The following is a 90,021-nucleotide window of genomic DNA, read 5'->3' as shown; positions in this document are numbered from 1 at the left end:
GTACGGCAATTTGCCAGCTCGCATGATCAGCCCCCTCCCTTTGGCCGCAGGCCAAGGGGAGGGTTGGGGAGGGGTGCTTCTGCTCTAGAGCTTTTAGCGCTTGACGCCAGCCAACACCGCAGCACGCATCGCCTCGTACTCCGCCTCACCCATCTGCCCGGCCTGCCTGCGCTGCTCCAACGCGCGCAGCTTGGCATCCACATCACTGCCCTGCGCTGCCTCACGCTGCAGCCGCTCGGCCGCCGAGTGCAGTTCTGGCGGACGCTTGCCGGCACGCACGATGGCAGCAATGAACACACCAATCGCCACTGCAAACAGCAGCACCCCGATCAGCCATACCGCCCAGTTGTAGCCTTCAAGGCCGGGAACATTCATCTCACGCCTCCTTCAACCAGCGTGCGATCTGCGGCGCGTAATAGGTCAGCACACCGTCGGCGCCGGCACGCTTGAAGCCGATCATCGTCTCCATCACGCACTTGCGCTCGTCCAGCCAGCCATTGGCCGCGGCCGCCTTCAGCATCGCGTACTCGCCGCTGACGTGATACGCGAAGGTTGGCACGCCGAACTCGGTCTTCACCCGGCGCACGATATCCAGGTAAGGCATGCCCGGCTTGACCATCACCATGTCAGCGCCTTCGTCCAGGTCCAGTGCGATCTCACGCATGGCCTCGTCGCTGTTGGCGGGGTCCATCTGGTAGGTCTTCTTGTCAGCCTTGCCCAGGTTGCCCGAGCTGCCCACCGCATCGCGGAACGGACCGTAGAACGCCGAGGCGTACTTGGCCGAGTAAGCCATGATGCGCGCATTGATATGGCGGGCCTCGTCGAGTGCGGTGCGGATGGCGCCGATGCGGCCGTCCATCATGTCCGAGGGCGAGATGATGTCCACACCGGCATCGGCATGCGATACCGACTGCTTGACCAACGCCTCGACGGTGATGTCGTTGAGCACGTAGCCGGTGTCGTCGATGATGCCGTCCTGGCCATGCGTGGTGTACGGGTCCAGCGCCACGTCGGTCATCACCCCCAGCTCGGGGAAGCGCTGCTTCAGCGCGCGCACCGCACGCTGCGCCAGGCCATCCGGGTTCCAGGCCTCGGCCGCGTCCAGCGACTTGCGCGACGGGTCGATCACCGGGAACAGGTCGATCACCGGCACGCCCAGTTCCAGCGCCTGTTCGGCCTCGCGTAGCAGTTCGTCGATGGACATGCGGTCCACGCCCGGCATCGATGCCACCGCCGCGCGGCCTTGCAGCTCATGCACGAACACCGGCCAGATCAGGTCGTTGCTGGTGAGCGTGTTCTCACGCATCAACCGACGCGAGAACTCGTCGTGACGCATGCGGCGCGGGCGGTACTGGGGGTGGATCATCGCGGTACTCCTTGATTCCGGAAACGGGGCTTACTGCAGCCGGTAACCCTCGGGCTGCAGTGGCTCGGGCAGCGGGCTGTGGCCCACTGCATCGAGCAGATCGATCTCGATGGTACGCACCATGGCGTCCAGCGGCAGGTCATTGGGTTCGGTGCCGAACGGGTCTTCCATTTCCTCGCCGAGCTGGTCCAGGCCGAAGAAGGCATAGGCCAGCAGCATCGATACCACCGGCGTGGCCCAGCCCAATGCGCCGGCCAGGCCAAACGGCAGCAGCACGCAGAACAGCCAGGCACAGCGGTGCAGCAGCAAGGTATAGGCGAACGGCAGCGGGGTGCCGGCGATGCGTTCGCAGCCGGCCTGTACGCTGGCCATGCCCTGCAGGCGCGCGTCGAACTGCGCGTAAAGATAGGGATCCAGGCGACCTTCGCGCAGGGGCACGGCCAGTTCGCTGGCCAGTTGGTCCAGCACGGCGTCGGCAATATTGCGTCGCGCCAGCAGCGCCTCCTGGTCCGGCTGCAACCAGGCGGCGCAGGCGGCGGCCTGGTCGCGCCCACGCAGGCGCGCGGCCAGGGCATGGGCAAACGCGATGACCAGGTGCGTGCCGCGCTCACGCAGCTGTGGTTCGGCAACCAGCAGCGCGCCCGCCGCACGGGCGAAACCGCGCGATTCGATCAGCAGGTGCCCCCACAGTTTGCGACCTTCCCACCAGCGGTCGTGGCAGGCGTTGTTGCGGAAACTCAGGAAGATCGACAACACCAGGCCCAGCAGGGTGAACGGCACCACCGACAGACCGCTCCCACCCAACGGGTGCCAGCTGCGGCTGAACGCCGCCACCAGCACTGCCAGCACGCCGATCGCCAGCACCTTGGGGGCAATGGCCGGCACGATCGAGCCGCGCAGGATGTACAGCAGCTGCCAGCCAGTGGGACGGGGGCGGATGATCATCGGAAAGCCGGTAACGCCTGCAACAGGCCAGCGACGCCGGAGGGCTTCCGGCCAGCCGTGTCATTTTACGCCCCCCGGCTGTACCCCGCCGGCACGGCGGTGGCCCCGATCAGATGACGCCGCCGCCGATGCTCAGGCGGATCACCCCGACGACAATGACGATGGCATTGAGCAACAGACCGGTCTTGGCCCGGCCGCGCTTGCTGGCATGGGTGAACAGCAGGCCGATGGCAGCGATGACCGCCCCCACGGCTGCGAACGGAATCAGGAACCAGTTACCCCAGCCAAGCAGTGGAATGAATGCCAATACCATCCACAACAGGGCAATAATTCCCCAAATCAGGCTGATCAGCCCCATGTGCCTTCCTCCACCAGATACAGCCTGCAAGATAGCCGGGAACACGTGCAGAGCAAAAGGCCTTCACCCTGGCCGGAAGTTCTCGACAGATTCAGCCGGCGCCATGGATCATCCGCAATTACCGATCACCGGGGAGTGAAACCATGAAACTTCCGCTCGTTATCGCACTGTCACTCGGCGTCGCGCTGGCTGTCGGCGGCTGCGCCAGCACTTCCAAGGTCATGCTTGGCCAGGCCCGCGCACCGGTGGACCCGGCCAGCGTGCAGATCTATTCCACCCCGCCGGCCGGCTCGGTGGAGATCGCCCAGCTCGAATCCTCCAGCGCGGTCGGCTTCGGCACCCAGGGCCAGACCGATGCGGCGATTGCCCGGCTCAAGCGCGAGGCCGCCGCACTCGGCGCCAACGGGGTGATCCTGATGGGCGTGGGTTCCGGTGGTTCGCCGGTTGGCATGTCGGTGGGTGCGGGCAGTTATGGCCGCCACACCGCCGGCGGCCTCAGCGTCGGCATCCCCACCCAGCAGAAGCGTGCCGCAGGCGTGGCGATCTGGGTACCGCCGGGCGCAGGCAAGTAAGTCCTGCTGCCCGGGTAATGCAACAAGGGCGCCGTGAGGCGCCCTTGTTGCAGGCAATGCGGTGGTGGTCAGCTGTGATCGCGCAGGAACCGCGCCATCGACGATACCCCGGGTACCGCCGGTTCGAATTCACCGGCCACGTCGATGAAGCCGCGCATGATGGCGATGTCGCGCGGGGTACGGTTGATCGCATCGCGCATCTCCGGATCGGCACCAGCACGCAGCAGCCGCTGTACCAGTTGCGGCAGGCCGTGCAGTGCGGCCAGATGCAGCGGACCGAAGCCGCGCGGGTCGCGTACATCCAACGATACGTCCTCATCCAGCAGCCGATCCACGGCCGCCAGCACCACGCCTTCGTCGCAGGCCGTGCCCGGTTCGGCGCGTGCACCCAGCAGCAACAGCAACGGCGTCACCGTGCCGGCGGAGGCCTGGTCCGGTTCGGCACCGGCCAGCAGCAAGGTATCCAGCAGGGCCAGCAGGCGGGTACGGTCACGCGAAGTGAAACCGTACAGCGCGGCACAATGCAGCGGCGCCAACTGCTGGTCGTCACCGGCATGCACGTCGGCACCGGCAGTGAGCAGGCGCGCGACGATATCCGGCAAGCCCAGCGCCGCGGCCAGCATCAACACGGTAACGCCGCCGGGCAGGCGATGTTCGAGTTTGGCGCCGGCATTGAGCAACGCGGCCACGATCGTGGTCTGGCGCATGCTCACCGCCGCCGACAACGGCGTGGCACCGCTGGCCGCCGCATGCTGTGGGTCGGCACTGCGCGACAACAGCAGGTCCACCACCGCCGCATGACCACCGCCGGCGGCACGCAGCAGGCCGGTGCAGCCCTGCGCATCGACCGCGTCGACGGCAAAACCAAGATTGAGCAGGCGGCGTACCGCATCGGCATCGCCGGCCATGGCCGCGGCCGCGACGTCGGCATCGCGCAGGGCGCGCAATGGCAGCTGCCAGCCACGCCAGTCCAGCAGGTCGGCCAGATCGCGACGTCCGCTGGACAGGGCAACACCCAAGGGCGTCTGTCCATCCGCCGCACGTGCATCCGGCGATGCGCCCTGCAGCACCAGCTGCTTGAGCGCCGCCTCGCGTGCCAGTGCGGTGGCCAGGTGCAGCGCGGTCATGCCATGGCTGTCGCGCGCCTCGCGGTCGACGCCATTGAGCAGCAGGTGCTGCTGCAGCTTCAGCCAGCCCAGGCGTACCGCCAGCGACAAGGCCGGATCACCGGCCGGCGAGGCGGCAAACGGATCGGCGCCACGCTCCAGCAGTTCCAGCGCGAATTGTTCGGTGCTGCGCGCACCGTGGTCGTGCTGCGCGCAAGCAGCCAGGAAACGGGTCAGGCCACCCCGGCCGGCCGGCGACACGCCCCGCTGCAGCAGTACCTGCAGGGTCGGGATCGCATCGACGCCACGCGACAGCAGCGCGAACATCGGGGTATCACCGCAGGCATCGAGCACTTCCGCTGCGGCGCCCTGCGCCAGCAGCCAATCGACCACGCGCGGCTGCAGGGCCAGTTCCGGATCGTGCAGCAGTCCACCCAGTTCATCGGCCGCGCACAGCTTGGCCAGGGGTGCCATGCCGTCGACGTTGCCGAATACCAGCGCTTCGCGCAGCAAGGCCAGCGGCGCGCGGTCGTTGAGCACCGGCACGGCGTCACCTTCTGCACCCTCGGCGCTGCTGGCGGCAGCATCGCTGACGGCCGCAGGTAATGAATAGCCCGGGTCAAGCAGCGAGACGATGCTCCAGCGGCCGGCGGCAGCGGCATGTTCGATGGCGCGACGGCCATCGCTGCCGACCACGTCGGCGCTAATGCCCAGGTCCAGCAGGCGGCGGATCAGCGCTGCCGAAACATGCTCGGCACGGCTGGCCAGCAGCAACGCGTTGCAGCCCTCGCCGTCAACGGCATGGACATCGGGCTTGTGCGCCAGCAGCCGCTCCAGCACCCCGGCATGTCCCTGCGAGGCGGCATCCAGCCACGGCGTGCGGCCAGCGGCGTCGCGCGGCTCCACATTGGCACCGGCATTGAGCAGGGTTTCGACGATATCGACATGGCCGGCCACGGCGGCCTCATGCAGGGCGCTGCGACGCTGGCGGTCGCGCGCATCCAGTCGTGCCTTGTGCTTGAGCAGCAGCTGCACACCGGCCGGGTCATCGTCATCGGTGGCGGCGGCCTGGACCAGCACCGGCACGCCATCGGCCGGTTCCACCTTGGCGCCGCGCTCCAGCAGGAACTTGCCCAGCCGCCAGTTGCCGGCCTGGCAGGCCACCGCCAGCGGACTGTGGCCATCGTTGTTGAGGGCATCGATCTCGGCTGCGGCATCGCGCAGCAGGGCTGCCACGCCGGGATCGGAACTGCGCGCGGCGTGGTGCAGCGGGGTATTGCCATCGGCGTCCGGCGTGCGCGGATCGGCACCGTTGGCCAGCAGGGTCATCACCGCCTCGGGACGGCCGTGCCAGCTGTCGCGGGTTGCCGCCAGCAGCGGGGTCATGCCCTTGTGGGCCTGGTTGACGTCGACGCCACGGCTGATCAGCGCACGCAGCAGCCGCAGGTCCGGCAGTACCGCCGCCAGTACCGCCAGGCTGCGCTGGTCGCGCGATTCGGCCGGCGCCGGCGCATGCGCATCGGCACCGGCATCCAACAACTGCAGGGCACGATCAATGCGGCCGCCACGGGCGGCGTCATACAACTGCGGCACCAGTTCGTGCTGCGCGATCGGCTCCAACGGTGCAGGCTCGGCCAGCGCTTCGGCAAACGGATCGAAGGCCGGCTGCGGATTGCCGCTGGCCTTCGCCGCAGCCACGCCCGGCGCACTGCGCATCGACTGCAACAGGTAATGCAACAGCGGCGCGGCGATGGCGGTGGCAATGGCCAGCGGCCAACGCAGGCCGCTACCAACCAGGCCCGGCCAGGCCGCGGCGACGATGGCCGCACACAACAGCAACACCACCGCTGCCGCGCCCAGGCCATGCCAGGAATCCAGGCTGCGGCCGCTCAGGGCCTGCCATTGCGTGCGCAGCGCGCTGTCCTCACGCTCCATCGCCTGCCATAGCGGCCAGGTACGCCATAGCGCCAACAACGCCACGCTGACCGCGATGCTCAGCGCCAGCACCGCCGCCAGGCTGCCGCTGTCGTGCAATGCCGCCAACGGCCAGGACACCAGCACCGCAACGATGGCCGCGCCGCCGGCCCACAATCCCAGCAGGCCAGGCAGTTCACGTTTGAATACGGCCAGCGACGGGGTCACGCTGCGGGTACGCCGCCACCACGACACCGCCAGCGCGAAGGCCGGCTGGGCCAGCACCCCGCATACAGCCGCGGCCACGCCGCCGAACGCCGTGGCCAGGGTCAGCAACACCCCCAGGCCCAGCGCGGCGGCAACAACACGGCTACGTAATGCTTCAGTCATCGCGACCGTCGATGCGGGCGATTTTCACCGGTGCCAACGGCATCGGTGGTGCCTGCAGGTGGAAACCGCGTTCGGCCAGGTTGGCGTGCACCTGCGCGACATCGGCCTGGGCCAGACGACGTTCGGGAGTCAGCGCCACCTCCAGCACGAAGGTGAACGGCGCCAACGTGCTACCCAGCACCGCCGGAATCACATCGAAATCATCACGCTTGGCGAGGTACACGTAGGTGTCCTGCTTGCGTTGGCTTTTATAGACGTAAGCTTGCATGCCAGCGGGCTTTGCCCTGCATCGGGAGTCAGAGATTGTGTCGGAAATCTGGCGCTGTTGAAAGGCGGCGCGCCTCGTCGCAGCGGGATTTGCCACGGTCTTATACATTCATTTACATCAAGATTCTGTTGAGATGGGGGTATGCCCGCGGTCCGGCTGATCGACGGGAAGCCACCTGTCGATATACTCGCGCCCCTTCGAACCCTTGGAAGACAACGTGTCGCCTGCATCACCGCCACGCCTGGCACCGCTGAACATCCTTGCCCACACCGCGACCACGGCGCTGGGTGCGGGCCTGGCTGCGCAACGACAAGGGCTGCGCGCGCGGCGCAGCGGTCTGCGTCCGAACGATTTCGGTGATGAACCGCTGCCCTGCTGGATCGGCCGCGTAGCCGGCCTGGAGGAAGTGACGTTGCCGCCGGACCTGGCCGGGTTCTCCTGCCGGAACAATCAGCTGGCCTGGCTCGCGTTGCAGCAGGACGACGTGCTGGCAGCGCTGCAGCAGGTGCGTGAACGCCACGGCGCATCGCGGGTGGCGGTAGTGATGGGCACCTCCACCTCCAGCATCGGCGCGACCGAAGAAGCCTATGCCCGGCTTGAAGCCGATGCCGACGGCAACCTGCATTTCCCGCCCGACATGCTGCGCCCACGCATTCATACCCCGCATTCGCTGGGCGATTTCGTGCAGGCCGCAACCGGGCTGGGCGGCCCCTGCGTCACCGTTGCCACGGCCTGCTCGTCCAGCGCCAAGGTTTTCGCCCAGGCCGCGCGCCTGATCAATGCCGGCCTGGCCGACGCTGCCCTGGTCGGCGGCGTGGACACCTTGTGCGGCAGCGTGCTGTATGGCTTCAACTCGCTGCAGCTGGTAGCACCCACGCCATGCCAACCGTTCGACGCACGCCGGGTCGGCCTGTCGCTGGGTGAAGCCGGCGGCTACGCGGTGCTTGAACGTGTCGGCGCAGGCCCGGCCACGCCCCTGCAGTTGCGTGGCTATGGCGAATCCAGCGATGCACACCACATGTCGGCCCCGCATCCGGAAGGACTGGGCGCACGGCTGGCGATGCAGGCAGCGCTGCAACGCGCCGGTATCGATGCGGCCGAGCTGGGTTACCTGAACCTGCATGGCACCTCGACCCCGGCCAACGACAGCATCGAAGCCGCTGCGGTTGCCGCGCTGTTCCCTCCGAGCCTGCATGCCAGCTCGACCAAGGGCTGGACCGGCCACACGCTGGGCGCGGCCGGCATCGTCGAATCGGTGTTCGCGCTGCTGGCGTTGAGTGACGGCGTGCTGCCGGGCACCTTGAACAGCGAGATCCCCGACCCGGCCTGCGGCCCGCAGATCCGCTTTGCCAATGCCCAGGCCGAGATCGACTACGCGATGAACAATTCCTTCGGCTTCGGCGGCAACAACTGCGCGCTGGTGTTCGGCAAGGCAGGATGAGACAGATGCTGGAAGCTACCTTGGAAGGTGTCGGATTCTGGGGCAACGGCCTGCCCGACTGGGACAGCGCCTGTGCCTGGATGCGCAAGGGCGAACGCCCGCAGGACCCGCCGGCGCGCCCGTCGCCGCAGCTGCTGGCTGCCAATGAGCGGCGCCGCGCACCCGGCACGGTGGCGGTCGCGCTGGAGGCCGCGCTGGCCGCCTGTGAGGCGGCCGATCGCGCACCGGCAAGCCTGCCGTCGGTGTTCACCTCCACCCACGGCGAGCTGACCATCACCGATTACATGTGCGCCACCCTGGCCACCGACCCGGCTGCCATTTCGCCAACCAGGTTCCACAACTCGGTGCACAACGCCGCCGCCGGCTACTGGACCATCGGTGCCGGCGCACACGTCGCGGCCACCGCGATCAGCGCCGGCCACGACAGCTTCGCGCAGGGCCTGCTGGAAGCCATGGTGCAGCTGCAGGCTGGCGAGGAAGCGGTGCTGCTGGTCGCCTATGACGGCAACGCCAGTGGCCCGGCCGCCGAAGTGTCACCCAGCAGCGGCCTGCTGGGTGCCGCCTTCGTGCTGTCACGCAGCCCATGCGATGGCCTGCCGGGCTTGCAGCTCAAACTGCATGACGCAGCACCGTCAGCGATCCTGCGTGATGTGCCGCAAGGCCCACTGACGCAGTTGTTTGCCGACAATGCGATGCACCCGGTGCTGCCACTGCTGGAGGCCCTGGCGATGGATCAGGACACGCTATGGATGCGCGCAGGCGCGCAGCAGTGGCTGGAGATCGGCATCCGCCATGACTGAACCGGGCCCGCTGTCCGCGGACAATGTCGCCGTGGTGATTCCGGCACTGAACGAAGAACTGCGCATCCGCCAGGTGGTCGAAGGCGCGCTGCAGTACTACCCGCACGTCATCGTCATCGATGACGGCTCAACCGACCGTACCGCCGACTGCATCGCCGATCTGCCGGTCACGGTACTGGGCCACCCGCAACGCATGGGCAAGGGCCAGGCACTTCGCAGCGGCTTTGCCGAAGCCAGCCGACGTGGCCTGCGCGGCGTGCTGACCCTGGACGGCGACGGCCAGCATGTTGCCGCCGACCTGCCGCGCCTGCTCGCCAGCGCCAACCGCCACCCCGGCTGTATCATCATCGGTGCGCGCCTGCGCAAGCGCGCATCGCAACCGCTGTACCGCCGCCTGGCCAACGAGTTCGGTGACTGGGGCATCGCCTGGGGCACGCATTACCAGGTGGCCGACAGCCAGAGCGGGCAGCGTTTCTACCCGGCCGAGGTGATCGCCCTGCGCGACATCGCCGCCGAGGGTTTCGTGTTCGAAGCACAGGTGGTGATCTCGGCTGCGCGCCAGCTGGGCACGCGCTGCGTGTCGGTACCGATCGAATCACGCTACCGCTGCGCCGACAGCGACGAACAATTCCGCCCCAGCCATTTCAAGCCGCTGCAGGACCTGTACCGCATCACCAGCCACATCGTGCTGCTGGCGCTGCGGCATGGCCATGTCTGGCGCGTCTACCGCACCATCCGCAGGAATCCGCCAGTGATCGACAGCACCGACGTCGCCAACTGAGCGACCACGCTCAGCCCATGCCGCCGTTGATGCCGATCACCTGGCCGTTGATATAGCCGGCGGCATCGCTGCACAGGAAGGCCACCAGCGCCGCCACCTCTTCCGGCTTGCCGGCGCGCGCGGCCGGTACGGTCTGCTTGATCAGCTCAGGCGGAAACGCATCGGCCGCCATCTGGCCCTCGATTACCCCCGGCGCGACCACGTTGACGCTGATGCCACGGCTGGCCATTTCCCGCGCCAGCGACTTGCTTGCCCCATGCAGGCCGGCCTTGGCCGCGGCGTAGTTGGTCTGGCCGCGATTGCCCAGCACGGCCGCCACCGACGATACGCTGACGATGCGCCCCCAGCGCGTGCGCGCCATCGGCAACAGCAGCGGCTGGGTCACGTTGAAGAAACCGTTGAGGCTGACATCGATCACCCGCTGCCAACGCTGCGCATCCATGCCGGCCATCGGCGCGTCATCGTGGATGCCGGCATTGTTGACCACGATCTGGATGGGGCCATCGACCAGCAGGGCCACCAGCGCGGCATTCACCGCTCCATCATCGGCAACATCGAAGGCCACCGCCTGCGCACTGCCACCGTCAGCGACGATCTGCGCCACCACCGCTTCGGCGCGCGCCAGGTTGGCGTTGGCATGCACGATCACATGCACGCCGTCGCTGCCGAGCCGATGGCAGATCGCGCCACCCAGATCACCACTGCCACCGGTCACCAGCGCACGTCGCTGCTTGCTCATCAGGGGTTTGCTCCGCTAGGTCTCATTGAATATTCATGGCAGCTGCAGCATCACCGCGGCACGGCCTTCTGCCAGCAACTGCCTGCGGTGATGGATGCGGAAGGCATACTGCTGGCTGCCCTCGCCTTCCACCAACACCTGCGCGGTCGCCTCCAGTGCATCGACCAGGTCATCAATGCGCGCCACATGCAGCTGCACGTCACGCAGCGCGACCAGTACGCCCGGCAGCACCGCGCCACCCCGTTCGCGCCCGCGCAAGCCACCATGCACGGCCATCGCCTGTGCACCATATTCGCAGAGGTGGATTGCGCGCAGCTGGCCGTCATCGCACAGCGGATGCGCCGCATCGCGGTGGTTGAACGCCCGTAGCGCGATGTCCTGCGCCGACCAGCTCACGACCTCGTCCCACAGGCACATGCCGCCCTGATGCGGGACCAGTTGCAGGATTTCCTCACGTCCCAGCATGGCCAACCTCCTGCAGCGGATGCCGCGATATCAGCAGGGCCAGCACGAAATTGCAGACCACGCCCAATGCCACCGTGCTGCCGATCGCACGCAGCACCGGTATCGAGGACAAGCCAAGCAGGCTGAACACCAACAAGGTCATCACGCTGCATACCAGCAAGCCGTGCAGGGTGCGCAGCTGGTCGGCATGGCTGTCGCCTGCGTGTTCGAAGAACAGCCCGTAATCCAGGCCCAGGCCAGCGGCGAGGATCAAGCCGATAAGGTGGAACAGGTTCAACTCCACGCCCAGGCCGCGCAGCACCGCCAGCACCAGCACGGTCGTCAGCAGCATCGGCAGCAGCACCCGCAACACGCGCCGTGACGAGCGCAATGCAGCGCCAACGGTCAGTGCCAGCAGCAGTACCGCAAGCGCAAGCGCGACCAGCACACGGCTGCGATAGTCGGCAACAAGGGATTCGGAGGCCTGCTTCATGTCCAGCAGCTGCGCGCCATGCAATTGCGCCGTGCTGGCCACCGCGGCCACATCGTTGAGACCGCTGAGCGAGACCAGCGCGATGGCGTGATCCTTGCCCTGCACCAGCAGGCCATCGACTGCCGTCGCCAGCGGCGTGCCCTGCAGATCAGCCGGTTGCAGTGGCGGCGCACGGCGCGCATGCTGCACATCGGCGACAAATGGCTCGAACGCATCATCGATGAACGGCGTTCCCGCCACCGCCGTTGCCAGCGCCGCGCGCAGGCTGGCTTCATCGGGCAGCTGTTGCTGGCGCTGGCGCTGCACGGCGGCGCTGGGCAGATAACGCGCCGCCATGTCGTAGCGCTCCAGCGCGCCGTTGGCGACCAGCGCATCCAGGGCCGGCCGCAGCCGTTCACTGGCGGCCAGCGCAGCCTGTGCGTCGCTGCCGCGCACGGTGACCAGATAGCGCACATCCGGCGCGCCCAGTTCGCTGCGCAGCTGCGCATCACGCTGCAGGTCCTGCGGGTCCACCGGGGTCAGCCGGCCCAGATCGTTCTGCCAGAAGGTGCCCGGGGCAAACACCATCACCGCCACCGCCAGCGCGGCGAGTACGGCCAGTGACCAGCGCGGCCGTGGCAGGCGCTGGGTGTGCTTCCACAGCCGCGCCAGCCGATCGGAGTCGGCGAAATCGCGTGTTGCCGGGTCAATCAATGCCGGCAACAGATAGCGCGTGGCCAGCGCCGCCGTCGCCAGTGCGGTGATGGTGAACACCGACAGCTGTTTCAAACCATCCACGCCGGAGAACAGGAAGGTCAGGTAGGCAATGCAGGTGGCGATCACCCCCGTGCCCAGCGTCGGCCACAGCGCGCGCACGTTGTCCCATGCCGAGCGACCCGGCCGCTGGTGGCTGAAGAAGTGGATGGGGTAGTCCTGCACCACGCCGATCAGGGTGAAGCCGAACGCGATGGTGATGCCGTGTACGCCATCAAAGCCCAGCGCCACCGCGCACAGCCCGGCCAAGCCGGCACTGGCCAGCGGCAAGAAACCCAGGATCGGCATTTTCCAGCTGCGGTAGGCGAACCACAGCAGCAGGATCATGCCGATGGTATCCAGCGTGCCGATCATGCCCGCTTCGCTGGCGGTGCGGTTGCCGATCTTGACCGAGAACGCGCCCGGCCCGCTCAGCTCGATGCGGCTGCCGCTGGCAGCGGCGATGCCGACAAACCGGTTGTTGATCGTATCCACCGCCAGTTGCTGGGCGCCAGGATCAAAGCCGGCCGCATGGGTCTGCACCAGCAGCAACGCCTGCTTGCCGGCGCGATCGAACCAGACATCATCGATACGTTGCGGCGCATTGGCTGGTTGCAGGGCCTCGGCCACGCGCAGCACCTGCAGGGTGGGATCGGAAGGCAGCAGGGGTTCGATCAAACCACCGGCAGGCGAGCCAAGGTCCTGCAGGCGTGCCTGCAGTTCTTCACCGAGACGGGCGCTGGAAAACGCATCTGCCGGCAATGCATCGATCAGATAGCGGTAGGGCAGCAGACGCTCGGGGAATGCCTCCAACCCGGCCTGCTCACCATTGGCAACCAGCTCGAACTGCGCATCGGCAGCCAACGCTTCACGCAGCGCGCGCGACTGCTGCGCCAGCTGCTCGGGTGCGGCCCCGGACAGTGCGACCAGCAACAGCCGCGCACCCGGGCCTTCGCCCAGTTCATCCAGCAACAGCTTCTGCGCGGGCGTACGTGCGTCGGGCATGAACTTGCGCAGGTCGCCGCTGACCTGGATTCGGCTGCTGATCCACATGCCCAGCACGCCAAGCAGCAGCAACCAGGCAATGGCCAGGCCGATGCGCTGCATGGATGACAGCTTCAACGCGTGCCACCGGCACTGCACAGCCCATTCAACGCGGCGGCGTCGCGAACGGCGGCCGCGGCAGTGGCGGCACCGCCCAGCAAGGTGCGCTGCACCTCGCCCTTGGCCGGCTGGGTTTCGATGCAGCGCAGTTCAGCGTTCTGGCCGTGCAGGATCACCGACCGCACGCGCCGGGCCAAGGCCTCTGCCTTGGGCGTCAGCTGCAGTTGCCAGCGCTGCGCACTGCCGGAGGCCTGCAGGCGGTAGTTCTGCTCCAACGCGGCCAGATCACCGGCCAGCATCGCCCCGAAACTGACCTGCAGATCGGCCAGTTCGGGCACGCGTTGCAGCGCAAACACCCGCGGCGGCTTGCCGGCGCGGGCAATGCTGACCTGGCCATCGGCGATGGTCGTTGTCTCTGCATAGGGCGTGCGCACCTCGCGGACCAGCGTGCCGGCATCCGGGCGGCGGTACTGGCCTTCGACCCGCAGCGGCTCCTTCAGCAATGCCGAGCCACGCAGTTCGACGAAGTTGGTCTGGCTGGGTGCCGGCTGCGCCAGTTGCCGCAGTATCCATGTGGCATCGATGCCACTGGCCAGGACGGGGCTACTGGCCAGCAGGCCGGTCAGCAGGCACGGGAGCAGCCGTCGCACGGTCTTGGGGATGCCAGAAATCATAGAAATTGAACCAGTTGTAAGGGGCCTCGCGCAGGTGATGCTCCAACCTGCCGGCATAACGGTGGATAAGCGTGGAAAGGATCTCCGCCCGGCCGCGGCGCGGGATATCCACCACCTCGGCGAATGACTCGAAGCGCAGGTCGTAGCGGTTGCCGCCAAGGTACAGGCCAAAGGCCAGCACCACCGGTGCCTTCAATGCGTTGGCGATCAACCACGGCGCTGCCGGAAACGCAGCGTCACTGCCCAGCAGCGGGGCGGCGACGGCCGGTTCATCGGGACGCGCCCGGTCCACCAGCAATGCCACCATCGCACCATCTTCCAATGCCTGCTGGATGGCCAGCACGATCGCGGTGCCGTCCTGTGCGGCATCGATGATGCAATCAGCCAGCTTGGGGTCGAGTTCGGCCAGCAGTTCGGTGATGGCGGCATTGTGCGCGCGGTCCATCAGCACCCGCAGCTTCAGGTCCGGGCGCATCCTGGCCAGTACCCGCAGCGCATCGAAGCTGCCGAGGTGGGAACCGAACACCAGCACCCCGCGCCCCTGGTCCAGCTGCTGCAGCAAGGGCTCGGTACCGCTGCTGCGGATGTCGAACAGGGCGGTGCGGCCGGCCAGCAGGAACACCCGATCCAGGATGGTGGCGGCGAAGGTATGGATATGCCGGGCCACTTCCAGCGCACGCGCCGGACGCCCGCGCAGGCGTCGCAGGTAATCGGCGGACGCGCGCCGTTCGGCACCCCGCACACAGTAGAAATACAGGGTGATCGGGTACAGGCAGGCGCGCGCGATGCCGCGCCCGCCATGCCGCGCGATGCCGCCGATCAAACGAATGGCGAACCGTCCGCCACCTTCGGGACGATGCTTCCAGTCCGCCTCGTTCATGCGCCTGCGTCGCCTTCGACCAACACCAGCTCGCCACGCACCAGCAGCTGGTCCTCGCGCAACACGCGGAATTTCCAGCGTGGCGCCTGGCCTTCCAGCTCCACCCGTGCCTGCTGATCCGGCAGCAGTGGTGCCATGAACTTCACCTGCGGCAGGCGCAACGCGCCGACCGCCTGCCCCTGCTCGATCGCCACCGCCTGCAGTACCTGCTCCAGCACCACCACGCCAGGCACCAGCGGCCGACCGGGGAAATGCCCGGGCAGGCAGGGATGATCGGAGGGAATACTGAACTGCATCAGATGCTGTACCGGCGACTTTGGCACACAGGATACCGGCAGCCTTGTGTTTCAGCGCAGCAGGTCGCGCCAGAACGCCGGGCCCAGCTGGCCCATCTGGCGCAGGAAATCCCAGGCATTGCGGTAGGGCCGCTGCGGGAAAAACTGCGAACGCACGGCGTACTCCACTGCGAAAAAGCCACCGATCAGGCCCCAGTCGGCGATGTTCGCGCACCACGACCATTGTTCATGGGTCACCGGCCACCACGGTTGGATGCCGAAGGCGGCCAGCAGACCGTCGGGGACGGCGCTCATCGCCAGGCCCAGATTCACCGCCGCCAGCAGCACCAGCACCAGCGCCCAGGCAGCACTGAGGCGGCGCGTATAGCGCTCCAGTGCCGCGGTCACCGGCATGCCGGCGCGGCTGTACAGGGCCTGCACGATGCGGGTGATCAGCGGAATCCGCCCGGGCAGCAGTGAGCGCGCGAAACCCCAGGCCACCAGCAGCGGAAACACCACCGGTGGCGCCAGCAGCAGCATCCACGCCCAGGCCGAACCGCCCAGCCACCACAACAACGCACAACTGGCCGCCAGCAGGCCCCATGCCCACGCCTGCCGCCGCGCCAGCGGTTCCAGCAGGCACAGCAGCACCAGCCCGGCCAGGGCGGCCGCGGCCCACATGCCCTCGTTGCGCAGGCTGGCCACATGCGACAGCACCGGATAGGCCAGCAGCAGGATCACCCGCAGCGCCAGCGCCACCGGCCCGTGGCCGGGTTCAGGGCTGGCGGCACTCACGCCGTTCAGACCGTCTTGTTGGCTTGGATATGCGCCGACAGGGCCCGCAAGGAACCGAAAATACGGCGGTTGTCCTCGTTGTCCGAACGCAGCTGGAAGCCATAGTGCTTGCTGATGGCCAGCGCCAGTTCCAGCGCATCGATCGAATCCAGGCCCAGCCCGTCGTTGAACAGTGCCGCCTCCGGATCGATCTGGGCCGGGTCCACGTCTTCCAGGTTCAGGCTCTCGACCAGCAACCCGGCCAGCTCGCGCTCGGCTTCATTTTGTTGCGACATTTCCATACCCACGGCAAATAGACCCGCAACGATCCGGCATCGCCGACGGTTGCGCAAGCATGACAGTTCAGACGCGCGGGGTATCATTGCCGTCTCTGCGATGCCCGATACGCCGTGCAATGACGTCCCCGCTCCACGCCCGCCGCCGCTTCCACCTGCGCGCCACCTGCCTGCCCACCAATGTCACGGAGGTCTGAGATGAATGCCCAGACGTCTCCGGCGGCGGCTGCCGCGCTGCACATCGACTATGCCGATCCCTCGCAGCTGCCGGCCCTGTTGGCCGATCCGCAGGTGCTGGCCGTTTTCGGCTTCCAGGCCGGCGACGCGGCGGCCCCCAGTGACGATCCGCGCTATCTGCAGGTAGGCCTGCAGGCCGACGGCGTGGCCAAGCTGGAAGTGTGGCGCAGCGACAAACCGGTCAGCCATGGCCGCGATGCCAACGGTGTGGCCTGGGCCAGCGACGGTGCGCTGATGTTCGGCGCCCTGCAAGTAGACGAAAACCTGCACGGCGGCATCCTCGGCGCCTCCGAACACGCCTACGCCCAGATGCTGCAGGCATTGTCGGCGCATGCCTATCCGCATCTGCTGCGGATCTGGAACTACCTGGATGCCATCACCGAAGGCGAAGCCGACAACGAGCGCTACCGCGAATTCTGCGTCGGCCGAGCACGCGGCATCGGCGCTATCGACACCGCCACCCTGCCCGCCGCCACCGCCATAGGTCGGCTGGATGGGGTGCGCGTGCTGCAGGTGTATTGGTTGGCCGCACGTGATGCCGGCACGCCGCTGGAAAACCCGCGCCAGGTCAGCGCCTACCGCTACCCGCGTCAATACGGGCGGCAATCGCCCAGCTTCGCCCGCGCCTTGCTCGCCGCGGGCGGCAGCCGCCTGCCGCTGCTGCTGTCGGGCACCGCCAGCGTGGTCGGCCATGCCACCCTGCATGGCGACTGCACGCAGCGCCAGCTGCAGGAAACCTTTGCCAATTTTGAAGCCCTGATCGGCGCGGCCCGCGCGCACCGGCCGAGCTTGCCAGCGCAGTTCGGCGAGGGCAGCCGGCTCAAGGTCTATGTGCGCGATGCGGCTGAAATCGGCGATGTGCGCGCGGCGCTGGCCCTGCATCTGCCGGCGCAGGTGCCGTACATCGTGCTGCATGCCGCGGTATGCCGGCGCGACCTGCGGGTCGAGATCGACGGCGTCCACGACGCCTGACAGCCTTCAGGCAGAGGCGCCGCAGCAACAGCCGCGGCGTGGCGCCTGGTCAGTGCCCCAGCAAGGCCAGCACCGCATCGCGCGGCAACTTGCCGGTGTCATTGCGCGGCAGCACCGCCACCTTGCGCAATGGGCGTGGCAGGAACACCGGATCCATGAACTCGCGCAGATCGCGCAGGATGTCGGCCTCCTCGCGCCCGGGTGCCACCACCAGCGCGGCAATGCGACCCACCGCGTGGCCGGGCTCGGCGGCCAGTTGCACCACCACCGCATCCACCACACCGGGAACGGCCTGCAGCTTGCGGGTCAGGTCACCCAACGAGGCGCGTTTGCCGGCGATTTCCAGCAGATCGGCACGCCGACCGCGCAGCACGAAGCGATCCCCCGGCAACAGTTCCACCAGGTCCGCCAGGTTCACCGGCGCGGGCAGGTGCGCCGCATGCACGCGCGTGCCATCGGGCTGGGGTTCCAGGCGTACACCCGGCAGCAGGCTCCAGGCGGTTTCGCTGGCGGTGCGACGGCGGGCGAAGATGCAGGTCTCGGTAGAGCCGAACATCTCCCGCACCTCGGTGGAAAAAGCCTGTTCGGCCGCTGCCGCAAGTTCCTGCGACAGCGGCGCGGTGGCGGTGACGATGCCGGCCAGCGGCGGCAAGCCCACGCCCGACTCCACCAGCGCCTTGAGGTGCACCGGGGTGGTGATCAGCACCCGCGGTGCCTGCACCTGCTGCAGCGCGAGCACCACGTCCTGCGGAAAGAACGGACGCCCTGCCTGCAGCGTTGCCGGTGCCAGCAAGGGCAGCAGTACCGCCATCTCCATGCCATACATGTGCTGCGACGGCACCGTTGCCACCAGCGCCGGCTGCGCCTCGCCCCACAGGTCCTGCAAGGCTTGCAGGTTCTGCGCGGTGCTGGTCAGGAACGACCCCCAGGTCTTGCTGTTGGCGCTGGGTGCACCGGTGCTGCCGGAAGTAAAACCAATCGCCACCAGCTGCGTATCCGCCAATTGCGGCAGCACGCCGTCAAGACGCGGCAATTCCATTGGCAGGACGAAGCTGCCCGGTGGCAACGCCTGCTGGGCATCGTCGGCCAGGCAGTAGGTCTGCGGATAGCGTTGCTGCACATCGGCGACGACCGCATGCGCGCGCGAAGAAGGCAGCAGGTTCACCTGACCGCGCAGTGCCACCGCGCAGAACGCGACCAGGAAGCGATAGCGGTCGTCGCACAGGTTGACCGCATGCTGGCCCGCCGGCAGCAGTGCGGCCACGCCACGTACATGCGCGAAGAAGGTCTGCAGATCGATCGACCTGTCCGCGCCGACCGCCAGCAAGCGCTGCAGGCCACCATTGGCCAGCGGGTGCCGGGACGGGGATGACAACTGCTCGGGAACAACCGACATGCGACTACCAGGACCTCGTTCGATGGACAGCCCATCGCGACGTCGGCCACAACGGGGCGGCCAGCTTGGCCCTGCGCGGCCCGGCTGGCAAGCCGGGCCATGTCACCGGGGTTCAGTGATAGCCGGTTTCAGCCGTGACCTTGCCGCGGAAAACCTTGTACGACCACACCGTGTAACCCAGGATCACCGGCAGCAGCAGCACCAGCCCGACCATGCTGAAGCCCAGCGAGGACGCCGGTGCGGCGGCCTGCCACAGGGTCAGGTGCGGCGGCAGCAGGTAGGGCCACATGCCCAGTACCAGGCCGATGAAGCCCAGCACGAACAGCGCCAGGGTCAGCAGGAACGGCGGCAGATCGCGCCGTGGATGCATGGCGCTGCGCCACAGCGCCACCGCCACGGCCAGGGTCAGCAGCGGCACCGGCGACAGCCACCAGAAGTTGCCGTCGCTGAACCAGCGCTCCATCACCCGCGACTGCAGGAACGGCAGCCAGGTGCTCACCAACCCCATGAACACGATCACCGCCACCATCAATGGCCGCGTCAGCGAGCGCGCCAGCGCCTGTTCCCGGCCCTCGGTCTTGAGGATCAGCCAGGTACTGCCAAGCAGCGCATAGCCGGTGACCACTGCCACCCCGGTCAGCATCGAGAACGGGCTGAACCAGCCGAATGCACCGCCGCTGTAATGCCCATCCTGCATCGGCAGGCCCTGCACCAGCGCGCCCAGGATCACGCCCTGCGCGAACGAAGCCAGCAGCGAGCCCAGCGCGAACGACACGCTCCACAACGCACGCGAACGGTGCGCCTTGAAGCGGAACTCGAAGGCCACGCCACGGAACACCAGTCCCATCACCAGCAACAACACGGGCAGATACAGGCCCGAAAGCAACACCGCATACACCTGCGGAAACGCCGTCATCAGTCCTGCGCCGCCGAGCACCAGCCAGGTTTCATTGCCGTCCCAGATCGGCGCGGCGGTATTCATCATCACGTCGAGCTGCTGCTCGTCCTCGGCAAACGGCGCCAGGATGCCGATGCCGAGCACGAAGCCATCCAGCACCACGTACATCAGCACGCCGAAGCCAATCACCGCGAACCATGCCACCGGCAGCCAGGTTGTCATCTCCATGTCAGCGCTCCTCCAGTGGTTCGTTGACGCCGGACAGCGGCCGCGCCGGGGTATGCATGCCGTCGTCGCGCGGCGGCGGGTCATGTGGCTTGGGCCCACTGCGCATGATCTTGACCAGGTACCAGATGCCCCAGCCGAACACGAAGAGATAGCCGATCACGTAGATGGCAAGCGACAGCACCGTCATCCACACGCTCTGCGTACCCACCGCATCGGCGGTGCGCAGCACGCCATACACCACCCACGGTTGCCGGCCCATTTCGGTGACGAACCAGCCGGCCACCAGCGCAATAAAGCCGCTGGGCAGCATCCAGTTCCAGCCTCGCAGCAACCACTTCGATTGCAGCAAACGCCCACGCCATAGCTGGAAAGCCGATATCCACGCCAACACCAGCATCAGCGTGCCGATGCCAACCATGATGCGGAATGCATAGAACACCGGTACCACCGGCGGTCGCTCGCTGGCCGGCACCGAGGTCAACGGCGCAAAGCTACCGTCCATGCTGTGGGTCAGGATCACGCTGCCAAGCTTGGGGATGGCGATCTCGTAATCGTTGCGCTCTTCCTTTTCGTTCGGCACCGCGAACACCACCAGCGGCACACCTTCGCCCGGCCGGGTTTCATGCCAGTGCGCTTCCATCGCCGCGATCTTCATCGGCTGGTGTTCCAGCGTGTTCAAGCCGTGCATGTCGCCAACGAAAATCTGCACCGGCACCGTGAGCGCGGCGAACGCAACAGCAGCTACCAGCATCTTGCGGCCGGCTTCCACATGCATGCCACGGCGCAGATACCAGGCACCGACGCCGCCGATCACGAAACAGGTCGTGATGAACGAGCCCAAAGCCATATGCGCCAGGCGATACGGGAAGGAGGGATTGAACACCACCTGCCACCAGTCCTGCGGATGCACGGTGCCATCGACCAGCGTGTAGCCCGCCGGGGTATGCAGCCAACTGTTGGAAGACAGGATCCAGAAGGTGGAAAACAAGGTACCCAGCGCCACCATGCAGGTGGAGAAGAAGTGCAGCCGTGGCGAGACCTTCTCCCAGCCGAACAGCATCACGCCGAGGAAACTCGCTTCGAGGAAGAACGCGGTCAGCACCTCGTAGGTAAGCAACGGCCCGATCACCGTACCGGCTACCTCGCTCAGGCGCGGCCAGTTGGTACCGAACTGGAAGGCCATGACGATGCCGCTGACCACGCCCATGCCGAAGGACACGGCGAATATCTTCTGCCAGAAAAAAAACAACTCACGCCAGACCGGGTTGCGGGTGCGCAACCAGCGCCATTCGACGAAGGCCAACCAGCTGGCGGTGCCGATGGTGAAGGCCGGGAACAACACATGAAAACTGACGACGAAGCCGAATTGGATCCGGGACAACAGCAGCGCTTCCACGGGCGCTTCTCCGCATGACCTTTAATTGGGGCAATTCTGGTCCGGTATTGGTTAAGACCGGATGTGACCGGATGTCGCAGTGCGTCAAAAAGTCGCAGCCGCTCTAGCCCCCTCCCTTTGGCCAAAGGCCAAGGGGAGGGCTTGGGGAGGGGTCAGCATTTGGCTGGTCCTGGAGAGCCGAGCCATGCTCGGCTGAGGCCTTACCGGTAAAGCCCCTGCCTAGCATGGCTCGGCACTACCCTTCTGCCGCAGCTATTCGGGCAGCTGAAACATTGCCGATTCCGGCAGCTCAGCCGCCGAACCCGGCCCCCATGACCTGTGGCCCAGCCCGCCGCAGGTGCTCGCTGCTACCCTTGCGGGGTTCTCTTTCACCGGTGCCGAATGATGCCCAAGCTGCTGCCCCTGTCCCTGCTGTTGTTGACCGCTTTCGGCAGCGCCCATGCCGCGCCCACGCCGATCACCATCGAGCAGGCCATGGCCAACCCCGACTGGATCGGGCCGCCAGTGGAATCGGCCTGGTGGTCGTGGAACGGCCAACAGGTGGAATACACGCTCAAGCGCCAGGGCAGCCAGGTGCGCGACAGCTTCCGCCTGCCGCTCAGCGGCGGCGTCGGCCAGCAGGTCGCCGATGACCAGCGCGGCACCCTCGATGCCGCCGACCGCGTCTATGACAGCAGCCGCCAGCGCATGGCCTTCGTGCGCAACGGCGACGTGTTCGTGCGTGACCTGCGCAGCGGCGCGCTGACCCAGCTGACCCGCAGCAACGACCGCGCCAGCGACGTCAACTTCGCCAGCGATGGCGGCGTCATCTGGCAGGTGAGCAACAACTGGTTCCATTGGAACCCGCGCAACAACAGCACAAGCCAAGTCGCCCAGCTCAAGGCCGACAAGAACCCGGCCGACGCCCCCAAGGCCGACGTGCTGCGTGACCAGCAGATGCGCACCCTGTCCACGCTGCGCAGCGACCGCGCCCAGCGCGAGGAACTGCGTGAGCAGGGCGAACGCTGGCGCCAGGCCGACCCGACCCGCGCCGCGGCACCGATCTTCCTGGGCGCCGATGTCGAGATCGTCAGCAGCGCGCTGTCGCCCGATGCCCGCCACCTGATCGTGGTCACCAAGCCCAAGGGCTACGACGAAGGCCGCGGCGGCAAGATGCCGCTGTACGTCACCGAGTCGGGCTACGAGGAAGCCGAGGACACCCGCACCCGCGTCGGCCGCAATGATCCCGAACCGCATGCGTTCTGGTTGGCCGATGCGGCCACCGGCAAGGTCCAGCCGCTGTCGCTGGACAATCTGCCCGGCATCACCACCGACCCGCTCGCCGAACTGCGCCGCAAGGCCGGCAAGGACGCGCTGAAGGGCAACCGTCCGCTGGAACTGATGAGCGACTTCATGGGCGGCGGCATCCGCTGGAATGCCGATGGCAGCCAGGCCGCGATCATGCTGCGTGCCAATGACAACAAGGACCGCTGGATCGCCACCACCAGCGCCACCAGCGCGCGCCTGGAAAACCGCCACCGCCTGACCGACGGCGGCTGGATCAACTGGGGCTTCAACGACTACGGCTGGATGCCGGACGGCCGCACCCTGTGGCTGCTGTCCGAGGAATCGGGCTACTCGCACCTGTACACGCAGACTGGCAGCAGCAAGCCCAAGGCCATCACCTCCGGCAACTGGGAAACCTCGGCACCGGTGGTCAGCGCCGACGGCAACAGCTTCTACTTCCTGTGCAACCAGAAGTGGCCGGGCGATTACGAAGTCTGCAACGTCAACGCCAACGGCGGTGCCGTGCGTGAAGTAACCGCGCTCGATGGCGTGGAAGACTTCAGCCTGTCGCCGGATGGCCAGCAGCTGCTGGTGCGTTATTCCGCGCCCTACCTGCCGGCGCAGATCGCCGTGCTGCCGAGCAGCGGCGGTGAAGCCCGCCAGCTGACCGACACCCGCAGCGCCGAGTTCAAGGCCCGCGAGTGGGTGCAGCCGCAGATGGTGCAGGTGCCGTCCAAGCACGGCGCCGGCCACGTCTGGGCCAAGTACTACGGCCCGGAAAAGCTGGAAGCCGGCAAGCAGTACCCGATCGCCATGTTCGTGCACGGCGCCGGCTACCTGCAGAACGTGCATGCGCGTTATTCCAACTACTTCCGCGAGCAGATGTTCCACAACCTGCTGGTGCAGAAGGGCTACATCGTGCTGGACATGGACTACCGCGGCAGCGAGGGCTATGGCCGCAACTGGCGCACCGCCATCTACCGCAACATGGGCCACCCGGAACTGGAAGATTACCTGGACGGCCTGGACTGGCTGGTCGAGACCAAGCAGGGTGACCGCAGCAAGGCCGGCATCTATGGCGGCTCCTACGGCGGCTTCATGACCTACATGGCGCTGTTCCGCTCGCCGGGCACGTTCAAGGCCGGTGCCGCGCTGCGTCCGGTTGGTGACTGGCACCAGTACAACCACGCCTACACCGCCAACATCCTCAACACCCCGGACATCGATCCAGAGGCCTACCGCATCTCCTCGCCGATCGAGTACGCCGAGGGCCTGCAGGACAACCTGCTGATCGCGCACGGCATGATGGATGACAACGTGTTCTTCCAGGACTCGGTCAACATGACGCAGAAGCTGATCGAGCTGCACAAGGACAACTGGTCGATCGCGCCCTACCCGCTGGAACGCCACGGCTATACGCGGGCCGATTCCTGGCTGGACCAGTACAAGCGCATCCTCAAGCTGTTCGAGCAGGAACTGAAGTAAACATCTGCAAGGGCGCCGCGAGGCGCCCTTGTTGTTTGTGGGTGGTGGATGTTTTCTGCATACAGCCAAGAGCACCCCTCCCCAACCCTCCCCTGCGCGTTGCGCAAGGGAGGGGGCCGCTGTGCTCCCTCCCTTTGGCGCAGCCAAGGGGAGGGCTGGGGAGGGGCGCTCTTGCTCTTGCTCTTGCTCCACCACCCACCAAGCCTCCAGTACCATTCCCCACACGGAGCCCCACCCGCTGGAAGCACATGTCCACGACTGAAAACCCCATCCGCATCGTCACCGCTGTCATCCTCGATCCGCAGCAGCGCGTGTTGGTCGTGCGCAAGCACGGCTCGGATACCTTCATCCAGCCCGGCGGCAAGCGCGAGCCCGGCGAGGACGCCCTGCAGACCCTCACCCGTGAGCTGCACGAAGAACTCGGCGTACACGTCGATCGCAGCAACGCGCTGGCGCTGGGCACTTTCGAAGACGCCGCCGTCAACGAACCCGGCCGCCGTGTGCAGGGCGAGTCCTTCCTGGTGCACATCAGCGGCATCCCGCAGGTACAGGCGGAAATCGCCGAGCTGACGTGGATTCCGCTGCTGCCACCGCACGGCGTGAAGCTGGCACCACTGAGCGCCCGGCATGTATTGCCCGCAGCATCCGCAGCCCGCCTCCGCGGCGGGAAAGCCAGCTGAGTCCCGTCATCATTCCTCAACGCATCCGTAGCCAGCCATCGTGAATCCACCCCAGTTTCCGTCCTCTCCAGCCCCCTCTTCCGCAGCCGCCTCGTTTGTCGCCGTCACCGCAAAGCTGTCGCTGGTGATGGCGGCGATGGCCATCATCTGGAGCCTGCTGCAGCTTCTGCTGGTAGCGCTGATGGGCCGGTTAAACATCACCGAGGTGATGCAGAACGAAGGCCTGCCGCTGACGCCGGGCATGCTTTGGCTCGCCGATCATGCGTTCTCGCTGAGCGTGCTCGGCCTGTTGCTGTCGATCGCCTTCCTTGCCGTGTCATGGGCATTGCTCAAGCAGCGCGAATGGGGCCGGATCGGCTTCATCGTCTTCCTGGTGCTGGTGGCCGTGGCCAACTTCGCCTTCCTGCCGCTGATCCACGGCATGTTTGAAGCGATGCAGGCCATGGTGCCTGCCGACTTCCTCAATTCTCCAGAAGGCCTGGAAATGCGCGTGCAACTACGCGTTGGCCTGTGGACCTCGCTGATCACCGGCATCGCCGCCGCGCTTGCATTGGCCGGACTGCACGGCTGGCTGGTGATCAAGCTGAGCCGTCCCGACGTCCGTTCCCTGTTTCACTGAATCCCCCGGAGTTTCCATGTCTGTTCCACGTCTACTGTCCGCCCTCGCCGGCGGCCTGCTGGCACTGAGCGCATTGCCGGCGGCTGCCGCCAGCTTGAGCTGCGGCAGCTATAGCGCCGAAGAAGGCTCGGCCCGCTTCGTGATTGAAAGCAGCAGCCAGGCCACGATGCGCTATGAAGGCCTGGCGCCTACCCAGTATGTAATCCGCCAGCAGGGCAACACCCTGCACGCGGCTGACGTATCGAATGGCTTCAGCACCGAGTACAGCCTCAGCAGCGACGGCAAGCGCATCACCGGCAGCCTCGGCGACTACGTGCTGGAGGCCAGCAGCAGGTGCAAGACCGCGCCCACACCGGCCGCGAACAGCTGCCGTGCCGATATCGACAGCTGCATCGAGAACGCCAGCGCGGCAACGCCGCAGCAGCTGCGCCAGTGGTGCCAGGAAGACCTGCCCTTCGCTTGCGAGCGCCTGCTGTCCAGCTACCGCAACGAAGCCCAGGCCGCACTACAGGCGGCAACGCCCGATCCGGACCTGGAAGAACCTGCCGTCTGCAAGGAAGGCACTCCGCAGTACAGCGAAGCGGCCTGCCTGGCAGCAGCCAAGGAAGTCCTCGGCATCGCCATGGCCAAGGCGCTGGTCGGCGCGTTCGGCAGCAATAGCGCGGTGCTGCCCGAGCCGCGTTTGAACGAGCTGCTGCAGCTGTGCCGCAGCCATCGGGACGCCGGCTTCTGCAGCGAGGTCGCCGATGCGCATTGGGATGCCGGACGCTACCTGCCCGCGCGCGAAGCGCTGCAGCTGGCCTGCAAGGCCGGCGCCGACGAGATGACCTGCAAGCGCGCACAAGGCTTGGCCGCGCTGGACGCCACCGACCTCAATGTCGGCCCTGCCAGCAGCCTGCCCTGCGGCGACTACAAGGCCAGCACCGGCCTGATGGATGCGCTCGGTTTCGGCAACGATGGCCTGGTGACGATGGGCATGGGCAGCGAGCTGCGCGCCCGCCTGGAGGATGGCGCCATCCATATCCACCACGACAAGGGCGGCGACTTCGTGCTCAAGCCGCTGCGCAACGGCGGCCTGCTCGGCATCGACAGCTGGAACCGCTATGCCGTCTACCAGCGCACCGGCGGCAACAACCACTGCAGCGCGCCCAAGGTATTCGTCGAGCTGCCGCTGCCGCAGGATTGCCCAGTGGGCAGCGACCCGCAGGCCTGCTGCAACAGCGGCAAGCTGCAGGGCTGCAACACCCTCGGCCACCGCCACTCGCTGGCCGGTGACTGGCAGGCCGCCGCACCGTATTACCAGAAGCTCTGCCAGGCCGGCGTCCGCGTTGGCTGCGAGAACCTGCGCAGCGTCTACGAGAACACCGGTGACGAAGACATCCCCGGCAAACTGCTGTCCATCTGCAAGCGCGACGGCAAGGGCACCCATGTGGCCTGCGATGTCTACGAGACCACCAACTGGGCAATGGCCGGTCTGGGCGCGCAGCTGATGCGAGCCGCCGAAGACCTCGACAACGAAGAAGACGCCGACGCACCGGCGCCCCCCAGCAAGGGCAAATCGCTGCGCAAGTAAGGCATGCGGCGCAGGTCGCGGCAGCGGCCTGCGCTACAGTACGCATATGAACGAATTCGACCGCGTACGCGACTATCTGACCGGCCTGCAGGACCGCATCTGCGCCGCCATCGAGCAGGCCGACGGCCAGGCCCGTTTCAACGAGGACCGCTGGCAGCGCGCCGAAGGCGGCGGCGGCCGCACCCGCATCCTGCGTGATGGCGCGGTGTTCGAGCAGGCCGGCATCGGCTTCTCCGACGTCGCCGGCACCCGCCTGCCGCCCTCGGCCTCGGCCAATCGCCCGGAGCTCGCAGGCGCCTCCTGGCGCGCCTGTGGCGTGTCGCTGGTGTTCCACCCCAGCAACCCCTACCTGCCGACCACCCACGCCAACGTGCGCTACTTCCAGGCCGAGCTGGATGGCAAGACGGTGGCAGCCTGGTTCGGCGGCGGTTTCGACCTGACCCCGTTCTATCCCTTCGACGAAGACGTGCAGCACTGGCACACGGTTGCGCGCGAGCTGTGTGCGCCTTACGGCGAAGACCGTTATGGCGCGCACAAGCGCTGGTGCGATGAATATTTCTTCCTCAAGCACCGCAATGAAACGCGCGGCGTTGGCGGCCTGTTCTTCGACGACCTGCACGCGGACTTTGAAACCGACTTCAATTACCTGCAAGCGGTCGGCGACGGATTCCTCGATGCCTACCTGCCCATCGTCGAGCGCCGCAAGGACACGCCCTACGGCGAGCGCGAGCGCGAGTTCCAGCTGTACCGCCGCGGCCGCTATGTCGAATTCAACCTGGTCTACGACCGCGGCACCTTGTTCGGCCTGCAGAGTGGTGGCCGCAGCGAGAGCATCCTGATGAGCCTGCCACCGCGCGTGCGCTGGGAATACGGCTACACCCCCGACAACGGCAGCGATGAAGCACGCCTGGCCGAGTACCTGGTCCCAAGGGATTGGCTGTAGTGCCGAGCCATGCTCGGCAGGGGCCTTACAAGCAGCACCACAACCTGTAGTGCCGAGCCATGCTCGGCAGGAGCCTCACAAGCAGCACCGCAACCGTAGTGCCGAGCCATGCTCGGCAAGGGGCCTTACAAGTAGTCTTGTAGGAGCGGCGTAAGCCGCGAAGCCATGAAAAATGAAATCGCCGCAATACCTGCAATCGGATGGTCCGCCAGCATCGCGGCTTACGCTGCGGCTACAACACCTCTGCCGAGCATGGCTCGGCACTACATCCGGTCCTTCTTGAGGATGATGGTGATGTGGCCGTTGGTTTCAAGCAGTGCCAGGTCTACTTCATCCACGTCGTCGCAACCTGCGTCGCGCATCGCCTTGGAAAAATCGGCCTTGCTCACCAGCTCGCGCCGCAACACCTTCTGCAGTACGTGGCCGTGCCGGGCCAGTACCACCGGCTCGCCTTCGATCACCCGCTCCATCGCCGGGCTGCGGGTGGTGATCCAACCTACGAAATAATTCAGCGCAATCAGCGTGGCCGCCAGCAACAGGCCGCCGCCCAGTGAGGTGTCCTGGCCAAGCAATGCGTTCTGCACGGCATTGCCCAGCAACACCAGCAACAGCATGTCGAACGGGGTGAATTGGCCCAGCGTGCGTTTGCCGGCCACCCGCACCATCACCAGCACCACGACATAGACAATCACCGCGCGCAGGATGAATTCCCACCACGGCATCGCCAATGCGAACAGGTCGGACATGATTCCCCTCCATCACTCGATGGCAACATCCTCGACCAGCACGGATAAAGGGAATGCGAGTATCGCGACGGCGTTATCGCGGGTCAAAATGGTTTCATTTGCTACAAAAAGAAGCCCCGCCGACCAGGGGGGGGTCGACGGGGCCGGGGAGCGGGCATTTGGGGAGGAATCCCCGCTCCGAGATCTGCTCCAGGGGATGGGAGAGATCCGCGACAGACGTTGCGTCTGTCGCGGACTATATGAGCATTCCCAACCTTGATGGATCGTGAAGAATCTGTCGTGCTTTCAAAATAATTAAGGACAGATTCATCTGCCAAATACCGCTGGCATTTAATAAATGCGGTGTAACGCGACGCATTGTTTCATTTACTAATACTTTCTAGTTAAGAAACTAGAAAATCAATGAGCCTCGTCCCAATTTTCCCCGATTCCGGTGTCAACAACCAACGGTACCCGCAGCGTCGCAGCCGACGCCATCCGTGACTCGACTTCCGCACGCAAGGTGTCGATGAATGCGGCATCGGCTTCAAATACCAGTTCGTCGTGCACCTGCAGGATCATCTTGGCCTGGTCGCTGTACCCCTGCAGCCAGGCGTCCACGCTGACCATCGCCCGCTTGATGATGTCCGCCGCGGTGCCCTGCATCGGTGCATTGATGGCGGCACGCTCGGCACCGGCACGCAGGCCCTGGTTGCGGGCGTGGATGTCATTCAGATACAGGCGCCGGCCAAACAGGGTTTCCACATAGCCCTGCTCGCGGGCCTGCGCACGCATGCGCTCCATGAAGTCACGCACCGCCGGATAACGGCTGAAATACAACGCGACATAATCCTGCGCCTGGCCGCGGTCGATACCGAGGTTCTTGGCCAGACCAAAGGCGCTCATGCCGTACATCAGGCCGAAGTTGATCGCCTTGGCGGCGCGGCGCTCGTTCGCCGTCACTTCGTCCAGCGCACGGCCAAACACTTCGGCAGCGGTGGCGCGGTGCACGTCGGCGCCCTGCTCGAACGCGCGCACCAGACCCGGGTCTTCGGACAGATGCGCCATGATCCGCAGTTCGATCTGCGAGTAGTCGCAGGCCATCAGCTTGCGACCCGGCGGGGCGACAAAGGCCTTGCGGATGCGGCGGCCATCCTCGGTGCGCACCGGGATGTTCTGCAGGTTCGGATCGGACGAGGACAGCCGCCCGGTCGCCGCACCGGACTGGTGGTAGCTGGTGTGCACGCGGCCGGTATCCGTGTTGACCATCTCCGGCAGCTTGTCGGTATAGGTGCTGCGCAGCTTGGTCAGGCCGCGGTATTCCAGGATCACCCGCGGCAGCTCATGCTGCTCGGCAATCGCCTCCAGCGCCTCTTCATTCGTGCTGGGCTGGCCCTTGGGGGTTTTCACCAGCGCCGGCAGGCCAAGCTCGTCGAACAACACCGCCTGCAGCTGCTTGGGCGAATCCAGGTTGAAGGTATGCCCGGCCAGCTCGGTGGCCTTCTGCTGCGCGGCCAGCATGCGTGCGGACAGGTCATTGCTCTGCCGCTTCAGCTCGGCCGCGTCGATGCGCACGCCATTGGCCTCGATGCGCGCCAACACCGGCACCAGCGGCATCTCGATATCGCGGTACACGCTTTCCAGCGACGGTATCGCTGCCAGCTGCGGGGCCAATACGCGGTGCAGGCGCAGGGTGATGTCGGCGTCTTCGGCGGCGTAGGCGCCGGCTTCGTCGATGCCTACCTGGGCAAACGAAATCTGCTTTGCGCCCTTGCCCGCCACGTCCTCGAACTTGGTGGTGGTGTAGCCAAGATAGCGCTGCGCCAGCGAATCCATGTCATGGCGGGTGGCGGTGGAATTGAGCACGAAGCTTTCCAGCATCGTGTCATCGGCATAGCCCTGCACGTCCACGCCATGGCGGCGCAGCACGTGGATGTCGTACTTGCCGTGCTGGCCCAGCTTGTTCTTGCCAGCGTCCTCCAGCAACGGCTTGAGCGCGTCCAGCACCTGCTGCAGGGGCAGCTGCTCGGGCGCACCCGGATAGGTGTGGCCCACCGGGATATAGGCACCCTTGCCCGGCTCCACCGCCAGACTGATGCCGACCAGGTTGGCGCGCATCGCGTCCAGCGCGTCGGTTTCGGTATCGAAGGCAAATTCGTCGGCAGCCTGCAGACGCGCAACCCAGGCCTGCAGCTGTTCGCTGGTGAACACCGTTTCGTATTCACCCTTTTCTGCCATCGCTGGATCAAGGCCAACAACCGGCTCGCTATCAGCTGCCTTGGCGTAGCCGGCGGCGGTGCCGCGCAGGCTGGGCTTGCTGTCGGCGGCCACGTCCGGCGCCGCCACGCCGCCCAGCTCACGCAAGGCCTGGGTGAAACCGTAACGCGCATACAGCTCGCGCAGCGTCTCCACGTGCTGTTCGCGCAGCTTCAGGTCGCGCGGGCCCTGTTGCAGCGGCACATCGGTGCGGATGGTGACCAGGTCACGGTTCAGCGGCAGCCGCGGCAACGCGGCGCGCAGGTTCTCGCCGATCTTGCCCTTCATGGTCGGGGCGGCGGCAATCACGCCGTCCAGGTCGTTGTACTCGGCCAGCCACTTGGCGGCGGTCTTGGGGCCGCACTTCTCCACGCCGGGCACGTTGTCGACGGTGTCGCCCATCAACGCCAGGTAATCGACGATCTGCTCGGCACGCACGCCGAACTTGTCGATCACCGCCGCATCCGAATCGGTGCGGCTGCCGGTCATGGTATTGACCAGCACCACGCCCGGACGCACCAACTGGGCAAAATCCTTGTCGCCGGTGGAGATGGTGACTTCCAGGCCGTCCTTGGCACCGGCCAGGGCCAGGGTGCCGATCACGTCATCGGCTTCCACACCGTCCACGCGCAGGATGTCGATACCCAGCGCCTGCACGATGTCGCACATCGGCTGCACCTGCGAGCGCAGGTCGTCGGGCATCGGCGGACGGTTGGCCTTGTACTCGGCGTACATGTCATCGCGGAAGGTCTTGCCTGGCGCATCGACCACGAAGGCGACGTATTCGGGCTTTTCCTTCAGCGTGGAACGCAGCATGTTGACCACGCCGAACAGCGCGCCGGTGGGCTCGCCATTGGCATTGGTCAGTGGCGGGAGCGCGTGGAACGCGCGGTACAGGTAACTGGAACCGTCAATAAGGACTAATCTGCTCATGCGCTGATTCTACGCGGCGGGCCGCTGCTGCATGTGGACAGGCATAATCGGACCATTCCCACCGAAGGAAGCACCACCATGAAATCCTTGCTGCTGATCCCCCTGCTGGCCCTGGCCGGCTGCGCCACTCTCGGCGCTGGCTCGCCACCGGTTGATGTCAAAGGTGCGGATGTCACCCGCAAGGCGATGGACAACGGCGACACCATCGAGGAATACCGCGTCGGTGGCACCCTGCGCATGGTCAAGGTGACCCCGGCCCGTGGTGCCCCGTTCTACATGTACGACCGCGACGGCGACGGCCGCATGGACAGCGACAAGGACGGCACCAAGCCGGTGTACTGGAAGCTGTATAGCTGGTAAGCCTCTACCCCCTCCCTTGCGCGAAGCGCAGGGGGAGGGCTGGGGAGGGGTGCTTTTGGCGACCAAGCCCGAAGGCCAGCAGGCCCACTCCCCCGGCAAGACAAAGCCCTCTAATCGAGGGCTTTGTTGATTCCGGTTGCTGGTTTCTTTGGGGACACAGCGGAAAGCACCCCTCCCCAACCCTCCCCTTCGCTACGCGAAAGGGAGGGGGCAAAAAGCCGAAAGCCCTCCAATCGAGGGCTTCGTTGATTCTGGTGGCTGGTTTCTTTTGCGGACACAGCGGAAAGCCCCCTCCCCAGCCCTCCCCTTTGCCCTCGGCAAAAGGGAGGGGGCCAAGCTTTGCCCCTCCACTTTGGCGTAGCCAAGGGGGAGGTTGGGAGGGGGTGGTCTTGTGCTTTGGGCTTTTGCGGTTCCAGCCAAGAGCCCCGTCCACAGCCCTCCCTTCGCTGCGCGAAAGGGAGGAAGCTGAAAGCCTCAGCGGATCACCAGCACCGGGACCGTGCTGCGGGCCAGCACTTCGGAGGTCTGGCTGCCCAGCAATACCCGGGTGACGCCACGCCGGCCGTGCGATGTCATCACCAGCAGGTCGCTGTTGCAGGCCTTGGCGGTGTCGATGATGCCGTCGGCGGCGTAGCGGTCCAGCACATGGTGGGTCTGCACGTCCGCCACATCGGCCGCGTGTGCGGCGGCCAGCGCCGGTTGCAGGATCTTCTGCGCGGCTTCCTCACGGTCCTTCTTGTACTCCGGACTGGCCTCGTAGCCAGCGCTCCAGCCCATGGCGTCGTACATGCCCACCGCCCACGGCTCGGAAACCGTGACGATGTCGACATGCGCGCCCAGTTGGGCGGCCAGCTCCAGCCCCTTGGCCAGGCCCTTGGCGGAAAGCGCGGAACCGGCGGTGGCGAGCAGGATGCGCGTGGACCTGGCAGCTCTCCTTGGAGGAAAGGGGGGGGGTGACACCATTGCACACCCGATGGTGCCCCCATGCCTTGCGCCAAATCAAACCGTGACCCTCAAACGTTGACCCATACCTCCCAGTGTGGTCCGCGCTGCTGCCAGTCGAACTCCACCGGCAGGAACTTCTCGATCAGCCGCGCATTGCTGCGCAGGTGGTCGCTGAGGCTGGCGGTGGTGAAGCGCCCACCGCCGGCCAGCGCCATCGGCAACAGTAGTTGGTCCGACAGGTGCTCGCCCACGCAGGCACCGCCGTCCAGATAGCTCTGCACGGTCTCGGCCAACCGGCCCGCCACGTCCTCGGCAGCCAGCCCGCGTTCGCCATGACTGTCGAAATGCTCGACATGCAGGTCATGCCGCACCGTCACCGAGGCCACGTTGCCCGGCCCCAGGGCCGGCCGCACCACCCGCACATGGCGTGGATGGGCATCCAGCCCAAAGCGCCTGGCCAGCACATCCAGCTCGCGCTGGCCGATGGCGGCAGGCAGGCCCGATACCAGCACCTGCGCTTCCAGCGTCTGCAAGGGTCCGCGCACGCTGAATTCCTGTGCCTGCAGTTGCGGGCAGGGTTGCACCGTGGCCTCGAGCACACCGCCACCGGCCGGGTGGAAGCCCGGTACATGCAGCTGCAGTTCCGCCTGCACGCCCATCCGCGCCAGTGCCGGCAGATAGCAGCTGCTGACGAAGTCGGCACTCGGCGCCATCGGGTTGTGCGTACCGCCTTCCAGCCGCACACGTGACGGCGCGGACGCCTGCCATAGCGCGGGCAGCACCGTCTGCAGCACCAGCGTCGCCGAACCTGCGCTGCCGATGGCGAAGTGATAATCGCCCGCCTGCACGATGCCCGGCACGAAACGCAGCGTGTTCGCGCCCAGGGCAGCGCCTTCCACCTGCGCATTGCTGATCCGCGCCGCGGCGTTGACCGCAGTCAGGTGCTGGCGCATCAATCCCGGCCGTGAGCGCTTGGCACGGATGTCCTGCATGGCGAAGCCAATCCCGGTGCACAGGCTCAAGCTCAGCGCAGAGCGCAGCAACTGCCCGCCGCCCTGGGTTCCATCGATTTCAATCATTTCCATTGTCTTGCCTTCCTGTGGCGCCCCACCGCAGTGGGGCGCCATCTTGCCTTATCCCTTCACACACACCACCTGACGCAGGGTATGCATGATCTCAACGAGATCGCGCTGCGCCTCCATCACCGCCTCGATCGGCTTGTAGGCGGCCGGTGACTCATCCACCACCTCGGCGTCCTTGCGGCACTCCACGTGCGCGGTGGCCTTGATGTGGTCATCCACGCTGATCAGCTTGCGCGCCTTGGTGCGGCTCATCACGCGGCCGGCACCGTGGCTGCAGCTGTGGAAGCTGTCCTCGTTGCCCAGCCCGCGCACGATGAAGCTCTTGGCGCCCATGCTGCCCGGGATGATGCCCATCTCACCCTTGCGCGCACTCACCGCGCCCTTGCGGGTAACAAGTACATCCTTGCCGAAGTGGTGCTCGCGGTTGACGTAGTTGTGGTGGCAGTTGACCGCCTCGGCCTGGGCCTCGAACGGCTTGCTGATCACCGTACGCACGGCAGCAACCACATTGCGCATCATCACCTCACGGTTGATACGGGCAAAACGCTGCGCCCAGTCCACCGCAAACACGTAGTCGCCGTAATGCGCGCTGCCTTCCGGCAGGTACGCCAGGTCCTGGTCCGGCAGGTTGATCATCCAGCGGCGCATCTCCTGCTTGGCCAGCTCGATGAAGTAGGTGCCGATGGCGTTGCCGACGCCACGCGAACCGGAGTGCAGCATGAACCACACGCGCTGTTCTTCATCCAGGCATACCTCGACGAAGTGGTTGCCGGTACCCAGCGTTCCCAGGTGCTTGAGGTTGTTGGTGTTCTTCAGCTTGGGGTGACGCTCGCAGATCAAGGCAAAGTCGGCCGCAAGCTGCGACCAGCCTTCCACCGCCAGCTCCGGCGCGGTGTCCCAGCTGCCCTTGTCACGGCCGCCACGGGTCACGCTGCGGCCGTGCGGCACTGCGCGCTCGATCGCGCTGCGCAGCGCCGACAGGTTGTCGGGCAGGTCACTGGCGGTCAGCGTGGTACGGGTGGCGATCATGCCGCAGCCGATATCCACGCCCACCGCCGCCGGAATGATGGCACCGATGGTCGGCACCACCGAGCCCACGGTTGCGCCTTTGCCCAGGTGGACGTCAGGCATCACCGCTACCCATTGATGGATGAAGGGCAGGCGCGCGATGTTCTTCAGCTGCTCGCGGGCTTCGTCTTCCAGCGGCACGCCGCGCGTCCACAGCTTGATCGGTGCCGCACCCGGCTCCTGGATGACGTTGTAGTTGGTGTCGTTCATTGATGGCTTTCCTGTCATCTTCAAATATAGAGGTGCGGTGACAAACAGTGGTGGAAGTGTCCGCAACGCCAGAAGTAACTTCTGCCGTTGCGGCCGGGAGTCGAACCCGACCCCGCAGGGCTGCCTTTGTAATTCCACCTGCATTCACCGCATGGAACAGCTACGAAAGGTGCCGGCCTGCACGACGAGGTTTGAAGGAACATCCTGCTCTAACCAGACTGAGCTACCGCTGCGTTTCCACAGCGGGCGGGATTCGAACCCGCGACCCGGAGCTTAAGAGGCTGTAGTTCCTTCGGCATTCGTGCGTGCCGACGTTGAAACGTGTTCATGCCGAAGCATGAAGTAATACAAATAGGGTGCCGGCGAATACGACAAGAATGATGGAACGTTTCACCGCTGTGCCACGAGGGCAAGGCGGCGATCCTGCTCTATCCACTGAGCTACCGATGCATTGCGGCATCGGGCGGGAATCGAACCCGCGACCTGGAGCGTCAAATGCTGTAGTTCCATCGGCATTCGTACACGCCGACATTAAGGGGTGGGAGCAGACGGCAAGGGTTGGACTGACTCTCCGGATTCGAACCGGAATGAACAACCAATGTAGTCAGGCCGGCATCCGCCTTCTCCCATGAAATAGTCTCCAGGCCCGGCCGGCCCCATTGCCGGCCGGGCATCACTGCGGCGACATCCGTATCGCCCTTACAAATCCATTGCCGCGATCCGCTCCACCCAGCGCGGGCGCTGTGCCGGCGGCAGGCTGGCATTGGCCAGCAGCTCGAATGCCGCATCGCTGAAGCCGCCGATATGCAGCACGTCCTCGCGCTCAACGGTCTGGCTGCTGGCCACCGGCTGCAGATCGATGCAGACCAGCTGCGCCTGCGGGCAACGCGCCTTCAGCGCAGCCCACTCACGCATGGTTGCGGTCTCACGGCTGCCGCGGGTGTCACGCCAGCTCTCGTTGTCCGACACCAGCACCAGCAGATCCACCTGCGCCCGCTTGCGGTTGAGATAGGCCAGCGGTGCACTTACCGAGGTACCGCCACCATTGATCGCCAACTGCCGTGCCAGCGTCATCACGCTGTCACGCGGGTTCAACTGCTGCGGATGCACCTCGGTGTCGAACGGCAGCACCTGCGCCTGCGGGTGACCGCGCAACACGCAGGCCGCGATCAAGGCCGCCACGTCGACGCACCGCGCCGCCGAGCTTGCTCCCTTGCGATAGCCGGTCACCGGCCACTGCATCGAGCCGGAGACGTCCACTGCCACCACCACCTTGCCCTGCAATGCCGGCACCGACGCAGTCGCCACTTCCATCGCGTCCTGCAGCGCGTCCAGGATCGGACGCGGCAGTGCCGCACCGGCGTGGTAGGCCATCAGCAGCTGGTAGGGCAGCACCCGCGAACGGGCGATCTGCTGCGGGTCACGCAGCTTCGCTGCCACTTCGGCAACCATCACCGCATCCTCGAACACACCGTGACGGGCAAAGGTGTTCAAGTTCATCCGCAGCTGCTGCCAGCTTGAGTTGCGCGCCAGCACCGACCACTGCGCGGCATCCAATGCCAGCGCGCTGTAGTACTGGAACGGCAGGTCCGGCAGCATCCCGCGCGGTTCGCGCTTGAACGCCTCGTAGGCACGCAGTTCCGCTGGTAACAGCGCCTCGTCGTACGGCCGCCCGATCACCCAGGCATACAGCGCCTCACGCGCGGCATCCTGCGGCTTGGGGTGGACCATGCGGATCACATCGGCCAGCGACGGCTGGTTGCCGATCGCCGCGCGGATGATCGCCTTCGGCGAGGCCTGCTGCAGCCACTGCCGCAGCATGCGCTTGGGCAACGAGCCCAGCGAACGGCGGCCCACCCGACCGCTACGCATGATCTGCACGAAGGTACGCAGCATGCGGCCGTTGTCGATCACATGCGGGAAAGCAGCGGCAAACGCCTCGCCATCACGCACGCTCAGCATCGCCAGCAGCAACGCCGGCACGTCCTTCATATGCGCCACGCCGTGGGCATAGGCCGCGGTGCGGGCAATGAAGCCAGCATCGACCTCGTTGCACAGCGCCTGCACCTGCTCCAGCTGCGCATCGGCGCTGGCGTAGAAGGTGCTGTTCAGGCAACCGGTGGCGGCGAACAGGGCCAAGGCCGCACGCGGGTCGCGGACATAGGCCGATCCACCGGCTTCGTTGCGGACCGTGGCCTTCGGCAGCAGGGCGCCGCGGAAGGATGCGAACAGGTTTGCGTTGGCCATTTCGTGTCTCCTTGGCGGGAACTGCCCGCCGCTCTCTTGGCCCTATACAACGCAATGGCCGTGCCAACTTTTCCCGACTTCAATCAATTCATTGATTTTAAAAGTTATTTTTCGATTCAGACCGAAGATTTGCGCACCCGAAGCGCGGCTTTACGTATACTTTTAGCGCGCTACTTATAGGAATTGATATGTCCAAGCGTCAGGTCATCTTCGGCATGCTCGGCACCCAGCTCGATTCGGGCAGCGGCCCCGGCCGCTGGGAGAAATGGCGGCCCACGGTCGCTCTGGGCATGCATGAGGACTTCCAGCCCGATCGCATCGAGCTGATGCTGGACGAGCGCCGCTTCAGCCGGCTGGCCAAGCTGGTGCAGGAAGATCTGGCATTGGTATCGCCCGGCACCGAGCTGCGCCTGCACGACACCTACCTGGTCGATCCCTGGGAATTCGAAGGCGTCTACGCACGCCTGCATGACTTTCTCGCGAGCTATCCCTTCCAGCCGGACGAGGAGGACTACTACGTCCACATCACCACCGGCACCCACGTCACCCAGATCTGCTGGTTCCTGCTGACCGAGAGCCGGCACTTCCCCGGCCGCCTGCTGCAGACCTCGCCGCCGCGCAAGCAAGCCAATGGCGACCCCGGCAGCCACACCGTGATCGACCTGGACCTGTCGCGCTACGACCACATCGCCCAGCGCTTCGCCCAACAGCAGCTACAGGACCGCGATCTGCTCAAGAGCGGCATCGCCACCCGCAACCCGGCGTTCAACCGGATGATCGAGCAGATCGAGAAAGTGGCCACGCGCTCGCGCGCACCGATGCTGCTGACCGGCCCCACCGGCGCCGGCAAGAGCCAACTGGCCAAGCGCGTATTCGAGCTGAAGAAGCTCAAGCACCAGCTGCCCGGTCGCTTCGTCGAGGTGAACTGCGCCACCCTGCGTGGCGATGGCGCGATGAGCACCTTGTTCGGCCACACCAAGGGCGCCTATACCGGCGCCAGCAGCGACCGCGCCGGCCTGCTGCGCTCGGCCCATCAGGGCCTGCTGTTCCTCGACGAGATCGGCGAACTGGGTGCCGACGAACAGGCCATGCTGCTGCGCGCCCTGGAAGAGAAGCGCTTCCTGCCAGTAGGCAGCGACCGTGAGGTGGAAAGCGACTTCCAGCTCATTGCCGGCACCAACCGCGATCTGCAGCACGACGTACGACTAGGCCGCTTCCGCGAGGACCTGCTGGCACGCCTGAACCTATGGACCTACCAACTCCCCGGCCTTGCCGAACGCAGCGAGGACATCGAGCCCAACCTGGAATTCGAACTGGAGCGCTGGTCACGCGAGCAGCACGAGCGCGTGCGCTTCAATGCCGAAGCGCGTAGCCGCTATCTGACATTCGCCACCAGCAGCGAAGCTGCATGGCGCGGCAACTTCCGCGATCTGGGCGCCAGTGTTGTGCGCATGGCGACGCTGGCAAATGCAGGACGCATCCAGACCGACGGCGTCGATGAAGAGATCAACCGCCTGCGCACGCAATGGCATGGCGGCGATGATGCATCGCCACTGCAGGCATTGCTCGGCGATGCCGCAAACCAGCTGGACCGCTTCGACCGCGTGCAACTGGAAGAAGTGGTGCGCGTCTGTCTGCGTTCGAAAACCCTGTCTGCCGCTGGCCGCGAACTGTTCGCGGTATCACGCACCCAACGCGCCAGCACCAACGACGCCGACCGCCTGCGCAAATACCTGGCCAAATTCGATCTGGATTGGGAGCAACTGAGGAATCACGCAACCCCACTGTAGTGCCGAGCCATGCTCGGCAGCCCTTCGCACACAGGCAATGCGCAGATCACGTCCCGGGTGCGCTGCGCTTACCCGGGCTACGCGGCTACGTGGCTCACTGTTTGATCAGATCACCGTCAGATTCGCATACGCCATCACCAACCACTTGCTGCCGGCGTCGGCGAACTCGACCTGCACGCGAGCGTGCTGGCCGTTACCTTCGTAGTCGGTGACCATGCCTTCGCCAAACTTGGGATGATTCACCAACGCGCCCAGCTTGATCGGCGGTGCTTCGATATTGGCGTGGCCCCCCCATCGACCGGCTTGCACCAAGCGAGGCCGGGCGCGAGACCTGCACCTTGGGACGAACTTCGTTGAGCAGCTCGCGCGGGATCTCACGCAGGAAGCGTGACGGCAGGCTGTAATTGTCCTGGCCGTGGATGCGGCGCGATTCGGCATAGCCCAGTACCAGCTTCTGCCGCGCGCGGGTGATGCCGACGTAAGCCAGACGGCGCTCTTCTTCCAGACGCCCACTTTCTTCGAGCGAACGCGCACTGGGAAACAAGCCTTCCTCCATGCCGGCCAGGAACACCAGCGGGAACTCCAGGCCCTTGGCCGAATGCAGCGTCATCAGCTGCACGCCTTCCTCTCCCGCCTGCGCCTGGCCTTCGCCGGCTTCCAGCGAAGCATAGGACAGGAACGCCACCAGCTCGCTCATGTCCTCAGCGCCTTCCTCGATATCATCTTCGCGACGCACAAAGCGCGAGGCCACCGAGATCAATTCGTCGAGGTTGTCGGTGCGCGATTCCGAATCCAACGCGTTGCGACTCTCCTTGCCCCAGTGCTCACGCAGCGCCGAACGCGACAGCACGTGATCGATGCGCTCGGACAGATCCATCTCGCCGGTTTCGGCGGTGATCTGCTGCACCAGGTTGATGAAACCGGCCAGCGCATTCTTCGCGCGGGAGGTCAGATCCGTGCCCTGCGTGGCCAGCATCGCTGCTTCCCACAATGGCAGCGCCTGCTGCCGTGCGATGCGCCGTACCTCATCCAGGGTGCGCTCGCCAATGCCGCGCGTCGGCGTGTTGACCGCACGCTCGAAGGCCGCATCGTCGTTGCGATTGGTCATCAGGCGCAGGTAAGCCAACGCGTCCTTGATTTCAGCACGCTCGAAGAAGCGCATGCCACCGTACACGCGGTACGGCACCTGCTCGCTGAGCAGCGCTTCTTCGAAGGCACGCGACTGCGCGTTGCTGCGGTAGAGCACGGCGACGTCGCCATAGCTGCCACCATCGCGGACCCATTGGCGTGCACGCTCGACCAGGTAACGCGCCTCGTCCATCTCGTTGTAGGCAGCGAACAGATCGATCGGATCGCCGTCGCCGCTGTCGGTCCACAACTGCTTGCCGATGCGGTCTGGGTTGTGTGCGATCACCGCATTGGCAGCGCCAAGGATGTTGGCGGTGGAGCGGTAGTTCTGCTCCAGGCGAATGGTCTGCGCGCCAGGGAAATCCTTGAGGAAGCGCTGCACGTTCTCGACCTTGGCCCCGCGCCAGCCGTAGATGGCCTGGTCATCGTCACCGACCACGAATACATGCGCACTGTCGCCGGCAAGCACGCGCACGAAGGCGTACTGGATGGCATTGGTGTCCTGGAACTCGTCCACCAGGATTTCGCGGAAACGTGCGCGGTAATGCGCCAGCAGCGCCGGGTTGTCGCGCAGCAGTTCATGCGCGCGCAGCAGCAGCTCGGCGAAGTCGACCAGGCCGGCCCGGTCGCAGCGCTCCTGGTAGGCCGCATAGGCCTGGCGCAGGGTTTCGCCCCACTGGTCGTGCGGCTCGGGCTGGATGTGCTGCGGACGGCGACCTTCGTCCTTCTGCGTGTTGATCCACCACATCACCTGCTTGGGCGGGTACTTGCTGTCGTCCAGCTCAAGCTGCTGGACCACACGCTTGACCATGCGCAGCTGGTCGTCCGAATCCATCACCTGGAAGGCTTCGGGCAGCCTGGCATCGGCCCAGTGCAGGCGCAGCAGGCGATGGGCCAGGCCGTGGAAGGTACCGATCCACATGCCGCGGCTGCCCTTGCTCAGCTGCAGGTCGATGCGGTGGCGCATTTCGCCGGCCGCCTTGTTGGTGAAGGTGACCGCGAAGATGCCGTGCGCGGGCACGCCACAGACTTCGGTAAGCCAGGCGATGCGATGGATAAGCACACGCGTCTTGCCGGAACCGGCGCCGGCAAGAATCAGGTGGTGACCAAGAGGCGCGGAAACGGCCTCGCGCTGGGCTGCGTTCAGCCCGTCGAGCAAGTGGGAGACGTCCATGCGCGCATTTTACGGGAAGCAGGCCAACGCTACCTGTAGTGCCGAGCCATGCTCGGCAGGGGCTTTACCAGCCCCCTGTAGGAGCGGCGTCAGCCGCGAAGCTGGCAGCGCGCGAAAGGCCCTCAACAGCCAACCCCTCCTCAACCCTCCCCTTTGCTGTGCAAAAGGGAGGGGGCAGAAGCACTACAGGGCTTGTTTTGCCGCCGCTGCTGCCTGCCCACGCAATTCAGGAATCGCCAGGCTTTCCCACAGGCTGCCGATGCGCAGACTGCCCAGCACCTGCACGCGCGGCTCAACCATGCCATCGGCGTCGATCAGGCTGCCGTCGGCCGCTGTATCCAGGCCGATTCCATGCGGGCCGGCACGGCCCACGCCACTGCCCAGCAACTGCTGCAGCAGCGGATTACGCATCGCCTGCGCGCGCATCTCCACGCCAGTGGCGTTGACCACGCATTGCACTTCCAACTGCAACGGCTGACGCCAGCGGTCCAGCGCGCCCAGCCGCACACAGGCACCTTCGGCAACGGCGGTTTCCAGGCGACCGCGATGCAACTGCAGGCGACCGGCCTGCTGCAACTCCTGCAGCTGCGCATGCAGCGGCGCGGCGATACGGTGGCGATGCACGTCCCAGTAACGCACCACATGCCGCAGGAAGCGGCGCTGGTCGTCGAATGAAAGGCTTTGCCACAAGCGCTGACCCAGCGGACGGATACGCTCCATCACGCTCTGCCACGGAATATCGCGGGCTGCCGCCTCGGCTGCATGACGCCGCAATGCGTGCATGCGCTGGCGCAGGCTCATCGACAGCAAAGGCCCGGGATCGTAGTCAGCGGCAGCACCCTTGGCGTGTGGCAAGGGCAGCAGTGCATGCCGCGACAGCACATGGATACGCCCGCGATGACCGTTGGCCTGCAGCGTCGCCACGCTGTCGGCCATGCTCAGGCCGGAACCAATGATCGCAACATCGGCATTGTCTGCAATGGCGTCGAGCGCGGCGTAATCCCAGGCCTCCACGCGCTTGCCGCTGACCAGACTGCTGGCGCCGCGCGCCGGCAGTGGCCGCAGCGCATTGCCCACCGCCAGGATCACTCGCCCAGCCTGCACTGGCCGGCCCGAATCCAGGGTCAGCAGCACGCCTTCCTGATTGGGCTGCAGCGCCTGTACCCGCGCGGCCAGAATCTCCAATTGCGCAGGACTGGCGTCCACCGCCTGCTGCAGGCGCAAGCGCAGGTAGTCGGCGTAATGCCGACGCGACACGAACTGCCCAGCCACCTGTTCCCGCGACAGCGCAGGAAACGCCTGCACTTCACACAGGTAATCAAGGAAGTCATCGGGTTGCTCAGGAAAGCCGCTCATCTTGGCGGCCGGCACGTTCAGCACGTGCTCCTCGCGGGTGGTGGCATAGGCCACGCCCTGCGCCAGCGGCAGGTTCGACTCGATCACCAGCAGGCGCAGCGGCTGGCTTGCGCCACGCAGTACACCGATGGCGGCAAGTACGCCGGCGGCGCCACCACCAACGATGGCCAGATCACACAATGCAGGGGTATCAATAACACTCATCTGCCCGATTGTAGGCGATGCAGTACCCCCGCCTGATGCTGCACGGGCATGTATTCATGCTGGCAGGGCGGGAACTTTTTCACAGCCCTGAAACACAGAACCCGCCTTTCGGCGGGTTCTGCTTGGAACAGCAGCTCAAACAATCCCTGGGGATTACTTGATCTTGCCTTCCTTGTACATCACGTGCTTGCGAACAACCGGATCGTACTTGAGGAATTCCATCTTCCCCGGGGTGTTCTTCTTGTTCTTGTCGGTCGTGTAGAAGTGGCCAGTGCCGGCCGAGGAAATCATACGGACCTTATCGCGCTTACCTGCCATGATCGTTTACTCCTCAGACCTTTTCGCCGCGGGCACGCAGCTCAGCCAGAACGGAATCGATACCGTTCTTGTCGATGGTGCGCAGTGCATGCGCGGAAACACGAAGCTTGACCCAGCGGTTCTCGCTGGCAACCCAGAAACGGCGCTCGTGCAGGTTCGGCATGAAACGACGACGGGTCTTGTTGTTGGCGTGCGAGACGTTGTTACCCGTCTGCACTCGCTTGCCGGAAACTTGGCATACGCGGGACATTGCGCACCTCGGTAATGTTGATGACTTCCTTAGCCAGGAAGACGGCGGCCCCGGCGGTTACCCGCCACGCGTCATGGGAATCAAAGGGTTACGCTGACAAGGATGGCCAGATGACGTGTTCCCGGCCACCGATCCGGAGAATTCCGGACACAGCGAGCCGCGTATTATGCCCAGACCAGGGCCTGCTTGCAAATCAGTGGCTTGGCGGCTGCCATTGGGCCTATTCAGGCAGCCCCCAATTCCCGCCACGCCGCCCGGGCCACCTTCCAGGCCGAGCGCAGGAACAGCAGCAGCAAGGCCACGGCGATCAGCAGATCCGGCCAGCCGGCGCCGAAGGCCCAGACCGCCAGCGCAGCCAGGATCACCGCGCCGCCCTCGTATACGTCATTCAGCGAACAGGCCCAGGCCGAGGCCAGGTTGATGTCGCCCTGCCGGTATGGCCACAGCAGGCGTAGGCAGAACAGATTGGCGGCAAGGTTGAGCAGCGCGGCGATGCCCATGCTTTCGAACAGCGGCAGATGCGGATGGGCCAGCTTCCAGGCAATGCCTGCAGCGACCGCAATTGCCGCGCACAGAATGAAGACCGCCTTGAGCATGGCCACCCGCGCCTTGGCGGCAAGGCTGGCGCCGACCACGGCCAGGCTGAGTGCGTAGGTGAGTGCGTCGCCGAGGTTATCCAGGCTGCCGGACAGCAGCGAGGCCGAGCCGCTATGCCAGGCGGCGAGCATCATCATCACGAAGGTGATCAGGTTGATTGCCAGCACCTGGTAGAGCACGCGGCGCTGCTGCGCCTGCATGCGCTCGACTTCCAGGGGTTTGCCACAGCCGCAGCAGTCGCTCATTGGGGTTCCGCAGGAATGTTTTGTTGGATTATCGCGCTGATGTGGGCGGGGTAGTGCCGAGCCATGCTCGGCAGGGGCCTTACCAGCAAGAGCTGCCCTCACCCCAACCCCCGCTCCGCGCCCCAGCCCTTGCGCTGGCGCAAGGGCGTTCGATGGGCAGCGAACCCGCGGTTCGCAAGCTGCCCCTCTCACCCCGTGAACGGGGGAGGGGCGAAAACGGTAGTGCCGAGCCATGCTCGGCAGAGGCCTTACCAGCGAAAAGCTTGCCCTCACCCCAACCCCTCTCCCGTAAACGGGAGAGGGGCTTTAAGCGAAGCAGGAGCTTCAAGCCAAAGCCAAAGCCAAAGCAAAAGCAAAAACCTCAAGCCAAGCAGACGCTACTTTCCGTTCCGGTGCAGCCAGCGGTACAGCACTGGCAACACCAGCAAGGTCAGCAACGTGGACGAGACGATGCCACCGATGACGACAGTTGCCAGCGGCCGCTGCACTTCCGAACCCGCGCCTACGTTGAAGGCCATCGGCACGAAGCCCAGCGATGCCACCAAGGCAGTCATCAGCACCGGGCGCAAACGGCCGAGTGCGCCCTCGCGCACGGCCACATCCAGGCTGCGGCCCTGCTCGCGCAGGTGACGGATGAAGCTGATCATCACCAGGCCATTGAGCACCGCCACACCAGACAGCGCGATGAAACCAACGCCGGCCGAGATCGACAAGGGAATGCCGCGCAGCGCCAAGGCCAGCACGCCACCCGTCAAAGCCAAGGGCACACCGCTGAACACGATGCTGGCATCACGCGCCGAACCGAAGGCCCAGAACAACAAGGCGAAGATCAGCAGCAAGGTCACCGGCACCACCACCGCCAGACGCTGGCTGGCCGAAATCAGCTGCTCGAAGCTGCCGCCGTATTCCACCCAGTAACCAGCCGGCACCTTCACCTGCGCGTCGATGGCCTGCTGCAGCTCGCTGACAAAGCCACCGAGGTCGCGATCACGCACATTGGCAGTAATCACGATGCGGCGCTTGCCGTTGTCGCGGTTGATCTGGTTCGGGCCTTCACTGCTTTCAATCCGCGCCAACTCGCGCAACGGAACCGTGCGTGCATCGCCGCTGCGCCAGCCACCTGCACGACTGGATTCATCCGCACTGTCCTGTGCCAGCGCCGGCTCCAGCGACACCGGCAGATCGGCCAGTGCTGCCGGGTCCTGGCGGATGCTTTCCGGCAGGCGTACGACGATGTCGAAACGACGGTCACCCTCGAACAACTGCCCGGCCACACGCCCACCTACCGCGGTGGAAACGGTGGACTGCAGCTGGCCCGGGTTGAGCCCGTAGCCCGCCAAGGCCGCACGATTGGGCGTAACCGTCAGCAACGGCAAGCCACTGGTTTCCTCCAGCCGCACATCGGCCGCACCCGGCACCTTGTTGGCGACCGCGACAATGCGCTGACCGACCTGCGCCAGCGTTTCCATGTCATCACCAAACAGCATCACCGCCACGTCGGCACGCACGCCCGAGATCAGCTCGTTCATGCGCATCTGGATGGGCTGGGTGAACTCGTAGTTGTTACCCGGCAGCTCCTCCACTGCTGCCTCCAGCTCCGCCAGCAGCTGCGCACGCGGCTTGCGTGGGTCCGGCCACTGCTTGCGTGGTTTCATCATGATGAAGGTATCCGCGACCGAGGGCGGCATCGGGTCGGAGGCGACTTCCGGCGTGCCGATCTTGGAGAACACCTTGTCCACTTCCGGCAGCTGCTGCAGGCGCGCTTCCACCTGCTTCTGCATGTTCACCGACTGGGTGAGGCTGGTGCCGGGGATGCGCATAGCGTGCATCGCGATGTCACCTTCGTCGAGATTGGGCACGAACTCGCTGCCCAGCCGCGTTGCCAACACGCCACAGCCAACCACCAGCACCAGGGCACCGGCAACCACCAATCGCCCGCGTCGCATCACCCAAGCCAACAGCGGCTCGTATCGCGCACGCAGCCACGCCATCAGCCGGTTTTCCTTTTCCTCCACGCGACCGCCGAGGAACATCGCAATCGCCGCGGGCACGAAGGTCAACGACAGCAACATCGCACCGCTCAACGCCAGCACCACGGTGATCGCCATCGGGTGGAACATTTTTCCTTCGACGCCGGTCAGCGCGAAGATCGGCAGGTAAACCGCGGTGATGATGCCCAGGCCGAACAGACTGGGCCGGATGACCTCGGCGGTGGCACTGGCGGTTTCGGCGAAGCGTTCCTCGCGGGTCATCGCCCGGCCCAGCGCGTGGGTGCGCTCGCCGAAGCGACGCAGGCAGTTCTCGATGATGATCACCGCGCCATCGACAATCAGGCCGAAGTCCAACGCACCAAGACTCATCAGGTTGGCGGAAACACCGCCACGCGCCATGCCGGTCAGGGTGAACAGCATCGCCAGCGGAATCACCGCGGCAGTGATCAGCGCGGCGCGGAAGTTGCCCAGCAACAGGAACAACACCACGATCACCAGCAAGGCGCCTTCCAGCAGGTTCTTGGCGACAGTCTGGATCGTGCGATCAACCAGCGCGGTGCGGTCGTAGCTGGCGGTGACGGTGACGCCTTCGGGCAGGCTGCGCTGCGCCTGTTCCAGCTTGGCCGCGGCCGCCTGTGCCACCTCGCGGCTGTTGGCGCCGACCAGCATCACCACCGTGCCCATCACCACCTCGTGGCCGTTCTGGGTGGCGGCACCGCTGCGCAGTTCCGGCCCTTCGGCCACGTCGGCCACGTCATGCACATGGATGGGCACGCCTTCGCGGCGGGCCAGCACGATGTTGCCGATCTCCTCCAACCCGGCCACCTGCCCGGGCACACGCACCAGGAACTGCTGGCCGTTGCGCTCGATATAGCCGGCACCGATGTTCTGGTTGTTGCCTTCCACCGCTTCAGCAACATCATCCAGGGTGAAGCCCAGCGCCCGCAGTTTGGCCGGATCCGGGGTGATATGGATCTGCCGCTGGTAGCCGCCGATCGTGTTGACCTCGGTGACGCCGGGCACATTGCGCAGCTGCGGGCGCACTACCCAGTCCTGCAAAGTGCGCAGGTCGGTGGCGGTATAGGGCGAACCATCGGGCTTGCGTGCCTTGGGATCGGCGTCGATGGTGTACATGAAGATCTCGCCCAGGCCGGTGGCAATCGGCCCCAGCTGCGGATCCAAACCATCGGGCAGCTGCGACTTCACCTGCTGCAAGCGTTCGGCCACCTGCTGGCGCGCGAAGTACAGGTCGGTGCCGTCCTTGAACACCACCGTCACCTGCGACAGGCCGTAGCGTGACAGCGAACGCACCTGTTCGAGTTTCGGCAGTCCGGCCATCACCGTTTCCACTGGATAGGTGATGCGCTGTTCCGTCTCCAATGGCGAATAGCCATCGGCGGCGGTGTTGATCTGCACCTGGACGTTGGTGATGTCGGGCGTGGCATCGATGGACAGGCGGGTGAAGCTCCAGCTGCCAATCGCGATCAAGGCCAGGGTAAGCACCATCATCATCCAGCGATGGGCGATGGCGCTGCGGATGATGCGCTCAAGCATGGCGGCACCCTCCGCGTTGGAAGCGACGATGATCAATGTTCATGCGCAGCCCCCGCCTTGCCGATATCGGCCTTGACCACATAACTCTGCTCGACCACGACCTGCTCGCCAACGCGCAGCCCGTCCTTGACCTCGACCTTGCCGGCATCGCGTGCGCCCAGCACCACCGGGCGTGCGGTATAGGTGTCGCCGTCACGCACGAACACCACCTCGCGGCCTTCCATGGTCTGCAGCGCGGAAAGCGGCACGACCACCGCTGCCGGCTGCATTGCCACCACGATGCGCGCCTTCACCGCCGCACCGGGCCGCCACAAGCCATCGTCATTGCGCACGCTGGCACGGGCCACGGTGCTCTGGCTTGCAGTGGCGGTGCCGGGCAGCACGCGCTCCAGCGTGGTGCTCTGGCTGACGCCATCGGTCATGCGGGTGACCGTGACCGGCACGCCGGCGGTGATGTGCTGGGTGTCGTTGCCGAAGATATGCAGGTCAACCCACAGCTCGGACAGGTCGCCGATCTCGAACAGCAGTGTGCCCTCGCCTGCAACCGCACCCACCTGCGCCTGCCGCGACAGCACCACGCCGCTGATCGGCGCGCTGATGCTGTAGGTGGTCAGGCTGAGATTGCTGTCGATGCTGGCCAGGGTCTGGCCGGCGCTGACGCGATCGCCCACATTGGCCCGCAGCGAACGGATCGGGCCGGGGAAGCGCGCCATCACCTGCGCCACCCGCCCATCCACCGGCGTCAGCAGGCCCTGCACCTCATGCTCGTCGGCGATGGTGCCGGCCTGCGCGGCGGCGCTGCGGATGCCGGCCTGCTCGGCCATCGCGGCCTTGATGGTGGTGCGGTCGGCGTCCGCTTCCTCGCCCGCCTCATGGGCGTGAGCGTCTGCTTCGCCGGCCTTTTCTTCATCGTGATCGTGGCCCGCTTCTTCTGCGGCGCCAGCGCTGGCCTCAGGCGCCGGCTTGGTACCGCAGCCGACCAGCAACAGACTCATTGCCAGCACGCCGGCAGCGACAACATTGATCGGACGGCTCATCCTGCGTTCTCCACGGCAACGGTTGCATCGGTGGCCAGCATTCCCTGGCCGGTGAGGCGCTGGATCTCGATCAGCGCGGTCTGTGCGGCGATGGCGGCGTCCAACTGGCGCTGGCGCGATTCAATGCGCATGGCCTGCAGCTGCGCCCACTCCATGTAACTGGCGGCACCGGCGCGCCATGCCTGCTCGGCGGCACGCTCGGCCTTCTGCAACTGCGGCAGCACGTCAGCCTGCATGCGCTGTACTTCCAGACGCGCGGTGACATAGCGCCCGTGCGCCTCGGCCAGGGTGGCGTACAGCTGTTGCTGGCGGGCCTGGCGTTGATACGGCAGCAGGGCGAGATCGGCTTCGGCCTCGCGGATTTCCGGCGCGGCGCGGCGGGCGCTGCCCAGTGGAATGCTGAAGCCGCCGACCAGCGAGGTGGCGTTGTCGGCGCGGCTGTTGCGCACGCCTACCTGCCAGTTCCAATCCGGACGGCTGCGGGTGCGCACCAGCTGCAGCTGGGCCTCGCGGATGCGCTGCTCGCCCAGCAGTTCGGCCAGCTCCGGTGCGCGTTGCAGGTCCTCATTGAGCAATGCGAACTCGCGCAATGCCGGCAATTGCAGCGCATCGCCACTCACTGCCTTGAAGTCAGGCGTACGCGCACCCCACAGCGCAGCCAGCGACAGCCGCGCGGCGCTGGCTTCCTCGATGGCACGATCGCGATCCAGTTCTGCCTGCGCCAGCATCGCCTGCGCGGTGAACAGCACCGACTCCGGTGAAGCACCGGCCTGCAGACGCAGGCGCGCGGCGGCGACGGCGCGGCGGCGCTGCTCGATATCGGTATTGGCGATCTGCAGCGCTGCTTGCGCCTGCGCTACGGCGAGGTAGCGGCGCGCGGTTTCGGCAAGCAGATCCAGCCTGGCGGTGGCGCGTTGCGGGGCCAATGCATCGATATTGGCCTGGGCCAGCATGCGCCGCGCATCGAGTTTGTCGCCGCGTTCCAGCACACCGGACAGGCTGACGGTCGCCTCGGCGCCCTGCACGCCGCGGGTATCACCGCTGCCGAGCAGGTTCTCCAGTTCCACGCCCAGCTGCATCGGCGGGCGCAGCAACGCCGCATCGCGGCGGGCTTCAAGTACAGGACGCTGCGCATCGATCAGACGCAGCTCAGGGTGATCAAGGGCAACGCGGACGATGGCATCGTCCAGCGTCAACGGCACAGCAGACGCCGGCACCTGCGCATACGCGCGCGGCACCAGCGCAAAGGCGACAACAGCCGCCAGGCGCATCCACATGGGTTTCTCCAGATAGCAGGTTCAGACGTGGGGACCGGCCAAGGGGCCGGGACGTCAGACGGCTATCGGGGGGCGGAACAGGCTCTCGGTCGGGTGCATGACCGCTTGCGTGCCGAGGATGGCCACAGCCTGCTGTGCAGGCGGTGATGCCACGATCCAGGCGGGAGTGACAGTTGGCAGCACGCCGCCGTGACCGTGGCAGTCCACGCAGTGCACCAAGGCATGCAGCAGGGCGTTGGCGCTGTCCTCGGCATCCGGGGCCGTGGCCAGCTTGCTGTCGTCGTGCTCGTGCACGTCGGCACCGATGTCGGTGTGCGCCAGCATGTGGATGTCGGTCAGTGCTGCGGCCAGCGAAGTGCCGAATACGCCAAGGCCAACCAGCGCCAGCATCAGCAGGCGTAGCAGGTGGAGGCGACGGTGGCGCAGGGCGTGCAGCATCGGCGCAGGTTAGCCGGTGCTCGATGGGTTACACAATCGCAGTGTGGTTGCGGCGGTTCAGCTGTGCGCTGTTGCCCCTCCCCTTTGGCGTAGCCAAGGGGGAGGCGGGGAGGGGGTGGCTTTGCTTGTTGCGGTTGCACCTGCGGTGTTCCCCCTCTCCCCAACCCCTCTCCCGCGAGGGGAGAGGGGCTACAGCTGCAATTACAGACGGTGCTTGCGCTCGCAGCGTTCTAAAGCCCCTCTCCCCTTGCGGGAGAGGGGTTGGGGAGAGGGGTGGCTTTGGCTTATCGCCTGGGATTTCTGCCAAGAGCACCCCTCCCCGACCCTCCCCTGCGCGTTGCGCAAGGGAGGGGGCAAGGCTTTACTTCGCCGCCTTACGCTCGGCGATGTAAGCGTTGATCTGCTGCTCCAGCACCGGCAGCGGCACCGAGCCCTGCTTGAGTACGGCGTCGTGGAAGCCCTTGATGTCGAACTTGTCGCCCAGTTCCTTCTCGGCCTGTGCACGCAGCTTGACGATGGTGATCTCGCCCAACTTGTAGCTCAGTGCCTGCGCCGGCCAGGAGATGTAGCGGTCCACTTCGGTGGTGACTTCGTGCTCGCTCAGCGCGGTGTGGTCACGCAGGTAGGCAATCGCGCGGTCGCGATCCCAACCGTAGTGGTGCACGCCGGTGTCGATCACCAGGCGGCAGGCACGCCACATTTCATAGGTCAGGCGGCCAAAGTCTTCATATGGGGTCTGGTAGATGCCCATGTCGACGCCGAGCTTCTCGGTGTACAGGCCCCAGCCTTCGCCATAGGCCGAGATATACGCAGTGCGGCGGAACTCGGGCTGGCCGGTCTGCTCGGCGGCGAGTGCGCCCTGCAGGGCGTGGCCGGGGTCGGACTCATGCAGGGTCAGGGCCGGCAGGTTGTACAGCGGGCGCGCCGGCAGGTTGTAGGTATTGAGCCAGTAGGTGCCCATGCCGCCGCGGCCGGCGGTCCAGAACGGGGCGATATCCGGCGGCACCGGCACGATGGTGAAGCGCGCGCGCGGCAAGGTCATGTACTTGCCGATCACGCCGTCCACGCGCTTGGAGATCCACGCTGCACGCCACAGCAGTTCGTCCGGCGTCTTGGCGTAGAACTGCGGGTCGGTACGCAGGAACTCGAGGAAGTCGGCGAAGCGGGTCTGCTCGCTCTTACCCTTGAAGCCCACCTTGTCGATGATGGCGTTCATTTCCTGCTGGATGCGATTCACCTCGGCCAGGCCCTGCGCATGGATCTGCTGCGGGCTCAGGTCCAGCGTGGTGTATTCGCGTATCTGCTGGCGGTAGAACTCCTTGCCGCCCGGCATTTTCTCGGCCGCCAGGGTGGTGCGCGACTGCGGCACGTATTCCTGCCGGTAGAAGGTCAGCAGCTTGCCGAAGGCCGGCACCACGCTGCCGCTGATGGCCTGCCTGGCATCGGCCTGCAGCTTGGCCTGCTCGGCCGCCGGAATGCTGCTGGGCAGCTTCTTCAACGGCTCGTACAACGGTGACTCGGTTGGGTCCTTCAGCTCGGCCACGGTCGAGATGGAGACGTCGCGCCCTTCCAGCACCGCACGCGGCACGCTGAAGCCACGGGCAAGGCCGGCGCGCATATTGACCATCTGCTGGTCGAAGTAACGCGGCACATCATTCAAGCGCGCGATGTAGTTGCGGTAGTCCTCCGCCGTCTTCATCTCACGGCGCGCCATGAAGCTGAGATTGGACCAGAACGAGGAATCCGAATTGAACGGCATCTCGTAGCTGCCCAGACGCACTTCATCGGCCAGGCTTTCGACCTGGTACAGATAGATGGCGTAGTTGATCTGGTTCTCGGCCGAGAGTTTGCTCGGGTCGATGGCCTCGAGCTGCTTCAGCACCCCATCCCACACCTTCAGGCGCGCCTGCTGTGCTTCGGCGCTGACGTCGGGCAGGCGCGTGCTGTTGGCCGGGGCGTCGCTGTCTTCGCTGGCTTCACCTCCGCCGGTCTGGCGCCAGGCCCACTCCTTCTCATAGATGGCCTTGAACTGGTCATCCAGCGATTGGGTGGCCAGCGTGGCCGGGGCCGACGGTGCGGCGGCAAAGGCCGGGGTGGCGCTCAGGCCAAGGGTGAGCAGCAGCGCAACGGTCAACGGCGATTTCACGATCGGTATTCCCCAGGTGGTTCATTCACCCCGATCATCGCATTGAAGCTGCCGCCCGACCTAGACGGATTCGGGCGGCAAACCGCCGGATTTGGGCACAGTCGCCCGCTCAGTGACCGGCTTTGTCGCGCTGCCAGCCACGGTGCTTGATATCCAGGCGCAGGCTGTAGAGCGCGGTGAACGCGGGGAACAGATTCTGCACCACACCCACCGCATCCTGCTTGGACGAGAACAGGAAGTAGCTCAGCGTCATCAGGCTGCCGAGCACGCTCATGTACCAGAACAGGCGCGGGATCACCGGCTTGCCGGCGCGGCGCGAGGCGACGAACTGCACCAGCCAGCGGCCGCCGAACATCAACGCGCCGGTCAGGCCGATCAGCTTCCACGGCGACATGTGCACGCCGGTCCACTCCAGCCACACCAGCGGTTGGTTCATGAAATCCATGCTCAGACCTCTTCCACCGCGGTGCGCTTGGAACGGGTGATCAACCAGGCCACGCCACGCAGGTCGCGGATGCCGACCAGCGCGCGGCCGAGGTTGTTGTACTTGGACACGCCGGCGGTGCGATGGCGATGGTTGACCGGCACGCTCACCGTCTTCCAGCCGGCACGCTGCATCAGCGCCGGCAGGTAGCGGTGCATGTGGTCGAAGTACGGCAGGTCGAGGAAGGCGGCGCGCTCGAACAGCTTGATGCCGCAGCCGGTATCCGGGGTGTCATCGCGCAGCATGCGCGCGCGGATGGCATTGGCCCACTTGCTGGCCCAGCGCTTGCTGCCCGAGTCCTGGCGGTTGACGCGCCAGCCGGCAAACAGCCGCACCTGCGCATCGGCCTTGGCGCGTGCGGCCAGCAGCTTGGGGATATCAGCCGGGTCGTTCTGGCCGTCGCCATCGAGGGTGGCGATCCACGGCGCGCGCGCGGCCTTGACGCCGGTGCGCACTGCCGTGCTCTGCCCGCTCTGGCTGACATGGTGCAGCACCCGCAGCTCGGGGTTGGTGGCCTTCAGCGCCTGCAGCACCTGCAGGCTGTCGTCCTTGGAATTGTCGTCGACGTAGACGATCTCGAAATCGATCTGGCCACGTAATGCAGCGGTTATTTCATTGACCAGCGGCGCGACGTTGTCGCGTTCGTTGAAGACGGGAACAACCACCGAGAGGCTGGGCTGGTTCATTGCTGGTTCCGCAGGTTGTGCATTTGAAGAAAGGTCACGCATTTTCCAAAACTCAACTTAGCGGAAGGTGAGTCAGGCGCTTGACCCGAAGTAGTTGCGGCACCACTCCACCACCGGCGGCAGGCCCAGCTCGATCGGCGTGCTCGGCGCATAGCCGAACGCCGCCTGGGCGCGCGCGGTGTCGGCCATGGTTTCCACCATGTCGCCCGGCTGCATCGGCTTGTAGACCTTGTGCACCGGGAGCCCCGCGGCCGAGGCGATCACGTCGATGAAGTATTCCAGTTCCACCGGGGTGTGGTTGCCCAGGTTGAACACCTGGTGGGGTGTGGCCTGGGCGGAGGGATACGACAGCGCCCCGAGGATACCGGCGACGATGTCGGAAACATGTGTGAAGTCACGCCGCATGTGGCCGTTGTTGAACACATCGATGCTGCGCCCGGCCAGCACCGCGCGCGCGAACAGCAGCGGCGCCATGTCCGGCCGGCCCCAAGGACCATAGACCGTGAAGAAACGCAGGCCGGTGGCCTTCAGGCCGTACAGCTGCGCATAGGTATAGGCCATCAGTTCGTTGGCGGCCTTGGTGGCCGCATACAGCGAGCGCGGCTGGTCCACGCGCTGGTCTTCGGAGAACGGCGGCGTAGCCGAGTTGCCATACACCGAGCTGCTGGATGCATACACCAGGTGCTGCACGCCGCGGTGGCGGCACAGCTCCAGCATGTTGACGAAGCCAACCAGGTTGCTGTCGACGTAGGCGTGCGGGTTTTCCAGCGAATAGCGCACGCCGGCCTGCGCGGCCAGGTGGATCACTTGGGTCGGCTGGATTTCATCGAACAGCGCAGCCAGGCCGTCGCGATCGGTGATGTCCAGCGCGCGCATATCCAGCTGCGGGCACAGGGCGGCGACGCGGTCACGCTTGAGCTGCGGATCGTAGTAGTCGTTGTAGTTGTCCAGCCCGACCACGCGCTCGCCTTGGGCGGCCAGTGCCTGGCAGGTGTAAGCGCCGATGAAACCTGCGGCGCCGGTAACAAGAATGGTCATGCAGGAAGTCCGGACAGGTGTTCGCGGGCCGGATTATGCCGGCCCGGCTCGATGACATCACCGATGTCGTTGTCGCTCAGCAGGTCGATCAGCGCATCGGCACCTTCGCGCAGTTTCAAGGCCATTTCCTGCGGGTACAACGGCACCACCGACAAGAACTCGATGCTGGTGTCGTCATCGACCACCAGGGTGTCGAAGTCTTCCGGTGCCGACAGCGCCAGCAGCAGGATCGCACCATCGAACGCCACGCCGGGCGCGTACGGCTGGGCCGGATCGCCGTTGGGCACAGTATGGGTCAGGCCCAGCCAGGTGTTGTGCTTGTGCGGCAGCCGCGCCAGCGTCTTGAGCAGGCGGATGGGCCAGTAATGGCGCTCGTCCTGCAACTGCGCGTGATCCAGCGGCCAGTCGCCCGGCAGGGTCAGCATCAACTCCAGGTAGGGCGAGACCTCGGCATCATCCGGCAGTTGCATCGGCAGATCGCTCATGCCGGAAGTCACCAGGCGCGTATTCGGGCAGTCCCCGCACGGCGGCACCACATGGATGTCCACGCGCACGGTATCGGAGACGATTTCATGCAACACGTTGGTTATCGGCCCGAGATGGTGCTCGATGTGCGCGCTGATAGCCGCAACGTGCGAATGGCCGTGTGCGGGCTCGAAATCATTGGCCTGGCCGTGGTCCAGGATGCGGCTGCCGCCCGGGCTCATTTCGTCGCCTGTGTTGCTCATGCACTGCTCCGGTTGGTGGCCACGAGCATCGCCCCTGCCTCACCACAGGGTGAGCGGCGCGTCCTTGGCCAGGGTTTCCTTGCGTTCCTTGCTGTACGCCCACCACGGCTGCGGCGCATCGCCGCCCATGAAGCGCACCACCGACAGGAAGACATCGATCACGCAGGGATCGTGCACCACGCCGGTCTTCAGGCATAGCTGCGCATACATATCGTAAGGATCACGCCCGCGCAGGTGCGCGGGAACCCGGATCCCGATCAGACGGAGATCCTTTTCACAGGCCGGCCCGACATTCGGCAGGTCGGTCAGACGCAATAGATGATTGCGGTCGACCTTGGTGGGGTTCATTGCCTTGCATGCACCTCGTTGGGGAAGAACTGCGTCAGCCGTTCTGGCGGACGCGCAGCCGCTCCAGCACGCCGTCCAGCGTGTCCAGATCGGTGTAGTGGATGACCAGCTTGCCCTTGCCGCCACGGCCGTGGCTGATCGCCACCTTGGCGCCCAGCGACTCGGACAGCTCGGTCTCCAGTGATGCAATATCGGCCTGCGGCGCGCTCGGCGCCGGCTTGGCCTTGCGTGCACCCGGCACCTTGCCGGCGGCGAACTGCTGGGCGCGGTGTTCCACTTCACGCACCGACCAGCCCTGCTCGGCGGCCTCTTCGGCCAACTTGGTGGCCAGTTCCGGCGCCAGCGTCAGCAGCGCGCGGGCATGGCCCATTTCCAGGCGGCGGGTTTCCAGCAGCACGCGCACGCCGATCGGCAGATCGATCAGGCGCAGCAGGTTGGATACCGAGGCACGCGAGCGGCCAACCGCCTGCGCAGCTTCGGCATGGGTCAGCGAGAACTCGCTGACCAGCCGTGCCAAAGCTTCGGCTTCCTCCAGCGGGTTGAGGTCTTCGCGCTGGATGTTCTCGATCAGCGCCATCGCGATGACGGTGCGGTCTTCCAGCTCGCGCACCACCACCGGCACTTCGTCCAGCCCGGCCAGGCGCGACGCGCGCCAACGGCGTTCACCGGCGATGATTTCGTAGCTGCCGCCCTCGATCTGGCGCACCAGGATGGGCTGGATGATGCCCTGTGCCTTGATCGACTCGGCCAGTTCGGCCAGCTTGCCCTCGTCCATGTCGCGACGCGGCTGGTACTTGCCGGGTTGCAGCTGGTCGATGGGCAGCTTGCGCAGCACTTCGCCGGGTTGCGGCTCGGCGACGGCAGCGACGGTGACCGGGGTGACTGCGCCCTTCGGGCCCAGCAGGGCATCAAGACCACGGCCAAGACCGCGCTTTTTCGCTGCACTCATCAGACAGCCTCCACGGCCCGGGAGGGCTGCTTGCGTTCGTTGTTGCGGCGGATGATCTCGCCGGCCAGGCCCAGGTAGGCCACGCCACCGCGCGAGGCGCGGTCATAGCCGACGATGCTCTGGCCGTGGCTGGGCGCCTCGGCCAGGCGCACGTTGCGCGGCACGATGGTGCGGAACACGCGGTCGCCGAAGTACTCGGTGAGCTGCGCCGACACCGCGTTGGCCAGGTTGTTGCGCACGTCGAACATGGTGCGCAGCACGCCTTCGATCTCCAGCGCCGGATTGAGGTTGATCTTCAGCGCATCGATGGTCTCGACCAGCGCGCTCAGGCCTTCCAGCGCGTAGTACTCGCACTGCATCGGCACGATCACCGAGTCGGCGGCGGCCAGCGCGTTCAGCGTCAGCAGCGACAGCGCCGGCGGGCAATCGATCAGGATGTAGTCGTATTGATCGCGGATGGGTGCCAGCGCGCGCTTGAGGCGCTGCTCACGCTCGCCCTGGTCCATCAGCTGGATCTCGGCCGCGGTCAGGTCGATGTTGCCTGGCAGCAGGTCGAAGCCTTCCGGCGTGGTGACGCGCACTTCGGCGGCGGTGACCTCACCCAGCAGCAGGTCACAGGTGGACGCAGCCACCTCACGCTTGTCCACACCACTGCCCATGGTCGCGTTGCCCTGCGAGTCCAGGTCGACCAGCAGCACGCGCTTGGGCGCGGCGGCAAGGGAAGCAGCCAGATTGACAGCCGTCGTGGTCTTGCCGACGCCGCCTTTCTGGTTGGCGATGGCGATGATGCGAGCCATGCAGGAGAGCCTCGTTGGCGAAGTTGGACTGGTCATTATGGGGGTAGCGGCGCGCAGGCGGAAATCGGTTTCCGGGTTACGGGCGGCTTTGGGGCGGGAATGTGCCCTGATTTGCCCTGCTTTGGCCGTGCCCCCTCCCTTTGGCGCAGCCAAGGGGAGGGTTGGGGAGGGGGAGCTTTTGATCTTGGCCGGTAAAGCCCCCTGCCGAGCATGGCTCGGCACTACCGCTTCAGCCCCCTCCCTTTGGCGCAGCCAAGAGGAGGGCTGGGGAGGGGTAGCTTCTGGTCTTGGCTGGTAAAGCCCCTGCCGAGCATGGCTCGGCACTACGCGCCTGCTCTTGCTCAAAGCCCCTCTCCCGCTTGCGGGAGAGGGGTTGGGGTGAGGGCAGCTTTTGGCCTCGGCCGGTAAAGCCCCTTGCCGAGCATGGCTCGGCACTACAGCTCTAGCCCTTGCGCTCCACCACCACCAGATGCCGGTCACCAACCAGTCCCGGCACCTGCAGCGGGCGTACTTCCAGCACCTGCCAGCCAGCCGGCAGCTGGGCGATCTCTTCGTGCGGGTACACCCCCTTCATCGCCAGCAACTGGCCGCCGGGACGCAGCAGATGACCGCCAACCTCGATGATGCCGGCCAGGGTATCCATGGCACGGGCGGTGAGGTTGTCGTAAGCACCCGGCTCGTCCAGCGCTTCGGCGCGGGATTCGGCGACGCGGGCATTGCCCAGACCAAGCTGGCGCACGGCCTCACGCATGAAGCGGGCCTTCTTGCCATTGCTCTCGACCAGGGTCACCTGCAGCTGTGGATGGGTGATCGCCAACGGAATGCCGGGCAAACCAGGACCGGTGCCCAGATCGGCCAGGCTCCCGCTGCTGACATGCGCGGCCATGGCCAGCGAGTCGAGCAGATGCCGGGTGACCATTTCGCGCGGGTCGCGGATGGCGGTGAGATTGTAGGTGCGATTCCAGCGCACCAGCAGGGTCAGGTAGGCCAGCAGGGGCTTGGCCAAAGCGGCGTCCAGACCCATGGCCTTCAAGCCGTGGTCGAGGTCGCTGGCGACTTCGCGCGGGAGAGTGGTGTCGTTCATGGCGGGGATTATCGCAAAGAGCAGAACGAGTGAAGAGGAGTGAGGAAGGAGAGAGCAACAGCAGAAGCCGTGCCTTCTCGCTCCTTACTCCTCTTCACTCACTCCTGCTCAATGGGGTACCACGCCAGCGCAGCGCGGAAATCCTCCGTCGCCTGCCACTCATGGAGATGCCAGCGCGCCGCATCGCCAAGTCCTGGGTCGCACCACACCAGCTGCAAGGCCCCCGTCGCATCCGGGGCAAAGCGCAGCTTCTCCAGCCCGAATGAAATGCCATGCCCGTGCGCCTTCAGCAGCGCCTCCTTGGCGCACCACACGCGGAAAAACCAGTGCTCGCAGCCGCTGTCGTCCAGCGCATCCAGCCAGGCAATCTCCTCCGGGTGGAAGAAACGACGGATCACCTCGCGCATCTGCTTGCGCGGCCGCTGCCGCTCCAGGTCCACGCCCAGGCGTGCCCCCTCGCCCAGCGCCACCAGCAGATGCCCGCCGCTATGGCTCCAACCGGTGCCGTAATGCGCCAGTTCGCCGATCAGCCAGGGCCGGCTGCGCTCATCGCGGGTCAGCGGCAAGGTCTCGGGCGTGGTGTCGAAAACACCGGCCAGCACCTCGCGGGCCTGCGGCTCACCGCGGGTTCCAGGGGTATGCGGCAACAGCCACACCTCCACCTGACCAAACTGCCAATGGCGACCAGCGGGGCTCATGCTGAACAGGCCCCTGCCCGGACAAACATGTTCTTAACGCCACTGCGCGTTGACTGTCGCCACCGCACCTTTCGGGGTGCTTCACGGCAGGGAGGTTCGCGCATGGGCATCATCATCTGGTTGATTATTGGTGGCGTCGTGGGTTGGCTGGCCAGCATCATCATGCGCCGCGATGCGCAGCAGGGCATCATCCTGAACATCGTGGTGGGCATCGTTGGCGCCATGATCGCCGGCTTCTTCTTCAGCGGCGGCAGCATCAATGGTGCGATCACCGTGCGCTCCTTCCTGTTGTCACTGGTCGGCGCGGTGGTACTGCTGGCCATCGTCAATCTGTTCACGCGCAAAAGCGTGCGTTAACCGTTCTGGCGCCGATTCGACCGAGGCCCGGCTGGCAACAGCCGGGCCCTGTTGTTTCAGCCCTGTGCCAATTGCACCCAGGCCGGGGCGTGATCACTGGGGCGTTCCCAGGTGCGCGGCTCGCGGTCGATGCCGGAAGCGGCAGCGCGCGGCTTGAGCGCATCGGAGACCAGGGTCAGGTCGATGCGCAGGCCCAGATCACGACGAAAACCGGCCGCGCGGTAATCCCACCAGCTGAAGATGCCAGCGGCATCGTTGTGCAGGCGGAAAGCGTCGTGCAGGCCCAGATCCAGCAGCTTCTGCAGCGCCCCACGCTCGGCGGTGGAGGTCAGGATGTGGTCACCGTTCCACACCGCCGGATCGTAGACATCACGGTCATCCGGCGCGATGTTGAAATCGCCCATCACCACCAACTGCGGATGCTTTTGCAGCTCGGCCGCGACCCAGGCGTGCACCGCCTCCAGCCAACGCAGCTTGTAGGCGTACTTGTCGGTGCCCACGTCCTGACCGTTGACCACGTATAGATTGATGATGCGCACACCATTCACGGTGCCGGCGACCACCCGCTTCTGCTCGTCCTCGAAATCCGGGATACCGATCTGCACGTCTTCGATCGGATGCCGCGACAGTAGCGCCACGCCGTTATAGGTTTTCTGCCCGGCGAACACGTTGCGGTAGCCCAGTTCCAGCAGCCGCGTATCGGGGAACTTGTGGTCCTCCAGCTTGGTTTCCTGGATGCCGACCACGTCGGGGGCAAAGTCGGCCAGCCATTGTTCCAGGTGCGGCAGGCGGACATTGAGCGAATTGACGTTCCACGAAGCGATTTTCATGGGGGGATTCTAGCCGGGGCTGGAGCCAATGGCCCCTCCTCTCACCTGAAGGCGGCAGCAATCAGCCCCCTCCCTTGCGCCAAAGGCGCAGGGGAGGGTTGGGGAGGGGTGCTTTGGCTTTGGGCTTTGGTTCTCCCGTCGCTTCGGCTTGCCTTCCCGCAGCTGAGGCAACGTCAAAAGCGCCCCCTTCCGCCCTCCGGGCACCTTCCCCCGCAAGGGGGAAGGGAGACTTCCAACTTTTTGTTGCCTTCACCCCACCCGCCAAACCCCGCAAACCACAACAAAACCTATCGGGTGAATGTCGGGGAATACACTTTTTCAGCCTTCCGATTCGCGCAGACTGCCTCTCAAAGTGAGGGGAAGCCATGCGTAGCAAGCTGTTTGTGCCCGGCGCACGTCCGGAACTGTTCGACAAGGCCTTGGCCAGTGCGGCCGATGCCCTGTCCTTCGATCTGGAGGATTCCGTCCCCGAGGCTGGCAAACAGGCGGCGCGTGCGGCCATCGCCAGCTTCCTTGCCCGCGCCGATGTGCTTGCCAGCAACAAGCTGCTGATCGTCCGTACCAACGCCACCGACAGCCCGCACTTCGCCGCCGATCTGGCCACGATGGCGGTGCCCGGCCTGTGGCTATTGAATATCCCCAAGGTGGAATCGGCCGCGCAGGTGCGTCAGGTGGTCGTTGCGCTGGAACGCGCCGAGGCCGCCAATGGCGTCACCCGCCCGATCGGTCTGCTGCTGAACATCGAAACCCCGCGCGGTCTGCGTCTGGCCGCCGAGCTGGCTGGTGCACATCCGCGCGTGGCCGGCCTGCAGTTGGGTCTGGGCGATCTGTTCGCGCCCAATGGCATCGCCCGCACGCCGGCCAATGTGCATGCAGTGCTGTTCGCGGTGAAAATGGCCGCCACCGAAGCGGGCGTGTTCGCCTGTGACGGGGCTTGGCCGGATGTGGCCGATGCCGAGGGCTTCCGTACCGAGGCCATGCTCGCTCAGCAGTTGGGCTATATCGGCAAGAGCTGCATCCATCCGCGCCAGGTGGGCCAGGCCAATGTGATCTTCAGCGTGCCCGACGCCGAACTGGACGAAGCACGGCGTATTGTTGCCGCCGCGCAGGCGGCCAGCGATCTGGGCCGCGGTGCGTTCATGTTCGAGGGCCGCATGATCGATGTGCCCTATCTGCGCCGGGCCGAAGCCCTGCTCGCCGGCGCCCTGGGCGCCTGATCTTTTCATCTGGCGGTTCGCCGCCACGCCGTTCATTACCGGGATTCCATCCATGCCCACGCCCATGGCCACCGCGCTCGCCGCGCTGTCGCACCGCTTCTCGCTCGGCTTCCGTCTGCTCGTCATCACCACCTTGCTGGCACTGGCCGGCACCGCGGCCGCCGACGAGAGTTTGAATGCAGTAAAGTCCGGCGCGTTGCCGGCCCTGCCGGAGGCCGCGCCAGTACAGCAGTTGCTGGATGTCGATGGCCGCCTGCTGGCCCGCTCCGGTGACAAGGCGTGGCTCCTGGATAAAAACGGCAAGGCGTGGACGGCAGCCACCGGCATCAGCAACGAGGTCGTGCAGGACATCATCCGCAATGGAACCAGCACCTGGATATTGACCGGCCCGGATGCGAGCCACAGCGTTCAGCTGCAGCAGCTCACGCTCAAGGGCGAGACGCTGGGCAAGGGCCAGTCACTGGCGCTGCCGTCGCCATTGCGCGATGCACACGCCGCTGCACTGGACGGCACGCTGTTCGTGGCCGGCATGGACGCAACCGGTGTAACCCAGTTGTACCGCAAGCCGGCCGATGCCACGCAGTGGCAGCCGCAGCCGATCTGGCCGGGCGCTGCCGCGGTTGTCGCCCTGCAGGCGCAGAAAGGCGCGCTGTATGCGGTGGTCGGCAACAACGGTGCTCAGCAGCTGCTGCGCTGGAATGCTGAAAAGGGTTGGCATGAATTGCCCGCCATCGGTGGCGATGTTGTCCCGGGTTCGTTGCGTGCACTCGGCCAGGCACACTTGTTGATGCAGGTGACCGACGCGGCCGGCAACAGCCACGCGCGTACCTTCCACACCATCACCAGCGCCTGGGCCGATCTGGCCGATACCGATGCCAAGGCCCCCGTGGCCAGCGCCAGCTGGGGCAACGGCCTGGCCTGGGCAAATGCCGATGGCAGCCTGCACACCTTTGAACTGCAGAGCGGCAAGCACCTGCTGGGCTGGCTGGACTGGTCGGTGATCATCATCTACCTGGCCGCGATGCTGGGCATGGGCGCCTACTTCTACTTCCGCGAGAAGCGTGCCAGCACCGCTGACTTCTTCGTCGGTGGCCGCAGCATTCCGTTCTGGGCCGCAGGCGTCAGCCTGTACGCCACCAACACCAGTTCGATCAGCTTCATCGCCATTCCGGCCAAGGCCTTCGAGACCAACTGGCAGTACCTGACCAACAACCTGATCGCGGTGCTGGGGCTGATGTTCGTGGCGGTGTGGATCGTGCCCCTGCTGCGTCGGCTGGACCTGATGAGCGTGTTCTCCTATCTGGAAACCCGCTTCCATCCGGCCATCCGCATGCTCGCCAGCGCGCTGTGCATCGTCATGCAGATCGGTGCGCGCATGAGCGTGGTGCTGTTCCTGCCGGCGCTGGCCATCGCCACCATCACCGGCATCAGCGTGGTGTGGAGCATCATGATGATGGGCGTGTTCACCATCCTCTACACCGCGATGGGCGGCATGAAGGCGGTGATCTGGACCGACTTCGTGCAGGTGATCGTGAAGATGGGCGGTGCCATCTTCGCCATCCTGTTCATCGTGTGGACCTTGAAGGGCGGCTTCGGTGAGTTCGTCAGCACCGCGGCAATGGAAGACAAGACCAAGCTGTTCGATTTCAGCTTCGACCTGACCAAGGCCACGGTGTGGGGTTTCATCTTCCTGGTCGTGTTCGACGTGGTGCTGACCTTCCCCAAGGACCAGGTGCTGATGCAGCGCACCCTGGCCACCAAGTCGGACAAGGAAGCCGGCCGTTCGATCTGGGCGTTCGCCGCGATCATGATCCCGGGCGGTTTCATCTTCTACGGCATTGGCACCGCCTTGTGGGTGTTCTACAAGAACAACCCGCAGCGCCTTGACCCCCTGCTGCCGATCGATGCGACCTTCCCGTTGTTCATCGCAGCCGAACTGCCGCCGGGCGTCACCGGCCTGATCATCGCCGGCGTGTTCTCCGCGGCGATGGCGACCTTGTCGAGCATCATGAACAGCGTGGCGACATTGATCTCGGTCGACTTCTACGAGCGCATCGCCAAGAACCCCACCCCGCGCAAGAGCGTGCTGTTCGCCGAGATCTCCACGGTGATGGTCGGCCTGACCGCCATTGGCCTGGCGCTGATCATGACCCGCTACGACATCCACTCGCTGTTCGACGTATCGATCGAACTGGCTGGCCTGCTCGGCGGTGGCTTTGCCGGTGCCTATACGCTGGGCATGTTCACCCGCCGTGCCAATTCGCAGGGTGTGGCGATTGGCGTGGCCACCAGCATCGTGCTGACCTTCGTGGCCTGGTGGTTCAACCTGGTGCACCCGTACTTCTACCTGGCCATCTCGATCTTCCTGTGCATCGTGATCGGCTATGTCGCCAGCCTGTTCTTCCCGGCGCCGCAGCGCTCGCTGAAGGGCCTGACCATCTACAAGCAGGATGCGGTGTGAAGACCGACTGGCATGCCGCTGCGGGACAGACCCACAGCGGCGTGACGCCAGATTCGGCAAAGGCGGGGACCTTGGTCGCATCGCTTCGACGGGCCCGCTGGTGTAGTTTGGCGCGCAGCTGAGAGGTCTAATCGCGTGGAAACCCAGTTCCTCAATACCTTTGTCACTGTGGTCGACCGTGGCTCCATGGCCGCGGCGGCGCGCATGCTGCACATCACCCCGGCCGCCGTCGCCCAGCAGATCCGCACGCTGGAACGCGAACTGGGGGCCCCGTTGATCGCCCGCGCTGGCCGCACCGTCAGCGTCACCGAGGAAGGTGCGCGCATCCTGCAGCGCGCGCGTGACCTGCTGCGTGGCGTCGCCGACCTGCGCAGCGTCGCCAACGAAAGCGGCATGGCCGGCGAACTGCGGCTGGGCGCCTGCCCTACCGCGCTCGGTGGGCTGGTGCCGGACATCCTGGCGCGGATGGTGGCCAAGTTCCCCGAGATCAACGTCTTCATCAAACCCGGTTATTCGGCCGACCTCTATGGCGCGGTGGAATCGGGTGACCTGGATGCGGCGATGGTGCTGCAGGCACCGTTCTCGCTGCCCAAGACCTGCGACTGGCAGCTGCTGCGCGAAGAGCCGCTGGTGGTGCTGGCACCGGCGCGCCTGGCCGGCGCCGACCCGCACCAGCTGCTGCGCGAGGAACCGCTGATCCGCTACGACCGCCACGAATGGGGCGGCCGCCAGGCCGACGAATACCTGCGCAAGGCCGGCATCGTGCCGCGTGAACGGTTCGAGCTGAATGCGCTCAATGCGATCGCGGTGATGGTGGATCGCGGGCTGGGTGTGTCGCTGGTGCCGGATTGGGCCAAGCCGTGGCCGGAAGGAATTTCGGTGGTGCGCATTCCCCTGCCCGAACCCAGCGAGCCACGCCGCATCGGCATGGTCTGGTCGCGTTCCTCGGTGCGCCTGCGCCAGGTCAATGTGTTGTTGGAGGAGGCGCGCACGGCGCTGCTGCAGCCGACGGATTGAAAGCAATGCCGTGTAGTGCCGAGCCATGCTCGGCAAGGGCATTACCCGTAGATCCCCTGTAGTGCCGAGCCATGCTCGGCTGGAGCGTTACCGGTAGAGCCTCTGCCGAGCATGGCTCGGCACTACAGGGGATCTACGGGTAATGCCCTTGCCGAGCAAGGCTCGGCACTACCGATGCAAAGGCCAATCGCAACAAACCCTAGGCTTTGAACATACACAGGTGCGCTTCTATCGCGCCGGGGCGCCGCCTAGGCTTCGCCCAACGTCGGAGTTGCGTCCGGTGCCCGCCTGGTCGGGGATCGAAAACAGCAAACGGCAGGATCAAAGGGGCGCCAGTCCCCATCGCATTTTGGCTCTGCCGGCTCCCAGGCCGGTCGCGTCACACATTCAAACCTGGGGGAGAGAACAACATGATCAAGCCACTTTCGGCCGCCATCAGCGCCGTGCTGCTCGCCAGCGCGATGAGCCCGGCCTTTGCACAAGACGCCGGCGACGCCGCCACCAACCTGGACCAGGTGATCGTCACCGGCAGCCGCACCCCGGTCGCCATCGAGAAGGTTCCCGGCGCCGTCACCCTGGTGACCCAGGAGCAGGTGCAGCGCACCCTCAACCTGACCGAAGACGCCACCGCCGTGCTCGCACGCATGGTGCCGGGCTACTCCGAGTCCTCGCAGGCGATGAGCAACTCCGGTGAGACCCTGCGCGGCCGCATCGCGCTGCGCCTGTTCGACGGCGTGCCGCAGGGCTCGCCGCTGCGCGAAGGCAACCGCAATGGCACCTTCACCGACATGGGCGTGATCGGCCGCATCGAGGTCATCAACGGCCCGTCCGCCGCCGAAGGCATTGGTGGCGCCGGTGGCGTGATCAACTACCTGTCCAAGAACCCGGAAGTGGATGGCCACCAGACCATCATCAACACCCGCTACGGCACCCAGTTCAAGGACAACAGCGACCAGAGCAAGATCGGTGTCACCCACACCTACCGTGGTGATGCGGCTGACTTCCTGATCAGCGGCGCCTATATCGACCGCGGCATCTCCTATGACGGCGACGGCCGCCGCGTTGGCCTGAACACCTCCGGCTCGCTGTCCGACTCGTACAGCAAGAACCTGTTCGTGAAGGGCGGTTACAACTTCGGCGAAGACCAGATGCAGCGCATCCAGGCCAGCTACAGCAACTTCCACATCGGCGGCAAGCACAACTACATCCCGGTGGAAGGCTGCCGCTTCGATCCAGTGGAGTGCCCGAACCCCACCACCAACACCGCCGAGAAGGGCTCCATCGCTGGCTCGCTGGCCGAGTTCAACGATTTCGAACAGTTCGCGGTGAAGTACACCAATGCCGATTTCTTCGGCGGCGACCTGAGCGTTGATGCCTACTGGGCCGAGCAGGCCATGCGCTACGTGCCGGAGAACGGCGCCGATCGCCAGCTGACCAAGCCGGCTCCGCCAGAAGCCGAGCGCATCTGGGACCAGTCGGAAATCAACAGCGAGAAGAAGGGCCTGCGCTTCGGCTACGCCTATAGCGACCTGTTCAAGGTCGAAGGCCTGCGCCTGCGTGCCGGCCTGGACCTGGTGGAAGACACCGCCGAGCAGCGCCTGGCGTTGACCAACCGCCTGTGGGTGCCGCCGATGAAGTACACCAGCCTGGCGCCGTACGCGCAGCTGAGCTGGGACATCGGCCCGGTGACCCTGGATGCCGGCATCCGCCGCGAGGACGGTGAGCTGAAGATCAACAGCTACACCACCGTTGCCTACCGCGACAACACCCCGGTGCAGGGCGGCAAGATGGATTACAAGGCCAACATGCCCAACTTCGGTGCGATCTGGCGCATCAACGACCAGTGGTCGGTGTTCGCCTCGTACTCCGAAGGCTTCGGCATCGCCAACGTCGGCATCCCGCTGCGCAACATCCAGGCCAACAGCCCGTGCAAGGCCGTGTCCTGCATCGCTGACCTGCAGCCGCTGATCACCGAGAACAAGGAAATCGGCGTCAACTGGCGTGGTGCCAAGGGCCAGGTGGGTGCATCGGTATACCGTTCCACCTCGGACTACGGCTCCAGCCTGACCATCGACCCGGTGACCGAAGACTTCATCCTGACCCGCGCACCGGTCGAGATCGAAGGCTTCGAGTTGAACAGCGCCTGGACCTTCAACGAGCACTGGAAGGCCACCTTCCTGTACTCGCGCATCCGTGGCCAGACCCAGTACTACCCGGGCTCGGGCCTGAAGAAGGAAATGGGCATCCTGGACATCTCGCCGGACAAGGTGAATGCCTCGCTGACCTGGACCCCGACCGATACCCTCAACGCCACCCTGGGCGTGAGCAAGACCTTCGACCGCGATCTGCGTGAGACCTTCACCAATCCGGCCAACGGCGACGTCTATGCCAACGAAGAGAACACCTATGGCTACGCGCTGTGGGACCTCAGCGTGAACTACGACACCGGCCGCTTCGGCCAGCTGTCGCTGGGCATCGAGAACCTGCTCGACAAGCAGTACGTGCTGACCTGGTCGCAGCTGCCGGGCTGGCAGAACTACTTCTCCGGCCGCGGCCGGATGGTGTCGCTGTCGCACACCATCAAGTTCTGATAGCTGCAACTTGAAGACGGCGCCACAGGCAACTGTGGCGCCGTTTTTGTGTTTGATGTTTGTTGTTTGTGGGAGCGACGTAAGCCGCGAAGCTGGAGAAGCATCCGCTCCCGCGCATCCTGCAATTGCAGATTCCTCGTCGCCGGAACGGTCGTCTGCTTCGCGGCTTACGCCGCTCCTACAAAAGCAACGGCTGCAGCAACAAGAAAACCTTTCTTGTTGCGCCGCAAGAAAAAACCACAGCTTGTTTCAAGCAACAAAACCTCACGTCTGAAGCAAGGCCCCCCGCCTTCAATGCCCTCCTGCGCACGCCTAGGCTGCTGTTGTCGGGGAGTTGCGTCGGGAGGGATGCAGCAGCCAACAGAAGTATCGGAATGCCGCAGTCCGCGGCAGCAGTTCATGCACGTCTTATCTAAAACAAAAACGAGATAAACAACATGAAGAAGGTACCGGTAGCGTTGGGGGTTCTGGTCCTGGCCGCTGCGATCAGCAGCAGCGTGCAGGCCCAGCAGATGCAGGCAGCAAACGAAGAAGACAGCCGCAGCGCCGACAAGCGCGCGCAGGATAAAAAGGCCACCGAGCTCGACCGGGTCATCGTCACCGGCGTGCGCGCGCCCAAGGCAGTGGACAAGATCCCCGGCGCCATCACCATCATCACCCCGGAGGAGATCAAGCAGTCGCTGATCATCACCGAGGACAACACCGCGGTACTGGCACGCACCATTCCCGGTTATGCCGAATCCTCGCAGGCGATGACCAACTCCGGTGAGTCGCTGCGTGGACGCATTCCGCTGCGCCTGTTCGACAGCATCCCGCAGGGCTCACCACTGCGCGAAGGCACCCGCAACGGCACCTTCACCGACATGGGCGTGATCGGCCGCATCGAAGTCATCAACGGTCCGTCCGCTGCCGAGGGCATCGGCGCTACCGGTGGCGTGATCAACTACATCTCCAAGGTGCCGGAACAGATCGGCAGCGAGACCACCATCAATGCGCGCTACCAGACCCAGTTCAACGACGACAGCGTCGGTTGGAAGCTGGGCCTGAGCCATGCGATCAAGCAGGACAACTACGACTTCCTGGCCAGCGTCTCGCAGCTGGAGCGCGGCATGGCCTATGACGCCAAGAACCGCAGCATCGGCATGAATTCCAGTGGTTCGCTGGCCGATTCGCAGTCGCGCAACCTGTACATGAAGGGCGGCTACAACTTCGGCGAGGACGGCGAACAGCGCCTGCAGGCCACGTACAGCAACTTCAACATCGGCGGCAACGGCGACTACATCCAGCTGGTCGGCTGCAAGGGCCCGAATGACTGGCCGCCCTGCGACACGCCGGTACCGAATACCTCGATCAAGGGCCACATCGACGGCCAGCGCGATGCGCTCAACAAGTTCATCCAGTACAGCCTGCAGTACACCCACAGCGATTTCTACGGCGGCACGCTCGACCTGGTCGGTTACCAGGCCAAGCAGGGCATGCGCTTCTTGCCGGAGAACGGCGCCGACCGCCAGCTGGTGAAGCCGGCACCGGCCGATGATGCCGACCGCATCTTCGACCAGTCCGAGATCCAGTCACGCAAGAAGGGCCTGCGTACCTCGTGGACGCGTCCCAGCATCTTTGGCGTGGACGGATTGGAGCTGCATACCGGCGTGGACTTCGTGCAGGACGTGGCCGAGCAGCGGCTGGTGATGACCGACCGCGTCCGGGTGCCGCCGATGGATTACCGGAGCGTTGCCCCGTACGCACAGCTGTCCTGGGATATCGGCCCGGTCACGGTCAGCGGCGGTTTCCGCCGCGAGAACGGTGAGCTCGACATCGACAGCTATACCACCGTCGCCTACCGCAACAATTCCTTCGTCGAAGGCGGCACCCTGGACTACACCGCCAACCTGCCCAACATCGGCGCGATCTGGCGCGTCACCGATGAGTTCTCGCTGTTCAGTGCCTACAGCAAGGGCTTCACTCTTCCCGACATCGGCATCCCGCTGCGCAACGTGAATTATCCGGGCCAGACCGTGGCCGGCATCCTCGACCTGCAGGCGATCATCGTCGACAACATCGACATCGGCTTCAACTGGCGTGGTTCGCGCGGTGCGCTGAGTGGCAGCTGGTACCACTCCACCTCCGACTTCGGTGCATCGCTGGAAGTGGACCCGCTGACCAGCGACTTCATCATGACCCGCGCGCCCACCGACATCAAAGGCATCGAGCTCACTGGCGAATTCCGCTTCACCGACACCTTCAAGATCACCGGCCTGTACACGCACCTGCGCGGCTACACCTCGTTCTGGGGCCCGGACCCGCAGGGCCGCTATGACGCAGGCCCGATGAAGAAGCCGCTGGGCATCTTCGATGCGACGCCGGACAAGATCAACGTCGCGTTGGTGTGGAAGGCATTGCCCAACCTCGACGCCACCCTCGGTGCCAGCATGTTGCGCGATCGCCACCTCACCGGCTCGGCAGTGCGCGAATACGACGGCGAAGAGTACGACTACGACGAAAAGATCAACGGCTACACGCTGTGGGATCTGGGCGTGAACTATGATTCGGGGCGCTTCGGTACGTTCTCGCTGGGCGTGGACAACCTGTTCAACAAGTACTACATCCTCAGCGGCTCGCAGGGCGATGGCTGGCAGAACTACTGGGCCGGTCGCGGTCGCGTGGTGTCGCTGAGCTATTCGTATACGTTCCGCTGATGAGCGCAGGAGTGCACGCCATGCATCAATCCATCGCAACACCGCGCAGCCGCCGCTGGCTGCGCCGTGGCGCCGCACTTCTGTTGTGCCTGTCCGCGCCGCTGCTGCACGCTGGCGAGCGCTGGCAGCGGCTGGATGGTTTCCTGCAGGCCAGCACCGCACCGGGCCAGTTCCCGGGCGCGGTGGCGCTGGTGGAGCACGATGGCCGCATCGTGTTCCAGCAGCACTACGGCCACGCCGACAGCGCTGGCCACCGGCCACTGCAGGCCGACAGCATCTTCCGCATCTATTCGATGACCAAGCCGGTGACCTCGGTCGCCGTGCTGATGTTGCTGGAAGAAGGCAAGCTGTCGTTGGACGATCCGCTGGCGCGCTACCTGCCCGAGTTCGCCGACCGCACCGTGGTGACCGGTGGCGACGTACAACATCCGCAGACCGAAGATGCGCCGCGCGCGATCACCCTGCGCCATCTGCTCACTCATACCAGCGGCTTCGCGGCGGCGTCGGACACGCACCGGGTGGCGACCAAGCTGCTGACCGCGGCCGATGTCGACAGCGCGACCTCGCTGCAGGACGTTGCACGCCGCCTGTCCACGCTGCCGCTGGCCGACGCGCCCGGCACCCACTTCCATTACGAAGGCAGCAACACCGAGTTGCTGGCGCGCGTGGTCGAAGTGGTCAGCGGGCAACCGTTCGCGCAGTTCCTGCAACAACGCATCTTCAGCCCGCTGGCGATGCACGACACCGGTTTTGAAGTGCCGCTGGCGCAGCGTGGTCGCGTGGTCGAACTGCCAACCAGCAACGACGATGGCAGCCTGCGCGTGGCCGATACGCTCAGCGCGCGCAATCCGGGCGTGCGTCTGAAGGGCTATGACAGCGGCGCCGGCGGCCTGTATTCCACCGCTGCCGACTACCTGAAGTTCGCCCACATGCTGCTCGATGATGGCCGCAGTGGGAAGCAGCAACTGCTGTCGCGCAAGACCGTCGATCTGATGATGAGCGACCAGCTTGGTGGCTTCGAGCCAGCCATCAGCAGCTATGGCGCGGGCGAAGGCTTTGGCTTGGGCGGTTATGTCATCACCAACCCGGCTTACCGCGGCAAGCTCGGCAGCGTCGGCCAGTTCGGCTGGTCCGGTGCGGCGTCCACGTACTTCACCATCGATCGCAAGGAGAAGCTGGTGGCCATCCTGCTGATGCAATACCTGCCCAGCGGCGACAAGGCACTTGCTTCACCGTCCACCCGTTTCTACAACCTCGTTTACCAGGCCATTCCATGAGTTCCACCGTTCTTGTCGCCGGCTCGGCCAATCTCGATTTCGTGGTGCGCGCGGCGCATGTGCCGGCACCGGGCGAGACCGTGCTCGGCCGCGAATTCCGTACCTTCCCCGGTGGCAAGGGTGCAAACCAGGCCGTGGCCTGCGCGCGCGCCGGTGGCGCTGCCACGCAGATGCTGCTTGCGCTGGGTGCCGATGACTTCGCCAAGCCGATCGAAGCCTCGTTGAACGACGCTGGCGTGCTGCTGCATGCCGTGCGCGATGCGCAGCTGCCGACCGGTACCGCCTTCATCTGCCTGTCCGATGATGCCGAGAACGCGATCACCGTCGCCCCCGGCGCCAACATGGCACTGCTGCCCGAACACCTGCCAGCACTGGATGGCGTGCAATGGCTGCTGTTGCAGCTGGAATCGCCACTGGCCTCGGTACAGGCCTACGCAACCGCCGCCCGCGCTGCCGGGGTGAAAGTCGCCTTGAACGCAGCACCAGCGCAGGCATTGCCGGCCGAACTGCTGGCACAGCTGGACATGCTGATCGTCAACGAAGGCGAGCTGGCGGTGGTTGCCGGCAATCCGCCGGACCTGGCCACCGGCCTGGCACGGCTCGACGTTCCCTGCGTGATCGTCACCCTCGGCGCGCGCGGCTGTCTGGCCCGCATCGATGGCAAGATCCTGCTGCAGCCTGCGTTCTCGATTTCGCCGCTGGATACAACCGCTGCGGGCGACACCTTCTGCGGCACCTTGGTCGCCCTGCTCGCCCGCGGTGAGCCACTGCAGCAGGCCCTGCTGGCTGCCAGTGCCGCATCGGCGCTGACCTGCACGCGCCTGGGTGCACAATCCAGTATTCCCGCACACGCCGAAGTACAGGCGCTGCTGGCCGACGCCAGCCGTCTGCCCGGCACCGATGCCCATGCCGCACTCGCGGCATGGTGCGCGCTGTAACCGTTACGCCTCCCCCCGTTTTTGTTGGATGACTGCCATGACCTCCCCCTACCCCGCCCCCGATTACGACACCGATTCCCCCGATCACGGGCGTGAGGCGATCCACACCGAGTACAAGTTCTCGCACGTCACCACCGGCCGCTACCTGCCGACGCCGGGCAAGGCACCGGCGTGGCCGTTCGCCGACATCGGCAGCTGGATGATCGATGCCAATGCCAGCGCCGCCGACTGGTTGACCGAGCTGAAGGACTGGCGCCAGGAACACCTGGTGCGCATTGGCTATACCGACGTGAACTACCGTCGCCCGGAACTGCAGTGGGCGCAGCGCAACTTCGTGCACGCGCAGATGATGGTCGAGGACCGCTATTTCTTCGACGTGGAAACCGCGCAGTACACCGTCGACAAGTACCTGGACGATCTGATCGAACGCTTCGGCGGGCTGGATTCGGTATTGATCTGGTACATCTACCCGAACATCGGCATCGACGACCGCAACCAGTTCGATCTGGCACACACGCTGCCGGGCGGCCTGGAAGGTTTGACCGCCGCGGTGAAGGCATTCCAGAAGCGCGGCGTGCGCGTGTTCCTGCCGGCCAAGCCGTGGGATCACGGCACCCGTGACCCGGGCGTCACCCATTGGGATGGCCTGGCCGAGATCATCAAGGCCACCGGTGCCGACGGCATCAACGGCGATACCTTCAACGGCGTGCCGCGTGCATTCTTCGATGCCTGCGATGCCAACGGCAATCCGGTGGTGGTGCAGCCCGAGTCCACCATCAGCTCGGAAGAGCAGCTGATCTGGAACGTGCAGAGTTGGGGCAAGAAGGCACCCGATGGCCCGGTGCCGCCGGTGTCCAAGTGGAAGTGGCTGGAGCCGCGCCACATGGTCAACTACGAGAATCGCTGGGGGCGCAACCGCAACCACGACCTGCAGTACTGCTTCTTCAACGGCATCGGCTACAACGCCTGGGAAAACATCTGGGGCATCTGGAACCAGTTCACCGCGCGCGATGGTGAAACCCTGCGCCGCATCGCCGCCATCTATCGCCAGTTCCCGGCGCTGATCGTGGCCATGGACTGGGAGCCCTACCAGGTCTGCTACCAGGGCGGCATCTTCGCCAGCAAGTTCCCGGTCGATGGTCAGTGCCTGCACACCTTCATCAACCGCAACGAATACGCGGTCAATGGTGAGCAGATCGGCTTGCCGCATGTGGACGGCACCCGTTACTACGATGTCTGGCATGGCGTTGAGCTGTCACCGGCCGTGCGTGATGGCGTGGCCATCATCGAGCTGCCGATGGAAGCGCGCGGCTTTGGTGCGGTGCTGAGCGTGCAGCCGGACGTTGCCGTTGAAGGCCTGGATGCGTTCCTGATCGAAGCTGCCAAGCGCGCCGAGCAGCCGCTCAACAGTTTCTCCGGCGCATGGAAGGCAATCCCGCAGCAGTTGCGCGAGATTCCTGCCACCACCGCGCAGGCTGCCGCGCCGCAGGGCATGGTCACCATTCCGACTGGCGAGTTCGTGTTCGCCGTTGGCGGTGTCGAGATCGAAGGCTTCAACTGGGCCGGCCAGGACGTGCAGTTCCCGTGGGAAGACTGCCCGCGTCGCCATCACCGCAAGCTGATGCAGATGCAGGCGTTCCATATCGATCGCCATCCGGTCACCAATGCGCAGTTCAAGGCCTTCATCGATGCCACCGGCTATCACCCGGCCGATGACATCAACTTCCTCGCCCATTGGGTGGATGGCGCACCGCGTGCCGGCTGGGACAACAAGCCGGTGATCTGGGTGTCGCTGGAAGATGCGCGCGCCTACGCCGCATGGGCCGGCAAGCGCCTGCCGCACGAATGGGAATGGCAGTACGCCGCGCAGGGCAACGATGGCCGAACCTATCCGTGGGGCAACGACTGGGATCAAAGCCGCGTGCCGCAGGTCAACCGTGGCCGCCGCCTGCTGGCCCCGGCCGATGTCGATGCGCATCCGCAGGGCGCAAGCCCGTTCGGCGTCGAGGATCTGGTCGGCAATGTGTGGCAGTGGACCGATGAGTTCAGCGACGAGCACACCCGTGCGGCGATCCTGCGCGGTGGCTCCAGCTACCAGCCGCAGACCTCGCATTGGTATTTCCCGCAGGCCTATCGCCTGGACCAGCACGGCAAGTACCTGCTGATGGCCCCCGCCAAGGACCGCAGCGGCATGCTCGGCTTCCGTTGCGTGGTGGACGCGGCATGAGTGCGGCCATCACCAGCGGCCAGCAGCTGATCGCACCGGCGGCGGTGAAGCTCGACGGTGTGTTCGGGCAGATGCTGGCGGCCAACCGCAGCGGCCGCCTCAGCCACTTCATCGTCGATGAAGCCAGCCCGTCGATCAGCATCTTCGGTCAGGTACACAAGCAGCAGAACCAGGAAGGCGACTGGTACGGCGAGCACGCCGGCAAATGGCTGTCTGCCACCGCGCGCGCAGTCGCGCAGGGCGGCCAGCCCGAACTGGAAGCCAACCTGCGCCGCGTCGCCGATTGGTTGATCAGCCAGCAGGACGAGGACGGCTATCTTGGCAACTACGCCGCCGACCGCCGCTTCACCGTGCCGCAGCCGCCCAAGCCCGAGAGCTGGAATGGCGAACCGGCACTGCGTACCTGGGACATCTGGACCCACAGCTACCTGATCCTCGGTTTCCTCGAAACCTGGCGTGCGCTGGGCGATGACAGCTACCTGCAGGCCGCACGGCGCATCGCCGACCTGTGCTGGCAGGCGCTGGAATCGGGCATCGACATCACCACGCTGGGCAACCACCACGGCATGTCGGCGACGGTGCTGCTGGACCCGGCCGCCGACCTGTACCTGGTCACCGGCGAGCCGCGTTATCTGGCCTTGGCCGAGAAGATCCTGCAGCAGGCCAACGCCAACCCGCGCCTGGCCCTGCTCGACAAGGGCATCGCCAACGAAGATGCCGCCTTCATCGCCACCGGCAAGGCCTACCAGCTGTCGTGGAACCTTGTGGGTCTGGCCAAGCTGTACAAGGCCACCGGCAAGGCCGATTACAAGCTGGCCATCGACAACCTGTGGAACAACATCCGCGAGCAGCACCTGACCCTGGGCGGCGGCCCGTGGGGCGGCGTCGCGCATCGCTCGCGCGAGGTGTTCAATGCCCCGCGCACCTTCTTCCCGCAGGCCTATGTGGAAACCTGTTCGGTGCTGGCATGGATGCAGCTCAACCGCGAGCTGCTGGCCATCAGCGGCCACGCGCGTTACGCAGACGAACTGGAACGCACTGCCTACAACGACCTGCTGGCGGCGATGGCGCCGAACGGTGAGGACTGGTGTTACTACACCTTCCCCAACGGCAAGCGCGTGCACACGACGTACTGGCGCTGCTGCAAGTCGTCCGGCGCGATGGCGGTGGAAGAGCTGCCGCAGATTGCCTATGGCGTTGCCGCCGATGGTGGCCTGCGGGTGAACCTGTACGGCGCCGGCGAAGCCACGCTCAACCATGCCGATGCGGGCAAGGTGGTACTGCAGCAGCAGACCCGCTATCCGTTCAATGGCGAGATCAGCCTGCGCGTCAGCCCCGAGCACAGCGCCAGCTTCGGCATCGGCCTGCGTATCCCGGCCTGGGCCGAAGATGCCCGCATCCAGGTCAACGGCATCAACGTGCCGGTACAGCTTGGTGCGGACGGCTACGTGCAGCTGCAGCGCCAGTGGCAGGCCGGCGATCTGGTCAACGTGAAGCTGCCGATGCAGCCGCAGCTGCACCGTGCCACCAACATCAATGTGCAGGAATCGCGTGCACCGGACGGCTCGCCGGTGGCGCAGGAAGTGCTGCACTGGGAATACGTCGGCTTGAGCTACGGCCCGCTGGTCTATGCCACCACGCTGATCGATGGCTTCAAGACCGATGAAACGGTGAAGCTGCCCGCAGGTGATCCGTCGCGCTGGCTGCAGGTAGGCCAGGACGAAGGTGAAGGCGCGCCGGTGACGATGCAGCTGGAATGCCGTGCGCCGCTGGTATTCGAGCCCTATTACCGCTGTGGTGGCCGCGAACACGACGTCTGGCGCCTGAGCTGGCTGTCGCTGGCCCCGCAATAAGCCTGTCACCGCTGCCTGTCACCGGAAACTGTGAAGGCAGCGGTGGTTCTGAAGGCGATGACACCGCGATACCTGCTTTTTGTCCTCGCTGAAAATACCCGCACGATATGTTTCTTCCCATCCACCGGGAGGAAACTGCAATCAAGGATTCGAGTGCAGCCCATGTCAGCAAGCAACAACCCATCTCCGTTCGACATCGCCCAGCGCGATGGTGCCCGTGGCCCGCTCAGCGGCGTGCGCGTGCTGGACCTGAGCGCCTATATCGCCGGGCCGTACGGCTGCACCCTGCTGGCCGACCAAGGCGCGGAAGTGATCAAGGTGGAACCGCCGGTTGGTGACAACCTGCGCAAGTACCCGTCCACGCTGGAGGCCGAGAGCCGCGCCTTCCTCGGCGTGAACCGCTCCAAGCGCGGCGTGGTGCTGGACCTGAAGGAAGCCGACCAGCGTGCGGTGCTGATGCGCCTGGTGCGCGAGGCCGATGTACTGGTGCACAACTTCCGTCCCAGCGTGCCGGCGCGCCTGGGCATCGATTTCGACAGCCTGAACAAGATCAACCCGCGCCTGGTGTACTGCGCGGTCACCGGTTACGGCGAGGACGGTCCGCTCAAGGACAAGGCCGGCTACGACCAGGTGCTGCAGACCATGACCGGCATGTGCGCGATGCAGGGCAAGCCCGGCGGCGCGCCGGAGATCCTGTACGGCTCGGTGGTCGACTACTACGCCGCCGCGCTGGTGGCTGCCGGTGTGTCCTCGGCCTTGTTCGAGCGTGAACGCAGTGGCGAAGGCCAGTACGTGGGCGTGTCGCTGCTGCGCAGCGCGCTGACCATGCAGTCGGCACGGATGATCTGGGCCGAAGGCGAGCCGGAAGGCGTGGGCCGTGACATGCGCTCGGGCGGTGTCACCGGCATCCACCCGACCGCGCAGGGCCATCTCTACATCTCGGCCAATACGCCGCGCTTCTGGCAGGCGTTGTGCGACAAGATCGGCCTGCCGGCAATGGGCAGCGATCCGCGCTACGACACTGTGCGCAAGCGTGCCGAGCATTCCGACGAGCTGCTGGCCAAGCTGCATGCCGCGCTGGCTGCACGCAGCGCGCTGGATTGGGAAGCGCTGTTCGGCGAAGAAGTGCCGTGCGCCGCCACGCGCAAGGTCGAGGACATGTTCGAGCACCCGCAGGTGCTGGCCGAAGACATGATCACCACGCTGCAGCACCCCTTGCTGGGCAGCTACCGCGGCATCACCCGTCCCATCGTGTTTGGTCGCACCCCCGGCCCGCAGCCATTCGCCGCGCCGACCTTCGACCAGGACACCGCCGCTGTCATCGCCGCCGTCGATGATGGCGACATCCCCGCCTGATCCGGAGCACCTCATGAGCACTGCATCCAAGCTCGCGCAGCTGCGCGAACTGTCCGTCGTCGTCGCCGATACCGGCGATTACGACGCCATCAAGCGCCTGCGTCCGGTCGACTGCACCACCAACCCGACGCTGGTGAAGAAAGCCCTCGACCTGCCGGTCTATGCCGGCCTGATCGAGCGTGAGCTGCAGTGGGGCCGCGCCCAAGCCGGTGACAAGCAGGCCATCGCCAATGCCGTGGTCGACCGCCTGACCGTCGGCGTGGGCACGATGCTGGCAGAGCTGGTGCCGGGCCGCGTGTCCACCGAGGTGGATGCCGACCAGGCCCACAACACCGAGGCCACCGTCGCCAAGGCGCGCGAGTTCATCGCCATGTACGAAGCGGCCGGTGTACCGCGCAGCAAGGTGCTGATCAAGATCGCCGCCAGCTGGGCCGGCGTGGAAGCCGCACGCGTACTGCAGGCCGAAGGCATCGACTGCAACCTGACCCTGATCTTCAACCCGACCCAGGCCCTGGCCTGCTCGGAAGCCGGCTCCTTCCTGATCTCGCCGTTCGTCGGCCGCATCCTGGATTGGTACGTGGCCAACGGCCAGACCCCGGCCAGCATTGATGAAGACCCGGGCGTGGTGTTCGTGCGCGGTGTGTTCGCCGAGTTCAAGCGTCGCGGTTCCAGCACCGTTGTCATGGGTGCGTCGTTCCGTTCGACCGCGCAGATTGAAGCGCTGGCTGGCTGTGATCGTCTGACGATCTCGCCGGATCTGCTGGAGAAGCTGGATGCTGATTTCGGTGAGCTGCCGCGCAAGCTGGTGGCCGGTGCTGCTGAAGCGGTGAACGTCGCTGCGATTGATGAAGCGAAGTTTGATGCGGATATGACCGCTGATCCGATGGCTACGGAGAAGCTGGCCACCGGTATTGAGGCGTTTGCGAAGGATCTGCAGATCTTGCGTCAGCGGATTGCTGATGAGTTGGGCGGCTGACAGCCAAAGCAATGCCCGATTACTCCCTTCTCCCGCCTGCGGGAGAAGGTGCCCCGAAGGGGCGGATGAGGGGAGCTTCTAAAGCTTTAAAAGCTTTTGCTCCACGTGCTCTAAAAGCGCCCTCACCCCAACCCCTCTCCCGCATGCGGGAGAGGGGCTTTCAGATTGCATGCTTCTTGCAGCTTTCACCACGCTTTTCGACACCCGGCTCCCTCTCCCTCGTGCCGGGGTCACCGCAGCCGGCCCCCTGTGCCTGGTTGCGGCTTTTCTCCCTCAGCGCGAAATCATCTCGATGAAACGCGCTACCCGTGTGTACGGCGGCCGCAGCAGATCACTGCCGGCCCGGCGGGTCTGCCACAACACAGGCAAGCGCTTGCTCATCGCATCGAAGCCGGCCTTGCCGTGGTACGCGCCCATGCCGCTTGCGCCAACACCGCCAAACGGCAGGCCATTGATCGCGAAGTGCAGCAAGGTGTCATTGACGGTGACGCCACCGGCAATGGTCTGGCCGACGATCTTTTCCACCGTCGCCTTGTCATGGCTGAAGGGGTACAGGGCCAAGGGCCGGTCGCGGCCATTGATGGTGGCGATGGCCTCGTCCAGCGAGCGATAGCTGCGGATCGGCAGGATAGGTCCGAAGATCTCGTCCTGCATCACCGTCGCGTCATCGCCCGGTTGCAGGATCAAGGTCGGTGGGAACAAGCGCTCGCGCCGCGACCGCTCCGCATCGATATCGGCCAACGGCAACACCTGCAAGCCGCGCGCACGCGCGTCATCCACATAACCCTGCAGGCGTTGGTACTGACCTTCGTTGATGATGCGGCTGTAATCGGCCGCATCGCTGAAGTCGCCGTAACGCAGCCGCACCTGCGTGCGCAGCGCAGCAACGAGCTCATCAACCCGCGCTTCGTCGATCAGCACATAGTCTGGTGCAATGCAGGTCTGGCCAGCATTGAACCACTTGCCGGTCGCCAGTCTTGCGGCCGCTCCATCCACTGGATAATCCGCTGCCACCAGCGCCGGCGATTTGCCGCCCAGCTCCAGGGTCAACGGCGTAAGATGCTGCGCGGCGGCCGCCATCACCTTGCGGCCAATCGCAGTGGAACCGGTGAACACCAGGTGGTCGAACGGCAGGCCGGAGAACGCAGAGGCCACACTGGCATCACCCTGCACCACCGCCACCCGATCAGCGGGAAATACCTCGGCCAACAAAGACTGCAGGAACGCTGAGCTATTCGGTGTGTGCTCGGACGGCTTGAGCATCACATGGTTGCCAGCGGCTATCGCCGTCGCCAATGGCACCAGCGCCAGATTCACCGGGTAGTTCCATGGCGAGATCACCCCGACCACGCCCACCGGCACCGGCCGCACCTGCGCCCGCGCCGGCCAGAAGCGCCAGCCCACGCCGATCCGTTCCGGCTTCATCCAGCCGCGCAGGTGCGAGAGCAGATGGTCGATCTCGCCAGTGACGGTCATGCCATCAGCGATCACCGATTCGTGTTTGGAGCGATGGCCAAAGTCGGCGGCAATCGCCTCGGTCACCTCCGGAATACGCGCTTTGAACGCGGCACGCAGACGACGCAGATCATCGCGGCGCTGCGTGTAGTCCGGTTTGTTCTGCTGCCAGGCGCTGCGCAGTTGCGTCAGCCGCTGCTGCAGCGTGTTTGAACCATCGGTCTGTGGATCCATGGTGCCTCCCCTAGATCAGCGGCCACTGTAAACCCAGCTGCGAGCCGACGTGAAGCACAGTTGGAGTGATGTGCTGCGCAAAGTCGGGAGCGAGAGCGGTGGAGCTACCCCTCCCCAACCCTCCCCTGCGCGTTGCGCAAGGGAGGGAGCGAAGCAAGTGACCTGTCAGCCCCCCGTGCACGCCGCTTTTGCCCCCTCCCTTGCGCAACGCGCAGGGGAGGGCTGGGGAGGGGTGCTCTTCGTGAGTAGTTGGTCCGTGCGCATCATCCAGAAGCCGCCCCTGCGCTTGCCTGCCCCGCGCAGTGGGTGCTAGAAGAGATCATGCAGGTTCGGCCGGTCACCGCACCGCAGAAGAGCGCTGCGATCCACCACGAGGGCATGCCGCACCATGCTGGGACGCGAACACGACATAGCAGTGAACCCCGACGCCTGCCCTGTACAGGCCAAGCGTGGCCTGCTGCAGGCACTGGACCTGCATTCGCTGTGGCGCGCCTGCGTGGATCTGATCAACCAACACCTGCCCTGCCACTCGTGCACCTTGATGTACGACATCAACGGTACCTACCAACCACAGCGCAGCCTGCATTTTCTCGGTGCCAGTGCGCCCGGCAGCGCACGCCCGTTGCGCAGCCTCGAGGTTGCCGCGCCCTATCTGCAGCGCAACCCGCGCATCGACTGGTACACGCTGTCACAGATCGCGTCCACCGACGCGCAGGCCAGGCTACGGTTGCGCGCGCAGAATCCCGCGCCCGGATGGAACGAATTCATCCACATGGCATTCTGGCGCGGTGAGGGGCTGGATGCGGTGTTGAGCATCCGCATGCAGGCCGGTCAGGAGCAGATCACCGACGCCCACCAGCAGTTCCTCGGCGAACTGCATCAGCTGATGGGCGCGGGCCTGCAGCGCGTGCGTTCGATGCGGCATGAACGTCGCAGCATCTACCAGGCGCTGCTCGACCGACAAAGCCAGGCCGACATCATCCTCGACCATGAGCTGCACCTGATCAGCCTGTCGCCTGCGGCCCAGCTGTTGTGCGCGGGCTGGCTGGACGAAGCCGGCAAGCGCCTGCGCTTCCCCGACAGCGTGGCTTCGGCATTGCGCGGCTGGCTGCGCCAGGCGAGCCAGGTCGGCGACGCTGAGCTTCCACGGGAAGCGTTGGACCTGCCAGCGGCACAGTTGCGGATCAGCCTGCAGGGTCGCTTGCAGGCGGACGGCCTCTATCCGATGTATCTGCTGCGACTGACGCCATTGCAAGCGGTGGCAACGGCGACGCCCGTGGTCACCCGGCCAATGTGGTCCAGGCTCTCGCCCACCGAAACCCGCGTCGCCGAGCTCGTGCTGGATGGCATGCGCAATGACGAGATCGCCAATCACCTGCGCCGCTCGCGCAAGACCATCGAAAGCCAGATCAGCGCGATCTACCGCAAGCTCGACGTTGGCCATCGTGCGCAGCTGGTGCGCCTGCTCAGCGTCACCGGCTGAGCAGGCGCAACAACTCAAGGCACGAACAGGAAGTAGTCATGCGCGGCACGCGCCAGCTGTGCGATGGCCGCGTCGCGCTCCTCGCTGCTGGCGCGTGACTGCACGAATACGGTAACGATGGCATGGCCGCGTCCGCCCGGCAGCGTGATCACGCCAACATCGTTGATCACATCCCCCACCGTGCCGGTCTTGTGCGCCACGGGGGTTTCCTTCGGCAACATGCCACGCAGGCGGGCGCTGCCGGTGCGGGTGTCGAGCATGATGTCCTGGAGCAGCTTGGTCGAGCCTGGCTGCAGTACGTCGCCACGCCAGACCTTCTGCAACAGGGTCGCCATCGCGCGGGCGCTGCTGGTGTCGCGCGGATCTTCATTCCAGGCATTGGTGTGGCCACGACGCAGCTCCTCGCTGCGCTCAGTGCGCGACAGTTCGGCATAGGCTGCCGGCCCCATCGGATTGGCCTGCGAGGCGTTATTGCCGCGATAGTTGGCCAGCAGTTCCCAGATGTAGCGATCGACCCGCATGCCACTGATGCCCAGCGCCTGCATGCGTGCATTGACCGCCGTGGTACCGCCGCCAAGACGGATCAGGATGTCGGTGGCGTTGTTGTCGCTGACCGTGATCATCATGTGCAGCAGATCGCGCACGGTGATGGCCGACCCGGCACTCAGGTGCAGGTCCATCGGCCCGCCCATCTCCGGATAGACATCATCTTCGTCCAGCGTCACCTGCTGTGTCAGCGTGAGCTTGCCCTCGTCCACCAGTTTGAGGATGTGCACGGCCACCGGCACTTTCATCGTGCTGGCCATGGGGAAGGCCCGGTCCGCATCGAGGTGGACGCTGCGGCCGCTTTCCAGATGGATGATGGCCGCACCCAGCCTGCCGGGCAGTTGTGCGGCAAGTCGTTGCGCTTCTACCTGCAGGCCCTGGCTGGACGCCGGTTTGGTGGCGGCCATTGCCGGCAGCAGCAGGCAGGCCAGCAGCGGCGCCAGGAGCAGCGCACGCGCGCGTGGATGCGATGGCGAGCGACGGAGGTGGTACTGGTACATGTTCAATTCCTCTGCAAAAGAAGCCCTTGAAGCGCTACGGCGACGGCCACTGTTCCTGTTGATCTGGATGATGCGTCATCCAGTGGTTCCGCGGCCAAGCGCAATCAGCATTCCGAGCGTAGCCCGGGTAAGCGCAGCGCACCCGGGAACAGGGTTCTACGGTTGTTTCGGGCGGTCCGTGAACGGCCCCGGGGCGCTGCGCTTACCCGGGCTACGGTTGTCCCAAACCTTCCTGCCTGTCGGTTCATCCCTAGAAGCGCATGCGTGCGCCAAGCGTGAAATAACGGCCGACCACATCGTAATAAGGCGAGCCGACCGCACCCAAGGGGGACTTCTTGTCGAACAGGTTGCTGATGTCGGCGTAGACCTCGACCTCGTTGTCGCCCGCCAACGCGAAACGCGCCTTGCCACCCACATCCCAATACACATAGGACGGGATGTTGCCGTTGGTCAGCACCAGCTGGTTGTTGTAGACGCCGGCCGAGATGTAACGCGCACGCGCCTGCGCAGCATAGCGATCACCACGCCAGCCGAAGGTCGCGTTTGCACGCCAGCGTGGCACACCGGAGCCGCCGGTGAGGCCCTGCGAGGTCACGTACTCGAAGGTGTTCTTGCCGTCGAAGGTGGTGAGGTTGTCGGTCCAGGTCGCCAGCACGCGGGTGTGGAAGTTGCCCGACATCGCCGGGAACAACTTCGCCGCCTGCAGGTTGTAAAGCAGGTCCAGATCGACACCATTGGTACGGTACTCGGCCAGGTTGACGTAGTTGGAGTTGATCCGCTCGATCTCGCCGTTGCCATCGCGCTGGATGCGCCCACACATGGCCTGGTTGCCGGCGATGCAACGCAGCACCGTTTCCTGCGCCGACACCTGGGTGATCACGTCCTTGATCTCGATGTCGAAGTAATCCACCGACATGATCAGTCCCGGCACGCTGGCCGGCGCCCAGGTGAAGCCGGCGGTCAAGGTGTCGGCCTTCTCCGGGTCCAGCAGCGGATTGCCGCCGCCAATCACCAGCGCACTGATCGAGGTGCCGGTCAGCGGATCGCTGATGGTCGACCAACCGGTGGTGCTGGTGGTGTACATCTCCGACAGGTTGGCCGAGCGGATATCGCGCGAGCGGGTGAAGCGGCCACGGAAGCCGTCGAAGAACTCGTTGGTCATGCCGTACTTCCACGACCAGATCGCACCGGAGCTGTTGTAGTCGCTGAAGCGCGCCGCCGCATTGACCTGCAGGTCACGCAGCACCGGCATGTCACGCAACAGCGGTGCGGCCACTTCGGCGAAGGCTTCGCGGACCTGGAAGCTGCCGGCCATCGGCGAGGAGCTCCAGGTACTGAACGACTTGGTCAGGTCCTGCGCACCCACCTTCTGGTCGATCTGTTCCTTGCGCGCTTCCAGCCCCATCGCCACCGAGACTTCGCCGGCCGGCAACGAGAACGGCTCGCCACGCAGGTCCAGGCCGGCGGCATCGAGCTTGGTATTGGTCATGCGCTTGGGCGTACCGGTGACATAGGCAGCTGCCTCGGCCGAGGGTGCGCCATGGCCGATCAGGTTGATCGGCACGCAACCGGAGTTGGGGTTGGTCAGGGTCACCCGGCATACCGGCTTGCCGCTGACCGGATCAATCACCGCATCCACTGCGTCGCGGTAGTTGCTGGTCAGCAGGAAGCCCGGCGCGGCCAGATCGGACTGGTTGTCGCCGTGGCTGTAGTAGCCGCTCCAGCGCCAGTTGTCGCCGACCACGCCATCCAGCGCCGCAGTGAACTGGGTGGTGCGGCGGTCGTAATCGATATCGGGAAAGGCAAATTCGCTGTTGAAGCGACCAAGCCCAAAACTGGTTTCGCCTGCGGCCAGCAATGCATCACGCACGGCTGTGGGCAGGAAGGCGTTGTCCACACTGATCTTCAAGCCGGTGCCACGGTTGTGGTCGCCGAACCATGGGAAGCGGTTCCAGCTGCGCGAGTGGCGCACGTCCATGGTCAGGCTGGTGTTGTCGGTGAGGTTCCACGACAACCTTCCCAGCACGTTGTAGCGGCGCTGTGGCGTCATCAGTGAGCTGATGTCGTCATTGCTCGGACTCTCACCACCCTGGATCAACGAGGCACCGGTATAGCCTGGGAACGGCCGCAGGCTGCCATCCGGATTGAAGGCCTGCCCGGCCAGCACACCGGTGGTGATCAAGCCGCCGATCGCGGCATTGCCGTAACCCACGTTGTCCTTCATCGTGAACGTGCCATCGCCATTGGACAGCTGCGCGGTGCGGCCCAGCCATGGACGCGATGACTTAGGCAGGATGCCGTCGTTGTTCAGCGCCTCGCCGCCGATGACGATGTGGCCGCGGCCCTGTGCGATCTCGAAACCGGTGGCGGCCGAAATGTATTGCTTCTGGTTGTCCGAGCGCGAGGACATGCCGCCCTGCACGTCGATCCTGGTGCCTACCAATTGGCTGTCCAGCTGCACGTTGACCACACCGGCAACCGCGCCCGAGCCCCAGGCGGCGGAGGCACCGCCGGTCACCACGTCCACGCCGCTGATCAGGATCGAAGGAATGCTGGCCAGGTCGTTGTCACTGGAGAAGCGCCGTCCATCCAGCAGCACCAGGGTGCGGCTGACGCCGAGGCCACGCAGGTCGACCGGCGCCCGTGCCGCATCCACGCCGGTGGTATGGGTCTGCGGCGACACCGTGCCGCGGAACTGCGGCAGGTCGTTCAGCGCGGCGGCGATATTGGTGTGGGTGGAGAGCTGCAGGTCCTCCGGTGTCACCTTCACCGTCGGCGTCGGCGCGTTGAAGCCCGGCCGGTCGATGCGCGAGCCAGATGCGGTGACGTTGACGCTGCCGATATCCACCACCTTGTCAGTGGTCTGGTCAGGCTTGGCATCGACCGCTTGGGCGAAGGCACTGGGCAGGCTGCCGGCGATGATCAGGGCGATGCCCGTGGACAACGTGGTTCTGGCGATACGGCGCGGCATACGGTTCCTCGCAGAAGGCTGGAAGTGGAACGGCTGACCTGACAATGCGGACCCTCACCCACATCTTAGGAAGCCACCTTCCCGCCCCGCATCAGGGAAAACCCCGATACCAACCGCTCAAACGACAACGGCCAGCACAGGGCTGGCCGTTGTTTCAAACGTTACCAATGCTTAGTGCGACGAGGCCTTGCTCGCACCAATGCCGGTCTCGGCGCGCACTTCCTGTGCCGGGTAGGCGGCACGCTCGGCCTGTGCGTTCTTGCTCTTGTCGGTGATCGAGAAGAACCAGATGGCGACGAAAGCAATCGTCATCGAGAACAGGGCCGGGCTGGTGTACGGGAACGGCGCACTGCCGGCCGCGTTGCCCAGCGTGTCCACCCACACCGACGGCGACAGCAGGGTCAGGATCAGCGACGAGGCCAGGCCCAACGAACCACCAATCACCGCACCGCGGGTGGTGCAGTCCTTCCACAGCAGCGACAGGATCAGCACCGGGAAGTTCGCCGATGCAGCGATGGCGAAGGCCAGCGACACCATGAAGGCCACGTTCTGCTTCTCGAACACGATACCCAGCAGCACCGCGATCACGCCCAACGCCAAGGTGGTGATGCGCGAGACACGCAGCTCCGAGCCCGGTGCCGGGTTGCCCTTCTTGAACACCGTGGCATACAGGTCATGCGACACCGCCGATGCACCGGACAGCGTCAGGCCAGCAACCACGGCCAGGATGGTGGCGAAGGCCACGGCCGAGATGAAGCCCATGAACATATTGCCGCCAACGGCCTTGCCGACCAGCACGGCTGCCATGTTCGGGCCGCCCTGGATGGTGCCGGTGACCGGATCCGCATACTCCGGATTGGTCAGCACCAGGGCGATCGCACCGAAGCCGATGATGAAGATCAGGATGTAGAAGTAGCCGATCCAGGTGGTTGCCCACAGCACCGACTTGCGTGCCTGCTTTGCATCGGGAACGGTGAAGAAGCGCATCAGGATGTGCGGCAGGCCGGCGGTACCGAACATCAGTGCCATGCCGAACGAGATTGCCGAGATCGGATCCTTGACGAAGCCACCTGGCCCCATGATCGCCAGGCCGGTACTGGCCGCTTCCTCGGCACTCTTGCCGCCGTTGGCTGCGATCTGGGTCTTGACCCGCACCGCCTCGGTGAACAACGCCTCGAAGCTGAAGTTGAAGTGCCACATCACCATCACGGCCATGAAGGTCACGCCCGACAGCAACAGGCAGGCCTTGATGATCTGCACCCAGGTGGTGGCAGTCATGCCGCCGAACAGCACGTAGACCATCATCAGCACGCCGACCAGCGCCACTGCGATCCAGTAGTCCAGGCCGAACAGCAGCTTGATCAGCGCACCGGCACCCACCATCTGTGCGATCAGGTAGAACAGCACCACCACCAGCGTGCCCGATGCCGCGAACATGCGGATGGGCTTGGCCTGGAAGCGGTAGCCGGCGACGTCGGCGAAGGTGAAGCGGCCGAGGTTACGCAGGCGTTCTGCCATCAGGAAGGTCAGGATCGGCCAACCGACGAGGAAGCCCAGTGCATAGATCAGGCCGTCGTAACCATTGGTCATCACCGCGGCGGTGATGCCTAGGAACGAGGCTGCCGACATGTAGTCACCGGCAATGGCCAGACCGTTCTGGAAACCGGTGATGCCGCCACCGGCAGTGTAGAAATCGGACGCCGACTTGGTGCGGCCAGCGGCCCACTTGGTGATGCCAAGCGTGAACACCACGAAGGTCGCGAACATGATGATCGCGGTCCAGTTGGTCGGCTGGCGCACGGTCTGGCCGATGTCGCCACCGGCGGCCATGGCCGCACCGCTGGCGATCAGCAGGCCCAGCAGTGCACCGGTTCGCAGGAAGGAGTGGGTCATTGTGCTTCCTCCACGATTTCTGCGGTCAACTTGTCGAATTCCTTGTTGGCGCGGCGCACGTAGAAGCCGGTGATGACGATGGTGAACACCATCAAGCCCAAGGCGATCGGAATACCAACGGTGGTGATCTTGCCGGGGCCGATCGGCGTGGCCAGGAAGGCCTTGTCGAAGGCGATCAGGCCGATATAGCCGTAGTAGCCCAGCAACATCAGGATGGTCAGGAACCAACCCAGCTTGTTGCGCGAGCTGCGCAGCCGTTGGTATTTCGGGTTGGAGGCGATCCGCTCTACACGGGGATCGACGGAAGCATTCATCGGAATTCTCCAGGCGTTGGGAATACGAACGCCATGGCATGCGGAGATGCCTTGACGGTCACATGAGTGCTCCCCGTGGGGGTAGGGAGATGGGGCGTACTACGTTTTCAGGCGCACCAGCGGCGCTACTGCAGCGCCGCTGGCGGATGGGTCAGAAGCTGTACTTGGTGGTGAACTGCAGGCGGCTGATATCGCCCTTCTTGCCGTTCTCGATCTCGCGCACGCCGTACATCAACTCGGCACCGACATCGACCTTGGGCATCGGCGTGTAGAAGATGTTGCCGCGGATCGACTGCACGCTCTTGGTCACCAGGTCACCGGTGATGGAGGCGTTGTTGTCGTAGTCGCTGCGGGCGTAGATCAGGTTGGTGCGCAGCTTCGGGCTGAAGGCATGGCGCCAGCCGACATAACCGGCAACCACGCCGGTCGGGTCGATCTCGTCGCGGAGCGCGTCATAACCGCTGTCGGCGGTGATGCCAAGACCGATATAGCGGGAAATGCCTTCGCCACCGGTCAGCTGGTAATGCAGGGTATCGGCATCGCCCATCAGCCACTTGCCGCCAAGGGTGATGCCGCCGGCCACCTTGCTGGCATCAGCACCGGTGGTCTGGTTGTCGAGCTTGAGCTGGCGCACCAGACCG

The 90,021-nt window shown here is 65.3% G+C and carries 73 protein-coding genes and 1 pseudogene (1 of these 74 cut by a window edge); 25 read left to right on the top strand and 49 right to left on the bottom strand.

Going from position 1 to position 90,021, the window contains the following annotated elements:
* Positions 1 to 93: 93 nt before the first annotated feature.
* The 4 genes from ACVOLQ_RS04590 to ACVOLQ_RS04575 form a co-directional block, all read right to left on the bottom strand.
* Positions 94 to 375, bottom strand: coding sequence for an SHOCT domain-containing protein (locus tag ACVOLQ_RS04590; protein WP_313174099.1), 282 nt, complete (start codon positions 373 to 375; stop codon positions 94 to 96).
* 1 nt (position 376) lies between these two features.
* Positions 377 to 1,366, bottom strand: coding sequence for a porphobilinogen synthase (hemB, locus tag ACVOLQ_RS04585; protein ID WP_481527238.1), 990 nt, complete (start codon positions 1,364 to 1,366; stop codon positions 377 to 379).
* Positions 1,367 to 1,396: 30 nt separating this feature from the next.
* Positions 1,397 to 2,311, bottom strand: coding sequence for a bestrophin family protein (locus ACVOLQ_RS04580; protein ID WP_481527237.1), 915 nt, complete (start codon positions 2,309 to 2,311; stop codon positions 1,397 to 1,399).
* Positions 2,312 to 2,420: 109 nt separating this feature from the next.
* Positions 2,421 to 2,669 carry a hypothetical protein gene (locus ACVOLQ_RS04575; RefSeq protein WP_313493432.1) on the bottom strand — a complete coding sequence of 83 codons (249 nt, stop codon included), beginning with the start codon at positions 2,667 to 2,669 and terminating at the stop codon, positions 2,421 to 2,423.
* 143 nt (positions 2,670 to 2,812) lie between these two features.
* Between ACVOLQ_RS04575 and ACVOLQ_RS04570 the strand changes: the two genes are divergently transcribed.
* Positions 2,813 to 3,241: a hypothetical protein gene (locus ACVOLQ_RS04570; RefSeq protein WP_313174107.1), complete on the top strand. Its 429-nt coding sequence runs from the start codon at positions 2,813 to 2,815 to the stop codon at positions 3,239 to 3,241.
* 68 nt (positions 3,242 to 3,309) lie between these two features.
* Here ACVOLQ_RS04570 and ACVOLQ_RS04565 read toward each other — a convergent pair whose 3' ends face one another.
* The gene (locus ACVOLQ_RS04565) at positions 3,310 to 6,651 is read right to left on the bottom strand and encodes an ankyrin repeat domain-containing protein (RefSeq protein WP_481527236.1); all 3,342 of its coding nucleotides are present in this window, start codon (positions 6,649 to 6,651) and stop codon (positions 3,310 to 3,312) included.
* A complete protein-coding gene (locus tag ACVOLQ_RS04560) occupies positions 6,644 to 6,919 on the bottom strand; it encodes a YcgL domain-containing protein (protein ID WP_481527235.1) in 276 nt (91 codons plus the stop codon). Before ACVOLQ_RS04560 ends, ACVOLQ_RS04565 begins: the two co-directional genes overlap by 8 nt.
* Positions 6,920 to 7,160: 241 nt before the next feature.
* Here ACVOLQ_RS04560 and ACVOLQ_RS04555 point away from each other — a divergent pair, with 241 nt between their 5' ends.
* From ACVOLQ_RS04555 to ACVOLQ_RS04545, 3 genes are read left to right on the top strand one after another with little or no spacing between them, the layout of a single operon-like run.
* The gene (locus ACVOLQ_RS04555; RefSeq protein ID WP_313174160.1) at positions 7,161 to 8,360 is read left to right on the top strand and encodes a beta-ketoacyl-[acyl-carrier-protein] synthase family protein; all 1,200 of its coding nucleotides are present in this window, start codon (positions 7,161 to 7,163) and stop codon (positions 8,358 to 8,360) included.
* 5 nt (positions 8,361 to 8,365) lie between these two features.
* Entirely contained in the window at positions 8,366 to 9,160 is a 795-nt protein-coding gene (locus tag ACVOLQ_RS04550) for a beta-ketoacyl synthase chain length factor (protein WP_481527234.1), read from the top strand.
* On the top strand, positions 9,153 to 9,941 hold the full coding sequence (locus ACVOLQ_RS04545; protein ID WP_481527233.1) for a glycosyltransferase family 2 protein: 789 nt from the start codon (positions 9,153 to 9,155) through the stop codon (positions 9,939 to 9,941). Before ACVOLQ_RS04550 ends, ACVOLQ_RS04545 begins: the two co-directional genes overlap by 8 nt.
* 10 nt (positions 9,942 to 9,951) lie before the next feature.
* On the opposite strand, the gene fabG is transcribed toward ACVOLQ_RS04545, so the two are convergent.
* The 8 genes from fabG to ACVOLQ_RS04505 are packed head-to-tail and all read right to left on the bottom strand — an operon-like array spanning position 9,952 to position 16,352.
* On the bottom strand, positions 9,952 to 10,683 hold the full coding sequence (fabG, locus tag ACVOLQ_RS04540) for a 3-oxoacyl-ACP reductase FabG (RefSeq protein ID WP_481527241.1): 732 nt from the start codon (positions 10,681 to 10,683) through the stop codon (positions 9,952 to 9,954).
* Positions 10,684 to 10,713: 30 nt separating this feature from the next.
* Positions 10,714 to 11,145 (bottom strand): hotdog family protein, encoded by a 432-nt coding sequence (locus ACVOLQ_RS04535; protein WP_481527232.1) that lies wholly within the window; start codon positions 11,143 to 11,145, stop codon positions 10,714 to 10,716.
* Positions 11,132 to 13,456 carry an MMPL family transporter gene (locus ACVOLQ_RS04530; protein ID WP_481527240.1) on the bottom strand — a complete coding sequence of 775 codons (2,325 nt, stop codon included), beginning with the start codon at positions 13,454 to 13,456 and terminating at the stop codon, positions 11,132 to 11,134. The genes ACVOLQ_RS04535 and ACVOLQ_RS04530 overlap by 14 nt, the downstream gene beginning before the upstream one ends.
* Before the next feature lie 11 nt (positions 13,457 to 13,467).
* Positions 13,468 to 14,127: a LolA-related protein gene (locus ACVOLQ_RS04525; protein ID WP_481527231.1), complete on the bottom strand. Its 660-nt coding sequence runs from the start codon at positions 14,125 to 14,127 to the stop codon at positions 13,468 to 13,470.
* On the bottom strand, positions 14,057 to 15,007 hold the full coding sequence (locus ACVOLQ_RS04520) for an LpxL/LpxP family acyltransferase (protein ID WP_481527230.1): 951 nt from the start codon (positions 15,005 to 15,007) through the stop codon (positions 14,057 to 14,059). Before ACVOLQ_RS04520 ends, ACVOLQ_RS04525 begins: the two co-directional genes overlap by 71 nt.
* On the bottom strand, positions 15,004 to 15,303 hold the full coding sequence (locus tag ACVOLQ_RS04515) for an ApeI family dehydratase (RefSeq protein ID WP_313174120.1): 300 nt from the start codon (positions 15,301 to 15,303) through the stop codon (positions 15,004 to 15,006). The genes ACVOLQ_RS04520 and ACVOLQ_RS04515 overlap by 4 nt, the downstream gene beginning before the upstream one ends.
* Positions 15,304 to 15,354: 51 nt before the next feature.
* Complete coding sequence (locus tag ACVOLQ_RS04510) at positions 15,355 to 16,077, bottom strand: ketosynthase (RefSeq protein WP_313174121.1); 723 nt, start codon at positions 16,075 to 16,077, stop codon at positions 15,355 to 15,357.
* Between the two features lie 5 nt (positions 16,078 to 16,082).
* On the bottom strand, positions 16,083 to 16,352 hold the full coding sequence (locus ACVOLQ_RS04505) for a phosphopantetheine-binding protein (RefSeq protein WP_481527229.1): 270 nt from the start codon (positions 16,350 to 16,352) through the stop codon (positions 16,083 to 16,085).
* Between the two features lie 198 nt (positions 16,353 to 16,550).
* Between ACVOLQ_RS04505 and ACVOLQ_RS04500 the strand changes: the two genes are divergently transcribed.
* Positions 16,551 to 17,561 carry a chorismate transformation FkbO/Hyg5 family protein gene (locus ACVOLQ_RS04500; RefSeq protein WP_481527228.1) on the top strand — a complete coding sequence of 337 codons (1,011 nt, stop codon included), beginning with the start codon at positions 16,551 to 16,553 and terminating at the stop codon, positions 17,559 to 17,561.
* A 49-nt stretch (positions 17,562 to 17,610) separates the two neighbouring features.
* Here ACVOLQ_RS04500 and ACVOLQ_RS04495 read toward each other — a convergent pair whose 3' ends face one another.
* From ACVOLQ_RS04495 to ACVOLQ_RS04485, 3 genes are all read right to left on the bottom strand, one after another.
* The gene (locus ACVOLQ_RS04495) at positions 17,611 to 18,957 is read right to left on the bottom strand and encodes an AMP-binding protein (protein WP_481527227.1); all 1,347 of its coding nucleotides are present in this window, start codon (positions 18,955 to 18,957) and stop codon (positions 17,611 to 17,613) included.
* Positions 18,958 to 19,069: 112 nt separating this feature from the next.
* Positions 19,070 to 20,083 (bottom strand): cytochrome d ubiquinol oxidase subunit II, encoded by a 1,014-nt coding sequence (gene cydB / locus ACVOLQ_RS04490; protein WP_312367186.1) that lies wholly within the window; start codon positions 20,081 to 20,083, stop codon positions 19,070 to 19,072.
* Between the two features lies 1 nt (position 20,084).
* Positions 20,085 to 21,479 carry a cytochrome ubiquinol oxidase subunit I gene (locus ACVOLQ_RS04485; protein WP_481527226.1) on the bottom strand — a complete coding sequence of 465 codons (1,395 nt, stop codon included), beginning with the start codon at positions 21,477 to 21,479 and terminating at the stop codon, positions 20,085 to 20,087.
* Positions 21,480 to 21,863: 384 nt separating this feature from the next.
* Between ACVOLQ_RS04485 and ACVOLQ_RS04480 the strand changes: the two genes are divergently transcribed.
* The 5 genes from ACVOLQ_RS04480 to hemF all read left to right on the top strand — a co-directional run bounded on the left by ACVOLQ_RS04480 (position 21,864) and on the right by hemF (position 28,045).
* Positions 21,864 to 24,230: a S9 family peptidase gene (locus ACVOLQ_RS04480; protein WP_481527225.1), complete on the top strand. Its 2,367-nt coding sequence runs from the start codon at positions 21,864 to 21,866 to the stop codon at positions 24,228 to 24,230.
* A 248-nt stretch (positions 24,231 to 24,478) separates the two neighbouring features.
* Positions 24,479 to 24,910, top strand: a complete 432-nt coding sequence (locus tag ACVOLQ_RS04475; RefSeq protein WP_481527224.1) for an NUDIX hydrolase — start codon at positions 24,479 to 24,481, stop codon at positions 24,908 to 24,910.
* Between the two features lie 40 nt (positions 24,911 to 24,950).
* The gene (locus tag ACVOLQ_RS04470) at positions 24,951 to 25,529 is read left to right on the top strand and encodes a hypothetical protein (protein ID WP_313174134.1); all 579 of its coding nucleotides are present in this window, start codon (positions 24,951 to 24,953) and stop codon (positions 25,527 to 25,529) included.
* A gap of 16 nt (positions 25,530 to 25,545) precedes the next feature.
* The gene (locus ACVOLQ_RS04465; protein ID WP_481527223.1) at positions 25,546 to 27,102 is read left to right on the top strand and encodes a hypothetical protein; all 1,557 of its coding nucleotides are present in this window, start codon (positions 25,546 to 25,548) and stop codon (positions 27,100 to 27,102) included.
* Positions 27,103 to 27,148: 46 nt separating this feature from the next.
* The gene (hemF, locus tag ACVOLQ_RS04460; protein ID WP_313174138.1) at positions 27,149 to 28,045 is read left to right on the top strand and encodes an oxygen-dependent coproporphyrinogen oxidase; all 897 of its coding nucleotides are present in this window, start codon (positions 27,149 to 27,151) and stop codon (positions 28,043 to 28,045) included.
* Positions 28,046 to 28,308: 263 nt separating this feature from the next.
* On the opposite strand, the gene ACVOLQ_RS04455 is transcribed toward hemF, so the two are convergent.
* The gene (locus ACVOLQ_RS04455; protein ID WP_313174140.1) at positions 28,309 to 28,791 is read right to left on the bottom strand and encodes a DUF421 domain-containing protein; all 483 of its coding nucleotides are present in this window, start codon (positions 28,789 to 28,791) and stop codon (positions 28,309 to 28,311) included.
* Between the two features lie 399 nt (positions 28,792 to 29,190).
* Complete coding sequence (polA, locus tag ACVOLQ_RS04450; RefSeq protein ID WP_481527222.1) at positions 29,191 to 31,959, bottom strand: DNA polymerase I; 2,769 nt, start codon at positions 31,957 to 31,959, stop codon at positions 29,191 to 29,193.
* A 78-nt stretch (positions 31,960 to 32,037) separates the two neighbouring features.
* On the opposite strand from polA, the gene ACVOLQ_RS04445 reads away from it, so the two are divergent.
* Complete coding sequence (locus tag ACVOLQ_RS04445) at positions 32,038 to 32,319, top strand: DUF2782 domain-containing protein (RefSeq protein WP_313174142.1); 282 nt, start codon at positions 32,038 to 32,040, stop codon at positions 32,317 to 32,319.
* 474 nt (positions 32,320 to 32,793) lie between these two features.
* Here the strand turns inward: ACVOLQ_RS04445 and ACVOLQ_RS04440 are convergent, their stop codons facing one another.
* The 4 genes from ACVOLQ_RS04440 to ACVOLQ_RS04425 all read right to left on the bottom strand — a co-directional run bounded on the left by ACVOLQ_RS04440 (position 32,794) and on the right by ACVOLQ_RS04425 (position 37,871).
* Positions 32,794 to 33,282, bottom strand: coding sequence for a universal stress protein (locus ACVOLQ_RS04440; RefSeq protein WP_481527221.1), 489 nt, complete (start codon positions 33,280 to 33,282; stop codon positions 32,794 to 32,796).
* Positions 33,283 to 33,332: 50 nt separating this feature from the next.
* The gene (gene rtcA / locus ACVOLQ_RS04435) at positions 33,333 to 34,349 is read right to left on the bottom strand and encodes an RNA 3'-terminal phosphate cyclase (RefSeq protein WP_481527220.1); all 1,017 of its coding nucleotides are present in this window, start codon (positions 34,347 to 34,349) and stop codon (positions 33,333 to 33,335) included.
* A gap of 48 nt (positions 34,350 to 34,397) precedes the next feature.
* Positions 34,398 to 35,624 carry an RtcB family protein gene (locus tag ACVOLQ_RS04430; RefSeq protein ID WP_481527219.1) on the bottom strand — a complete coding sequence of 409 codons (1,227 nt, stop codon included), beginning with the start codon at positions 35,622 to 35,624 and terminating at the stop codon, positions 34,398 to 34,400.
* A gap of 699 nt (positions 35,625 to 36,323) precedes the next feature.
* Complete coding sequence (locus ACVOLQ_RS04425) at positions 36,324 to 37,871, bottom strand: vWA domain-containing protein (protein WP_481527218.1); 1,548 nt, start codon at positions 37,869 to 37,871, stop codon at positions 36,324 to 36,326.
* A gap of 188 nt (positions 37,872 to 38,059) precedes the next feature.
* On the opposite strand from ACVOLQ_RS04425, the gene rtcR reads away from it, so the two are divergent.
* Complete coding sequence (gene rtcR / locus ACVOLQ_RS04420; protein ID WP_481527217.1) at positions 38,060 to 39,661, top strand: RNA repair transcriptional activator RtcR; 1,602 nt, start codon at positions 38,060 to 38,062, stop codon at positions 39,659 to 39,661.
* A gap of 105 nt (positions 39,662 to 39,766) precedes the next feature.
* Here rtcR and uvrD read toward each other — a convergent pair.
* From uvrD to ACVOLQ_RS04325, 19 genes and pseudogenes are all read right to left on the bottom strand, one after another.
* A pseudogene (gene uvrD / locus ACVOLQ_RS04415) lies at positions 39,767 to 41,963 on the bottom strand (DNA helicase II).
* A 183-nt stretch (positions 41,964 to 42,146) separates the two neighbouring features.
* Positions 42,147 to 43,523 (bottom strand): FAD/NAD(P)-binding protein, encoded by a 1,377-nt coding sequence (locus ACVOLQ_RS04410; RefSeq protein WP_481527216.1) that lies wholly within the window; start codon positions 43,521 to 43,523, stop codon positions 42,147 to 42,149.
* A 153-nt stretch (positions 43,524 to 43,676) separates the two neighbouring features.
* On the bottom strand, positions 43,677 to 43,844 hold the full coding sequence (rpmG, locus tag ACVOLQ_RS04405; RefSeq protein WP_172675037.1) for a 50S ribosomal protein L33: 168 nt from the start codon (positions 43,842 to 43,844) through the stop codon (positions 43,677 to 43,679).
* 10 nt (positions 43,845 to 43,854) lie between these two features.
* Positions 43,855 to 44,091, bottom strand: a complete 237-nt coding sequence (gene rpmB / locus ACVOLQ_RS04400; protein ID WP_313174156.1) for a 50S ribosomal protein L28 — start codon at positions 44,089 to 44,091, stop codon at positions 43,855 to 43,857.
* Between the two features lie 224 nt (positions 44,092 to 44,315).
* Positions 44,316 to 44,933, bottom strand: coding sequence for a cation efflux transmembrane domain-containing protein (locus tag ACVOLQ_RS04395; protein WP_481527215.1), 618 nt, complete (start codon positions 44,931 to 44,933; stop codon positions 44,316 to 44,318).
* A 377-nt stretch (positions 44,934 to 45,310) separates the two neighbouring features.
* Positions 45,311 to 48,478: an efflux RND transporter permease subunit gene (locus tag ACVOLQ_RS04390; RefSeq protein WP_481527214.1), complete on the bottom strand. Its 3,168-nt coding sequence runs from the start codon at positions 48,476 to 48,478 to the stop codon at positions 45,311 to 45,313.
* 32 nt (positions 48,479 to 48,510) lie between these two features.
* A complete protein-coding gene (locus ACVOLQ_RS04385; protein WP_481527213.1) occupies positions 48,511 to 49,515 on the bottom strand; it encodes an efflux RND transporter periplasmic adaptor subunit in 1,005 nt (334 codons plus the stop codon).
* Positions 49,512 to 50,792, bottom strand: coding sequence for a TolC family protein (locus ACVOLQ_RS04380; protein ID WP_481527212.1), 1,281 nt, complete (start codon positions 50,790 to 50,792; stop codon positions 49,512 to 49,514). The genes ACVOLQ_RS04385 and ACVOLQ_RS04380 overlap by 4 nt, the downstream gene beginning before the upstream one ends.
* 54 nt (positions 50,793 to 50,846) lie before the next feature.
* Entirely contained in the window at positions 50,847 to 51,230 is a 384-nt protein-coding gene (locus tag ACVOLQ_RS04375) for a hypothetical protein (RefSeq protein WP_481527211.1), read from the bottom strand.
* A gap of 361 nt (positions 51,231 to 51,591) precedes the next feature.
* Entirely contained in the window at positions 51,592 to 53,376 is a 1,785-nt protein-coding gene (locus ACVOLQ_RS04370) for a DUF885 domain-containing protein (RefSeq protein WP_481527210.1), read from the bottom strand.
* 109 nt (positions 53,377 to 53,485) lie between these two features.
* Complete coding sequence (locus ACVOLQ_RS04365) at positions 53,486 to 53,821, bottom strand: lipid-A-disaccharide synthase N-terminal domain-containing protein (RefSeq protein ID WP_405051638.1); 336 nt, start codon at positions 53,819 to 53,821, stop codon at positions 53,486 to 53,488.
* Positions 53,822 to 53,823: 2 nt separating this feature from the next.
* Positions 53,824 to 54,546: a glycosyltransferase family 2 protein gene (locus ACVOLQ_RS04360; protein ID WP_303748259.1), complete on the bottom strand. Its 723-nt coding sequence runs from the start codon at positions 54,544 to 54,546 to the stop codon at positions 53,824 to 53,826.
* A 72-nt stretch (positions 54,547 to 54,618) separates the two neighbouring features.
* Positions 54,619 to 55,584: an SDR family NAD(P)-dependent oxidoreductase gene (locus ACVOLQ_RS04355; protein WP_481527209.1), complete on the bottom strand. Its 966-nt coding sequence runs from the start codon at positions 55,582 to 55,584 to the stop codon at positions 54,619 to 54,621.
* Entirely contained in the window at positions 55,581 to 56,312 is a 732-nt protein-coding gene (locus ACVOLQ_RS04350) for a suppressor of fused domain protein (protein WP_481527208.1), read from the bottom strand. The genes ACVOLQ_RS04355 and ACVOLQ_RS04350 overlap by 4 nt, the downstream gene beginning before the upstream one ends.
* A 39-nt stretch (positions 56,313 to 56,351) precedes the next feature.
* Positions 56,352 to 56,660, bottom strand: a complete 309-nt coding sequence (locus ACVOLQ_RS04345) for a helix-hairpin-helix domain-containing protein (protein ID WP_296250089.1) — start codon at positions 56,658 to 56,660, stop codon at positions 56,352 to 56,354.
* A 34-nt stretch (positions 56,661 to 56,694) separates the two neighbouring features.
* On the bottom strand, positions 56,695 to 57,609 hold the full coding sequence (locus ACVOLQ_RS04340) for a ParB/RepB/Spo0J family partition protein (protein WP_313172696.1): 915 nt from the start codon (positions 57,607 to 57,609) through the stop codon (positions 56,695 to 56,697).
* Complete coding sequence (locus ACVOLQ_RS04335) at positions 57,609 to 58,406, bottom strand: ParA family protein (protein WP_282270048.1); 798 nt, start codon at positions 58,404 to 58,406, stop codon at positions 57,609 to 57,611. The genes ACVOLQ_RS04340 and ACVOLQ_RS04335 overlap by 1 nt, the downstream gene beginning before the upstream one ends.
* Positions 58,407 to 58,848: 442 nt before the next feature.
* Positions 58,849 to 59,490, bottom strand: a complete 642-nt coding sequence (rsmG, locus tag ACVOLQ_RS04330; RefSeq protein ID WP_481527207.1) for a 16S rRNA (guanine(527)-N(7))-methyltransferase RsmG — start codon at positions 59,488 to 59,490, stop codon at positions 58,849 to 58,851.
* 98 nt (positions 59,491 to 59,588) lie between these two features.
* On the bottom strand, positions 59,589 to 60,188 hold the full coding sequence (locus ACVOLQ_RS04325) for a 4'-phosphopantetheinyl transferase family protein (protein ID WP_481527206.1): 600 nt from the start codon (positions 60,186 to 60,188) through the stop codon (positions 59,589 to 59,591).
* Between the two features lie 102 nt (positions 60,189 to 60,290).
* On the opposite strand from ACVOLQ_RS04325, the gene ACVOLQ_RS04320 reads away from it, so the two are divergent.
* Positions 60,291 to 60,545, top strand: coding sequence for a GlsB/YeaQ/YmgE family stress response membrane protein (locus tag ACVOLQ_RS04320; protein ID WP_282270042.1), 255 nt, complete (start codon positions 60,291 to 60,293; stop codon positions 60,543 to 60,545).
* Between the two features lie 56 nt (positions 60,546 to 60,601).
* Here the strand turns inward: ACVOLQ_RS04320 and xth are convergent, their stop codons facing one another.
* Positions 60,602 to 61,375: an exodeoxyribonuclease III gene (gene xth, locus ACVOLQ_RS04315; protein WP_481527205.1), complete on the bottom strand. Its 774-nt coding sequence runs from the start codon at positions 61,373 to 61,375 to the stop codon at positions 60,602 to 60,604.
* A gap of 365 nt (positions 61,376 to 61,740) precedes the next feature.
* On the opposite strand from xth, the gene ACVOLQ_RS04310 reads away from it, so the two are divergent.
* The 11 genes from ACVOLQ_RS04310 (at position 61,741) to ACVOLQ_RS04260 (ending at position 79,984) form a co-directional block, all read left to right on the top strand.
* Positions 61,741 to 62,592, top strand: coding sequence for an HpcH/HpaI aldolase/citrate lyase family protein (locus ACVOLQ_RS04310; protein WP_481527204.1), 852 nt, complete (start codon positions 61,741 to 61,743; stop codon positions 62,590 to 62,592).
* 52 nt (positions 62,593 to 62,644) lie between these two features.
* Entirely contained in the window at positions 62,645 to 65,053 is a 2,409-nt protein-coding gene (locus ACVOLQ_RS04305; protein WP_481527203.1) for a sodium:solute symporter family protein, read from the top strand.
* Between the two features lie 135 nt (positions 65,054 to 65,188).
* Positions 65,189 to 66,070 carry a LysR family transcriptional regulator gene (locus ACVOLQ_RS04300; RefSeq protein ID WP_481527202.1) on the top strand — a complete coding sequence of 294 codons (882 nt, stop codon included), beginning with the start codon at positions 65,189 to 65,191 and terminating at the stop codon, positions 66,068 to 66,070.
* Between the two features lie 410 nt (positions 66,071 to 66,480).
* The gene (locus ACVOLQ_RS04295; protein ID WP_481527201.1) at positions 66,481 to 68,661 is read left to right on the top strand and encodes a TonB-dependent receptor; all 2,181 of its coding nucleotides are present in this window, start codon (positions 66,481 to 66,483) and stop codon (positions 68,659 to 68,661) included.
* A gap of 437 nt (positions 68,662 to 69,098) precedes the next feature.
* Positions 69,099 to 71,357, top strand: coding sequence for a TonB-dependent receptor (locus tag ACVOLQ_RS04290; RefSeq protein ID WP_481527200.1), 2,259 nt, complete (start codon positions 69,099 to 69,101; stop codon positions 71,355 to 71,357).
* Between the two features lie 20 nt (positions 71,358 to 71,377).
* Positions 71,378 to 72,634 (top strand): serine hydrolase domain-containing protein, encoded by a 1,257-nt coding sequence (locus ACVOLQ_RS04285; protein ID WP_481527199.1) that lies wholly within the window; start codon positions 71,378 to 71,380, stop codon positions 72,632 to 72,634.
* Positions 72,631 to 73,572 carry a ribokinase gene (locus ACVOLQ_RS04280; RefSeq protein ID WP_481527198.1) on the top strand — a complete coding sequence of 314 codons (942 nt, stop codon included), beginning with the start codon at positions 72,631 to 72,633 and terminating at the stop codon, positions 73,570 to 73,572. Before ACVOLQ_RS04285 ends, ACVOLQ_RS04280 begins: the two co-directional genes overlap by 4 nt.
* A gap of 37 nt (positions 73,573 to 73,609) precedes the next feature.
* Complete coding sequence (locus tag ACVOLQ_RS04275) at positions 73,610 to 75,799, top strand: formylglycine-generating enzyme family protein (RefSeq protein WP_481527197.1); 2,190 nt, start codon at positions 73,610 to 73,612, stop codon at positions 75,797 to 75,799.
* On the top strand, positions 75,796 to 77,652 hold the full coding sequence (locus tag ACVOLQ_RS04270; RefSeq protein ID WP_481527196.1) for a glycoside hydrolase family 127 protein: 1,857 nt from the start codon (positions 75,796 to 75,798) through the stop codon (positions 77,650 to 77,652). The genes ACVOLQ_RS04275 and ACVOLQ_RS04270 overlap by 4 nt, the downstream gene beginning before the upstream one ends.
* 162 nt (positions 77,653 to 77,814) lie before the next feature.
* A complete protein-coding gene (locus ACVOLQ_RS04265; RefSeq protein ID WP_481527195.1) occupies positions 77,815 to 79,008 on the top strand; it encodes a CaiB/BaiF CoA transferase family protein in 1,194 nt (397 codons plus the stop codon).
* 13 nt (positions 79,009 to 79,021) lie between these two features.
* Positions 79,022 to 79,984 (top strand): transaldolase, encoded by a 963-nt coding sequence (locus ACVOLQ_RS04260; protein ID WP_481527194.1) that lies wholly within the window; start codon positions 79,022 to 79,024, stop codon positions 79,982 to 79,984.
* 273 nt (positions 79,985 to 80,257) lie between these two features.
* Here ACVOLQ_RS04260 and ACVOLQ_RS04255 read toward each other — a convergent pair whose 3' ends face one another.
* Positions 80,258 to 81,673 (bottom strand): coniferyl aldehyde dehydrogenase, encoded by a 1,416-nt coding sequence (locus ACVOLQ_RS04255; RefSeq protein WP_481527193.1) that lies wholly within the window; start codon positions 81,671 to 81,673, stop codon positions 80,258 to 80,260.
* Positions 81,674 to 82,061: 388 nt separating this feature from the next.
* Here ACVOLQ_RS04255 and ACVOLQ_RS04250 point away from each other — a divergent pair, with 388 nt between their 5' ends.
* Positions 82,062 to 83,156, top strand: coding sequence for a helix-turn-helix transcriptional regulator (locus ACVOLQ_RS04250; protein WP_481527192.1), 1,095 nt, complete (start codon positions 82,062 to 82,064; stop codon positions 83,154 to 83,156).
* 14 nt (positions 83,157 to 83,170) lie between these two features.
* On the opposite strand, the gene bla is transcribed toward ACVOLQ_RS04250, so the two are convergent.
* From bla to ACVOLQ_RS04225, 5 genes are all read right to left on the bottom strand, one after another.
* Positions 83,171 to 84,202, bottom strand: a complete 1,032-nt coding sequence (gene bla / locus ACVOLQ_RS04245; RefSeq protein ID WP_481527191.1) for a class A beta-lactamase — start codon at positions 84,200 to 84,202, stop codon at positions 83,171 to 83,173.
* A 250-nt stretch (positions 84,203 to 84,452) separates the two neighbouring features.
* A complete protein-coding gene (locus tag ACVOLQ_RS04240; RefSeq protein ID WP_481527190.1) occupies positions 84,453 to 87,173 on the bottom strand; it encodes a TonB-dependent receptor plug domain-containing protein in 2,721 nt (906 codons plus the stop codon).
* A 171-nt stretch (positions 87,174 to 87,344) separates the two neighbouring features.
* Positions 87,345 to 89,066 (bottom strand): cation acetate symporter, encoded by a 1,722-nt coding sequence (locus ACVOLQ_RS04235; RefSeq protein WP_313172747.1) that lies wholly within the window; start codon positions 89,064 to 89,066, stop codon positions 87,345 to 87,347.
* Positions 89,063 to 89,380, bottom strand: a complete 318-nt coding sequence (locus tag ACVOLQ_RS04230; protein ID WP_313172749.1) for a DUF485 domain-containing protein — start codon at positions 89,378 to 89,380, stop codon at positions 89,063 to 89,065. The genes ACVOLQ_RS04235 and ACVOLQ_RS04230 overlap by 4 nt, the downstream gene beginning before the upstream one ends.
* A 151-nt stretch (positions 89,381 to 89,531) precedes the next feature.
* On the bottom strand, positions 89,532 to 90,021 hold the end of the coding sequence (locus ACVOLQ_RS04225) for a DcaP family trimeric outer membrane transporter (RefSeq protein ID WP_481527189.1). 944 nt of this gene lie beyond the right edge of the window; the window shows 490 of its 1,434 coding nt (coding positions 945-1,434); the start codon falls outside the window, past its right edge — the gene reads right to left on this strand; its stop codon occupies positions 89,532 to 89,534.

The sequence above is a fragment of the Stenotrophomonas sp. STEN031 genome (genome assembly GCF_056759975.1).
Note: the sequence above shows the minus strand (reverse complement) of the source record. Positions and strands in the feature narration are given on the sequence as shown.

Coding starts and splice junctions, on each gene's coding strand:
- ACVOLQ_RS04590 (WP_313174099.1), bottom strand. CDS start 375: ATGAATGTTCCCGGCCTTGAAGGCTACAACTGGGCGGTATGGCTGATC.
- hemB (WP_481527238.1), bottom strand. CDS start 1,366: ATGATCCACCCCCAGTACCGCCCGCGCCGCATGCGTCACGACGAGTTC.
- ACVOLQ_RS04580 (WP_481527237.1), bottom strand. CDS start 2,311: ATGATCATCCGCCCCCGTCCCACTGGCTGGCAGCTGCTGTACATCCTG.
- ACVOLQ_RS04575 (WP_313493432.1), bottom strand. CDS start 2,669: ATGGGGCTGATCAGCCTGATTTGGGGAATTATTGCCCTGTTGTGGATG.
- ACVOLQ_RS04570 (WP_313174107.1), top strand. CDS start 2,813: ATGAAACTTCCGCTCGTTATCGCACTGTCACTCGGCGTCGCGCTGGCT.
- ACVOLQ_RS04565 (WP_481527236.1), bottom strand. CDS start 6,651: ATGACTGAAGCATTACGTAGCCGTGTTGTTGCCGCCGCGCTGGGCCTG.
- ACVOLQ_RS04560 (WP_481527235.1), bottom strand. CDS start 6,919: ATGCAAGCTTACGTCTATAAAAGCCAACGCAAGCAGGACACCTACGTG.
- ACVOLQ_RS04550 (WP_481527234.1), top strand. CDS start 8,366: ATGCTGGAAGCTACCTTGGAAGGTGTCGGATTCTGGGGCAACGGCCTG.
- ACVOLQ_RS04545 (WP_481527233.1), top strand. CDS start 9,153: ATGACTGAACCGGGCCCGCTGTCCGCGGACAATGTCGCCGTGGTGATT.
- ACVOLQ_RS04535 (WP_481527232.1), bottom strand. CDS start 11,145: ATGCTGGGACGTGAGGAAATCCTGCAACTGGTCCCGCATCAGGGCGGC.
- ACVOLQ_RS04530 (WP_481527240.1), bottom strand. CDS start 13,456: ATGCAGCGCATCGGCCTGGCCATTGCCTGGTTGCTGCTGCTTGGCGTG.
- ACVOLQ_RS04525 (WP_481527231.1), bottom strand. CDS start 14,127: ATGATTTCTGGCATCCCCAAGACCGTGCGACGGCTGCTCCCGTGCCTG.
- ACVOLQ_RS04520 (WP_481527230.1), bottom strand. CDS start 15,007: ATGAACGAGGCGGACTGGAAGCATCGTCCCGAAGGTGGCGGACGGTTC.
- ACVOLQ_RS04515 (WP_313174120.1), bottom strand. CDS start 15,303: ATGCAGTTCAGTATTCCCTCCGATCATCCCTGCCTGCCCGGGCATTTC.
- ACVOLQ_RS04505 (WP_481527229.1), bottom strand. CDS start 16,352: ATGTCGCAACAAAATGAAGCCGAGCGCGAGCTGGCCGGGTTGCTGGTC.
- ACVOLQ_RS04500 (WP_481527228.1), top strand. CDS start 16,551: ATGAATGCCCAGACGTCTCCGGCGGCGGCTGCCGCGCTGCACATCGAC.
- ACVOLQ_RS04495 (WP_481527227.1), bottom strand. CDS start 18,957: ATGTCGGTTGTTCCCGAGCAGTTGTCATCCCCGTCCCGGCACCCGCTG.
- cydB (WP_312367186.1), bottom strand. CDS start 20,083: ATGGAGATGACAACCTGGCTGCCGGTGGCATGGTTCGCGGTGATTGGC.
- ACVOLQ_RS04480 (WP_481527225.1), top strand. CDS start 21,864: ATGCCCAAGCTGCTGCCCCTGTCCCTGCTGTTGTTGACCGCTTTCGGC.
- ACVOLQ_RS04475 (WP_481527224.1), top strand. CDS start 24,479: ATGTCCACGACTGAAAACCCCATCCGCATCGTCACCGCTGTCATCCTC.
- ACVOLQ_RS04465 (WP_481527223.1), top strand. CDS start 25,546: ATGTCTGTTCCACGTCTACTGTCCGCCCTCGCCGGCGGCCTGCTGGCA.
- hemF (WP_313174138.1), top strand. CDS start 27,149: ATGAACGAATTCGACCGCGTACGCGACTATCTGACCGGCCTGCAGGAC.
- ACVOLQ_RS04455 (WP_313174140.1), bottom strand. CDS start 28,791: ATGTCCGACCTGTTCGCATTGGCGATGCCGTGGTGGGAATTCATCCTG.
- polA (WP_481527222.1), bottom strand. CDS start 31,959: ATGAGCAGATTAGTCCTTATTGACGGTTCCAGTTACCTGTACCGCGCG.
- ACVOLQ_RS04445 (WP_313174142.1), top strand. CDS start 32,038: ATGAAATCCTTGCTGCTGATCCCCCTGCTGGCCCTGGCCGGCTGCGCC.
- ACVOLQ_RS04440 (WP_481527221.1), bottom strand. CDS start 33,282: ATGGTGTCACCCCCCCCCTTTCCTCCAAGGAGAGCTGCCAGGTCCACG.
- rtcA (WP_481527220.1), bottom strand. CDS start 34,349: ATGGAAATGATTGAAATCGATGGAACCCAGGGCGGCGGGCAGTTGCTG.
- ACVOLQ_RS04430 (WP_481527219.1), bottom strand. CDS start 35,624: ATGAACGACACCAACTACAACGTCATCCAGGAGCCGGGTGCGGCACCG.
- ACVOLQ_RS04425 (WP_481527218.1), bottom strand. CDS start 37,871: ATGGCCAACGCAAACCTGTTCGCATCCTTCCGCGGCGCCCTGCTGCCG.
- rtcR (WP_481527217.1), top strand. CDS start 38,060: ATGTCCAAGCGTCAGGTCATCTTCGGCATGCTCGGCACCCAGCTCGAT.
- ACVOLQ_RS04410 (WP_481527216.1), bottom strand. CDS start 43,523: ATGAGTGTTATTGATACCCCTGCATTGTGTGATCTGGCCATCGTTGGT.
- rpmB (WP_313174156.1), bottom strand. CDS start 44,091: ATGTCCCGCGTATGCCAAGTTTCCGGCAAGCGAGTGCAGACGGGTAAC.
- ACVOLQ_RS04395 (WP_481527215.1), bottom strand. CDS start 44,933: ATGAGCGACTGCTGCGGCTGTGGCAAACCCCTGGAAGTCGAGCGCATG.
- ACVOLQ_RS04390 (WP_481527214.1), bottom strand. CDS start 48,478: ATGCTTGAGCGCATCATCCGCAGCGCCATCGCCCATCGCTGGATGATG.
- ACVOLQ_RS04385 (WP_481527213.1), bottom strand. CDS start 49,515: ATGAGCCGTCCGATCAATGTTGTCGCTGCCGGCGTGCTGGCAATGAGT.
- ACVOLQ_RS04380 (WP_481527212.1), bottom strand. CDS start 50,792: ATGTGGATGCGCCTGGCGGCTGTTGTCGCCTTTGCGCTGGTGCCGCGC.
- ACVOLQ_RS04375 (WP_481527211.1), bottom strand. CDS start 51,230: ATGCTGCACGCCCTGCGCCACCGTCGCCTCCACCTGCTACGCCTGCTG.
- ACVOLQ_RS04365 (WP_405051638.1), bottom strand. CDS start 53,821: ATGGATTTCATGAACCAACCGCTGGTGTGGCTGGAGTGGACCGGCGTG.
- ACVOLQ_RS04360 (WP_303748259.1), bottom strand. CDS start 54,546: ATGAACCAGCCCAGCCTCTCGGTGGTTGTTCCCGTCTTCAACGAACGC.
- ACVOLQ_RS04355 (WP_481527209.1), bottom strand. CDS start 55,584: ATGACCATTCTTGTTACCGGCGCCGCAGGTTTCATCGGCGCTTACACC.
- ACVOLQ_RS04350 (WP_481527208.1), bottom strand. CDS start 56,312: ATGAGCAACACAGGCGACGAAATGAGCCCGGGCGGCAGCCGCATCCTG.
- ACVOLQ_RS04345 (WP_296250089.1), bottom strand. CDS start 56,660: ATGAACCCCACCAAGGTCGACCGCAATCATCTATTGCGTCTGACCGAC.
- ACVOLQ_RS04340 (WP_313172696.1), bottom strand. CDS start 57,609: ATGAGTGCAGCGAAAAAGCGCGGTCTTGGCCGTGGTCTTGATGCCCTG.
- ACVOLQ_RS04335 (WP_282270048.1), bottom strand. CDS start 58,406: ATGGCTCGCATCATCGCCATCGCCAACCAGAAAGGCGGCGTCGGCAAG.
- rsmG (WP_481527207.1), bottom strand. CDS start 59,490: ATGAACGACACCACTCTCCCGCGCGAAGTCGCCAGCGACCTCGACCAC.
- ACVOLQ_RS04325 (WP_481527206.1), bottom strand. CDS start 60,188: ATGAGCCCCGCTGGTCGCCATTGGCAGTTTGGTCAGGTGGAGGTGTGG.
- ACVOLQ_RS04320 (WP_282270042.1), top strand. CDS start 60,291: ATGGGCATCATCATCTGGTTGATTATTGGTGGCGTCGTGGGTTGGCTG.
- xth (WP_481527205.1), bottom strand. CDS start 61,375: ATGAAAATCGCTTCGTGGAACGTCAATTCGCTCAATGTCCGCCTGCCG.
- ACVOLQ_RS04310 (WP_481527204.1), top strand. CDS start 61,741: ATGCGTAGCAAGCTGTTTGTGCCCGGCGCACGTCCGGAACTGTTCGAC.
- ACVOLQ_RS04305 (WP_481527203.1), top strand. CDS start 62,645: ATGCCCACGCCCATGGCCACCGCGCTCGCCGCGCTGTCGCACCGCTTC.
- ACVOLQ_RS04295 (WP_481527201.1), top strand. CDS start 66,481: ATGATCAAGCCACTTTCGGCCGCCATCAGCGCCGTGCTGCTCGCCAGC.
- ACVOLQ_RS04290 (WP_481527200.1), top strand. CDS start 69,099: ATGAAGAAGGTACCGGTAGCGTTGGGGGTTCTGGTCCTGGCCGCTGCG.
- ACVOLQ_RS04285 (WP_481527199.1), top strand. CDS start 71,378: ATGCATCAATCCATCGCAACACCGCGCAGCCGCCGCTGGCTGCGCCGT.
- ACVOLQ_RS04280 (WP_481527198.1), top strand. CDS start 72,631: ATGAGTTCCACCGTTCTTGTCGCCGGCTCGGCCAATCTCGATTTCGTG.
- ACVOLQ_RS04275 (WP_481527197.1), top strand. CDS start 73,610: ATGACCTCCCCCTACCCCGCCCCCGATTACGACACCGATTCCCCCGAT.
- ACVOLQ_RS04270 (WP_481527196.1), top strand. CDS start 75,796: ATGAGTGCGGCCATCACCAGCGGCCAGCAGCTGATCGCACCGGCGGCG.
- ACVOLQ_RS04265 (WP_481527195.1), top strand. CDS start 77,815: ATGTCAGCAAGCAACAACCCATCTCCGTTCGACATCGCCCAGCGCGAT.
- ACVOLQ_RS04260 (WP_481527194.1), top strand. CDS start 79,022: ATGAGCACTGCATCCAAGCTCGCGCAGCTGCGCGAACTGTCCGTCGTC.
- ACVOLQ_RS04255 (WP_481527193.1), bottom strand. CDS start 81,673: ATGGATCCACAGACCGATGGTTCAAACACGCTGCAGCAGCGGCTGACG.
- ACVOLQ_RS04250 (WP_481527192.1), top strand. CDS start 82,062: ATGCTGGGACGCGAACACGACATAGCAGTGAACCCCGACGCCTGCCCT.
- bla (WP_481527191.1), bottom strand. CDS start 84,202: ATGTACCAGTACCACCTCCGTCGCTCGCCATCGCATCCACGCGCGCGT.
- ACVOLQ_RS04240 (WP_481527190.1), bottom strand. CDS start 87,173: ATGCCGCGCCGTATCGCCAGAACCACGTTGTCCACGGGCATCGCCCTG.
- ACVOLQ_RS04235 (WP_313172747.1), bottom strand. CDS start 89,066: ATGACCCACTCCTTCCTGCGAACCGGTGCACTGCTGGGCCTGCTGATC.
- ACVOLQ_RS04230 (WP_313172749.1), bottom strand. CDS start 89,380: ATGAATGCTTCCGTCGATCCCCGTGTAGAGCGGATCGCCTCCAACCCG.